Genomic DNA, 115,343 nt, shown 5'->3' on the forward strand with positions numbered 1-115,343 from the left:
GTTCATCCGCGAAACGCGCGTGGATACGGTCCTGCTCAACACACCGCACAACCCAACCGGCGTCGCCTATCCGCCGGAGCACCTGCTGGAGTTCGTCCGTACCGTGGCCCAGCACAGCGTACGGGTCGTGCTGGACGAATCCTTTGTGGATTACCAGCCCGAAAACTCCCTGATTCAGAAAGCCGCCAACCTGCCCAATGTCGTCGTCCTGCGTTCGATGACAAAGTTCTACACGATGCCGGGGTTGCGCGTCGGGGTCGCCGTTGCCTACCCGCCGCTGGCACAGGAGTTGCGCCGTCAGACGGCCGCCTGGCCCGTCGGCGTACCGGCGCTCGAAGCCGCCCGGGCCGCCCTGGCCGATGAGGATTTTGCTTCCCGGACGCGCCTGCGTACCGAGTGCGCCCGGCGCACCTTTGCCCACGCCCTCGATGAACTCGGCTGCACGGTGTTTCCCAGTGCGGCCAACTTTTTGCTTCTCCGCCTGCCACGCGGCACAGGGACGGATTTGGCCCGCTGGCTGGAACCACACCACGTCCTCATCCGCCGCTGCACGGATTTTGTCGGTCTGGACGACCGCTATGTGCGGGTTGCCGTCCGCGACGATGCCGCCAACGCGCATCTGGTTGCCTTGCTGGTGCGCTGGCTTGGAGAACAGCAGCGGGTGGGCTTGACTGATTCGGAAAATTCTTAGTTAGTATCAAAGCGAAAGGAAAGCATCCGTCATGAACTCCATACTCCGTTGCCTAGCTGTCAGTGCGATGTGGTGGCTGCTGCTTGTCGGCAGCGCCGCGGCCCAGTCCAATGCCATTCGGGGACGCATCCTGGATGAACAGGGAAGCCCCGTTCCCAATGCCAGAGTGGCCCTGCAGGGGCGTGATGTCAGTGTGCGGCTCACGACGGTCAGCAGCGCCAACGGCGAATATGCCTTTGAAAACGTAGCCGGACGCGAGTACCTCATCGAGGCCGAAGCCCCCGGCTTTGCCCGCACAACGCGCCGCGTCACACCCGGCGAAGCCGCCGATATTACCCTCAAGGTGGAGGGGATTGCCGATGTCGTGGTGGTCACAGCCGCCGGCGCACCCCAGACCGTGGATGAGGTCTCCAAGGCCATCACCGTCATTGACCGCCAGGAAATCCTTGACCGCAATGAGTTTGCCCTCTACGAAGTGCTGCGCACCGCGCCGGGTATCCAGATTCTCAACAACGGCGGTCCGGGCGCCTTTACCCAGCTTCGGACGCGGGGGCTGCGCCCGGATGCCACAGCCATCCTCTACGACGGGTTGCGCTTCCGCGATGCCTCAACCACGCAGGGTGATGCCACATCGTTTATGTCCAACCTCAACTTTGTGGATTTCGGACGGGTGGAGTTTCTGCGCGGGTCGGGTTCGTCGCTCTACGGAACGAATGCCGTGGGCGGCGTCGTCAATATCGTCTCCAATCCCGGCGGCGGCCCGACAACCGGCTCACTGCAACTCGAAGGTGGCGGACTGGGACTGTTTCGCGGACGGTTTCAGCTCCAAGGCGGGCTGGCCGGCGACCGTTTCACCTACAGCTTTGCCACAACGCACCTCAACGTCACACGCGGCGTCAACGGCTGGACGCCCACGCGCAGCACGGGGGTTCAGGGAACGCTGCGCTATGACTTCACGCCCAACATTTCGTTGACCGGGCGCGTCAATGCCTCAGACGACTTTGTGGCGCTGCAAATCAGTCCGACGACGGCAGGCATTCCGGCGGCCAACTTTCCCACGGTCGGCGTCATTCCGGCGCGGTTTCTGCCGGCCGACCAGGTGCGGCGGCTGATTGCCGGTGTGCCGTCCTCCCAAATCATCTGGGGAGATACGACCATCATTCCCAACCGGCAGGACCCGGACAACCGCCGGTCGTCTGACTTTGCCATGGGAGCGGTCATCTTCAACCACACCATCAACCCGACGGTAGGCTACCGGGTGGCGTGGCAGCGGGTGCATACGGCGCGCGTCTTTCAGAACGGCCCCGGCGGCTTTGGCTTCCAGCCGGTTACTTCCAACTTCCTCAACTATGTCGGCGACATTGACACCGTGGATGCACGGGTCAACTGGCAGCCGGCGCGCTGGTTCACCTTTACGGCCGGCTACGAGTTTGAACACGAAGCCTACTTTGACCGGCAGGACAACCGCCTGCCCGATCCCCAGCGGCGGGTGAACGTACAGACCAACATCAGCCAGAACGCCCATGCCGGCTACTTTCAGGCGCAGTTCCGGTTGCTCGAAGACCGGCTTCAGCTTTCCCTGTCGGGACGGACGCAGGGCTTCCGGTTGAACCGTCCCACGTTTGTGGCGACCGGGACGACCAGTGCCTACGCCAACGTGCAGCTCAAGGCGCCGCCAACGGCCTACACCGGAGACATTTCGGCTTCGTATTTCGTCCCGACAACCAGGACCAAGCTGCGCGCCCACGTGGGCAATGCCTATCGCGCGCCGGCGCTCTATGAACGCTTCGGGGGCGGCTTTTTCAACAATCCCCGCACCGGTCTGGTCAACTTCACGCCCTATGGCGATCCGTTCCTCGCCCCGGACCGGTACAACTCGTTTGACGCCGGAGTGGACCAGTATTTTTTCCGCGACCGGCTGCAAATCGGTATCACCGGCTTTTACACCCGCGTCGTGCAGATTACGGCCTTTGATTCAAGCGGCGTGCTGAATCCGGCCACCGATCCTTACGGGCGCTCTTCGGGATACATCAACGGTTCGGGCGGTATTTCACGCGGCGTTGAGGTCAGCTTCAATGCACGTCCCACGACGACGCTGACGCTGAATGGTTCCTACACCCACACCAGCGCCGGCACGGACCGCGACGTATCGGTACGCGGCTTTTTCCGCATCTTTGGCGTTGCCGAACACACCTTCACCTTTGTGGCCAATCAGGCACTCGGCAAGCGCGTCAATATCAACTTTGACCTGGCGGCCTACAGCCGCACCTATGCGTCGCTGTTTGCCGTCAACCGGTCACGGGCATTTGAAGTGCCGGGCTATGTCAAGGCCGATGTGATGGGCAGCTACACCCTTCCGGTCGGCAATGACCGGACGCTGCGCTTCTATGGCCAGGTTGAAAACATGTTCAACCGGCGTTACTTCACTGGAAACGGCTGGCTGGCGCCGGGTGTCGTTGGCCGCGGTGGTGTGGCCTTCCAGTTCTAGGTGGCAGCCGAAATGGAAGCCGGGCCGCCAGACCGTTTTCTCGATGTGGTGCGCGCCGATGGCGTCGTCAGGGAACTGCGCGTCATCGAGGGGCAGCTTTTCGTCTGCCAGGGCTGCTGCTGCGGACAGACGGAGCGGGGGATTCCAGCCGTACCGCTCGACGCCTACAAGCGTGAGTGGAAAGGGCGTGGGCTGCGGTTGCGCGTGCACCTGACAGTCACCGGCTGCTTGGGCCCGTGCCCACTGGCCAACGTCATCCTCATTCTCTTTGGCGGGGAAACGGTCTGGCTGCACTCCGTCAACGATGAAGCGACCGTGATGGCGGTGTTTGACTACCTTGAAGCCATGCTGGCCGCCGGGCGGTATCTCCCGCCGCCCGGCGCGCTGGCGGCGCGGCATTTCAACCGCCACATCTTTGATTCCGCTTCACCCGGCGTCTGGCGCAGTGAGAAGCGGAGTGACCTGACGCAACCGCCTTCAGCAGACCCGGCGGCAGGACAGGTGACAGCTGTCGGAAAGGTGTCCGGGTAAGCCTTCATGACACGACTTCTGGCCAATCTGGGACTGGTGGTATTGGCGCTGGGGCTGTCGGCGCTGGCCGGGAAGTACGGCTTTGCCTGGCAAAAAGCTGCGCTTTCGATGCCGCACCACAGCGACAACACCGCAGCGCAGCGCCCATCACGCATCATTTCAACCGAATACAATGTCAATGAAATCGTCATGGACATGGTTGCGCCGGAGCGGATTCTGGCGCTCAGCCAGGATGCCGACAATCCGGGCCTATGCAACATCTTGGAACGCACCGCGCAGATTCCGGGACGGGTGGCGTCCAATCCGATCCGGGTCGAGCAAATTCTGGCGCTCGAACCGGATGTGGTCTTCGTTGGGGCTGCGTGCCCGGCAGAAACCGTGTCGTTGCTTGAGCTGGGCGGTGTGCGTGTCGTACGCATCAACCGTGGTTATACGATTAGCGAAATTCAGGAAAACATCCGGCTTATTGGCAACGCCGTTGGCGAACCGGCGCGGGCGGAAGACCTGATTGCCGGGATGAATCGTGAACTGGCGACTATCCGCCGCATTGTGGCTGATGCGCCAGCGCCACGGGCGCTCTACATCGGGAGCGGTTATGGGTACACCGCCGGGATTGACACCTACACCGATGAGTTACTTCATGCGGCCGGCGCGCGCAATGCCGCACGGGAAGCCGGCATCAAGGCGTGGGGCAAAATCGCCCTCGAAACGGTCATTGAGATGGACCCGGATGTGATTTTTGTACCCGACACCGGCGGTCGCGCGCACGGTGCCGTCGGTATGCGGCTGGTCATTCCGCCAAAACCACTCGAACAGGACCCGGTGTGGCAGGACGTGCGGGCCGTCAAATCCGGCCGGGTGGTGACGTTGCCCTCAAGCCTGCTGCTCTGTAACTCGCACTACAACACGCGGGCGGCGTGGGCTATGGCACGGGCGCTGCATCCTGACCGGTTTCAGCAGAATTCGCCATGACGCGCCGTGACGCATGGATGTTGACCGGATTGACGCTGCTGCTGACCGGGGTGGTCATTCTGGCAACCGCTCTGGGGACAGCAAATGTGCCCCCGCTGCGCGCCATGCGCATCCTGTGGGATGTCCTGACCGGCAACGAAGGTGACTATCCGGCGTGGCAGCGAACCGTCCTGTTGTGGGTACGTCTGCCGCGCGTCCTGACAGCGGCGCTGGTCGGAGGCGGGCTGGCGCTGACCGGGGCCGTGATGCAGGCGATTTTTCGCAATCCGATGGCGGAGCCGGGCATCATCGGCGTCTCAGCCGGAGCAGCTTTTGGCGCGGTGACGGCGCTGTACCTTGGCGCGACGACCTTCTCGATGCTGCTGGCCCCGACGGGCGCTTTCATCGGCGCGCTCGGCTGTACGTTTGTCGTCTATGCGCTGGCATCCAGCGGACATGGACGGCTGTCGGTCACGACCCTGTTGTTGTCGGGGGTTGCCGTGGGCAGTATCGTATCGGCCCTGACCTCGTTTGTGCTCGCTTTGTCGCTGCGCCAGTGGGAGGTCGGGCGGCAGATGCTTTCTTGGCTGATGGGGGATTTTGAAGGGCGCTCGTGGGGCCACGTGGCGCTGGTATTTCCGCTGACCCTGGTGGGGAGTGTCTGGCTGGCACTGCACGGCCGGGAACTCAACCTGCTGCTGACCGGTGAAGAATCCGCGCTGTCGCTGGGGATTGACGTGCCGGCGCTGCGCCGCAACCTGATTGTCTGGGCTTCGCTGGTGACGGCAGCGACGGTCTCGGCCGTGGGGGCCATCGGGTTTGTTGGCTTGATTGTGCCGCACCTGTTGCGTCTGGTGATGGGGCCGGACAACCGCCGTCTGTTGCCAGCGGCGTTTCTGGGCGGAGCGGCCTTTCTGGTGGTGGCTGACATGGTGTGCCGTCTGGCGTCTCTGTCGGACTTGCGTCCGGGTGTCGTCACCTCGCTGGTCGGTGGGCCGTTCTTTCTCTACCTGCTCATCCGATCGCGGCGTGCGTGGGCGGCATCGGTGTGAAGCTTTATGGCGGTTCTCGAACTCAACGACGTGTGGTTTGAGGTTGACGGCAAGGCCATTGCGCGCGAAGTGTCCCTGTCGCCAGCGCCGGGCAGCTTTCTGGCGCTGATCGGGCCGAACGGCTCCGGGAAGACAACGGTGCTCCGGTTGCTCGCCGGGCTGTTGTCGCCAACCCGTGGGGCGGCCTATCTGGAAGGACGTGACCTGCGCGAGTGGTCGCGCCGGGAAGTCGCGCGGAAGGTGGCCGTCGTGCCACAGGACACGCATCTGGATTTTGCTTTTACTGTGCGTGACATCGTGGCCATGGGGCGGCACGCGCATCTGGGGCGTTTCCAGCCGGAAGGGGCGCACGACCGCGCTGTGATTGAGCAGGCCATGGCGCGGGCCGACATCCTGGATTTGCGCGCGCGGCTGGTCACAGAGCTTTCCGGCGGAGAGCGCCAGCGCGTCCTCATTGCGCGCAGCCTGGCAACTGAAGCGCCGACCATTCTGCTCGATGAACCCACGGCCAGTCTGGATGTGGCGCATGCGCTTGAAACCTACGAGCTGTGCCGAAGGCTGGCCCGCGAAGGCAAAACCATCGTGATGGCCGTCCACGATCTCAATGCCGCCGCCCGTTATGCTGACCGGGTGGCGGTGATGCAGGGTGGGCGGTGTGTGGCGCAGGGCCAGCCCGAAGAGGTGATGAACGAGTGCCTGCTGGCCGAAGTGTTTGGCGTACAGGTGGAAATGTACCGGTCACGCGGCGGGTGGATGAGTTTTGTCTTTCACCTGGGGCCGGTTGCCGCTGAAGTGGCGGAGTATCCGCGCTAGTCCTCTGAACAGACCCGTGCATCGGGCAGGCCTGTTTTTGCCGTAAGTGTCTGGGGGAGCGTCGCCCGGAATGGCCGGGCTGATCGCCACAGAGGGCTGGCTTTGCCGTGGACATCATGGCTAAAAGCACGGTGGTTCTCTTTGGCAGCCCACTTTTCGGGACATACCCGGACAGACGCAGACAGAGGAGGTGTTCACCATGCCGGCGCGGGCGCTGATGGTGCTGGGGACGGCATCCCATGTGGGCAAGTCGCTGCTGACGGCCGGGCTGTGCCGCATCTTCCGGCAGAACGGCTGGCGCGTTGCTCCGTTCAAGGCGCAGAACATGGCACTCAACTCGGCGGCCACACCCGACGGCGGAGAAATCGGCCGGGCCCAGGCGCTTCAGGCCGAAGCCTGCGAACTGGCCCCGACGACCGACATGAACCCGATTCTCATCAAGCCGTCGTCTGATCAGACGGCGCAGTATGTCGTTCAGGGGAAGGTTTGGCGCAACCTGACGGCGCGCGATTACTTTTCTTTTCGGGTACGGGAACTGTTCCCGCGTGTTCTGGAAAGCTACACCCGCCTGGCTGAACAGTTTGATCTCATCATTCTCGAAGGAGCCGGCTCGCCGGCAGAAATCAATCTCCGTGACTACGACATCGTGAACATGCGCATGGCGCACGCGGCCAATGCCGCCTGCCTGCTGGTGGGGGATATTGACCGGGGCGGAGTGTTTGCCTCCCTGGTTGGAACCCTCGTCCTGCTGGACGAAGCCGACCGCGCGCGGATTCGTGGAACGGTCATCAACAAGTTCCGGGGCGACCGCAAGCTGCTCGAACCGGGGCTGGCCATGCTCGAAGCTCATACGCAGCGGCCATGTGTGGGCGTCATCCCATACCTGCCCAACCTCAAGCTCGATGAGGAAGACAGCGTGGCGCTGGAAGACCGCCGGACACCGGCCCGCATCTGGAAGAGCTTGCCAAACACGCCGGAGCGACCGCTGCGCATTGGCGTCATCGCGCTGCCGTGGATGTCAAACTTCACGGATTTCGACGCGCTGGCCGCAGAGCCGTCCGTGGCCCTGGCCTTTCTGGAACGTCCCGAGGACCTGGCCGGGGCGGATGTCATCATCCTGCCTGGAACCAAGCAAACCCTGCACGACCTGCGCTACCTCCGCGAACATGGCTTTGTGCCGCCGCTGCTGGCGCATGCCCGGAACAGGCCACTGGTGGGCATCTGCGGTGGGATGCAAATCCTTGGGCAGCGGATTGAAGACCCGACCGGCGCGGAAGGCGGCGGCTGGGACGAAGGGCTGGGATGCCTGCCCATTATGACCGTGCTGCGGTCTGAAAAGTGGACGACGCCAGCCGTTGGACGCTGGCGGCCGCCGACCCTGTTTGGCCGGCCGGTGCAGAACCTGCGCGCCGAAGGCTATGAGATTCATCTGGGCGAGACCGTCTATGCCCCCGGCGCTGAAGGGCTGTTCGACGTAGTGCGCGCCACCGGGGAACAGGTCGTGGATGGCGCCGTTTCACCGGATGGACGAATCATCGGAACGTACTTGCACGGACTGTTTGATGACGACAATTTCCGGCATCACTTCATCGCGGCTGTCCGCCGCATGTGTCATGTATCGCCGGCCGAAAGCCTGCGCAGCTACCGGCTGGAGCGACGGCAACGCCTGGACGATCTGGCGGCGGCTTTGCGTACGGCGCTTGACCTGAACCAGATAGAGCGTTGGCTCGCAGTCTGATCGCCCCCAAGCTTTCCTTCCCCTCGTACGTATGAGATTTCGCCTCACCCGCCATCCATTTACCGTCGTCACCTGTGGCATGGCGGCCGTGGCGTTGTTTTACATCGTCTTTGCGATAGTTGTTCTGGGGCGCTACGGTGGGTATGAAAAGGATTTCGGGTGGCAGTACAAGGTTGAAGCTGACCACTATGCCCTGGCGGCCAGGGATGAGTCCTTGCGCGAGGTGGACGGCTGGCGGCTGGTGGCCATCAATGGCGACACGCGGCTGTTTCCCATCGCCCGCGACCGGATGATATGGCTGCACCTGCGTGACATCGCACCGGGGCAGACCTACACCCTGCAGGTTTCCCGGGGGGCGGAGATGCGGGAACTGACCCTGACCGCGTCTCTGCGCTGGCAGTGGCAACTCGTGTGGCACGCGCTGGCATACGGCCTCGTCACGCTGTCGTTTGCCGGTTTTGCGCTCTTTCTGGGGTTTCTGCGCCCGGAAGACGGACTGGCGCGGCTGGCGGCGCTGGCCGCTTTTGCCACATCCGCCATTCCCTGTTTTCGCATGCTGGAACCGGTCGCGCCGTTGTTCTCAACGGTGGAGTTGACCCTGTTCTATGCCATGGTCACGTCGTACCCGATCTTCCTGGCGCTGGGGGTGCACTTCTACGCCCGTTTCCCGTCGCGCGCGCGGCTGGCTGCGGTATGGCGTCCGGTCATTGTGCTTGGCTACGTGCTTGGGGCGCTCATTGGGGGTGGGTATCGCTGGCTGGACTGGGTGACGGTGCAGGGGCGGCCGCAGGCCATCGAGTTGATGATCCGCTTCGGGACGGTTTTTTATGCCCTTGACCCACTGGCGCTGGTGTACCTGCTGGCCGGGTTTGTCGTGCTGGTTGTGGTTGTCACCGGGAACTACCGGCGTTTGAAGGAACCAGACGACCGCCGCCGAATTCAGTGGGCCGTGTATGGGACGCTGGTCGGTATTGCTCCCTTTGCCGTGTTGACCGCCGTCGAGGTGGTTTTTGGCGCGTATCGCGGGGCGCTGGCCGCCAATCCAACCTACCAGCTTCTGACCTTTTTTTCCGAGATAACCTACATCGCCATCCCGGTGACACTGGGTTACACCATCGTGCGCCACCGGCTGTTCGATGTGAAGGTCATCGTCCGGCGGGGGGTGCAGTACGCCCTGGCCAAACGCGCCCTGACCGCACTGGTTGTCGTCCCGCTGGCCTGGCTGGTGTTGATGGCCCTGCTCAACACGCACATGACCATTCGTGAGCTGTTTCTGACGAACCCGCTCTCGGTGGCGCTGGGCATCTTTGCGGCGCTGGCCCTGCGTTTCCAGGCACCATTGCAGCAGTGGATTGATCGCCGTTTCTTCCGGGACCAGTATGACCGTGAGCGGTTGCTCATCGAACTTCCCGAACAACTCAAGCAACAGACCTCGCTGGACGAGCTGACCGACCTGGTGACGCGGGAGGTCACAACCGCACTCCGCCCAAAAACTTTTCGTCTGGTGTTTCTCTCCACGGCAGTGGGTCAGGAAACCCTGGCGGAAACCCAGAAGCCAAGCCGGTATCTGTCGCTGCCGGAGCGTTCTCCGCTGGCGGACTACATGCAGTTGGCGACGGGGGCCCAGGAGGTGCCGCTGCCGCCGGAAGTGCAGCTCAGTGCGTTTGAACTGTCCATTCTTGAACAGGTGCAGGCTGCCTTACTCGTGCCGATGAAGAATGCCGATGGGCGGCTCGTCGGTCTGATGATGCTGGGGGAAAAACAATCGGAAGAACCCTATTCGGCGCTTGACCGTCAGACGCTGCAGGCCATCGGCGCACAGGTTGGCATCATTCATGACAACACCCGGCTCCGGGCACACGTGGAACGGGCTGAACGGATGCGCCGCGAAGTGCTGGCACGCCTGGACGAACAGGAAATCAACCTGGTCAAGGAATGTCCGGTGTGCGGCCGGTGCTACGATGCCAACGTCAACCTCTGCGCCGATGACCGGGCGGAACTCACCCTGTCTCTGCCGGTCGAGCGGGTCATCGAAGGGAAGTACCGCCTGGACAGCCTGCTGGGAAAGGGCGGGATGGGCGCGGTCTATCTGGCCCACGATCTGCGCCTCAACCGGTCGGTGGCCGTCAAGGTCATTCTGGCGCACCTGTTTGGCGATCCGGCGGCGCTGCGCCGTTTTGAACGCGAGGCGCGCACGGCGGCGGCGCTGCGCCATCCCAATCTGGTGGCCGTGTACGACTTCGGGCGCACCGGGGCCGGGGGCGCGTACCTCGTCATGGAAGTGGTGCGGGGACGCTCCCTGCGGGCCGAACTGCGCCAGCGCGGACGACTGGACGGCCCGACGGCGGCGCTCTGGTTCGACCAAATCTGCGAGGGGGTCAAAGCCGCCCATGCGGCCGGGATCGTTCATCGTGACCTGAAGCCCGAAAATGTGGTCATCTGCCGTGACGAAGGGAGCCTGCCCCTGATCAAGGTGCTCGACTTTGGGCTGGCCAAATCCAGCCTCGAAGATGAGCAGACCATCACGCGCCCCGGCATGGTGATGGGAACGGTGGGCTACATGGCGCCGGAACAGGCCATGGGGCGTGAAGCCGTCGCCGGCAGCGACATCTTCTCGCTGGGCGTCATGCTGGTCGAGGCCGTGACGGGTGAGGTGCCATTCCCGCGCCGCAACTTCAGCGAGTATGTCGTCGCTGTCAGAAACCAGGCCATGCGTTTGTCTTTGGGGGCGACACCGGAGGCGCGGACGCTGGAGCGTATCGTGCGCCGTGCCCTGTCACGTGAGCCGGAAGACCGGTATGTATCGGTTGCCGAGTTTCAGGCGGCTGTCATCCCGGCCCTGCGGTTCTATGCGGTGCATCCAGCCGCCGCGCCAAAACCTGCCTCAGCCGACGATATGCCAACTTTGCCCGCTCTCCGCCATCTGGAAAATTCCACCCACGCTCCCACCCTCGCCGAACCGGCCGCGCCGGACATCAAGCCATAAGGCGGGTGTTGCCATACCGCCGGGTGACGCCGGTTTGGTCAAGCCATTCGAGCAGGGGAATGGCGTACTTGCGCGGCAGGTCGAACAGCACCTTGAAAGCCCCCACATCGAGGGTTTCACCTTTCGTTTTTGCCTGCCGCAGGCGCGCCAGCAGTTCGGACGCGGCTTCAGCGTGCAGAAGAAAATCCCCGACCCGCACGAGCCGCCCTTCGGTCAGGAGCAGTTGAACGTCGGCCAGTACGTGCCCTTCCGGGCGGCTGGTCAGACGGCACAGGTCAGGCAGGGTCGGCATGTGCCATCCGGCCTGGCGGCAGAGCTGTTCCACGGTCTGTTTCAGCGCCGTATCAGCGGCAGAAAGTTGAATCTGGTGACTGGCCAGCCGCATCGTCCGCGCATCCGCGAAGACGCGCTGCTCCCGGACGAGCTGGGCCACAGCCTGCTGGAACACTTCGGCCGGCAGGTCGTGGGCCGTTCGCTGCCGGATTTCCTCCCGGGGCAGATCAGGTTGGCGGGGCCGTTCCCGGTGGAGCATTTCGAGCGTCATAGTGATGTTCTGACAGAGCTGGTCGAGGGCTGTCTGTGCGACCAGACGCCGGGCCGGGCCAAGGAAGACACACTCCGGGGTGCGGCGGGCAAAGGCTTCCAGTTCGGCATCGCTGTCGCCGGTCAGGCTGGCCAGTTCGGCAAGCGTCAACCCGGTCGCGCCAGTGCGCCGGACAAATGCCATCCGCCGCTGGTCGCCGCCAGCCGCCAGTTGTTTCAGCAATTCATCTGTCTGCCGCCAGCGGCCGCGCCGGCGCGGTGGATGGGCATCGAGAACCTTGCCGCCGCCAATGGTTGTCGCCGGTGAGTAGCGCCGGAGAATGAACCGGTCATCGGGCAGGGCCAGCAGAGGCGCTTCCAGCCGGAGTTGGGCAAAACCGACGTTGCCGGGGGGCAGCTCGCGCCGACCGTCGAGCAACGTCACCCGCGCCATGACTTCGCTGGTGCCGTGGTGCAGGCGTACGCGGGCGTCATCCGTCAGAGGGGAGGGCGCGGTGGCCAGCAACTCAAGCTGTACGTCAAGGCGCGACGTTGGATGGAAGCGGTGCAGTGGTGTGACGACATCACCCCGGCGCAGGTCGCCAACCTCCAGAGACGCGAGATTGAGGGCCACCCGTTCCCCGGCGCGGACTTCCTTGCGCGCGACGCCGTGGACTTCAAGCCCGCGAATCCGTGTGACGAGTCCGCCCGGCTCGATGCTGACTTCTTCCCCAACGGCGAAAGTTCCTGAAATCAATGTTCCTGTGACAACCGTTCCAAAGCCCGGCCGGGTGAAGATGCGGTCAATGGGCAGCCGTGGCGGACGGGCGACCGCGTGGGGGCGGACAGTTGCCGCTTCGCCGGCCAGCGCCTGAAGCAACGCCTCGCATCCCGCGCCAGTGCGGGCACTGACGGCCACGACCGGTTTGCCGGCCAGAAAGGTGCCCTGGGTGAAGCGGGTGACATCATCCCGGATGAGCGCCAGCCAGTCGGGTTCGACCAGATCGCACTTGGTCAGGGCAATGACGCCGTGGGAAAGTCCCAGCAACTGGCAGATGGCCAGATGCTCAACGGTCTGGGGCATGACGCCTTCATCGGCTGCAATGACCAGCAGCACCAGGTCAATGCCGTGGGCTCCGGCGAGCATGTTTTTGATGAACCGCTCGTGGCCGGGCACATCCACAAAGGCAAACCGCCAGTCCCGGTAATTCAGGTGGGCAAACCCCAGGTCAATCGTCATGCCGCGCCGCTGCTCTTCGGGCAGCCGGTCCGGGTTGGTGCCGGTCAATGCCTGGACAAGCGAAGTTTTGCCGTGGTCAATGTGGCCGGCCGTGCCGATGATGACGCTGCGTTCCATGCTGACTGTCCACGCCTGCCAAAGAGGCAGGGGGGCTTATTTGAATCCGGCCTGGCGGGACGGAAGGCGCAGGGAGTTGGCAATGACCCCAACCTCCCGGTCGTAGCGGGCGCGGTTGTTCACCGGATAGACAAACTCAAAGCCAACCTGAAGCGATGGGCGGACAATTTTTCTGAGGTAGAAAATCCGCGTGCCATCCGATTCGTAGCCCGACACGACGAAAAAGCCCCTGCCGACCGTACGGTATGTGATCTGCCGCCGGTTTTCCGCGCAGCGGCGGAGTTCTTCCCGCAGGGCGCTGGCAGGTGTTTCCCCAAGAACGTTGTACCCGCCCCAGACGCGCAGTTCGGCATCGTCTCCGCCGGTGAAGACCTGCCCATCGCCGTTGTCGGATTCACCTTGGGGGGTGAAGTCGGCCGGGTAGGCAATACGATAACCAAAGCGGGCATTGGTGTAGGTCTGAAAACCCGCTTGTGCCGGGGTAAGTGCGGTTGTTGTGGTGGGGGCCAGCGTCAGGACCCAGCCGAACCACACCAGCCCGACAAGCCAACGCGCTGACTTGATGGCTGATTTCATCACGGTGACTCCGGTGAGTTCAAAGAGGACGGCGGTCCCGATGCCATGGCCCCTTGAACCGCATGGCATTGGCAATGCTCCGTCCGGGGTTGAGAAAACTGCGTACCATCCCGCGCCAGAACCGGTTTCGGACGCGGTTTTCAAAGCGTTGAATAAGGTACTTGTCCAGTGCATCCTCGCCCATCAACCACAGCGTGCCGACAGTGGGTGTAATGACCAAATCCACATAGGCCATCGGGCTTTTCCCGTCCGGCCGGGGCGCCCGTCCGACGTTGCCCAGCGAGGCTTCGCTGATGGGTCCCAGCTCGAACTGCGTGCTGTAGGCGGCTGACCAGACCATCGCTTTCAGGCGGCTTTTCCAGTAGGTCTTGCGGGTGGGTTCGAATTCGAGGTAGCGGCCGCGCGGATCATTCTGAATCTGGATATATCCCGACGCCGCACCCATGATGGGGTGTCCGATGTAGTTGACCAGAAACGGGTCCCCGTCCCGCCAGCCGCGCAGGTTGCGAACGGACTGAAACCAGTCCCGGAAAAAGGGGCCTTTGATTTCCTTGCGCGTCCCGTCCTCGGTGGCAAAGCGCAGAATATGTTGCAGGCTGTTGAACAGCGCCGCCTGCCGCAGGGCCTCACCCCACTGAAAGCGGTCTTCCGGGGCCTGTCCATCACCTTTTGCCGGGGCCTCATCCGGGTCCGTTGCCGGGGATTCATCTGTCGCTCCCTCACTGGGGCCTTTGGGGTTGGAAGCCGGTGGCTTCAGGTATCCCTTGGTCTCCGGGGATGGCTCCAAAGACTTCTGAGGGAAGCTGGCGACAGGAAAGACCAGCCTTGTGGGCGGATTGGAATGGGCGGCGTACGAAGAAGCAACCGGTTCAGGCGTGGAAGGGATGTCTTTGGGCGACCAGCCGATGTGCAGCGGCTTGATGTCGTCTGATGTCTCCGAATGGGGCGGACTGTCCTGGGCCAGCACCGAAGGCGTCAACACCAGACAGCATGCCATGACGAACCCCCGAGCACACCTCCGGGCTCGTCGTTTGGATGCTCTATGTAAGACAGAAGTTACATAAGGGTAAGACTTCAGTTTCACGCCAATGTTTCCCTCCATAGCTTGTTCTCAAACTTTTCGTTTTGGCATCAAAGGAGAAAAAGACGCCTATGCCGTCTTGCAAGCGTTCTCCCCGGAGACATCTTTTCTTCGCGCGCCTTCATCATATTCAACTGGGCTTCTGGATGGTTGGGATGCTGATGGGGTGCTTTTCGTTTGTCAGCGCCCAATCGGAATCCGGCAGCGCCGGCATCGAAGGGATTGTTTCAGAGGCATCTGGAAACCCCGTCGCCGGGGCCACAGTCGTCATCAAGAATAAAGAAACCGGCTATACCCGAACTGTGACGACAGACGCCAAGGGGCGCTATGTTGCGGGTGTGCTCCCGGTGGGGCTGTATGACATCGAGGCCACGCTGTCCGGCGGCAAGCCCGGACGGCAGCTCGTCAAGCTGACGGTCGGCAACACCGAGCGGGTGGACCTCACGCTCGAAACCGAAGGCATCCAGGAAGTCATCGAAGTTACTGCTGACCAGGGCATTGTGGACGTACAGGAATCCGCCTCCGGTCTCAACATCAGCGAGCGGGCGATTCGTGAGCTACCTGTGCGCGGACGCAACTTTGCTGAGTTTTTCCAACTCCAGCCGGGCGTGATGCAGGAGCAGGACCGCAGTGGTCTGGTTGTCGCCGGGCAGCGTTCAATCAACTCCAATGTCGCCGTGGATGGCGCTGACTTCAACGACCCGCTTCAGGGGAATCAGCGCGGCGGCAATGAAGCCGTGTTCTTTTTCCCCCAGTCGGCTGTTCGTGAGTTTCAGGTGGTGCGCGCTGGCGCCAGCGCGGAAATCGGACGCACCAACGCCGGCTTTCTCAACGTCGTGACCAAAAGCGGCACGAACGAGTTTCACGGTGAAGCCTTTTACTTCAACCGCAACCGGTTTCTGACTTCACCGGACGCCTTCGGACGCGATCTGGACAACCTCCAGAATCAGTTTGGCGGCAGCTTTGGCGGCCCGATCAAGCGCGACCGCGCCTTTTTCTTCACGGCTATCGAGCAGAACTTTCTGCGCGTGCCGTTCGTGGTGAGCTTCAACGTCCCGACCGGACAGACGCTGCCGCAGGTGCTGCGCGACCTCGAAGGCGAAAAACGCGGCAGCAACAACCCGACGGCGCTGTTTGTCCGGGGCGATTACATTCTCAACAGCCGCAACACGCTCAACACCCAGTACAACTACACGCGGCTGCAAGGTGACAACTTCAATTTTGAAAATGCCCGCCAGACCAGGGCTGAATCGGTCAACTACTCCCGCCAGAACCGGAGCCACGGCTTCAAGACCAGCCTGGTGACGGTGGTGACGGATCGGTTCGTCAACGAACTCCGGGGGCAGATCGCCGGTGATGACCGCGATGAAGTGCCCAACTCGCTGGATTCGCAGATTGACATCGCCGGCGTCGGCACGGTGGGGGGAGACAACGGCCGGCCGCGGACGTTCCGTACGCGCCGTTTCCAGCTCTCCGACAACGTCAGCTTCAACGGCGGGCGGCATCAGTTGCGCTTTGGTTTCGATCTGAACATCAACCGCGTGCAGCAGCAGCGCGCCGCCGCCATTCAGGGGCGGTATGGTTTCACCGGGGGGAACGCCCTGCTCAACTACACCCGCGCCCTGACCGGTGTGAACACCATCAACCGCTACCGGGGCTTTCTGCCGGGAACGCCGCAGGAGCCGGCGACCTTCCGGGGTGTCCAGCAGGAGATTGCCGCTTTTATCACCGACAAGATTCGGGTCTTTCCGACCCTGACGCTTACCGTGGGGCTGCGCTGGGAAGGGCAGTTCAATCCGCAACCGGCCTCACCCAATCCCGACATTCCTGAAACCCAGCGCATTCCCAACGATCTCGAACAGTGGCAGCCGCGTCTTGGGTTGGCCTGGAACATCAACGGCGACAAAAAGACCGTCGTCCGCGCCTCGGCCGGGTTGTTTACGGCGCGCACGCCGGCGACGCTGTTCCAGCGCGTCAACACCGAAAACGGCATTGCCAACCTGGCCATAGACACCAACAACATCCCTTCCGGCTCACGCCGCAACGCGCTGCTGGCGGCCATCTTCCCGTCCTTCCCGCGTGCGATCACGACGCTGCCGGCCGGTTTTGCGCCGATTGACTTCCCGCAGCGGGTCTATGGCTTTGCCCCTGACTTCCAGAATCCCCGTTCCTTTCAGGCGTCGCTCACCATTGAGCGGCAACTGTTTCAGCACTGGAATGTGACGCTTGGGTTCATCCGCAACTCAACCTGGGATTTGCAGCGGCGCGTCAACCGCAACCTGCCACCGCCGGGCAGCCCCGGCCACATTGTCGTCGGAAACTCCGGCTATGTGTTCTTCAACACGGCGTTCCGTCCGATTCAGATTCTGAACGGACGCAACTACGGCCCGATTCTCATCAACGAATCATCGGCGCATTCGAGTTACAACGGCGGTGTTCTCACCGTCACCCGACGCTATGCCAACCGCTTCCAACTGACAGCCAACTACACGTTCTCGCGGACGATGGACGATGACTCCAACGAGCGGAACTTCAATCAGGAGTTCGCCATCAACCCCTTCAACCTCAAGCTGGAGCGCGGGCCATCCAAGCAGGACATCCGGCACAACTTCAACCTGAGCGGCCTGGTGGACCTGCCCTATGGCTTCATCGTAAGCGCCATCATTGTCGCCCGGTCAGGACTGCCCTACACGGCCATCATCGGGGATGATGTGAACAACGATGGCAATGACAACGACCGCGCCATCATCAATGGCGTCGTTGTCGGACGAAACAGTTTCCGCCAGCCCAACTTCTTCAATCTCGACCTGCGGGTGGCCAAAGGCTTCCGGCTTGGTGAAACCAGGCGGCTCGATGTTCTGGCGGAATTCTTCAACGTGACGCGCAACACGAACAAGAACTACGACGTGGATGCCATTGCCATCGTCGAAGGCCCGCGGCCGTTATCCAACGGCACGCTTTCAACCGCCGCGCTCAACCCGGCTGGCTTTCTGCCCTACAGTGCGCCCTCGACCGCACGTTTTGGCGGCCCACGGCAGGTACAGCTTGGCGTTCGCTTTACGTTCTGATTCCCGTCTGGCAGGGATGGGCGGCTTTCCGTTCAGTCTGACGGTGGCTGCCTCTCCTGCTCCAAGGCGTGCATGACGCGCAGCACAAGGTCTTCCCGCCAGTGGCGCGCCACGACCTGCACGCCAACCGGCAGGCCGGCGCTGTCACGCTCAACCTCGCGGGCTGTGCGCTGGGCCAGATCAACCGTGTCCGGCCGGTCGCTTTCTTCGTTGGGTCCGACGGCTGTCCACGGCACAACGCCGGCCGGCATACCAAGCAGGTTGTAAAGCGCCGTGTAACTGACGGCTTCTGTTGTGTAGGCGCTTGCCCCGTGCGTCAAGGCCGGCAATCCGTCGGTCGGGCAGAGCAGCACGTCGCAGCGTTGCTCATCAAGTCTGGCCAGAAATCGCTCGCGGTATTGCTTCTGGGCTTCAATAAGCTGCCAGTACCCGGTGGCCGTCCGGGAACGTGCCGCCCGCAGCAGCCGGGCCGTGGCGCGCTGTCCGGCAATGTCAGCGATGCGGGCCAACATGTCACGGGCCACGTTTGGCAGCCGCACCAGAAGCAGGTAGGGCCAGAGAGGCGTCCAGATTGGTTCGTCCGCGAGCAGGTCGCGCGCGTAGCGCAGGTCATCGGCCAGCAGGATGCCGATAAACAGCCCAAAGGCTTCGGCAACGTCCGGCGGCTGCCAGGGGATGACCTCTGCGCCGCGCCGCTCAAGGGCATCGGCGGCTTCCCGGATGGCGCGCCGGATGGCCGGCGCAGGACGGAACAGCCCGTTGTCAAGGTAGTAGCCGACGCGCAGCCCCTGAAGCGTGGAGGCGGTTTCCGGCTCTGTCCAGGGAACGGGTGGAACGGCCAGGTCGCGGTTGGTGTCTTGTCCGTTTGCCGTCAGGACGCGCATCGCCAGCACCAGGTCCTCCACGTGGCGCGCCATGGGTCCCGGCTGGCAGACAATGGCCTCCATGCCGGGGAACACCTCGGCGTGGCCCTGCATCGTCAACCGGTGAGCGGTTGGCTTGAGAGACGCGATGCCGCAGGCGTGGGCCGGAAGGCGTAGGCTGCCGCCAATGTCACTGCCCAACCCAAGCGGCGAGCCGTAAGCGGCGATGATGGCAGCCTCGCCGCCGCTGCTCCCGCCGGGTGCCCGGCGCATATCAAGTGGGTGCACCGTCCGTCCGTACAGTGGATTCTCACACTCATTCGCCATGGCGATCTGCGGCAGGTTGGTCTTGCCCAGGACAATCGCCCCGGCCTGACGCAACCGGGCCACAAGTGGCGCATCCTGGTTAGCCTGGCTGTAGGCGCGTTGTGTCAGTCCAAGTGTGGTTGGCGTCCCGGCCAGATCGAAGGATTCCTTGATGGTGATGGGCAGCCCGTGCAACGGTCCGAGTGGCGCGCCCTGGGCGCGGCGGGCATCGGCCTCGTCGGCAGCGCGCTGGGCATCCTCGAAGCACGTCACCACGACGGCCCTGAGCTGTGGGTTGACTGCCTGGATGCGTTCGATGTGGGCATCCACGACGGCGCGTGCCGAAACCTCGCCCGACGCCAGGCGGCGGACAAGGTCGGTGGCGCGCATCTGAACCAGTGGGTTTTCCGGCTGGGGAAGCCGTTCGGTCATGACTTCATACCTTGTTCTTCATCCGCCGCTCCGACCATCATCAGATTAGCGCGGAACATACTGCGGCGGTGGTGCTGTTGGTGAGATCGTTCGCGCCGGTACCGGTGTCTGGGGTGAGGGGGCCGCATTGGCATTGTCGTTGCTGAATACTTCCTTGAACATTCCGATGGATGACAGCACATTCGAGGCTTCGACGGGCATGAAGACCACCTTGCTGTTGGAGCTCTGGGCCATGTCGCGCAGGGACTCGATGTAGCGTCCCATGATGAGGTAGTGGGCTGGATTGCCGGCGCTTCCCAGCGCCTGGGCCACCATCTGGATGGACCGGGCCTCGGCTTCTGCCGAACGCAGGCGCGCCTGGGCGGCACCGTCGGCGCGGAGAATCTGCATCTGGCGTTCGCCTTCGGCCCGGGCAATGGCGGCTTCGCGTTCACCCTCGGCGCGGGTGATGGCCGCCTGCTTTTCACCTTCGGCTTGCAGCACGAGCGCCCGGCGGTTCCGTTCGGCCGTCATCTGCTTCTCCATCGTCACGCGCACGTCTTCCGGCGGGTTGATGTTGCGCACTTCGACGCGCGTCACCTTGACGCCCCATTTGTTCGTCGCCCCATCCATCACCGTCCGCAGTTTGGCGTTGATAATGTCGCGGGAGGACAGGGTTTCATCGAGGTCCATTTCGCCCATCACACTGCGCATCGCGGTGATGGTCAACTGGATGATACCACCGGAGAGATCAGAAACTTCATAGACCGCCTTGTAGGGGTCGGTAATCTGCCAGTAAATGACCGAATCCACACCGACTGTCACGTTGTCTTTGGTGATAACGGGCTGCATGGGCAGATCGGTGTACTGTTCACGCAGGTCAATGTAGTTCATTCCAATGGGAAACCCGGTCCAGTTGACGCTGCGGGGGGCATCAATGAAAGGCACGATGATGTGGGGCCCGCTGCCAAGGATGCCAGCGTATCTTCCCAGCCGTTCGATGATGAGAACCTGCATCTGCGGCACAATGCGGATGGACTTGACCAAGATGGTCAGAACGGTGATGGCCACGAAAAGGCCGATAAACACGAGAAACCCTTCCATACTCTGCTCCTTCCTCAGAAACGCTCTGCTGATGGCTTCAATGACTGTGTTTTTCCAATGCCTGAACCTGGCGTGACATTGCGGCAACGCGCCAGGAGCACTTATTGCCGCTGGGCTTGTCTGGCGGCGCTCCAGTCTGGCAGCAGGTGTAGCGGACGCACATAGAGTTGGTTGCCTTCAATCCGTACCACTTCGCATTCTTCACCGGGTTTCAGGTGAGCTCCGCCGAGCGGCAGCGCCGTCCAGACGGTGCCATCGAGTTCCAGTTCCGCTTCGCTGCGCGGCCCCCGGCTTTCCGTGACCACGACGCCCCGTTTCCCAATCAGGCTGATGTCTCCCAGTGCCGGCAGCGCCGGTGTGGATTGTTCCAGCCATCGCTTGAAGATGCGTCGCGTGCTCACCGTCAGCAGGGTGGAAACCCCAACGAAGGTGAGCAGTTGGAAGGGAAAGCCAAAACCGAATGCAGCCACCAGGGCGGCGCTGGCGGCTCCAATGCCGAACCACAGGGCTATGAACGTCACCGTGGAGACTTCCACCACGGCAAACAAAGCTGCGATCACCAGCCACACCGCCCACAGGTAGTCTGTTATGCCCTGCATCATCACCTGACCCCTTCTTTGCCTGCCCTATACGCCGGCGCCCATCAGAATGTTTTTGCGTTCACCCAATCCAGGGAAGACAGAGAAGTGTAACACGCTTTTGTGAGTCACATCACCAGAACACAACGTTGGCGTGACCAGTCCCGAATCCGACCACCCGAAAATCCCCGGGAAACGCCGGATGCCCGGCGTCCGTGGGAAATCGCACTTGACGTTTCAGCCGGCGGGGCGTAAGACTCGGTTTCAAACGAATGTTTCAATCAAATGATTGAAATGGTGAGCTTATGAACATTCCTCGTTACTGCACATGGGCCGGGCTGGCGCTCATCATGGTTGCCATGACAACCTCCCTGACGCGCGCCCAGGATGAACTGCCGGCTTCCAGTCCGGCTTCCGGCGAACTGGCACACCAGGCCATTGCCGGCATCGTACGGACGGCGGCGCAGGCGCCGGCCGCATCCGCAACGACGCCCGATCAGGACCTCATCGAGCAGGCACGTCGCCAGATCGCCATCGAACCACGGGTGGGCGTCGTGCCGGGGCTGAGCCGTCCACTGGCGTTGCGCGAGGCCATTCTTATGGCGTTGCGGGCCAATCCAGACGTGGAAATTCAGCGGATTGCCGTACAGCAGGCGGCATTTGATGTCAACCGCACCAAGGGGTTTTACGACGTGGTGCTGACAAACCAGTTTGCCTACTCGGCGCTCCGCAATCCGGCCGTCAATCCCTTTGCCGGAGCCGATGAAAACGGAGCCGTCGAGATTCGCGCGGCACAAAACACCTTTGCCTTCACCAAGCCGCTGATGACCGGCGGGCGCGTCGGGGCCGAGTTCACCGTGGCGCGGCAGGACACAACCAACATCTTTGCCGGGGTCAATCCGCTGTTCAGTTCCCAGTTGACCTTCACCTTCACGCAGCCGCTGTTTCGCAACTTTCGGACAGATGAATCCCGCCGCCAGATTGAACTGGCCAAAAAGCGGCTGACGCTGTCGGATTCGCAGTTCCGGCAGCGCGTCATAGACATCGTGGCGCAGGTGCAGTCAGCGTACTGGGATTTGGTCTTTGCCCGCCGCGAAGTCGAAATCCGCGCTGAAGCCGTGGCGCTGGCGCGCATCCAGCTTGAACAGAACCGGCGCTTCGTCGAGGCCGGTACGGCGGCTCCCGTAGAGATCGTATCGGTCGAAGCCCAGCTCGAACAGCGCCAGGAAGAGTTCCTGCTGGCGCTGGAAAATCTGACGCGCGTGGAAAATGGACTCAAGTCCCTCATCCTTGACCAGCGCCAGGCGCCCCTGTGGCAGGAAGCCATCGTGCCCACTGAACAGGTCAACCTCGAACCGGTCAACATTTCACTTGATGAAGCCGTGCGGGCCGCGCTCGCCAAGCGGCCGGAAATGGAGCAGTTCGACATTCAGAAGACAGCCAACGAGATTGACATCCAGTTTTTCCGCGACCAGCTCCGTCCGCAGTTGGATTTCGTCGGTTCCTACAGCTTGCAGGGGCTGGCCGGGACGCCGCTCCCCATCACGACCAATCCTTTTGCCGGTGGTTTCAATACGGCCGTGCTGGAAAGGTTGAACCTCCTTTCGGCGCAGTCCGGGCTGGGGCCCGTCATCGTGCCGCCGCCGGCCAACCAGACACCGGGCGTGTTCATCGGCGGGTTTGGGCGCAATCTCAGCAATCTGTTCACCAAGAACTTTTATGGCGTGCGGGTTGGCGTCAACATGAGCTTCACGCTCAACAACCGTACGACCCAGGGCGCGCTCGGCCGCGCTCTGGCCCAGGACCGGCTCATTGCCGCCCAGCGCCAGCGTTTTGAAACCCAGGTGGAAACGGAAGTGCGTAACGCGCTTCAGTCCGTGCAAACGGCGCTGCGGCGGGTGCAGGCGGCGCGGGCCTCACGGGTGGCGGCCGAGGCGCAGTACGCCAGCGAAATGCGCCGCTATCAGGTGGGTGAGTCCACGAACTTCCTCGTGCTTGACCGGCAAAATGCCCTGTCTGCGGCGCGGGGACGGGAAGTGCGCGCTCTGACGGACTACAACAAGGCGGTCGTCGCCCTTCAGCGGGCGATGTCCACCACGCTGGACGCCAACAGTCTGACCGTCAAGCCGGCGGATGGGTCACGTCCGGCGGATGTACATCCCGATGTCGAGCCTACGCCCTGAGCCACTTCCAATGAACACCATGCGTGGTTGGCTTCAGCGCCCGTTTCTGCGCCAGTGGGCGGCTGACTGGTCGCCGCTGCGGAGACGTGCCTTCCGTCTCTACTTTGGCGGACAGGCCGTGTCGCTGCTGGGCACCTGGATGCAGATTACGGCGCAGTCGTGGGTGGTATGGGAACTGAGTCACTCGATGCAGGCCCAGGGCGTTGTGGCACTGCTCGGTTCCTTGCCACTGATACTGTTGGCACCGTGGGCCGGCGCGGCGGCTGACCGTTTCGACCGCCGGAAACTGCTCATTCTGGCGCAGGTGGCCGCGATGCTGCTGGCCTTTGCGCTCGCCCTGCTGGTGCAGACGGGGTGGATTCGGCTCTGGCACGTCTATGGACTGTCGTTTCTGCTTGGCGTCGTCGCGGCGGTTGAAATGCCGGCCCAACAGGCTTTCATCGGCGATCTGGTCGGGATGTCCGAAGTTCGCAAGGCGTTGGCGCTCAACGGCATTATCGTCCAGCTTGGGCGGACGGTGGGCCCAACGCTTGCCGGCTGGGCGATTGCCCACATCGGCGTGGCCGAAGCCTTCTGGGTCAATGGGGTGAGTTTTCTCGCGGTTATTGCCAGCCTGCTGGCCATCCGCAGCGTCACCACGGAGCGGGCTTCCCAGACCGGCGCCAGTCCGGGTGGTTTTGGTGAGGCCGTCCGGTATCTGCGCTCCCAACCACGCCTGCTCGATCTGCTGGCGTTCACCATGCTGGCCGCCTTTTTCGTCCTGTCGAACCTGACGATTTACCCGGCCCTGGCCACGGTTGTCCTCCGTGGGGATTCCCGCACCCTGGGCTGGCTGCTGGGGGCTTCGGGGGTGGGGGCGCTCATTGGCTCCGTGCTGGTGACGCACCTGAGCCGGGCCATTCCACGGGTGGGGGCGGCGCTGGTCGGGTGTACGGTGTGGGCCGGCGTCATGGTGGTGTGCAATTCGTGGAGTCGTACGCTCCCGACGGCGGTTTCGTGTATTGTGGCAACGGGGCTGGCCGTTCCCTTCATTTTCACGACGGCCAACGGATTGACGCAGATGCTCGCTCCAGTGCAGATGCGCGGGCGGCTGTTGAGCATCCTGCTGATGGCCGGCTTTGGTCTGCAACCGGTTGTGGCGATTGGCATTGGCTGGATTGGGGACCGGTTTGGTCCGTCCCGGGCCCTGCTCGTCAACGGTCTCTGCCTGATTGGCGGCGGACTGCTGATGCTGGGGCGTCCCGGACTCCTGGGCTGGCAGGTCGGCGTGGCGGCGGCCACGGGGGAAACCACACCGTCGGGCGTGGCACCGGTTCGGCCCGCGTAAATCCGCCAAATGGCGTCAACTCCGGGCGCGCGCCCGACATTCTGATCTGGAACCATGGTTGTGAAGCGCGATGCATGAACCTGTGAAATCTATGGCTCAAGCCAACGCCGGCCGTCAGGCTGTGGACGCTGTCAACACACTCAAGCCGCCGAAACGGAAGGCAAAACGCGCGGCCGAGGGCGAAACAGCCGATGCCAAGACCCGCCTGCTGGTGGTGGCGGAGCGGATGTTCGCTGAGCGGGGCTTTGCCTGTACGAGCGTCCGCGATCTGGCCGCCGAAGCCGGCGTCAACATTGCGGCTGTCAACTATCACTTCCGCAGCAAGGAAGAGCTGTACCTGGAAACCCTGCGTTATGCGATGCGGCGCTCAAAGGACATCACTCCGCGTTTTGCGCGCATTCTGCGGCAGGCCCAGCAGGTGGGCACGCCAGAGGCCGCACAGCAGGGCATTGTGCACTTCATCGAGACCTTCATCAGCCATCTCTATGGTCAACCGGCCGGAACAGACTACTCGGCAGCGTTGATGTCGCACGAGATGCTCCATCCGACCGGCGCCCTTGACATCGTGGTGCAGGAATTCATCCAGCCCCGCTTCGAGATTCTCATGGCGCTGATCCGGCTGGCGCGCCCCGATCTCAAGCCGGACCTCGATGTAGCTTTCCATGCCTTCAGCATCGTTGGGCAGTGCCTGCACATGCACTTCTGCCGTCCCATCGTTCTGCAACTGACGGGAGAAGGGAAGCTGACGGCGCGTTTCCTGCGTCGCATGGCGCGGCACATTGCCGGGTTTTCCATCAGGGGGTTGGCGGCGGTGCCGCCGCGGCTGGCGGGGACTCCGGGCGCAGGTGGGGAAACAGAATCACATCCCGAATCGAACGCTGATTCGTCAGCAGCATAACCAGCCGGTCAATGCCGATGCCTTCGCCGGCCGTGGGCGGCATGCCGTAGGCCAGCGCCCGAACAAAATCTTCATCGAGCGGCATGGCTTCGTCATCTCCCGTGGCGCGCGCGGCCAGTTGCTGCTCAAAGCGCCGCCGTTGTTCGTCGGGATCGTTGAGTTCGGTAAAGGCATTGGCGCATTCCATGCCGCCGATGAACAGCTCGAAGCGATCCACAAAGTTCGGGTCGTCGTCAGCGTGGCGGGCCAGGGGACTCAACTCGGTCGGAAAGCGCGTGATGAAGGTCGGCTGGATAAGGTGCGGCTCGGCGACGTGTTCAAAGAGTTCGCCCAACCGTTTGCCATAGCCAGCCGTCGGGGCCACGGGCAGATGGAGACGTTCCATGGCGCGCGTTACGCCATCAAGGTCGGCTAAGTCGGCTAGTTGCGGCCGGTCAGGCGTTGGCCAGTAGGCGATGACGGCTTCCTGCATGGTCAGCCGACGCCAGGGGCGGGCAAAGGAAATCGTGGCGTCGTTGTAGGTGATGGTTTCTGTCCCGCACGTCTGGGCGACGACTTCGGTGATGAGTTCTTCCGTCAGCGCCATGAGGTCTTCGTACGTGGCATAGGCTTCGTAGAACTCCAGCATGGTGAACTCCGGGTTGTGCCGCGTCGAAAGCCCTTCATTGCGGAAGTTGCGGTTGATTTCATAGACCTTTTCAAAGCCGCCGACGATCAGCCGCTTCAGGTACAGCTCCGGTGCAATGCGCGCATAGAGCGGCATATCCAGCGCGTTGTGATGGGTGATGAAGGGGCGCGCCGTCGCCCCAGAAGCGATGGGCTGGAGCATGGGCGTTTCCACTTCGAGATACCCACGGGCATCAAAAAAGCGCCGGATGGATTGAATAATCCGGGCGCGCTTGACAAACACCGCCCGCACGTCCCGGTTGGCCATCAGATCGGCGTAGCGCCGCCGGTAGCGCAGCTCGATGTCGTGCAGACCGTAGTGCTTGTCCGGTGGCGGGAGCAGCGCCTTGGTGAGAAAGGCAAGCTGTTCGGTATGAACGGACAACTCGCCGGTTTTCGTCCGAAACAGTTTGCCGGCAACGCCGATGAAGTCTCCGAGGTCAAGCCGTTTGAAAAGCAGCCATTCGTTTTCCGGGAGTTCATTCTTGCGAAGATAAGCCTGGAGCGTGGTCGCACCGTCGGTAAAGCGGATGAACGCCGCTTTGCCCATGAGGTTGATGGCCTGAACTCGGCCGGCAACCCGGACGGCAATGGCTTCCTGTTCCAGCACGTCAGCCGGGCAGGCGCCGTAGCTGGCGACAATATCGCTGATGCTGTGCGTGCGGGGGTAGCCGGCCGGGTAGGTGGCAAAACCCAGCGCGGCAATGTCGGCCAAGTGCTGGCGGCGTTGTCGGGTGTATTCGTTGTCTTCCATGGTGTGTCGTCAACCGGCGGGTGGGCGGGGCTAAGTGCCAATCACTTTCATCCGCCGCAGGATACGGGCCAGCTCGATGCGCCCCCGGTTGATGCGGGATTTGACCGTGCCTTCCGGGATTTGGAGCTTTTCGACGATTTCCTGGTAGGTCATTTCTTCGATGTCGCGCATGATGACGCACTGCCGCAGGTCGGGTGAAAGCTTTTCGATGGCCTGCATAATCTGAAGCGACTGTTCCTGGCGCTCGATGCGCTGCTGGGGATGATCGGTCCGGCTTTGCAGGTGGTGAACATGCACCTCCAGGTCTTCACCGCCTTCGGTGGGTTGCCGCTGCCGGCGCCGGTAGTCGTCAATGATGAGGTTGCGCGCCAGGCGCAGAAGCCAGTTTGGGAAATCGCCGACCTCCGGGTTGTACTGATCGAGCGAGCGATAAATCTTCAGAAACACTTCCTGGGTCAGGTCTTCCGCCTGCTCGTGGCGTCCGACGAACTTGTAGGCCAGGTGATAGACCCGCCGGGAGTACTGGCGGACAAGATACTCCCACGCGGCGGGTTCGCCAGCGCGGCAGCGTGCGGCCAGCTCAACGTCCGCCGCCCGGTTGCGGGCCGCCTGAGCCGGTGCTGGCAGGCCCTCTTCCAGAGCTTCCAGCGCCTCACGCTGCTCTGCCGGAAGATCATTCACGTCATCGGAAGCATCTGCGGCCGGGCCAGACGGCATAGCCGGATGGGTTGTCTCTGGTGAGGACATCAGACAAAACCGTACGGCGCTAGTTTCTGGGGTCAAAGGTCATGGCGAAGTTACGCTTTTTGGGGGTGCAAGTCAAAACCCCGGCGCTTGGACGGAGGGCTTCCGGCAGGTATTGCTGGCTGAAAAGCACACGAAAAAAGGCGATGGGGAATACCCATCGCCTGATCGGAAAGCTGACGTTGTTTGGCCTTCAGAAGGTATAGCGCAGGGCAAACTGCATGATGCGTGGTGGACCCTGAGTTGCGGTGAAACGCCCGAAGTTTGGACCCGGCGCGCTGGTCGTCGAATCCTGTGGAATCTGATAGTTGACCGTCTGCGCTCCGGTCAGCGACGCCGTATTCGTCGCGTTGAAGACTTCCCACCGGAACAGCAGCGTCTGTTTCTCGCTCCACGGCATGCGGAAGTACTTGCCCAGCCCGAAGTCGAGCGACACAAAGCCGGGATCGCGCAGGATGTTGCGTCCACCCGTTTCGCCAGCGCGCGGGTTGCGGAAGGACTGCGATGCCGCTACCGGATCGCGGAACAGATTGGGTCGCCCACCGGCTCCGTTGCGGGTCGGCGAGGAGGAAATGGGACGAATGGGGACGCCGTTGCTCTGGACGTTCCAGTTCGTCGCCCACCGCCGCCCGTCAAAGGGGGCATCCACGGGCAGCCCGGAGTTCCACCGGAAGATCGTCGTCAACTGCCAGCCGCCGATGAAGGCATCGGCCCACCGGGGGATGTCGGAAGCGAAGGCGCGGCCGCGGCCCACGGGGATGTCCCAGATGGAGTTGAAGTTGATGATGTGGCGGGTATCGAAGTCCGAAAACGACCGGTTGTCGCGGGGCCGAATCGGGTTGAGGATGAAGGCGCTGCCAAACTGCCCGAAACGCTGGAGACCGGAGGCCGTATCGAGTGATTTGGACAGCGTGTAGTTGAAGTCCCAGGTAAGCTGGTCCTTGTACCGCTGGCGTACGGAAACCGTGAAGCCGTGGTAATCCGAAGTGGCGACACTGCCCCAGGCAGAAAGCGTCCCGTATTGGGGCTGGAAGAAGATCGGCGTGGCCGGGCGGCCGTCCGTACGGAAGAAGAAGTTGGCGTAATCAAAGGCCAACTGGAGCGTCGTCCAGTCACTTCCGGCAATGCCGTCAATGACGCCAATGCCGGGGACGGGAATGCGCGCAATCGAGGCATAGACAGCCTGAGCCGGCGTCAGGCCCCGGAACGCATCCTCATCGCCAACAAAGAAATCGCCCAGCGCCCCGATGAGGTCCACGCCCCGGAACAGGTTGGTGAAGTAGGGCAGGTTGGGCACCGCCGACAGCGGCGCATTGCGGTCACGCAGGTCAGCCAGGATGCCGGCCACGGTGTACCAGTCCTGCCCGGATTGCGGGTCGCGCAGGTTGTTGAGTGCCGCAATATCCCGCGTGGCCAGAAGGTTGCGGCCAATGCGCCCGATGTAGGAGGCTTCGACATACAGCCCGGCCGGCAGCTTGCGCCCGATGGTCGCATTGAAAACGTGGTTGTAAGGGGCGCGCACCGTGGCATCCAGCGACAGCTCGATAGCCTGAAGGCGACCGAACGTGGAGGGCTGCTGGCGCGGGAAGGTGAGCTGGCCCGGAATCGTGATGAGCGGCAGCCCGCGCACCTGCTGACCGACGCCGGTGATGAGTGGGCCGGGGCGCGTGGTGACGTTGAACGAGTTGGCCGGGGTCAGCGATTGCGAGGCAAAGCCCAGTGTGTTGTTGCTGTCAAACTGGAACGCAATCTGCGTTCCGTAGTAGTCGTTGATCAGCCCGTAACCGCCCCGCACGATGGTATCGCCTTCATTGCCCAGCAGGCGTTTCCAGAAGCCGCCTTCAGCGCGTGGCGACCAGGCAACCGCGAAGCGGGGTTGCCAGTTGTTCCAGTCAATGTCGTAGTTGCCCGGCTTGCCGTTGGCCGGCCCGGCCAAATCCACCACGATCCGTTCGTTGAAGGGCACGCCGGTTTGCATCCCCTGCAACCGTCCGCGGAAGTAATCCCCCAGTGGAACGGTCGTGCGGGCCTGGAGACCGTTTTGTTCATAGACCGGACGGCTGACGCTGTAGCGGATACCGTACGTGAAGGTCAGGTTGGGGCGGATTCGCCAGGTATCCTGCAGGTAGCCTTCGTATTCTTCAGTCGCAATGTCGCGTCGAACCGGGACGCCACTGTTGAGAAGTGAGCCATCGCGTGTGAAGTTGAAGTTGGCCGAGTACTGCGAGGCCCGTCCGATGAGCGCCGACATCGCCACCTGTACCGGGCTGCGGAAGCCCGTGCTGATGGGAAAGCCGGCCGCAATGATGGGGTTCGACAGGACGGCGCCGCTCTGTTGATAGAACGAGAAGTTCGCAATGACCGAATCAAAGGAGCGGGCCGCGTTGTTGACCTTGTTCCGAATGATGCGGACATTGCCGCCAAACTGGAACGAGTGACTGCCCTTGATCAGGGTGAAGTCATTGACCACGTTATACACCGGCGATACGCGCGACAGAGACCGCAAGAAGGCAAAGGGCTGGAACACATCGCGCAGGTTGAGCGAGTTTTGGTTCGAGTCCCCGCCAAGGGTGAACGCGTTGCGTGTGATGCCAAAGCGGAACACGTTGATTTTGTTGCCGGAAATCGTCCAGGTATGGCTGGCGGCGAGTCCGGTGGGGTGTTGCCACGCGGTTGGCGTTGGCGTATCGGGAAATTGCTGTGCGGGAGACTGGAGCGTGCCACGGGCACTGTTGTCGTACTGGTAGTTGAGGCGTACCGACGCCACGTGTTTGTTCTGGCGGTCAATGTTCCAGTCAAACCGTGCAATGCTTGTGTTTTGTCGAACAGGCAAGGGGGCGTTGAAGGTAAATCCGCCTGTGTTGAGACCATCGCCGACCTGGTCGTTGTTGACCGGGTAACGTTGCGCCGCCTGGGCCATCAACTGGAGCGTGACCGGGTTGAGTCCGACCGCCGGGAAGATGGCTTCCAACTGCGGGCGGGTCAGCGTGGTGATTCCACCGCTGGCATTGACAAAGCGCAGGATGCCCTGCCCCATAGTGGGCCGGGGGACCAGCCGGGTCACGGGTGTACCCTTGGCTTCGCGCAGTCCCTCGTAGGTGAAGAAGAAAAAGAAACGATCCTTGACGACCGGGCCGCCGATGGCGCCACCAAACTGGTTCCGGATAAGCTGCGGACGGGGGGTTCCGGCCAGGTTGTTGAAGAAGTCGTTGGCGCTCGTGATCGTATTGCGATGGAAATGAAAGAGCGTGCCGTGGAACTCGTTGGTTCCGCTTTTTGTCACCAGGGAGATTTGGGCGCCGGAGGAGCGCCCCTGGTTGGCATCGGCATTGACCGTCGTGACCCGGAACTCGCTGACCGAATCGGGTGTGGCGCGCAGCACCGGGGTGAAGGCAAACCCGTTGACCTGATCGTTGACATCCACGCCATCGAGCGTGATGTTGGCCTGATCGCTGCGTCCGCCAGCCACATAGCCATCAGCCGTGACCCCTGGCTGCAAACTCAGGAGCGCGGCCACGTTCCGCCCCTCCAGGGGGAGTTGTTTGATCTGCTGTTCGACGAAGTTATTGCCCAGGCTGGCATTCTGGCTGTTGATGACGGCATCCAGTGAACTGGCGGAAACTGTGACGACTTCATCCGCTCCGCCAACTTCAAGGGCAACGGAGACATCCGTGGTCTTGTCCACGAGGCCCTGGATGTTCTCGACGATTTTCTTTTTGAAGCCACTGGCTTCGATGGTCAGGTTGTAACGCCCGGTAATGAGGTTGCTGAAGCTGTACGAGCCGTTGTTGTCGGTGGATTGGGTGCGGGACGTTCCACGGTCAGCATCGGTCAGTGTGACCGTTGCGCCGGCAATGACGCGCCCCTGTTCGTCCCGGACGGTGCCGGAAATGCCCGTGGCGCCGGATTGCGCCAGGGCCGGAACCAGGCTCCACACCAGAAACGCGCAGAGCAAAGCCACTCGTTGCATCCAGGCATCGGCGTAGTGAGGTTGTTGTGACATGCCCAGACCACTCCTCTTTCAATGTAAAGTCATCCAAGCCAGCCAGCCGCCCAGGACTGGCGCAGCACCTGTCCCCATGCGAGCTGACGTGGTTTTCCAACTGTGCTGATTGGTTTGTCTTGTAACACACGTTTCACGCGATGGAAACCGAAAATGTGGCGGTGTCGTCGCGCCGGGTGGCCGTCCGAAGCCTGCTCAACCACCCCTGCCATGGGGGCTGACCGTCGCCGCCGGCAAGGCGTGGCGGCCCGTACCATGTCCCGGCGTCTTCCAAACCGCATTGGATTGAAGCCGAAATGTTCTGGATTCAAGGGGTTTGCCTGGGCGTACGGTTGACACTGGCAGCCCATTGTGAATAGGGTTGGCCACATCATCGGTTGCCCACCGGATTTCCATTGTTTGTCTGTCACATCCCATAGCCCCACCAATCCACAGCCCCATCAATGGATTACTTCCTGCATTGCACTCACCGGATTTTCAAAACCAGCCGGAGCTGTGCCCCTGGTGTTTCGATGGAGGCCTCCAGCCAAAGGCGCAGAAAATCGCTTTACCAGGGTAGTGTCGGGAAGATTCGGGAAGTCAGCTCTTTAGCCACATACCAGCAGATACGGCCGTGAGGGCTGGATAGAACAGCCTTCAGGGGGGCTTTTTTCCAGACTTTGTTGACTGGAAGGGACTCTCTTGTTCCGAAAGAGTAAAACGCTAGTCCGTCAGTACCATGAGTTTTGGGTTCGTCATGCTTTCCCATCGGGTGGAAGATTGGGAATTGCTGGCGCGGCTGTTGCCACGCCTGCGGGAACTTGGTGATGTTGAGATTGCTCTCCACCACGATACCTATCAGTCTCCGGCTGACCTGTCGCTGGTGAAACGGTATGGGGTCCGGCTTCTGCCGCCCGTCCGGCAAACCCGCTGGTCACACATCAGCAAGGTCTTTGCCATCATCCGCGGGCTGGAGTGCCTGTTTCGTTTGCCGAAACCGCCGGTGGTATGCCACGCTGTCCCCCACCTGCTATCCCATCAAACCGGCGTCAGTGATCGCCAACCGGCTCAATCAGCTCACTGCCGATTTCTACGTAGATATGCGTCGGGTGGATTTTCAGTCCAGTGGTATCGAGCTTGACAAACATGTTGAGGATGCCGTGGCCCGGCGCACCATTGGCGTAATACCCTTCATCTCCCGGCGCGGGCAGTTCTACTGGCGTCCGCTCCGGGTTCGTCGCCCGCGTGCGGTCATTCCCTTTGGGGAGAATTTCCGGCTTTATCACGGTTCAGACTGGTTTGTGCTGGGGCAGCGGGCCGTTGCCTATCTGCTCAACCTGAATGTCTGGGAACACCCGGTCGTGCAGTTTTACCTGACGGCCTACCCACAAAACCGCCCCCAAGCCCCTTCACCCGTGGAAACCGTCATCCAGAGCCTTCTGGGAAATGCCAGCCAGCTTCGTGGTCAGTACCGTAACTGGCACTACATTGACTGGCGGGGAACGACCGATTGGCATCCCCGGCTTCTGACCGAGCAGCACTGGCCTGAACTTCTGGAATCAGACGCGCTTTGGGCGCGGAAGCTGGACCTTGAGTGCAGCGCCGGGCTACGGCGGCGTCTGGATGCTGACCTTCTGGACGCAGGGAAAGCACATCTCTCCGCACGCTGACAGATGCCGTGTGAACACCGCTTCCGGTCTGGAACAGCCGATGCATCTTCCCTCACCTGGCAGGCAGACATAGATTACGGCCGGCAAGCTCTCCGGGTTGGGGAAGACAGGTGTCAGGCGACGTGCTCCAACTTGAAAATGTGGTTCTGGCCGGGCGATACCGCATCCGCTCGCGCCTGGTGACAGGGAGCCGCTCCGGGATTTTCCTGGCGCTCGATGACGTCAGCCAGCAGTTGGTCGTGATCAAGGCTTTTCCGAGGCCAGGTTCCGCACCGGGTCCTCCAGCGCCCACGGTCAACGGACCGGACTGGCGACAGACGCGGTTTCGGCTGGAAGGTGTTTGGCTTGATCGCGTCAGTCACCCGTACATCGTGCTGCGGCTGGACAGCGGGAGTGCCCACGACCCGGCGGGCTGCCCCTTTGATTACCACGTCCTTGAGTACCTTGCAGGCGGCACGCTGGCTGCGCTGAGCCACGCCTGGCAGGGGCTATCGTTGCTCAAGACCGTGAACCTGCTGCGGCAGGCTGCGGCCGCCCTGACCCACTGCCATGCCTTGGGCGTCATCCACGGCGATGTCGTGCCGGAAAATCTGCTGCTGACCGGTGATCACCGGACGGTGAAACTCGCTGACTTCGGTTCCGCCACTGGTGATGATGAGCCAGCGGCCATGGATGAAGGGAAGTTCACCGGGTGGCTGTCCCGCTATGCGCCACCAGAAGCCCGGCTGGGGGCCGGACTTCCGCTTTCGGCCGCCGCCGATGTCTATGCGCTGGCCAGAACCTTCCATGCCGCACTGACGGGCGATCCTTTCCTCGAAAGCCAGACGCCAATCCAAACGCTGCCCCCCAAGCTGGCGACGCAACCCGGTGCAGAGGCACTGTTGCAGGTTCTCCAGCGGGCCACGGCGACGAACGTCACGGACCGCTACCCCACTGTGGCGGCGTTCTGGGCGGAAGCAGAGCAGGCCGTGGCGGCGATGCCGGCAACCGATGCGCCGCCGGTCATGCCGGTGGCCATACCGGCCGCAGCGGTGGCTCCCATTCAAGTAGCTTCCGACGACCCACCGGCTGCCACTGACGAAGCCGATGACCCGACTGTTGTGACCGGTGCTGCCAGGGAAACGTTATGTGATGTTGCCTCTCCGGCAGAGTCACCGTCGCCGCTGACGACCCGCCTGATTGGTGTCGGGGTTGTCGCGGCGGTTGTGCTCCTATTCATCGGCAGTCTGGTGGCGCTGTATCGGCTGGCGCGCGCGTCGGCCCGCGCACACTGGTATGGACAGTCTCCGCCAGCCGCTTCTGCGCGCCCGCTGTTTCAGGTCAGGGTGTTGCGGCCGACCAAGGCCTACGCGACGCCGACCGAAAACCCAACCCCGCGTGACTGGCTGGGCGAACTGCCAGCCGGGGTCGAAGCCGATGTTCTGGAAATCAGCGGCCGGTTTTACCGGGTGCGTCCGCAGCGGTGGGGGCGGCGCAGGTCTTCGTCTGTGAACGAAGGCTGGGTACTGCGGGAACACATGGACGGCGGGTTGTGACAAGGCAGGCCAAGGGAGTCTGGGAACTGCCCCCGGCCTACGGCGGATGCCCATACGGACCCGTATGGCGCAGGCGTGTCAGGCTGTGACAAGGAACTGGCGCAGTTTTTCGACGTGCGGACTGACTTCACTTCGCCGATAGTCAATCAGCCCCTCCTCACGAAACTGGTTCATGATGGTGGTGATAATTTCACGGGAGGTCCCAACCATCTGTGCCAGTTCCTCGTGGGTGAGGCGAAGCCGCTCCAGCCCGGAATCGCTGCTCGATTTGAGCAGCACCCGCGCCAGGCGGCGCGTCGTGTTGTCAAAGGCCAGCGTTTCGATCTGCTGCTGGGCTTCTGACAGCCGTTTGCAGAACAGGGACAGCATATCCAGCAGCGCTTTTGGATTTTCACGCAGCATGGCCAGGAAATCGTGAACCCGAATGGCCAGCACGCGCGTCGGTTCCATGGCTACGGCCTGGTCGCTGCGGCGGTCATCCACCTCGCAGAAACACAACTCGCCAAAAATCTCACCGGCGCGGTGAATGCTGATGATCTTTTCCTTGCCGTCGTCCGAGACGCGCGTGATCTTCACGCTGCCTGAAAGGATGTAAAAGATGTGGTCGGCTGGATCATCGAGATGATAAATCGTTTCGTTCCGGTGATATTCCCGCTCGCCACTGACGACGCGGATTTCGTTGAGCTGGCCCTGAATAAACTCCGCAATCGGGTCAATCGTGCTCATGGCTGAACTACCTCGGCGCTGATAGGCAGGAACATACCCACCGGGGAACTGAAGCCACCCGGCGGGCCTGACAATCTGGAAACAACTCTTGAACGTGCGGGGACGCCGAAACTATTGTCACTGAAGGAAATCTGGAGTCACAGCGACTCTTTTTCCTTGGGGGGCAGGGCGGTAAGCTCCTTACGCTTGGCTTCGTCAGGGTCCTCGTTGATGGCTTTCTTGAAGTTGCGGATGCCTGTGCCCAGCCCGGTGAAGAGTTCGGGAATCTTCTTCGTCCCAAACAGCAACACCACGACCAGCCCAATCAGGAGGATTTCCCACATACCAAGGTTCATAGCGTGGCCAACTCCTCGCGCTGCCGGAAACCGGCTAGAGTAAGTGCATACTAAGAGTGTGTTGGAATACTGTCAATTCAACCATGACAGTTGTGTAACAGGTGCGCCACCGCCTGCACCGGCGGTCATAGGGGTGCCGGAAGGTAGCCGGGGACGCCGTGACCACACCACACAATGCCTGTGGCGGATTTTCACTCGCACGGTCCGGGCGGATTGGCGTATCGTCAGTGAACACCAAAGCTGCTTTGGGGGCTGTGCCCCATACCGTCGCCGACCGGATGCGGAGACTGGCGGCCACTGACTCGCTGAGAACCATCACCATGAGGAAAATCCGTAAAGCCATCTTTCCTGCCGCCGGGTTGGGGACCCGTTTTTTGCCGGCGACGAAAGCCCAACCCAAGGAAATGCTGCCGCTCGTGGACAAACCGCTCATCCAGTACGGCATCGAGGAAGCCATTCTGAGCGGCATCGAACAGGTCATCATCGTCACCGGGCGCGGGAAGAACGCCATTGAGGACCACTTTGACATTTCCTTCGAGCTGGAGCAGTTGCTGCGTGAGAAAGGCAAACTCGATCTGCTCGAACAGGTTCAGGAAATTTCCAAGATCAACGTCTCGTACGTGCGGCAAAAACAGGCCCTGGGATTGGGCCACGCCGTGCTCGTCGCCCGCGAACTGGTGGGCGACGAACCCTTCGCCGTGATTCTTGGGGACGACATCGTGGACTCCAAAGTGCCCTGCCTGCGCCAGATGATCGAGGTGTATGAACGTTACGGGCGCTCCGTCATCGGAACCGCCCGCGTGGAAGGCGAGGCCATTTCCCGCTTCGGCGTGCTGGCCGTGGACCCTATCGAAGACCGGGTCTATAAAATCCGCGACATGGTTGAAAAGCCACCCTTTGCCGAAGCGCCATCCAACCTGGCCATCATCGGTCGTTACATTCTCATGCCGGAAATCTTCGACGTGCTGGAAAAGACACCCAAAGGTGCCGGCGGAGAGATTCAGCTCACCGACGCCATGCGCCTGTTGCTCAAAGAGCAGGCCATGTATGCACACGAGTTCCACGGCGTCCGTCACGATGCCGGCGACAAGCTCGGTTTTCTCATCGCCACGGTCGAGTTTGCGCTTCAGCGTCCAGACCTCGGCCCGGAGTTCCGCGCCTATCTCAAGTCACTCACCCTGTAACCCCGAAATCCTGAAACTGGTGTGCCCGGCGGGTTGCCGACGTGAACCGCTGTGGGTAATGCCACGCCCTGTCACCATGCCCCTGCACCGAACCGTGAACTGGAAACGAATCGTCAGAACCGCCCGTCCTACACTCCGACGGAGACTTGCCCTGTGGGGCATGGCTTTCGTCGTAGCGCTCATCTCCCCGGCCTGGCTCTTTGCACAGACACCGCCGGCCGCGGCCAAGCGCCCCATCACCCACGAGGACGTGTGGCTGATGAAGCGCGTCGGCGCGCCGGTTCCCAGCCCCGATGGGTTGTTCGTTGTGTTTTCCGTCGTTGCCCCGGCCTACGATCCCAAAGACCAGTCCAGCGACCTGTGGCTGGTACGCGGCGATGGCAGCGCTCCGCCCCGGCAGTTGACGTTCACCAAAGCCGCGGAATCGGATGTGGCCTGGAGTCCTGACAGTCGCCGCATTGCCTTCGTCACGAAGCGGGAAGGCGATGAAGTCAACCAGGTCTATCTTCTGGATGTGGTCGAGGGCGGAGAAGCCCGGCGGGTGACCTCCCTTTCGACGGGCGCGAGCGCCCCACGCTTCAGCCCTGACGGGAAGACCCTGCTGTTTTCGAGCGTGGTCTTCCCCGGCGCGCTCACGGACGCCGACAACCAGCGCATCGCCACTGAACGGAAAAACCGGAAGTACAAGGCACGGGTTTATGACGGCTACCCGATCCGGCGCTGGGACCACTGGCTGGACGATACGCAGACCCACCTCTTCGTACAGCCGCTGGAGAAAGGCGCGCCGGGGCGGGATGTGCTGGCCGGAACAAAACTTGTCGCGGAACCCGGGTTTGGTGGGCGCGGCACGAATGCCGCCGACACGCTCGATGCCGTCTGGACGCCGGACGGCGCGGCCATCGTGTTTACGGCCACCATCGAGCGCAACCAGGCTGCCTATGCTCCCGTTGAAACACACCTGTATGTGGTGAGCGCCCAGGGCGGTGAACCGCGCCGCCTGACCAGCCCCGGTCACACCTACAGCCGCCCCCTGTTCGCCCCGGACGGAAAGAAACTCTATGCCTTGTGTTCGCCGACCACTGACGGCAAGGTGTATCACCTTGAACGTCTGGCACGCTTTGACTGGCAGAATGGCCAACTGGTGAACGAGTCGCGCCCGGCAGAAGGCTTTGACCGTTCCGTGGAGTCTTTTGGTCTGACACCGGACAGCCAGACCGTGTACGTGACGGCGGAAGAGGCCGGACACGAAAAGCTCTTTCGCATCCCGGCACGTGGCGGCCCGGCACAGCTTGCCTTTGAGGTGAAACTCGGCTGCTACACGAACCTATCCATTCCCCCGCAGGCCGCGAGTCCACTCCTGTTTGCCAACTGGGAAAGCGCCGTCAATCCGGCCGAAATCGTACGGATTGACCCCGACGCCGGGCGGCACGTGGCGTTGACCAGCTTCAACGTGGCGGCGGCGGCGCAAATTGACTGGCAACCGCTGGAGCACTTCTGGTTCACGAGCCGGGCCGGCAAGCGCATCCACAACATGCTCGTACTGCCGCCGGACTTTGATCCCAAACGCCGTTATCCCATCTTTACTTTCATCCACGGCGGCCCCCACACCATGTTCCGCGATCAGTTCTTTCTGCGCTGGAACTATCATCTGCTGGCGCAGCCCGGCTATCTCGTTCTGCTGACGAACTACACCGGCTCGACCGGTTTTGGGGAAGCCTTTGCCCAGGCGATCCAGGGCGATCCCTTCGGAACCTGCGGGAGTGAAATCACGGAGGCCGTGGACGCGGTGGCCAAAGCGTTCCCCTATGCCGATGGCGAACGGGTGGCGGCCGGCGGCGCCAGCTATGGCGGCCATCTGGCCAACTGGTTGCAGGCCACGACAACCCGCTACAAGTGCCTCATCTCGCACGCCGGGCTGATCAATTCCGAGTCGCAGTACGGAACGAGTGACACCAGTTACTTTCGCGAATTGGCCAACGGCGGGCCCGTCTGGGAACAGAATGAAACCTGGCGCAAACAGAATCCCATCCGGTACGCGGCTAATTTTCAGACGCCAATCCTGCTGACGATTGGCGAGAACGATTTCCGCGTTCCGCTCAACCAGACCCTTGAAAACTGGACGATTCTCCAGCGCCGCCGCATCCCCAGCCGGCTCATCGTGTTTCCCGAAGCCAACCACTGGATTCTGCGTGGTGACGACAACAAGTACCTTTTCCAGGAGGTTCACGCCTGGCTGGCAAAGTATCTGCGCTGAAATGCTTTACACAGTGTTCACGCGCCAGTGATTATCTGGGGGCCATGAAGCTGCTGGTGTCACGCATCCTGTCCGATGTCTTTAATCCGCTCGTCAATGCGGTGGTGGCGTTTCTCGTCATCATTGCGACGGACCCCAATGACCACGGGGCGAGTAAGCCCCTGGCGGCCATCGTGGCCGTGCTCTTTGCGGCCGCTCTGCCCCTGTTGGCTTTGCTGGTGATGAAGCAGCGCGGACTCATCACCAACGTCAACATTGACCGTCGGGAGCAGCGGACGCGCCCCTTCATCCTGGGCATCCTGTGCTATGCGGTGGGTTTCTGCTTTCTCAAGCTCTTTCACGCGCCACGGCTGGCCCAGGGGTTGATGTTTTGCTATGCGGTCAATACGGCGGTGATCCTGGCCATTACGCGCTACTGGAAAATCAGCGTCCACGCGACAGGCATCAGCGGCCCGCTGATGGCGCTCTACTACCAGCTTGGGGCGGTTGTGCTGCCGTATTTCAGCCTCATTCCCCTTGTTTGCGCCTCGCGGGTGGTGATGAGAAAGCATACGGTCGGGCAGGTCGTGGCTGGCACGGCCCTTGGCTTGACGGCAACCGCTGCGCAAATCAATCTGCTGTTCCGCTGACGGGCGCTCTCCCGCTGTCTTCCCCCCTGGCGCTGACCCGGACCCCTCCGGAATTGAGCCGGGCGCGAAATCCTGAGTTTTTTCGGAAAGCTGAACAACGATGAAACGCTGTCACAATTTCAATGCCGGGCCGGCCGTGCTGCCCGTGCCCGTACTCGAACGCATCCGGGAAGAAATGCTCTGCCTGCCGGGCGTCGGGATGTCGGTTCTGGAAATCAGTCACCGCTCCAAGACCTTTGAAACCATCCTGTCCGAGACCGAAAATCGCCTGCGCCGTCTGCTGAATGTGCCGGAGACGCACCACATTCTGTTTCTGCAGGGTGGGGCCAGCTTGCAGTTCAGCATGGTGCCGCTCAATTTTCTGACCAGGGACGGTGTTGCCGACTACATTGTGACCGGAAGCTGGTCGGAAAAGGCCGTTGAGGAAGCCCGGAAAATCGGGCGGGTCAATATCGCGGCCACAACAAAGGAAGAGAACTACGCCCGGATTCCGAACCAGAGTGAACTACGGCTCGACCCCCAGGCGGCTTACGTTCACTTTACGTCCAACAACACGATTTTTGGCACGCAGTGGCCGACGGAGCCGGAAGTCGGGACGACGCCGCTCGTGTGTGATGCCTCGTCGGATTTCCTGAGTCGTCCGCTGGATGTCAGCCAATACGCCCTTTTGTACGCCGGGGCCCAGAAAAACGCCGGCCCTGCCGGGGTCACCATCGTCATCGTGCGTGAGGACTGGCTGGAGCGTATTCCCGGGGGGCTGCCGACGATGCTCGACTACCGTACGCATGTGAAGCATCGGTCGCTGTACAACACGCCGCCCGTCTTTGCCATTTACGTGGTGGGACTGGTGCTGGAGTATCTCGAAGCCCAGGGGGGGCTGTCCGCCGTTGCGGCGGCCAATGCCGAAAAAGCCGGGAAGCTCTATGCCGCCATAGACAGTGGCAGCTTTTACCGGGGCACGGCAGCGCGCAACTCCCGTTCGCTGATGAACGTCTGTTTCCGGCTCCCCAATCCGGGCCTGGAAGCGGTTTTTCTCAGGGAAGCCGCGGCCAACGGGTTTGAAGGGCTGCCGGGACACCGTTCGGTGGGCGGCATCCGGGCTTCGCTCTACAACGCCCTGCCGATGGAAAGCGTCCTGGCGCTCATTGATTTCATGCGTGATTTCGCCCGTTGCCACGGATAGGCTGGCGGGCCGGCGGTGGGGTCAGTGGGGGGCTGTCCGGCGCGGGAGAGGTAATCTATTGTATCTTGACGGCTTGCGGTTGCCCGTTTACGCTTCGCAACTGGGAATCTTCTGAATTGACCGCACCTGTGACGGCACTGCTGCCGACCGGCCGGACCGCCCGATTTCAAGCGAGGTACAAGCGATGACGTTTGATGAGGCTCTGAGCGTACTCAAGAAACGTGGGCAGAAGATGACGCCACAGCGGTCAACGGTGTTGCGCATCCTCATGGAATCGGCCCGTCCGCTGACGGCCCAGGAAGTGCACCGGGAAGTGACGAAGCTGCATCCCCACGTCAGTCTGGATACGGTGTATCGCAATCTGACCCTGCTGACCGACGTGGGGCTGGTTCACCAGTCCAATCTGCAGAACCGCGATGTGGCACGCTTTGAGTTCCAAGGCAATGAGCACCGCCACTACGCCATCTGCCTCAACTGCCACAAGACCATCCGCCTCGACTGGTGTCCGGTCGAAACCAAGCTCATGACGCAGGCGCTGCGCAAGCAGTTTGCCATTGTCAAGCATGCGTTCGAGGTCTATGGCTACTGCGCCGAGTGCCACTTCGCGCTTTCGGCTTCCGCCTGAGTTGCCGCTGCCGGAGTTGCCGCGCCACCGGTCCGGCCGTTCCCGGCTACTCGATGTCGCGGTCGTCGGCCAGGTCGCGGATGGCTGTGGCCTGAAGCCGTAACAGGCTGGTGACGTAACCATCTTCCCATTCCGGCCCAACCGACAGGGTGCCCCGGACAAGCACCGGCTCTCCATAGTTTTTCAGTTTCATCTTCCCGGCGCGAACCAGAATCATGTGCTGGAGCATGGGTGGCGCGCCAAAGCAGCAGCCATTGGCCGACTGGGTCAGGAGAAACTCGGTCTCTCCGGTGGAGCTATACAGCGGCAGGGCGAAGCCGGCAATCTCGACCTGCCTGCCGTCGAGCGCCTGAAGTGCCGCTGGAGGCGGCACCGGTGTCGTGGCCCGGGGGTCAAAGTCATAGTTGAGGTTTTTGATGTAGTCGAAGCGGAGGCGGATGACATCCCCCTGAACGTCCAGCGGCCGGCTTGCACTGGATGACGGCCGGGATGCCGGCTGTGGGGCCAGCAGGCTCCCGGCGACCATCAGCAACAGCAGCCCGCCCAGCCCCAAGTAAGGTGCGTGTGCGCGCAGGTATTCGGAAAAGCGAGACATCCGTCATCCCCAGCCGTGGCAGCCTGTCCGGGACGTGCCACTGGTATCAGGCGTGGGTGAGCTTGTCCAGGGCCCGCTCCGCTGCTGCCAGTGTCACTTCAACGACCTCATCCGTGTGGGCCAGCCCCATGAAGGCCGCCTCGTATTGTGACGGCGGCAGGTAAACCCCTTCGTGCAGCATGGCGTGGAAGAAGCGCCCGAAAAGCGCCGTGTCGCTCTTGGAGGCCGAGTCCCAGTCGGTGACTTCGCCGTCGGTGAAAAAGATCGTGAACATCGAGCCCACCCGGTTGAGCGTCACCGGAAAGCCCGCCTTGCGGATAAGCTGGAGCAGCCCTTCGGAAACCTTTTTGGCCTGCCGGTCAAGCTTTTCGTACACGCCGGGTTGCTGGAGCAGGCGCAGCGTGGTGAGTCCGGCCGTCATGGCAACCGGGTTGCCAGACAGCGTGCCCGCCTGATAGACCGGGCCGGCCGGGGCAACGCAGTCCATGATGTCGGCCCGTCCGCCATAGGCTGCGGCCGGCAAGCCCCCGCCCATGACTTTTCCCAGGCAGGTCATATCCGGCAGGACACCATAAAGCTCCTGGGCGCCGCCGCGCGCCAGCCGGAAGCCGGTCATCACTTCATCGAAGATGAGAACGGCGCCGTGCTTTTGGGTCAGGTCACGCAGCCCCTGCAAGTAGCCCGGTTGGGGGGGGACGCAGCCCATGTTGCCCACGACCGGCTCGACGATGACGGCCGCAATGTCATTCGGATATGCCGTAAACGCCGCCTCGACGGCCGCCAGGTCGTTGTAAGGAACCGTAATGGTCTGCTGTGAAATCTCGGCCGGTACACCCGGACTGTCCGGCAGCCCCAGCGTCGCCACGCCGGAGCCGGCTTTGACCAGAAAAGCATCCCCGTGACCATGGTAACAACCGACGAACTTGACGATTTTGCGGCGTCCCGTAAAGCCGCGCGCCACGCGGATGGCCGCCATGGTGGCTTCCGTCCCGCTGCTCACCATGCGGACCTTTTCGATGGAAGGCACGAGGGAAACGATGAGTTCGGCGATTTCGACTTCGAGTTCCGTCGGGGCGCCGAACGACGTGCCGCGCTCGATGACCGAGCGGATGGCCGCCAGGACTTCCGGGTGTGCGTGTCCCAGAATCATGGGCCCCCACGAGCCGATGTAGTCCACGTAACGTTTGCCATCCACATCGGTCATGTAGGGGCCGTGGGCCGAGCGAATGAACAGCGGCGTCCCACCCACGCCCCGAAAGGCCCGAACAGGACTGTTGACACCGCCGGGAATCACGGCGCGGGCTTGCTCAAAAAGGGTTTCGGAACGGCTGGGACTCACTTTTTCAGTTTCCATCGTGATTGGCATGGTCGCTTTGCATTGAGGAACAGGAAAAAGGTCTTGGGGTTCAGCGTGGTTGTGGTGAATCCGAAAGGGAGAGCACCGAATGGCCACGGCTACCTTATGACCGTGGCGCACATCAACCTTCACCGTTGCTGACAGCTTTTAGCGCCAACCCGTGTGCGAGTCAAAGGGCGGACGAAGAGTGGCTCCGGCTCACGGAGGGGGCGCCATGGTCGCCTCAAGAGCGTGCAGCAGCTCTCTGGCGCTGGCGTCCCGCCCCTCGGCCAGTTCCAGACCGCGCCGCAGTTCGTTGCGCGCCGCTTCGGCCTCTCCAACGGTAATGTACGCACGCCCGGCGCAGTAGCGCACGTCGGGCTGCTCCTTGAGCGCCTCTGGCAGCCCGGCGTACCGTTCGAGCAGTTCGAGCAGGCGGTCCGTGCCCGGCTTGGTGGCTGTCTGGTTCACCGGGCGCAGGTTGCCGGGGTTGTCACTCCGGGTGAGTTCGTTTCCGATCAGAAACTGAGTTTCATCGGCCAGGGTGGTCAGCAGGTTCTCGAACGTGTCCGCCGAGGCACCTTCATACTGGTCAAAAGCCGTCCGGTAGGCCGCCAGAGCCGCCGGTTTGTCACCTTTGAAACTGAGTGCAATGGCCAGGTTTTCATACGCCAGTGGGTAGAGTCCCTGACGGAGAGCAATGGCTTTCCGAAACGCCTCGATGGCGGCATCGAGTTCCAGGGTGCCCTTGAGCTGACTGCGCAGCAACCGGACGTTGCCCAGGTTCAGGTAGGCCTCCGGGAAGTTTGGCTGCTGCCGGACGGCCGTCTGGAACTCCCGGATGGCCGCATCGTACGCCGCCCGCTTCTCGTACAGCCGCCCTAGGTTGTAGTGCGCCAGAGCGTAGCCGCCTTCCGGTTCCCGCTCGCCCGGCACGGGTTTGCCCAGGGCGGCCCGAAAGGCCTGTTCGGCGCGGTCCAGATCGCCCAGCGCCTCATACAGCAGCCCCAGGTTGTTCCGGGCTTCACGAAACTGGGGGCGCAGCGTGATGGCTGTCTGGTAGCTGGCGATGGCGGCTTCCAGATCGCCACGGTGCGACTGCGCCATGCCCAGATTGAAGTGGGCGTTGGCCAGCCGTGGGGAGATGGTGAGCGCTGCCTGGTAGGCCTGGATGGCACGGTCAATGTCGCCAGCGCGATAGCAGGCCACCCCAAGGTTGACCTGTGCGGCTGCATCCCTGGGGTTGAGGGCCAGAACGGCCAGGAACTTGTCACGTGCGTCCGCTTCCTGTCCCAGTTCCAGAAGGGCATGTCCCCAGCCGGCAAGGGCCTCGGTGGCTTTCGGGTTGGCTTGCAGGGCCTGCTGGTAGAGCGGGATGGCCTCCTGATACCTGCCTTTGGCCGCCAGGGCGGCGGCGCGCTCCGTGAGCGTCGGCTGGCGCTTCGGAGGGGTGATGACCTGCTGTTCGGTGCGGGCCAGGGCCTCACCAACCTGCTGAATGCCACGTTTCTGGGCAATTTCGGTGGGGACAACACGCAGCGCCGAAGCGCGGGCGCTGATGGTGGGGTCAATCCGCAGCGGAGTTGCCCGTGACCGTTCTGCCGTCGGGTCAATCCGCAGTGAGGATGGATTTTGGTCACTCCACCGGACGCGCCAGAACCCAGAGGTTTCGTAGCCTGTGGTGACGGTAAGAAGGCACAGTGAGGCAACGGCTGGCGTGGCCCGTGGTTTGTAAGGCATACCGCATCTTTGCTCGAACATTGTCTTTCAACGCCGAGGTGCAATATAGTTGGCGGGGCGTAGAGCGACAAGTTACATCCCGGACTGGCTCAGCGTTCCTGTCCGTTTCCGCCCGCATGGCTGCGACGGGTGTGTTGTTTTCGTATGAATGTCGAAACTGCGAGTCTGCTCGAACTCGGCGCTGTGATTGACGGAAAGTACCGGATTGATGCGCTGCTTGGGCAGGGCGGAATGGGCAAGGTGTTTCGTGTCACCCACCTTCAACTGAAGAAGACCTTTGCGCTGAAGGTCATGCTGTTCGACGTCGCCCGTAACGCCGAAGAGCGTCAGCACCGGCTGGCGCGCTTCCGGCGCGAGGCAGAAGTGCTGGCCCGGATCAGCCACCCCAACATCGTCATGGTGACGGATTTCGGGACGCTGGGCGAGGAACAGTTGCCCTACATCGTCATGGAGTTCATCGAGGGCACGACCTTGCGCGAACGCTGCCGGGAACTTGGACCGGCGCCCATCGGGTTCGCCCTCGAAGTGACGCGCCAAATCTGCGCCGGCCTCCACACGGCGCACACCCAGGGCATCGTCCACCGTGACCTGAAACCGGAAAACGTCATCCTGCAGACGTTGCCTGATGGGACAACCATGGCGCGGGTGCTGGATTTCGGCATTGCCAAACTGGCCCCCGAAGGCGGGGAAAAAAACGAAACCCTCACGCGCGAAAGTCCGGGAATCGGCTCGCCCGGCACGCCGAAATACATGGCGCCGGAACAAATCCTGGGGCAGCCGATTGATCCGCGCACGGACGTTTTCGCCATCAACCTCATGCTCTACGAAATGCTGGCCGGGGCACTGCCCAGCGTGCCGGTCATCCTCGCCGAGCCGAAGCCGCTCTCCCAGCTTCGGCCGGACATTCCGGCCGAACTCGACGCCATCATCCGGCGGGGCCTGGCGAAGCTCCCGGAGGAGCGCCAACCCTCGGCACTGGAGCTGAAACGCGAACTGGAGGCGCTCGAAAAAAACCTGACCCTGGAAGCCGCACTGCGTGACCGCACCACGCCGCCGGGTGGCCTTTCGACGACACCCGGTTTTTCTCCGGTCACCAAGTCGGGCAGTCCGGTACTCCCCACACTCCAGTTGGGAACGCTGTCGCCGCCAGCCCGCACCGTGGGCGTGTGGCCCATCGCCGTTGGGTTGCTGCTGCTCGTGGCCGGGGGCGGCGGATGGTTTTTCTACCCGCAAATCAGCGCCGCGCTGAGTGGTAAGCCCTCCCCCTCACCCACGACGCTGCCCGCCGACCTGCAACCCAAAATGGTACTCGTTCCAGGTGGCGAGACATTGCTCGGCACCAACCGGGGCGACAAACTCTCCGTCCCGGAGTTCAAAACGACTGTTTTGCCCTTTCGGGTGGCGCAGACGCTTGTCAACAACGCACAGTATGCGGAGTTCGTCAAACGGACAAAGCATCGTGCGCCCACGACCTGGAACGGGCCGTCGCCGCCGGTAAGCGATCTGGACAAGCCCGTGACCGGGGTGAGCTGGGATGACGCCGATGCCTACTGCCGGTGGCTTTCCCAGGAGACCGGCACGCGCTACCGGCTCATCAAGGAGTTTGAATGGGAATACCTGGCGCGCCAGCGTGACCGCAAGGGCGTCCGGGATTTGCTCGATGCTGGTTTTCTGGAGTGGACGGCCGACAGCCTGACGGTCTATCCCGGCGGGAAGGGGTTTGCGCCAAACCCGGCCCTGCGTATCTTTCGTGGCCGGGATGACCGTGAAAATCCAAACGAAGGTGTCACCTACCGCTTTCCTCAGAAACCGGACTTTACCAACAATCGGCTGGGCTTCCGGGTTGCGGCCGATCCCAGGGTTGGAGGGGAATGATGTCCACGTCGGGCACGGTGGAGTTCTACAAATCCCTCATCGGACAAACCCTCAACGACAACTACCGCGTCGAGAAGATGATCGGAAGTGGGGGGATGGGGGCTGTCTTTCTGGCCACCCACCTGACGCTGGGCAGCCCGGTGGCGATCAAGGTGCTTTCCCCGGCGCTGACCTCCGATCCTTCGCTGGTCAAACGTTTTCAGCGCGAGGCCAGGATTGGCGGCCAGCTTACACACCCCAACATCGTCCGGGTGCAGGACTTTGGCAAGACGCCCGACGGGCTGTTCTTCATGGTCATGGAGTATGTCGCCGGGGAAACCCTGGCAGCCCGGTTGTCCCGGGTCGGGAAGCTCTCGCTCGAAGAATGCCTCGCTATTCTGGAGCCGCTGTGTGACGCGCTCGAACTGGCCCACGGCAAAAACCTTCTGCACCGTGATCTCAAGCCGGCCAATGTGCTCGTGGGGGAACTCAACGGCCGCCAGGTTGTCAAACTTCTTGATTTCGGCATCGTCAAGCTGCTCCAGTCCGACGAGCAGGTTTCCCAGTTGACGGCCGTCGGACAGGTCTTTGGGACGCCCCTCTACATGGCGCCCGAACATCTCATGGGGATGACCCTGACGCCCCAGGCGGACCTCTACAGCCTGGCCGTCATGGCGTATGAACTGCTGACCGGACAGCCCCCGGCGCAGCATGACGACCTGCGGAAGATGCTGGAGCTGAAGATGAAGCCTCCCCCATCGGTCACGACCTATGTTGCGTCCCTGCCCACCGGGCTGGATGGTGTGTTTGCCAGGGCACTCCACGCCAACCCTGAACAGCGGTATGCCACGGCCGGGGACTTTTTCCGGGACATGCAATCCGTCCATAAGCAAAAGACACAGGAAATGCTTTCAGCCGCCTTTGCCAGACAATCCAGCTCACTGACAGATGAAGGATCGGAACCCCCACGCCCCTCCAAAAATTGGCTGGAAGGCTGGTGGAACAAAGTCTTTGGCAAAAAATCCTGACGCTTGACGAAAACCTGGCCCTGGCAGTCAGGGACGCTGCAGGCCGATAGGGGGAAGCATGTTCGAGAAAATACTGTTGGCAACGGATGGCTCTGAGACGGCGTTGAAAGCGGCCCGGGCCGCTGGCGAGTTGGCCAGCAAAACCAACGGTTCGCTCACACTGCTGTTTGTGATGGAGCCCTTCAACGAAATGGCCTACATCAGCCTGCCCGGTTACGAGCTGGGCATTGACCCGGAAAAGGTGGAGCGTTTCCAGCGGGAATCCGCCAATGCGGTTCTGGAGCGCACGGCTGAAGTCCTCAAACCGCTTGGTGTGCCCTTCATCACCCGTTATGAAATCGGCGCTCCTTCCGCGACCATCGTTTCTGTGGCGGAAAACGAAGGGTTCGAGGTCATTGTCATCGGGAGTCGCGGGCGTGGGCCAATTGCTTCGTTTTTGCTCGGCAGCGTGTGTGATCGCGTCATGCACCGGGCGCACTGCCCGGTGTTGGTCATCAAATAGACGGCCGTAACCCGGTTGGTTTCACCGTGCCGGACGTGCGTCGGCAGGGTGTGCGTGGCTGGAAGTCAGCTCATGGTGATTGAGTCTCCGCCGCAATCGAAGTCGTCACCGGTACGGCCGCACGCGCGGACTTACCACCGGGCCTATCTGAACAACCTGCTGGCCAATCATTTCCATACGCCCCTCGTGGTCATCGAGGCGCCGGCCGGGTACGGCAAGACGACCCTGCTGAGTGCCGTGACGCATCGCTCCGGGGCACAAGTCGGCTGGTTGGCACTGGATGCTGCCGATGCTGCCCTGAATACCTTCATAGCCAACGTTTGCGCGGCGCTCTACCGCCTGCCAATCGTGCCCGACTACCAGGTTCTGGATACTCAGGACATTCGTTCGGCTGTCAAGCTTGTGGTGAGCAGCATGCGCGAGTTGGGTATCGAAACCCTGGTGCTGGACAACTTCGAGCACGTTGCCGATGCCCCGGCCATCAACCAGTTGATTGAGCAGGTGGCGGCTGAGTTGCCGCCGCCCATGCAGCTCATTCTTGCGACACAGCGTGTGCCGCTCTTCAAGCGCGCCGGGCGCAGCCGGGTGACACGCCTCGATGTCACCGAGTCGGATTTGCGTTTTGACCCGGAAGATGTCGTTGGTTATTTCGCCCAAGTGGCACGCTATGAGGTTAGCGCCGATGAAGGCGGGCTGATTGTCGAGCGGACGCAGGGACAGGCTGCCGCTGTCAACCTTGTCTTGCAGGTGGCTTATGGTCTGCCGTCGTATCTGCGCATCAACTTTGAGATGTTGTTGCCTGCTGCCAGCCAGGCGGTGATGGTGTCACTGTTGCGAGAATGTCTGCGGCGCGCGCCCGTGGCCTTTGATGAAGCCATTCACCTTCTCAGGAGCGGCGCGGACACGCCAGCGAGCCAGGCACTCTATCAGTTCCTGGCGGCTGCCAACTGTCTGGTACACACCCTCGATGATGAAGTGCGCACACTGGTCATTCATCCACTGCTGCGGGAGCTTTCCACCCGCCTGTAAACGCTGACCGGGGAACCGGCAAGCCGGTTGGCAGTCTGTCCCCCCTAGCCTGCACGAGCACCTTGAACCGGTCGCCAAAGCCGCCCGGCACGAGAAAGTGCTTGAGTGCCAGACGTTCCTGGAGGGCTTCGCGTCCGTGCTCCGGGCGGGTTGCCGCAGCGAGCAGGTCAAGCAGCCCAAGCTGGATGAGATAGTCGGCCTGCCGCGTCAACTGAACGCAGCGCAAACCCCGGCGGACGCCATGGCTGACCAGCGCCGAAAAGTTGACGTCGGCCGTGAGGTCCTGCTGGCCGGGGTTGGACAGCAGGTCTTCCGAGACGCGATGGCATGTGAAACTGCGAATGGTGCCCGTCGGCCGCCCTGACAGGTGTGACCCGGTATCGCCGTAGTCAATGGTGATGAGATAGCCCCGCGCCAGGGCCGCAGCGGCCTTGGTGAGCCAGTCCAGCGCGTCCAGCGCGACTTCGCACTGCTCACCTTCAGCAGGCTGGATTTCGCCCAAGGCAAGGTATGCTGCGAAGTCCTGGGGAAGCGTGGGCGTCTCCCAGATGAGACGGAGCTGACCCTGGCTGACCGACACCAGCCCTTCAAGATATTGCCCCCGGCGGCAGGTGAGCAGGTGAACCGGCAGGGCATCCACGAGTTCGTTCGAGAAGATCAGTCCGGTGATGGGGGTGCATGACAGCTCATCCAGCGTCTGCCACTTGACCTGTTCCAGGAAGGCCGCCAGCCGCGCCGCCTGGGCGGCCCGCATGGCGGGGCTGTGCTCGTCAATGACATAGCGCAGGTGACGCAGGATGTCGGGCGCATCCGTCGCCAGCGCGGTCAGGATGTCAGCCGCCAGGTCACCCGTGCCGGCGCCACATTCGACGACCGTGAAATCCGCCGGCTGCCCCAGGGCCTGCCAGATGGACTGTATCTGGCGCGCCAGCAGTTTTCCAAAATGGCCCGCGATACTGCTGGCGGTGTAGAAGTCGCCAGCGCGTCCGATGCGCTGACTGGCGGTGGTGTAATAACCGTGCGCCGGATCGTAGAGCGCCAGGGCCATGAAGTCACGAAAGGTCAACGGGCCGTGGCGGGCGATGCGGTCACGGATGACAGCTTCCAGGGAGTTCATCGCGGTGTCCGGTTACGGTGTATTCACGGTGTATTCACCACCCGCAGCAGGTGATAGGTACGCGCGCCTTTGCGCAGAACGCCATACTGCCCGCCAATCAGCCGTTCGCGGGTAATACGGCTGTGGACGGACTCGACCCGCTGGTTGTTGAAGTACAGTCCGCCCCCTTCGATGAGGCGGCGCGCTTCACTTTTCGAGCCCACCAGCCGGGCCGCTATGGCCAGATCGGACGGCACTGCGCCGTCGTCGGCAAACAGTGCCGCCGGGACCTCGGTTGAAGGCGCATCGTGAAAGACGGCAAGCAGGGTGTCCGCATCAATGTCCGTGATGGGGGCCCCGCCGAACAGGATGTTCGTGGCCGCCAGCGCCGTCCGCAGGCCCGTGGGCCCGTGGACGAATTCCGTGACGGCCGCCGCCAGCGAACGTTGGGCTCCCCGTTTTTCCGGCGCTGTCGCCACGGACGCTTCCAGGTCGGCTATCTCCCCGGCCGACAGAAACGTGAAGGCTTTCAGGTAGTTGATGACACTGGCATCTTCGGTGTTGAACCAGAACTGATAAAACTCATACGGAGAGGTGCGGTCATCGGTCAGCCACACGGCGCCCTGTTCGGTTTTGCCGAACTTCGTGCCGTCGGCTTTGGTGATCAGGGGGATGGTCAGCCCGTGGACGCTGCTTCCGCGCAGGCGACGGATGAGTTCAATGCCGGCCGTGATGTTGCCCCACTGGTCGCTGCCGCCGATTTGCAGGGTGCAGTCGTAGCGGTCGTACAGTTCGAGATAGTCGCGTGCCTGAAGCAGCATGTAGCTGAATTCGGTGTAGGAAATTCCGGTCTCCAGCCGGCGCCGGACGGATTCCTTGCCCAGCATCATGTTGATGGAGAAATGCTTGCCGGTTTCGCGGAGAAACGTCAGCAGCGGCAGGTGGCCGAGCCATTCCAGGTTGTTGACGAGGCAGGCGGCATTGGCGCCGGAGAAGTCAAGGAACCGGGACAGAAGGCGCTCAATGGCCTGCACGTTGGCCGCAAGGGTGTCTGTATCCAGAAGCGGGCGTTCGGCAGCCTTGCCGCTGGGGTCGCCGATGAGACCTGTGCCACCGCCGGCCAGCGCTATGGGGCGGTGGCCGGCGCGCTGAAAGCGCACCAGGGTCAGAAGTGGCAGGAGATTGCCGACGTGCAGGCTGGGCGCCGTCGGGTCAAATCCGGCATAGACGGTGAGCGGTTGCCGCTCCGCCATGTGCTGGGGAAGATCAGGTGTGTAGTCCTGAACCAGTTGCCGCCAGGTCAGTTCATCAAAAAGGGTCGTCATAAGGGTACAGCCGGGGTCACGTGTGAGGAGCGTGCGTATCCGCAGGGGGCAATCGGGTCAAAGGGCGATTTGTCTCCCGGATTCACTGCCATCTTTCGGCTTGTTTTGCCGATTTGAGCGTATGTATATTTACGTCCCACGGACAGATTCAGAGCAACCTGCCCTTGGGGAGAGGGCATAGCGTGCTGAAGTGGTGTATCATATCACCGATCTATCCGTCAGGTTTCTCCATTTGACACCGCCTGGCTGAGATATTCTGATCTTGTGAGACGAGCATGACATCCAACAATACGGGCGAAATAACCTGCTCTGTGTGTGGCGCATCGAATGCTGCGGATTGGCTGTATTGCCAGCAGTGCGGCTCTCCGTTGAAATCCGAGCCGGCTTCCGTCGCACGCTCGGCTCCTCCCGGCGGCGGCGGGCAGGGTGGGCGTCCGGTTGACATTCCACCGACGGTCGTGGTTCCGCCGGTCGTCCCGCCAACAGTCGTCGCCCAGCCGGCGGTTCCGCCAACCGTGGTGGCACAGCCGGTCCCGCCGCCGGTCCCGCCAACGGTCATCGCCCAGCCGGTGGTTCCGCCGACCGTGGTGGCGCAGCCTGCCCCGCCGGTTCCACCGACAGTCGTGGCGCAGCCTGCCATGCCGCCGGTGCCACCCACGGTGATGTCACGCTCCCCGGCAGCCGATGGCGCGGCTGAGACGGTCATCTGTGACCAGTGCGGCAAAGTCAATCCGGCAACCAGCAGCTTCTGTGCCGGCTGTGGAGCGCCTCTGCCCTCTCCACTGATGAAGACCATCGTTCGCACGTCGGAACGCCCACCGACGCGGGTCGCCCGCCTGTGCCTCATTCAGGAAGGGGGCGGAGATGGGGAAGTCTATGAAATCAAGGGGGATGAACTGACGATTGGCCGCAACTCGGGCGACATCCGGTTTCCGCATGACGGTTACATGTCCGGGCGGCACGCCCGTATCATTCGGCGGGGTGATGAATTCATTCTCCAGGATGACAACTCGCGCAACGGCACGTTCAAGAAAATAGACGGCCCGGTGACGCTCAAATCAGGCGACATTGTGCTGATTGGCAAACAGTTGTTTCGCTTTGAGGCATAGCGGGGGCAGCAGCCCGGAGACAGCGCACCACGGGGTGCGACATCGGAGGGCTGAAAAACCTCCAGAACTTTTCAGCCTTGTGAGGGATGGGTGACGGCTTCTGTATCCAGTCGGACAGAAACGTGGGTCTCGATTTCAGTGCGCACGGATATTGGCATGCGGCGGACTGGAAACGAAGACAATCTTCAGGTGGTTGATTTGACCACCCAGCGGCTTGGTTTGGCGGGCCGTGATTCGTCCCTGTCACCTGAAGTGGCGCAGCACCGGCTGGGCAAACTGGGCACCCTGCTGATTGTGAGTGATGGCATGGGGGGCGCTGCGGCAGGGGAAGTCGCCAGCGAAATGGCCGTTGCCATTGTCGCCCGTGAAATGTTGCAGCAGATGGCGGCTGGTGTCCCCTCACGCGAGGCCATGCGAAAAGCGGCTGATAGCGCCAACGCCGCCATCTGGGAGCGGTCACAGAATGAAAGTGCCATCCGTGGGCTGGGGGCGACGCTGACGGCCGTCCACCTGTGCGGGCAGGAGGCCACCGTCTCACAGGTCGGGGATTCGCGGGCGTATCTCATCCGTGGAGGCACAATCCGGCAGCTTACCGAAGACCAATCCTGGGCCAATGCCGCCAGAAAGGCTGGCATGCAGGTGGTCAATGTCCCGAACAATGTCATTTTGCAGGCGCTTGGCACTCAGCGGGTTGTCAATACCGACATCACGACGGAGGTCATTCAGCCGAATGACCTCTTTTTGCTGTGCAGTGATGGTCTTTCCAACAAGGTCGAAGATCACGAGCTGTTGAGTTATGTCACTATCTCCAGTTCGCTCGAAGCCGCGGCTGAAGGGCTGGTCAAGCTGGCCAATGACCGGGGCGGTGAAGATAACATCACGGTGGTGATTGCACGGCTTTTTACCGTAGATGATCCCGACACCATCTCGGAGTCCCGCGCCACACAACTCCTGGCGTCCACACCATCAGGAGAGAACGTGATGCCGGTGGGGGCTGGCCGGGTGACTTCCGACCTGCTTGGCGGGCAGCCGACGCTTTCCAATTTTACCGTTACGACCCAGAACAGCCGCCCCACGCCGGCGAATGCGACCACCAACCTCGCGGCCAGCACCTCGGCCGACCAGTTGCCGGCTTTGCCGCCCTCGGCGGTGGAGACGCCCGGCCCGCCGGCGACGCCATCACGCGAGAGCCTCTCAAAAGGGGGCAAGCTCTTTGTTCTTTTGGCGCTGGCCGCCGTGGGCCTGATCGTCTTGTCCGGCCTTGCGGCCATGATTTGGGTCTTGCAGTCGCGGGCCGAGCGGGAGCGTACCGGTGGGATGGAGCCACGTCCGAATCCGGCGCTGGCCCCGATTGGCTTGCCCTCATCCACGCCGGAGACGCCCCCGCCGGCCCCACCGCCAGCCGAATCGGACGGCGGCAGTGGCATTGGACGGGCCGATGGTGTGCTGCTGGATGAGGTCGAGAAAAAACTGGAGCAGATCGAACGGCAGGCCGCGAATGTCGAACGCCGGCTTGGCCAAATCCCGGGCCATGACGCTGAACGTCAAAACTGTAAGAAGAAGTGCGAACAACTGGCCGCGCTCAAAGAAGCCCTGAAGCGGCACCGCCGGCAGCAGCCCAGGCCGGATGATCCTTCTGTGAGTGATATTGGAAAGGAAGTGCAGGCCATCTCGCAGTGGCTCGACACGTTGCCGGCACCGCTCCGCGAGATGAAAGCACCCGGTAACAAGCCGTCGTCTCCGGGCGCCCGTCCGGTTGACGAGCTCCAGCGCACCGTTGAACAAACCATTGAGGGCTTGACAAACAACGCCCCGTAGTCCATCCGGCATCCCTGAAGCCCCAGACGTGGGCAGTGCCGGTGGAAGCCATGGCTTGAGCCGGTGGTATCTGGGATGGCATGGAAACGCAGTCCCGATAACCGGACGGCTTTGGAAGCGGTGCGGAAACCGGGAAGGGATTTCGAGATTTTCTCTGAGGTTGATGGTTATGCGAAACCGTGGGTTATTGGTGGCGGTTGGTTTGGCCTGGCTCCTGAGCAGCAGCACGCTGTGGTGGTCCGCCGTGGCACAGACGCTCTCCGTGCCAGCGCATGCGCTGGGAACGGACGACAAGGCCGCCTTCGCCATTCACTTTTCCGGCGAAATGCACGCCAATCTGGATACCTGTGGCTGCCCGGCCAATCCCAGCGGCGGACTCCACCGCCGCGTGACCATGGCGCAGGCGTTCCGCACAAACTTTGCCGAGACCCCGCTGCTGGAACTCTCTGTCGGGGCCATCTTCAACGACCAGGGGGTGTTGCTCAACCCCCCCTTCAAGGATGTCCTCGTGCAGAACGACTATGCCCTGCGCGGGTACAGCGCCTATCCCTTCGACGCGGTCAACCTGACCTATCAGGACCTGCGGGTGCTGCACCAGTATTTCACCACCCAGGCTGCCAAGCAGGCGGCCGCAGATTTTCCCGTGCTGAAAGCCTACGTTTCGGCCAATGCCACACCGGCCGTAAACGAGAAGACGCACATCGCCCTGCCACGCTTTGTCATCAAGGAAGTGAAATCACCGCACATTCCAAAGAACCACAAGCTGCGGATTGGCATCACCGGGGTGTGTGAGCAGGCGCCCAGCGAAGGCACCGGCTATGTCTGGCGTGACCCCGCCACGGCGCTCAAGGAAGTGCTCCCGGAGCTGAAAAAGCAGGCGGATGTGGTGGTTGTGCTGGCCTACCTGCCCCTCGACCAGGCCAAGACGCTGGCGACGGAACTCGAAGGGATAGATGTCATGATTGTTGGCCACACGCAGCCTTCACTGCTCACGCTGGAGACCGTGGGAAATACGGCCGTGGTCGTCAACAACTATGAAACCAAGGCGCTCGGAGAACTGCGGGCCTATGTGACCGGCGACGGCAAGCGGACGTACAGCAGCCGCTTCATCCTGCTCGATGCGACGATACCCAGTGAGCCAAACGCCCTGAAAATCGTCAGAGACGCCAAGGCGGCCATTGAGGAAGCGCGGCGCAGCATGGTGCAGGCCACGCCCTGATGCTCCCGCCGGAGCGCAAACATGTCAACCGGCGTTTCCCGGTCAATCCTTCCAGGGAACGCCGGTTTTATTGTCCCGGCTCGCGCCCGCCAGTGGCTCACTGGCACGGAAGGTCATCGGCGCAATTCAACCAGAGTGGTCTGGTAAAAACTGGAGCTGATATGGACGGCGCGGTACATCCGCAGCGGCGTTTCCTGCGCCAGGCGCGAATAAAGCCGCCTGGCCTTGATCTGGGCAATGGCCGGGGAGGTGTTGCCTTTGGGAAAGAGCTTCCCGACGGCATGCATCACTTCAAAGAAGGACGTGCTGGGCGTGAAGGTGAAGTAGAGTGCCTCGCGGGTGTGGGTGCCCAGATGCCGCAGAAGTTGCACCAGATCATCTTCCTCGTAGTAAATCAGGCTGTCCAGGCACACGATGGTGTCAAAGACCTCGGCGACGCCGTAAAAATCGGCTTCATAAAACGTGGCTTCCGGAACCCGTTCACGAGCGGCCTGGATTTCACGGGCTGAAATGTCCACACCCGTGACGCACGCGCCGGCATCTACGAGGCGACGGGCAAAAGCGCCGGTGCCACAGCCCGCATCGAGGACGGTCCGCCCCTGCCAGTGGCCGCCCCACGCCAGAATCGTGGCCATGGTTTTTTCACGGCCGGCAACAATGCTCGCCTGAATCCGGTTTTGCGCTTCACCACGCGCAAATCGCTGCCATTTTTCAAAGCCAACGGTATCGAAGTAGTGGCGAATGCGATCCTGCGCCGTCGCGTATGAAGATGGCATCGGGGTTTGCACTCCACGGCTCAAACGGTTTGAAATACACACCTCCCTTCCAGCGTCCAATCCGGGCACAGGAAAGTCAAGCCTGTGTTCAGGCGGGTAGGTCAGGTATGGAAACCATCTGGATTCTGGGCGATCAGTTGGTACGTCTCCATCCGGCTTTTGAACGGGTGGAACACTCCACGGTCAGGGTGCTGATGATTGAGTCAGCCGCCCATGCACGACGGGTGCGCTACCACAAGCAGAAGCTCGTCTTTCTCTTTTCAGCCATGCGGCACTACGCCGAAGAACTGCGCGCCATGGGCTGGACCGTGGACTACTACCGTGAACAGCCCGATTTTGAAGCCGGTCTCGTGGCCCATCTCCGCCAGCACCGTCCAAGCCGCATCTGGCTTATGGAACCCAACGAATACGGTGTTGCCGAACTCCTGAAACGTCTTGTTGCTGCGCATGGACTGTCACTTGACATCCTGCCGACGACCATGTTCATCAGCGACCGGGCATCGTTTGCCGCCCGGGCGCAGGGAAAGAAAACGCTCGTTCTGGAAAACTTCTACCGGCGCATGCGGCAGATGACGGGGTTGCTGATGGAACCGGACGGCGAACCGACGGGCGGCACGTGGAACTATGACCGGGAAAATCGCCAGGTGCCACCGCCGGACCATCGGTTCCCGCCTCTGCCCCGCTATGCCCCGGATGCCATCACCCGTGAGGTGATGGACTGGGTACGACGGGATTTCCCCGATGGTTACGGCGTCATCGAACCCTTCCACTGGGCCACGACCCGCGCCGAGGCCGAAGATGCCTACCAGGATTTCATCGAACACCGGCTTGATCTTTTTGGCCCCTATGAAGATGCCATGGTGCGCGGGCAGGCTGCGCTGTACCACACTCTGGTATCACCTTATGTCAATGTCGGCCTGCTTGATCCGCTGGTAGCGGCCAGGCAGGCCGAGCAGGCGTACCGTGCCGGAAAAGCCCGGCTCAACTCCGTGGAAGGCGTCATCCGGCAGTTCATCGGCTGGCGGGAGTTCATCTATCAAATCTACTGGCTACGCATGCCGGAAATGGCCCAGGCCAACTTCTTTGGCGACACCCGTCCACTGCCGCACTACTACTGGGATGGCGAGACGCGGATGCAGTGTCTCCGGGAAACCATCACCCAACTTCAGCAGACCGGACACACGCACCACATTCAGCGCCTTATGGTGCTGGGCAACTTTGCGCTGCTGGCCGGAGTGCTGCCACAGGCAGTCAACGAGTGGTTCTGGTTGGCGTACATAGACGCCTATGAGTGGGTCACACTGCCCAACGTGCTGGGCATGTCACTGTACGCCGACGGTGGCTTTCTGGCCACCAAGCCTTACGTGGCCAGTGCTGCCTACATCAACCGCATGAGCGATTACTGCCAGGGCTGTGCCTACAACCCGAAGCAGCGGCACGGGGAAGGGGCCTGTCCGTTCAACAGCCTGTACTGGGACTTTCTCGACCGACACCGCGCAAAGCTGTTTCCAAACCAGCGCATGCGCATGATGTACGCTGCCTGGGACAACCTGAACCCACAGGAACGCGCCGCCACACTGGCCTGGGCCGCCACGCTGCTCACCCGTCTGGAAGAGCTTTAGTCCAGTTGAGATGAACAGTCCGTGTGACCTGCGCCACATCGCTACAGGTGAATACACCGTGCCTTGAGAACCGCCGGAATCTCGTGCAGCTTGGCCATGACTTCATCAGGTACGGGTGAATCCACCTGGATGAGGGAAATGGCCGTCCCGCCGATTTCCTTGCGTCCAAGGTAGAGCCGGGCAATGTTGACGCCGCCATCGCCGAGTGTGGAACAAATCCGCCCCAGCACGCCGGGCTGGTCCCGGTTGGCACACAGCAGCATGTGCCCTTTCGGGATGGCTTCGATGGGAAAGCCGTTGACCCGTACGATCCGCAGATCGGACTCACGGAAAATGGCGCCGGCCACATCGCTTTCCCCCTGGTCAGTCTCCGCCCAGAGGGCGATAAGGCTGGCAAAGTCCTTGGCGACGCGATTTTTGGTTTCCGAGACGACCATGCCGCGTTCTTCGGCAATGAGCGCCGCATTGACGAAGTTGACCCGATTGCTCGTCCCTGAAAGCAGCCCGACCAGAATCGCCTGGGTGATGGGACGCACGTCCAGGTCGGCGACCTTGCCACTGTATTCAATGACCAGACGGCGTACGTGACTGCCGAAGGCCTGCCCCTGAAACATGCCAAGTTTGATGCCGAGGTCCACGTAAGGCCGCAGTTCAGCCATGATCTCGGCGCTTACCGAAGGCGCATTGACGGCGCCAAAAATGGCGCCGGTTTCAAGAAAGTCCACGATTTGTCTGGCAATCGAAACGGCCACACTCACCTGCGCTTCCGTTGTTGAAGCTCCAAGGTGGGGGGTGCAGGTGAGGTTGGGCAGTGCCAGAAGCGGATGATCGGGCGGCGGCGGTTCTTCCTCGAAGACATCGAGCGCGGCAGCGGCTACCGTGCCGTCCTGCAGGGCGGCGGCAAGGGCGGTCTCATCCACCAGTCCACCACGGGCGCAGTTGATGAGCCGGACGCCACGTTTCATCTTGCGGAAGGCGTCGGCATTGATGATATGCCGGGTTTCATCCGTCAGCGGGACGTGCAGGGTGATGAAATCGGCGCGCGCAAACAGGGTATCGAGCGCGACGAGTTCGATACCCAACTTGGCTGCGGCTTCCCGCGTCAGGTAAGGATCATAGCCAACCGTGTGCATGCCGAAGGCCGCCGCGCGCTGGGCCACGAGGCTGCCGATGCGTCCGATCCCAACGATCCCCAGGGTTTTGCCAGACAGTTCGACGCCGACGAGCTTCTTCCGTTCCCAGCGGCCCTGCTTGAGGCTCATCGTGCCCTGGGCAATGTGCCGGGCTGTAGCCATCAGCAGGGCAAAGGTGTGTTCGGCGGTGGTGACGCTGTTACCGCCGGGAGTGTTCATCACCACAATGCCGCGCTTGGTCGCGGCCTCGACATCAATGTTGTCCACACCGGTGCCGGCCCGCCCGATGACCTTGAGGTTGTCCGCCGCCGCGATGACTTTGGCCGTCGGACGGGTATCGCTGCGCACAATAAGCGCATGGTAGGGGGCAATGAGTTCGGCCAGTTCGTCTTCTTTGAGTTCCGGCTTGACATCGAGGGCAATGTTGGGTGTCTGGCGCAAAATGCTGAGACCGTCTTCGGCCAGGTTGCCACAGACGAGAACACGGTGGATGGTCATAGCAGGCTTGAATCGAAGGAAGTGAAGTCCGGGGGCGTACTGTGTGGGGGCTTAGCTGCGTGACTTGAGTGCCGCGCGCGTTTCACGCTCAAGGTCGCGGCGACGTTCGGTTTCGCGCTTGTCATAGGTTTTCTTGCCTTTGGCAATGGCAACTTCGACTTTGGCGCGTCCGCGCTTGAAATACAGCCTGGTTGGGACGACCGTCAATCCACGTTCCTGAGTGGCTGCCGCCAGTTTGGCAATTTCGCGTTTGTGGAGCAGCAGCCGCCGGGTGCGCCGGGGATCGTGGTTGTACCGGTTGCCGTGTGAATATGGACTGATGTGCGCTTCCATCAGCCAGGCTTCACCGTCCCGGATGACGACATAGGCCTCTTTGAGATTGACCCGGCCTTCGCGCAGGGCCTTGACCTCCGTGCCGACGAGTTCGAGTCCCGCTTCATACGTCTCGCGGATGAAATAGTCAAAGTAGGCTTCCCGATTGGAAGCGACGAGTTTGATGCCGTCAGTGGCAGACGCGGTCATGAGTCCGGGTATCCTTGGCTCCCTTTCAACATCTGGTCATCCAGCATACCACCAGTGATGAGGCCCTGTGCCAGATAGTAGGTCAGCATGACCCAGAGATGGGCCAGCGGCAGGGGCGTCAGGAAACGGTTCCAGGCCAGGAGACTGTCCGAGACCATAAAGGCCAACGCTCCCGGAAACACAAGCCGGCTTCCCCGGCGCAGCGCCGCCGTGACACCCATACTGGTCAAAACAACAGCGTAGAGCAGAATGGGAGGCTGCCAGTTGGTGGCCTGTCCCAGAACCGCGCCCAGCGTCACCCCGTAGGCTGCCACGCCGCCTGCCCGGAACAACCGGGCGCGCTGAAGCTGCGCCTCCGGCACAAAAGCCGCTATGTAGCACAGGTGCGCGATGAGAAACGCTGTCAGCCCGACCAGAAAGAACCGGTCATCCAGGGCCAGCGCCATATCGCCGAGCGCCGACCAGAGCAGCCCGTAGCCAGCGCGCCGCCCGCCGGTGGACCGGGCGGTATGCAGCAGCCACCCGGCCGCGACCAGCACCGGCAGGGCCTTCAGAAGAAAGCTGCCCGGATACGGCAGCCAGGGGAGTGTTCCCAGATAGGCCAGTGCCGACAGGCTGAAAACCGCCGGGAAGCCACGTTGACCAGGATGCCGGGTGGGGATGACCGGATACCTCTGCTTATCCGGCCTTGTGCCCATTGTTGGACGAATTACCGGCTGGTGACGCATTGGAAGCCGGCGGCACGCGGTTGTCCGCCGCCCCCTGCTCATCCAAGGTTACCTTGAGCTGCTCAAAGACCTCGGATGCCGATGGAGGCGGTTTGGGGCCGCCCGCCTTGCCATCCCCATTGACACCTGCTGCCTGACTGTAGCGGTAGTAGGAACTGTAGCCGTAATAGTCATAGCCGTAGTAGCTGGATTGTTCCTGGGTCATCCCGTTGAGAACCACGCCCAGGACGCGGGTGTTCGTTTCATCCAGCTTCCGGCAGGTGCGTTTCACAATCTCCCGTTTCGAGCGTTGGCAGTTGACCACCAGAATGACGCTGTCGGCCATCGCCGCGAGAATTGTGGCGTCGGCAAAGGAGAGCATGGGCGGCGTGTCCAGAATGACGTAGTCGAACTTTTCGACGGCATACGCCAGCAGCGACCGCATGCGTTGGGAGCCAAGCAGTTCGGCCGGGTTGGGCGGCATCTGCCCGCAGGTAATGAGCGTCAGGTAGGGAATCGGGGAAGGCGTGAAAATTTCGCCAATTTTGCACTGCCCGGAGAGATACCGGGACAGCCCCGGCTGGAAAGTGCGTTCCTGTCCGTAGCTGTCAAACAGCTTCTGGAGTTGCGGACGCCGCAGATCGCAGTCAATGAGCAGGACCGAGGCCCCGGTTTGGGCCAGCGAGATGGCGGTGTTGAACGAAGTTGTCGTTTTGCCTTCACCTGGCTGGCTGCTGGTGATGAGAATGATGCGGTTGCGGACATCCTCGGATGAAGAAAGCAGGATGGAAGTCCGAAGCTGGCGGTAGGCTTCCCCAATCGGCGAAGCCGAGAGGGCAAAGGCGCTGAGACCGATGTTGAAATCGGCCGGCAGCGGGCGTCCATCGGCCAGTTTGGCCAGCGCCCTGGTTTCGCCGCCATAGCTGTAATACCCGCTGCTTTTGCTGAGTTCTTTGGGCGAAACCTGGGGAATCAGCCCCAGCGTCGGGAGGTTCAGCAGCCGATCCACGTCCTCGACCGACTTGATACGGGTGTTGAGATATTCCCGCGCAAAAGCAAGACCGACACCGCCAAAAAGGGAGAGGAAAAAGGCAACGCTGAGGGTGTAGCTCACCCGTGGGCTGATGGGCGCGCCAGGAGTGCCGGCGCGGTCCGCGACTGTGATGTTGTTGAGGTCCATGCGCAGGTTGATTTCGGTATCCTTGGTGGTTGCCTGCAACGCCTGGAGCATCTTCTTTTTGTTGTCAATGTTGTCCTGCATCATGCGCTGCATGACGCCGTCGCCGTTCTGGGTGACGACCTCGTTGCGCTGTTTTTCAACCCGCGCACGCAGTTCTTCTTCGCGTCGCTTGGCGTTTTCGTAGGCCGTTTTGATGCGAACCAGCGTGTTCGCTTTCGCTTCCTTGAGTTCGTTTTCGGCCTGGGCCAGCACCTGATCAATCTGCACCACATCGGGGTGTAGTTCCGTGTAGGTTCCGAGCAGCTCGAGACGGCGCTGTTTCAATTCGGAGATTTTGCCGCGCAGCTTCTGCAACTCCGGGTCCGATTGCATTTCGTCGAGGGAGTCAACAGGTTGGCTCAGGCTGGCCTGGTAACGTTCTTCGGCGCGCAGGCGCTCTTTTTCAGCTTCAAGCAGGGCCTGGTTGAGTCCGGTCAGCCGGGCTACTTCCGGGTTGTCTTCCGGTTTGAGGGAGACAATTTTCCGTGTGCGCAGGTACTCCGTCAGTTTTCGCTCCTCTTCGAGAATTTCCTGCTGAAGGCGCGCGGCCGTCGAGGACAGAAACTCCTTCTGGCTGCTCCCCTGCTGGAGGCGGTCGGAAACATTGCGGCGGGCGAAGACCTCGGCCACGGTGTTGACCACCGCCTTGGTTGTTTCCGGGTCGTGGTGCTGGAAGGTAATGCGGACGAGGCGTGTGCGGGGAATGCCGTAAGCCTGCAGTCCACTGGCCAGCCGCCCAATCTGCGGCGCATAACGCTGAAGCTCGTCTTCAGCGTTGCCAGCTTCAGCCTTACCGGCATCGGGTGTCGGGCTGGCCTCCGGCAGTTCCCCGGATTTCGTTTCACTCGGCGGTGGTGTGCGCGCCCCACGGGGAGAGCGGATGATGTCCATCAGCGCCGCGCTGAGCGTGGTGGGTCCCGTGGCCAGAAACTTTGGGTCGCGGTCGAGTTTGAGAATCTTGACGACTTCAACAAGCAGTGACGGACTCGAAATCTTCCGAATCTGCGTGTTGAGGTAATCCGGGTCCACCGAGTAGGGCATAAAGGCAATGCGCCCGGTTGAGGAAAACTCTTTTTCCGGGGCAATCTCGATGTGGCTGGACGCCTCGTAAATGGGCTGCATGCGCGAAAGCGCCAGCCCGGTGACGGTCATCGTCAGCACGACACAGAGAATGACCGTAAACTTGTACCGCAGAATCGTCAGGAACGCCTGCCGGATTGGCTGTCCGGCATCTTCCTGCGGCAGGGTGTACTGATAGCTCCCACGCCGGCGCATGCGGTCCTGAACGGTTGGCGTGGCGAGGTCCAGCTCGGTTGCCGTCGGCGCAAGCATGACGTTGTTGTTCGGGTGGTCTTGTGGCATGGCGGTCTATCGGGAGTGACGTTGCGTGTGCGGACCAACGTCTGAAAACACAAGTGGAATGCTTGTGGCGAACCGGTCGCAAATCCAATCTTCAAACCAAAGTCAATACGAGCCAACGTTGATATGGGCTGGCCAGTGATGTCCGCAGACACACCGCAAATCGTTGCCGCTGGCCAACCTGCCCCCACTATATCGCGTTTACTCTTGGCTGAACAGCAGGATACCAACGCTCTGGCAAGCCACTGAGGAAGAACATTGTTTGACCGATGGAATTTGGTCTAGTCTGCCCGTGTTTCGTATTCCTGCCAACACTGAGAGGTGAGTATGCCTGAAACAGGTTCTCCGGCGCCGACCTTCACCGCACCGGATATGCACGGCAACCCCGTGAGTCTCGAACAGTTCCGTGGTCAAAAGGTCGTCTTGTACTTCTATCCGAAGGACGACACGCCAGGCTGCACCAAGGAAGCCTGTAGCTTCCGCGACGCCTATGCCGACTACCGGGAGAAGGGGATCGTCGTGCTGGGCGTGTCGCTCGATGACGAAGCCTCCCACCGGGCCTTTGCCGAAAAGTACCAGCTTCCCTTTACCCTGCTGGCCGATACCAACCATGCGGTTTCAGAAGCCTACGGCGTGTATGGCGAGCAGGAGTGGCAGGGCAAAAAGTTCATGGGCCTTGCCCGCAAGACCTTTCTCATTGATGAGCAGGGCATTCTGATCAAGGTATTCGACAAGGTTGACGTCGAAAATCACAGCCGGGAAGTGCTGGCTGCCTTTGGACTGGCTTGATGCCCATGTCCTTCCGCTGGGGCTGAGAGGGGAGTATGCGACTTTGTCTGTCTGTTCTGAATGGTTCCCTGAACGGCCAAGTCTATCGGCTGCATGATGGCGCGCTGCTTCTGGGGCGGGGGACGGATGCCGGAATCCGGTTCAATCCGGCCGTGGACAGCATGGTGTCGTCCCGCCACTGCCTGATTCAGGCCGAGCCGGACGGATTCTACGTGGTGGACAACCAGAGTACGAACGGAACATACGTCAACGGCCAGCGGATTCAGCGCGCCCGCCTCAATCAGGGAGACATCATCGAGCTGGGCAACCCCGGCGTTCGTTTGCAGGTTGCTTTGGAAGCGCCAGCAGCCAGCCCGGCGGCCTTTGCGCCGGGGGCGTCCACCTTCGGTCATCCGGCGGCTGCTGACGGAGGCACGGCGCGCCTGCGGGAGACGATTGGTGGTCTGGGAATGTATAACCCGGAGCGCAAGTCCCTGGCTCCCGAATCCGAGGCTTCGCCGATGGGGGCCTACATCGGCGCGGCGGTGGGCATCCTCGTCTGCCTGGTGCTGACCCTCATCGTGGCCCTCATCATGCTGTCCGAGTTGGGGATTGTCGTCGCCGTCATCGCCACGGTGGTGGCGTTTGTCCCGGCATTTTTCTACATGCTGCCCTTTCTGTGGCTGGACCGCTATGACCCGGAACCGGTTTGGGCGCTGGCGGCGTCCTTTGCCTGGGGGGGCTTGGTGGCCGTCGTGGTGTCTTACATCCTGAACTCACTCTTTGGAGCCATCGCTTTCAGTGTAGGGGGGGAAATTGCCGGGAACATCGTGGGGGGTGTGATTTCGGCGCCCATTGTGGAAGAGGGGGCGAAGGGACTGGGGCTGCTGCTCCTGTTGCTGTTTCTCCGCCGGGAGTTTGACGACATCGTGGATGGGGTGGTCTATGGCAGCTTCATTGCCCTTGGCTTTGCCACGGTGGAGAACATCCTCTACTACGGGCGGAGCCTGCTCGGTGGTGGGCTGGAGGGACTGCTGATCGTCTTTATCATGCGGGGCATCATGTCTCCCTTTGCCCACGTGACCTTCACGGCAATGACCGGCATCGGGTGTGGTCTGGCGCGGGAGTCCCATAATCTTGCCGTGCGCATTCTGGCGCCGCTCGGTGGCTACATCCTGGCGGTCATCCTGCACATGGTCTGGAATGGCATGGCTACCTTTTTAGGCGCTGGCTTTCTCATTGGCTACGCCTTGTTTGAAGTGCCCTTCTTCCTGGCCTTTATCGCCTTTCTCGTTTATGTTGCGCGGCGCGAGGGAAAGATTCTCCGCGAGATGCTGTCCGTCGAGGTTGCCCGCGGTCTCATCACGCCGGAACAGTTGGCTATTGCCACCTCCACCATCCGCCGTACTCTGTGGCCGCTTCAGGGGAAGTTTGCGGCGCGCCGCGCTTTCCTCCGCAATGTCTCGAAGCTGGGACTTTCCTACTGGCACGTCCAGCGCGCCGTCGCGGCCCAGAGTGAAACCCGCAGCCTGCCGCAGATTCCACGGCTGCAAGCTGAAATCCTCCGTTTACGGGAGCAGGTCTGAAGCGTCCGGGATGGTGGGCGCGTGCGGCTTCTGCTCCGAAAGATTGTGCCATGAACGCACAGGAGTCTGTCCCTCAGCGCCTCGATCCCGGCATCCGCGCCAACCTCCGCTATGACTTCCCGGCCGGAGTGGTGGTCTTTCTCGTGGCCCTGCCCCTCTGTCTGGGGATTGCCCTGGCGTCCAATGCGCCTCTGTTTTCCGGCATCATTGCCGGCATCGTCGGGGGGATCATCATCGCTCCGCTTTCGGGCTCAGCCCTGTCGGTGAGCGGCCCGGCGGCCGGGCTGGCCGTGATTGTGGCGCAGGGGATTGCCACTGCTGGCGACTTTCGCGCGTTTCTGGCGGCGGTCGTGCTGGCCGGACTGTTTCAGATTGTCTTTGCCCTGATACGCGGCGGTGGGTTGGCGGATTACATTCCGAACTGCGTCATCAAAGGCATGCTGGCCGGCATTGGGATCGTCATCATCCTCAAGCAGATTCCCCATGCTCTGGGACGCGACCAGGACTTTACCTTCACCGATACCCTCAGCTTTCTCAATTTCGAGGAAAGCTCAACTATCGGCGCCATCATTGCCGGCATCTTCAGCGCCCAGCCGACGGCCGTCGGGATTACCCTGCTGTCTCTGGTGGTTCTCCTGGTCTGGGAGCATCCCCGGCTCAAGCAGATTCCATGGCTGATTTTGCTTCCCGGCCCGCTGGTGGTGGTCGTGTTGGGTCTGCTCATCAATGAGACACTGCGCTGGAGTGGAAGCCAGCTTTATCTCCGCGCTGAGGAAGCGCACCTGGTGGCCCTGCCGGTGGCAACTGACCTCCAGAGCTTCATCGCCCAGTTCACCTTCCCGGATGTACAGGCACTGCAACGTGCCGAGATCATCAAGTTGGCCCTGACCTTGGCCGTTGTTGCCAGTCTCGAAACGCTGTTGTGCGTTGAGGCAAGCGACAAAATGGACCCCTTCAAGCGGATTTCCCAGCCCAACCGGGAACTGTTTGCGCAGGGCGTGGGCAACATGGTGAGCGGGCTGATTGGCGGTCTGCCGCTCACGTCGGTCATCGTCCGCACCACGGCCAACATTTACGCCGGTGGACGAACCCGCATGTCAGCTTTCATCCACGGCCTCCTGCTGTTGTTTGCCGTGTTTCTGATTCCAGGGCTGCTCAACCGGATTCCCATTGCTTCTCTGGCGGCCATTCTCCTGCTCGTGGGCTACAAGCTGGCCAAACCGGAACTGTTCAAAGCGATGTATGCCCAGGGCTATGCGCAATTTGCTCCTTTTGTCGTTACGGTGGTGGCCATCGTGGCGACAGACCTTCTGGTGGGTATTGGTATCGGTCTTGTCTTTGGACTGTTCTTCGTCATCCGCGCCAACTACCGCTCGGCCGTCACGCTGGTCAGTCACGAAGACGCCTACCTGCTGCGCTTCAACAAGGACGCCACGTTCATCAACAAGATTGAACTCAAGCGCAAGCTCCAGAGCATTCCCGATGGCGCAACCCTGTTCATTGACGGCACACGTGCGCTCTACGTGGATCAGGACATCCTCGACGTGGTGAATGAATTTCGAGCTGCCGCCAGGTACCGGAATATCACCGTGAGCACGAGTAACTTCGACGAAAAAGCGCCGCGTTTGCCGCAACCTCAACCAGCCCACTAGCCAGACCAAAGCGAGCCCCCCATGACCGAGCGTTTGCCAGAGTCGTCCGTCAACGGCATGAACGAGTACCGCAAGCTGTTGCTTGCCAACAAAGCCTGGGCACAGGAAAAGCTTGACTTGCGTCCCGATTACTTCATCCGCATGAAGGATGTCCAGTCGCCGGCCTACCTGTGGATCGGGTGTTCTGACAGTCGTGTGCCGGCCGAGGACATTACGGGCACGGAGCCGGGCGAACTGTTTGTCCATCGCAACGTGGCGAATCTCGTCATTCACACCGACATCAACCTGATGAGCGTCGTTGAGTACGCCATTGATGCGCTCGGCGTGCGCCACGTCATCATCTGTGGGCATTACAACTGCGGCGGGGTGAAAGCCGCCATGTCGCGCCAAAGCTTTGGTCTCATCAACAAATGGCTGCGCCATATCAAGGATGTGTACCGTAACTATGCCCGCGAGCTGGAGTCATTCACTGACCCGGAGGCGCGCTTCCGCCGGCTCGTCGAACTCAACACGATTGAACAGGTGCGGAATCTGGCCGAGACTTCGATTGTCCAGAAATCCTGGCTCAAGCGGAGGAGTCCCTGGCTTCACGGCTGGGTGTATGACATCCGCACCGGTTTGCTTCAGGAACTGACCTTGATTCGGCCGGGCGATTTGCCCGACGATATTTACCGTTACGAATTTCCGCCGGAGTCGCTGTAGGTCTCTGTCATGTCATCCGTCATGCTGGTGACCGGTAGCGCCAGTGGCATCGGGCGCTACGTTGCCGAGGCGTACTACCGCGCCGGTCACCGGGTTGTTTTTGCCGACCGGGCTGTGGCGCGGGTCAATGACATCTGTGCCGCCCTCGCTGCGGAAGCCGGCGGGGAAGCTGTCCCGTGGGCGCTGGATGTCCGGGATGAGCAGGCCTGGGAAGCCGCCATTGCCGACACCGTCAGCCGCTGGGGACAGCTCGACCTGGTGTTGAACATTGCTGGTTATCTCCACGTGGATGCGCTGCTGGCCGCGCCACTGGCGGCTGTCCATGACCACCTGGACATCAACGCCAAAGGCGTCATTTTTGGGACGCTGCTGGCGGCCCGCCAGATGGTCCGGCAGCCGCACGGCGGGCACATCATCAACGTGGCATCGCTGGCAGGGATTGCGGCCGTGCCGGGATTGACGCTATACACGGCATCCAAGTTCGCCGTGCGCGGTTTTTCGCTGGCTGCTGCCCAGGAACTTGCCCCCCACAAGGTGTCCGTAACGGTTGTCTGCCCGGATGCCGTTCAGACCCCGATGCTCGACTTACAGGTGCACCGGGCGGAAGCGGCTTTGACCTTCTCCGGGGGACGCATCCTGAGCGTGGCTGAAGTGGCAACGGCTATCGAGGAAGCGCGGCAGCGCCGACCGCTTGAAGTGACCCTGCCGCGACATCGGGGCTGGCTGGCGAAGCTGACCAGCCTGTATCCGCCGCTGACCACCTGGGTAGCCGCCTACCTCTGCCAGCGTGGACAGCGCCGGCAGGCCACATGGCAACAGAAGCCAGGATGATGACTGCCTGATGACCGACCGGATGATGAGCTGCGCACCTGCCCGTCCAACCCTTGCCGACATCGTATCCGCCCGCCGCCGGTCTGTGGCCGCTCACCACCCGGTTTCCCTGCCTGAACTGGCACCAGCCCGGGGAACGTTTCTCCCGGCCCTGCAGCAGAACCCATCCGCCATCATTGCCGAAATCAAACCCAGGTCACCGGCCGAAGGCGTCCTGCAGTCCACGCCCGATCTGGCGCGTGTGCTGACCGCCTATGACGCCCACGCCGTCGCGCTTTCGGTTCTGACCGAGCCGGACTACTTCGGGGGAAGTTTTGACCTGCTGGCCGCTGTGGCGCGCCAGTCCAGCCGCCCAACCCTGTGCAAGGACTTCGTGCTCGATGTGCGGCAGATACATGCGGCGCGTGCCGCCGGTGCGGAAGCCGTGCTGCTCATCGTCAAAATTCTCGACGACGAACAGCTCCGCCGGCTCTCCGCTGAAATCCAACGCTGGAACATGACGCCAGTCGTGGAAGTGCAGACCGAAGCCGAACTGGAACGCGCCCTGGCGCTGAACCCTTCCGTCATCCTCATCAACAACCGCAACCTGGAGACGTTTGACATCTCCTTGGAGACCACGCAACGTCTTGCACTGCGCGTACCTTCCCAGGTTGTGACCATTGCGGCCAGCGGTATCCGGTGCCGCGCCGACATCGAGGCGCTGCTTCCGTACTGCACACGCTTTCTCATCGGGACGCACCTGATGCGCGCGCCAGACCTGGAAGCTGCTTTCGCCGACCTTCTTGGAAAAGCGTATGCCTAAGCATCGTCCACCCAATCATTTTGGTGAAGTCTTTCCACCCGTGCCCTTTGATGCCGGGCGTTATGCCAAACGCCGCCGCCAGGTCTTCCGGCAACTCGGCGAGGATGTGCTGCTGCTGTACAATCCGCCGGAAGCGCACCGCACCCATGACCTGTTCTACCGCTACCGGCCGGATAGCGACGTGTATTACCTGACCGGCTTTGAAGAGCCGGAGGCGGTCGTGTTGCTGGTGGGGGGACCCTGTCCCAGGTTCATCATGTTCGTCCGTCCGCGTGACCCGGAACGCGAAATGTGGGATGGCCTCCGGGCCGGCGTTGAAGGGGCCGTCACCTGCTACGGCGCGGACGAAGCCTTTCCCATTGAAAGCTTTGACGCTGAGATTGGGCGCTACCTTGAGCACGCCCGGACGCTCTACTTCAAGTTCGGTCGGGACGAGCAGTTCAACCAGCGGGTTCTTACGGCTTTCCGCGCCGCTGCGCGGCGGCGGCATCGCCAGGGTCCGGCGCCGGGCGTCATCCGGGACACCCTGCCGCTGCTGGGCAGGATGCGGCTGGTCAAAGATGCCGATGAACTGCTGCGGATGCGCCGGGCGGCAGACATTGCTGCCGAAGCCCATCTGCGGGCCATGGAGCGCGCGCGTCCGGGGCAGTACGAGTTTGAAGTCGAGGCGGAACTGGAGTACGTCTTCCGCAAACGTGGCGCGCTGGGCAGTTCCTACACCTCGATTGTCGGCAGCGGCCCCAATGCCACGATCCTGCACTACAACACGAACAACAGCCGGCTCCGCGACGGCGACCTGCTGCTCATTGACGCCGGGGCGGAATATGGCTACTACGCCAGCGACATCACCCGGACGTTTCCCGTCGGACGGCAGTTCACCGCCGCCCAACGCGACATTTACGACTTGGTGCTTCAGGCACAAAAAGCGGCTATTGATGCCGTCCAGCCGGGCGCGCGCTTCAATGCCTACCACGAGGTCGCCCTCGACACCCTGATTGACGGACTGCGTCATCTCCGGCTGCTGAGCGGTTCGCACGACGAAATCAGGGAACTGCGAACCTATCTGAAATACTACATGCATCGCGCCGGCCACTGGCTCGGCAGTGATGTCCACGACGCCTGCACGTACTTCACCGACGAAACCCGCAACGGCCAGCACCTCTATGAAAAGCTGCGCCCCGGCTGCGTGGTCACCGTCGAGCCGGGACTCTACTTTGCGCCGGGTGTCAACGACACGCCGGAACACTACATTGGCATTGGCGTCCGCATCGAAGACGATGTGCTGGTGACACGTACCGGGAACGAAGTGCTGACGGCCGCCGTCCCCAAGGAAGTGGCCGACATCGAGGCCATTCGCTGTGCCGCGCTGACCCAGGAGAAAAACTACGCATGAGTGAGCCTTTGTTCGACCGGGTGAAGTTTTGCAGCAGTTGCAGCCGTCGCGCGACGGACGGCGACGTGGCCGCCCTTGGGACGCGGATTCGTCCACTGTTCCAAAAACAGCTCGAAAAGGATGGCTTTGGCACCTGTGTGGGCATCAGCAGCCGTCCCTGTTTTGCCAAATGCCCGGACAATGGCATCACCGTTGCCCTGAGTACCAGTGACGACAGCCTGCCGCGGGAAGTGTATATCGTAACCTCGTTGCGCGACCTGGATTACGTGTATGCCCGCCTGCTGGGCGAAGTTTAGTGTTTGTGCGAAACCCCTTTTTTCCGAAACCCCACGTGATGAGACAAACCATTTCCTGCCTGCTGCTTTCCCTGTGTCTGGGCTGGACACTGTGGGAAACCCCGGCGGTTGCCCAGTCGAAGTCCAAACCCAGCGACAAGTTCCGCCAGCTCGACGAACTGTTGCCCACCCCCAACGAATACCGTACGGCCTCTGGCGCGCCGGGACACAGGTACTGGCAAAATCGCGCCGACCACGTCATCAGTGTTGAACTCGATGACGAGCGCCAGCGCATCCAGGCCAGCGAGACCATCACCTACACGAACAACTCGCCCGATGAGCTGCGCTACCTCTGGTTGCAGCTCGACCAGAACATCTTTGCCAGGGACAGTGACGCCTTCCGCGCCCAGACTTCGGGTGGACTGGACCGCGTGCCCTTCTCTGTTCTCGACAGCCTGCTGCGCCGGCCCGAGTTCGACGGCGGTTACAAGATCACAGCCGTGAAAGACGCCAAGGGGCAGCCGCTCCGATATACCGTCGTCAAAACCATGATGCGTGTGGATTTGCCCACGCCGCTCAAGCCCGGCCAACAGGTGAGCTTTGCGGTGGACTGGAACTACAACATCAATGATGCCGTGAAGCTCGGCGGGCGCTCCGGGTACGAGTACTTCCCGAAGGACAAAAACTACATTTACGAAATTGCCCAGTGGTTTCCGCGCATGTGCGCCTATACGGATTACCGTGGCTGGCAGCACACGCAGTTTCTTGGGGCCGGTGAGTTTACGCTGGAGTTTGGCAACTACCGCGTGTCCATCACCGTGCCGGATGACCACATCGTGGCGGCGACGGGCGTCCTTCAGAACCCCAGGCAGGTGCTGACGCCGGAGCAGATCGCACGGCTGGAGCGCGCCAAAACGGCGGCGGCGCCGGTGCTCATCGTGACGCCGGAAGAGGCCCGGCGGGCGGAGCAGGGGCGTCCCACGGGCAGGAAAACCTGGATTTTTCAGGCGGAAAACGTCCGCGATTTTGCCTTTGCTTCCTCGCGGAAGTTCATCTGGGACGCCATGGGGCACAATGTCGAGGGCAACCAGGTCATGGCGATGTCGTACTATCCCAACGAGGGCAATCCCTTGTGGGAAAAGTATTCCACACACGCCATCATCCACACGCTCAACGTTTATTCGCGCTACACGTTTACCTATCCCTACCCGGTGGCCATTTCGGTCAACGGCCCCGTGGGCGGCATGGAATATCCGATGATCTGTTTCAACGGCCCGCGTCCGCTTGAAGATGGCACGTATTCGGCGCGTACGAAGTACGGTCTCATCAGCGTCATCATTCACGAAGTCGGCCATAACTTTTTCCCGATGATTGTCAACTCCGATGAGCGGCAGTGGACGTGGATGGATGAAGGTCTCAACACCTTTCTGCAATACCTTTCCGAGCAGGAATGGGAAGAAAAATATCCGTCGTTCCGGGGTGAACCACAGTACATCGTGGATTACATGAAGAGCGAAAACCAGGTGCCCATCATGACGCAGTCGGATTCGCTCCTGCAGTTTGGCAACAACGCCTATGCCAAGCCGGCGACGGCCCTCAACATTCTGCGTGAGACAATTCTGGGGCGGGAACTCTTTGACTATGCCTTCAAAGAGTACGCCCGGCGTTGGAAGTTCAAGCGCCCGGAACCGGCTGACTTCTTCCGTACCATGGAAGACGCTTCCGGCGTGGATTTGGATTGGTTCTGGCGCGGTTGGTTTTACTCCACCGATCACGTGGACATTTCGATTGAGAACGTCCGCTGGTATCGCCTCGATACCCAGAATCCTGATGTCGAGAAAGGACTTCGCCGCCAGGAACGTGAGTCGCGTCCGGTAACGCTTTCCCAGGAACGCAACAAGCCGCTGCCGAAGCGGGTGGACCAGTATCCCGACCTGAAGGATTTTTACAACCGGTATGACGAACTGGATGTGACTGAGATGGATCGGGAAATGTACCGGCAGTTTCTGGCGACGTTGACCGACCGCGAGAAAGAAATCCTCAATGCCGGGCTGAATTTCTACTTCGTGGATTTCAAAAACATCGGCGGTTTGGTCATGCCCATCATTCTGGAAGTGACCTACACGGACGGCACGAAGGAAGAAATGCGCTTTCCGGCTGAAATCTGGCGGCTCAACAACTTTGAAGTGTCCAAGCTCATTGTGACGCCAAAGGAAATTGCGAGCATCACGCTGGACCCGCGATTGGAAACGGCGGATGCTGATTTGGCGAACAACGTTTTCCCGCGCCGTCCGGTCAGGTCACGTTTCCAGGTCTTCAAGGAGCAGCGTCAGGGGCCGCCCAACCCGATGCAGTTGGAGCGCAAGGGGCAGAGTAAACCCCAGGGCGATAACCCACGGCCGTAAGCTTCCTGATAACGGCTTCGGGCCTTCACAGGAAGGTGAGGCTGAAAAACAACCCAGGTGTTACCGCTACCCTTTGTCGAGGCGGATGGATATACTCAGCCCATCATCTGTAAGCGTACCGGCGGTTTATGGCTTCCAGGGTTGGGTTTGTCATTCTTTCCCACCGCGGCACTGATTGGCCGCTTCTGGCCCGCTTGTTTCCCCGTTTGCGCGAACTGCCGGAAGCGAGCATTGCACTTCACCACGACACTTACCAGTCACCGCTCAACAGGGAACTGATTGAGCGGTACGATGTGCAGGTTGTCCCGGCAGTAGGGCGTACCAGTTGGTCAAATATCATCAATGTGTTTGCAACCGTCGCCGGTCTTGAAGTGCTTTTCCGGCAGCCAAGGCGTCCCCGCTGGTATGTGACACTTTCTCAAAGTTGCTATCCCATCAAGTCGGCATCGCACATTTCCAAAGTACTCGATGGACTGGAAGGCGACTTTTACATTGACATGCGCCTGGTCAATTTCCAGGCAAGCCATTTATTGCTTGATAAGTATGTTGAGGATGCCATCAGGAAGTACACGTTGTGTCATATACCGTTCATTTCCAGATATGGTCGTTTCTACTGGCGCCCACTCAAGATTTATCGTCCGAGAAGTGTTATCCCGTTCAGAGATAGCTTTTACGTTTTTCACGGATCAAACTGGCTGGTTCTTTCCGAATGCGCAGTAGAGTATTTGCTGAGACAGGACATTGCCTGTCATCCGGTAACAGAATTTTACCTGACACAGTATGACCAGCAAGATGATCGTCAGTCACCTTGTCCCCAGGAGATTGTGATACAAAGCATTCTTGGTAATGCCAGGGAGCTGAAGGGAGCTTGTCGCAACTGGCACTATATTGACTGGGAAGGCGCCAAAGATTGGCATCCCAATGTCTTAACCGAGCACCACTGGTCAGCCATCATTGCTTCAGACGCTCTTTGGGCGCGAAAATTTGATCTTGAGAAAAGCGCCACTTTGCTTAAGCGCATTGATACTGAAATTCTTGATGCCTGAACTTTACCTGCCTGGTTTTTTCTCACACTATCCTGCAATCTTTTCCAGTTCACTTTTGAATTTCCTGTGTATCGCCGCAGGATTCAATTCACCCCGGTGCAAGTGCATTGCAGCTTCACTCAATCTTTTTTGCTCGTCCCGATCAGTGGTTAATTTCTCCACAGCATCGCAGACGGATTGAGGGGAAGGATCGGTGACAACCAAGGCGCTGCGACGTTGCTGAGCAAATTTTACGACCGTGCAGTATTCCGGGCCCCAAACGATAATGGGCTTCCCAAAGGCGCAGTAGTCGCAGAACTTCGTCGTGAACGCTGTCTCAACAAAAAAGCGCACACCGGGGTCAAAGCTCATGACGACAAGCAGGAAGTCAGCTTTGGCGAGATGCTTTACGAGTTCATGGTTCGGCGTAAAGCCGTGGTAGGAACCATCCGCCCGTGCTGTTGCTTGCTCTTCGGCTGGCCAGTCACAAAGCCCGTAGAGGACAATTTTCGCCTTCCCACGCTGTAACATGGCTGTTCGTAACTGAGCCAGCATGGCTCCGTATGTGCCTTCAATGTTTCCCGCGTAAACCAGCCTTGGCAGGTGCTCCGCTGGTTGGTCATCAAGTGTAGTGGGTGAAATCACTTCCAGGTTGCCTGGAGGATAAAGCACATGGGCATTGGGGTGCGTCCCAAGTGCTTCACGCATACCGTCACTCACACAAAAGACAATGTCGCTTTGTTGATAAAGCTCCTGCCACCGGCGCTCAAGCAGGGGGCGTGTTGAAGCCAGGGCTGGAAAGTAGCGGGGCTTCCAATCGGCAAAGTATGTTGCCAGTGGAACTTTCAACCGGCGTGCCAGTTTTCGCGCCAGATGGCTCAGGCTGTTGTCAGCCAAAGCAACAATGACTTCTGGATTGAAAGCGCGAACCTTCTGCCACAACCACGGCGATATAAAGCCGGTTGCCACGAATTGCTCGTATGCCCAGGCCCATTCGTAAAAGCGGCTTCTTTTCAGGCGGCGAACAGGTTGTGGCGACCGGAAGGGCAGAAAAGCAACTGAAGGCGGCAGTGAGGGGAGGGTGATGGTGGGGAAGGCATCATCCAGCGGCGGCGAAATCACAAAGACTTTCAGGTCGCCGGGCTGAACGACCAATCGGTACATCAGGATTGACGCACCACGCCACTCAACTGGCGGCTCATCGCCCATATAAAGGACGCGCATTGACCTTGCTCCGGGAAAGGAGTTCACCTTTTCGGAATACAATCACACCCCTTGCCCGGTTTCACAAGATTCGGTTTACGCCAGAATTTCTGAAGCCGAGTCAGGCAGGTGTTTTGGGGCACGCAAAAACACCTGCCAGGCTTTCTTGCTCAGCAACTACGGGACTCACACCGCAGACGCTCAGAAAAACCGCATCGTGTAGGCAAACCGCACCCCACGTCCAATCTCCGGCGCGAACGCTTTGATAAATGACAGGTGATTGCGGTAGAGCCGGTCGCCCAGATTGAACCCGGTGACGGAAAACACATGCGCGGTGTGGGACGTGGTGACGGTGTACGACCCGACAAGGTTGACCACCGTGTAGCCGGCCGTTGGCTCTTCCAGCGTGAAAACCCGGTCCTGCCGGTTGGCCATCAGCAACTCCGGCATCAACCGCAGCCCCTTGAACGTTCCTTCCAGTGCCACCCGCGCGCGCAATGGCGGAATGCGGGGCAGGGGAAGGCCGGTTTTCAGCTCAGCGTTCGTATAATCGAGCTGGCTGTAAAACCAGAGATTGGGATGCAGGTTGATGTCGAGCTGGGCTTCCGTTCCCAAAAAGCGTGCGTCACCTTGGGTAAACACACCCACTGGCAGCCCGTCTTCAAACTCACCCGTCAACACGGGAAAAACAAACGAGCGAATGTCGTAGTAGTAAAACCCGGCACTGGCCCGGACGCGCCGCGACTGATGCCGGACACTGACCTCGATGCCGTTGGTGAGTTCCCGGCTCAGGTTGGCATCGCCAATTTCAAACAGCAACGTCCCAGGATGCGGCCCGAAGTTGTACAGCTCTTCCAGCGCCGGAGCGCGGTACGAGTGCGTGTAGTTGGCCGTCAACGCCCCGTTTTCCCACAGCCCCACCCGCAGCCCGACGCCGCCTGAAAAGCCGGTGAAACTGCGCGCCCGGTTGCCGCCGGTCGGTGCGTAGGCATTGCGCTCGATGCGTCCGCCGAACTGGAGGGCCGCCCGTTCAAACGTCACCTTTTCCAGCCCAAAGAAAGCAAAGTTGGTCTGGGTCGTCGCCGGCGTCAGCAGTTCCTCGCCCCGGGTTGAATAGTCCCGATACAGGCCCGAAGCACCCCACGTTCCCTGAAAGCGTCCAAGCGGACGGTGGTCAGCCAGGATACGGTAGGCGAAGGTGTCGTTGCGGAAGGCCGTTTCGACTTCGTTGGTTTCAACCTTGATTTCGTCGTGGCGGTAGCGGTTGTACTGAAGCTGTACCTGCACGTCAGTGAAAAAGGTGTCGAGATTCCGGGCGCCTGTCAGGAACCGAACCCCGTGCCGCCGGGGATTGAGACGAACCAGTTCACCCGGTTCGCCACCCTTGGGGCGCAAGGCGCGTTCCCGAACCCGCTCGTCGTCATCGTCGTCCGGCAGTGGCGGCACACCGTAATTTTGCCCGGCGTAGGTGTAGGCAACGTTGAAAAAGCCGCGTTGGCCATAGTAGCCCCCACCGCCACTGGCGTTGCCGCTCCGGGCAAAGGAGTTTTCAATGACCCCCAGCGGTGTGCGGTAATCACCTGCCCGCTGCCCGCCGCCGTTGGCAAAGACCATCCACGGGCCGCGGCCGTACTTGACACCCCCACTGCCACCACCAAGCGCATTGCCCGTGCCGCCAAAAGCCGTGACGTAACCTTGCAGTCCGGGATGGGACTCTTCATTGCCGGTCACGGCATTGACCACGCCCCCCACAGCCGTGCTGCCGTAAAGCAGCGTGGCCGGCCCCTTGACCACTTCCAGCCGTTCGACGCCCTGCAAGTCCACGATTTCGGCATGGTCTCCCGACTGGAAGCCAATCGAGCCGGTTGTCAGTCCATCCTGCGTGACAAGGACGCGGTCGCCATCGAAGCCCCGGATGACCGGACGCCCTGTGCCGGGACCGAAGGAGCGTTTGGCGACGCCGACTTCCCGTTCAAGGGCATCGCCCAGCGACACCGGCGCCCGCTCGGCCAGATCAAAGCTGTTGACGGTCGTGACCGCCTGAATGGCATCGCGGGTGGTTTCCTCCCGAAGCGTCGCCGTCACTGTCACCTGTTCGGTTTCGGCGCGGAGTTTCAGCGTGAAATCCAACGTCGTCGGTCCCTGAACGGTCACTGGCTGGACGACATCCGGGATGCGATCCAGGTGGGCAAACACCCGGTAGTTGCCCGGTGGAACGTTTTCAAAACGGTAATTTCCGTTTTCGTCCGTCATGGCAGAACGCCGCAGCTCGATGATGGTCACAACGGCTTCCGAAACGGGGCGGTCATCCCGTTCGAGTACGACCCGTCCCTGAAGCGTTGATCCCGACTGGGCCGCGGCACTGGCAACCCAGAGCAGACACCAGCCCAGGAAGCCGAGGGCCCAGCGCCATCTGAGCGGGGCAGAAGAGAAACACACTGGCATACAAATCCTCCGAAGATACGTGTTTCACGGCTTTTTATTTCACGAATTTTCCTAACTACCCAAGATGGTCGGAAGAATGCAACCGCTCGCCGCTGGTCGGGTGTGAGAAAAGATACTTGACTTTATACTTTTATAGTTATAAAAGTACGATAGCTTGCAGAACGAGGTGTTCCTGCCGTGATGTCCAGCTGGTGGAAGCGAATCGCCGTCGTGGTTGGAGTTATTTTTGGAGTGGCTGGACTCCTGTGGCTGGGCAGTCGGCTGGCCTCCCATAAGCCATCGGCGGCGGCTGAAAATCGTCCCGTGCTGACGGCGAATGTCAGCCGGGAAGTCGTGCGCCGGCAGCCCTATCCGCGAGTGTGGCGGATTGCGGGGACACTCCGGCCGCGGGAGGTCGCCAGCCTGTCCGCTGAAGTGACGGCGCGCGTGACATCCGTTGCCGTCAGGCTTGGCGACAGCGTCCGCGCCGGGCAGCGTCTGGTGACACTCGATGCCGCCCTCCCGACAGCCGGACTGGCGACGAGTCAGGCGGAAGTCGAAGCCCTGAAAAACGCAACCGAGGCCATCCGCCGCCGGATTGAAGCGGCTGAAGCCAACGTACGCGGGGCCCGCGCTGAACGCGATCTCGCCCAAACCATCTACGAACGGCAGGAAAAGCTTTTTGCCACTGGCGATGTGCCCCGGCAAAACCGCGACATTGCCGAGGGGCGGCTCAAGGCGGCTGAGGCTGCCCTTGAAGCCGCGGAGCGGCAGTTGGCGGCCGAGCAGGCGGAACTGGTCCGCGCCCAGGCGCAGGTTGCCGTCGGACAGCAACGCCGCCGCGAAGCCGAAACCCAAGTGGCGCAGACCCAGATTGTCGCACCTTTTGCCGGACGTATTGCCGCACGCCTGGTTGATCCCGGTGCGCTGGCTGCACCCGGCGTGCCACTGCTCGTCCTGGAATCGGTTGGCCCGTTGCGCGCCGTCGCTGAAGTCGAAGCCGAACCGGCAGCGGCCCTGCGCCTTGGACAAACCCTGCGGGTTGAACTGCCCGGTGGGGACGTGGTGGACGGAACGTTGGTTGAGCAAAGCCCGGCGGCTGATCCAGTGACGCGCACCGTCACCATCAAGGTTGAACTGCCACCGTCGGCCCAGGCCTCCAGCGGCATGTTTGTCCGCGTCCTGATACCGCGTGACATCCGCGATGTTCTGACCGTTCCGGCAGCGGCCGTCGCTGAGCAGGGTGGATTGCAGAGCGTCTTTGTCGTGGACGCAGCCGGCATCGTCCGGCGGCGCATCATCACCGTCGGCGAGCGGCTTGACGACCGGGTGGAAGTACTGACAGGGCTGCGCGAAGGCGAGACCGTGGTGTTTGGCCGCGCTGAGTTGCGTGATGGCGTCAGGCTGTCAGCGTCATAAGTTCGCTTGTCATCCAAGGAGGAACATTGGTTATGCCTATGGAACGTATCCTGTTTGTGATTGCCGGTGTTGTCGTCCTGGCGAGTCTGGCGGCCGGCGTGTGGTGGACGCCCTATGCCCTGCTGCTGACGGCTTTTGTCGGGCTGAATCTCATTCTGGGCGGGGTGGCGGATTGGTGTCCGATGATGGCCATTCTGCGCCGCCTGGGGGTCAAACGCGCGGCTGAAATAGCCTGCGAGCGGTAATGGGTGCGCGTCGCATCCTGTGAAGCAACTCCTGTGACGCAGTTCCTGCGACGGAAGTGGAGTTTGTTATGTCGGCTGAAACGGACAATCTCATGTCGCACATCGTGCGCTTTTTCATTCAGTCAAAGCTGACGCCGCTGGTCATTCTGGCTTCGGTGCTGGTCGGATTGGCGGCCGTATGGGCGTTGCCGCGCGAGGAAGAGCCACAGATTGTCGTTCCGATGATTGATGTCATGAGTCGTCTGCCCGGAGCCTCGGCGAAGGAGACCGAGCAGCGGCTGACGACGCCGTTGGAGCGGCTGGCATGGTCCATTCCCGGCGTGGAGTATGTCTATTCGACAACGACGCCCGGCGAGACCCTGGTGGTCGTCCGGTTTTTCGTGGGTGTGCCGGAAGAAGATGCTCTCGTCCGCCTGCGCCGACAGCTTGATGCCAATGCTGCTGCCCTGCCACCAGAAGCGACACCGCCCCAGGTGGTGGCCCGTTCGATAGATGACGTGCCCATCCTGGCACTGACCTTCTGGAGCGCCACCCAGGACGATCTTGCCCTGCGGCGCGTTGCGACCGAAGTGGAAAACATCGTCAAGCAGACGCCGGACGTTTCTGAAACCCAGGTCATGGGCGGAGCGCGGCGGCAGTTTCGGATCATCGTTGATCCGGCACGGATGGAGGCCTACGGCCTGACGGCGGATACCTTGGCCAACCGCCTTGCGGCTGCCAACCAGGGGCTGTCGCCTTCCGAAGTGGCCCGTGATGACAAAGCGCGCGTTGTCATCGCCACAGCTACCGTGGACAGTGCGGCGGCCCTGGGAGAGATTGTCGTCGGCGGAAGCCCGGAGCGGTGGATTCGCCTGCGCGATGTCGCCGACATCCGGGATGGCGCTGAGGAAATGACGCACTTTGTGCGTCATGCGGCACGTGATGAAACGACCGGGCAGCCCATCGGTGAATATCCGGCTGTGACGCTTTCCATCTCCAAGCGGAAGGGGGTCAATGCGACACAACTGGCCGATGAAATCCTCAAGCGGGTTGAAGCGCGCCAAGGGGATGTCATTCCTTCCGATGTGCACCTGACGGTGACGCGCAACTATGGTGTGACCGCCGCCGAGAAATCCAATGAGCTGCTGTTTCACATGTTCATTGCCGTCGTTTCCGTCATGGTGCTCATTGGCTTCATGCTTGGCTGGCGTGAATCGTGGATTGTCGGCGTTGCCATTCCGGTCACGCTGGCGCTGACGCTGGCTACCTTTTACTGGCTGGGCTTTACACTCAACCGCATCACACTGTTTGCCCTGATTTTCTCGATTGGGATTCTGGTGGATGACCCCATCGTGGATGTCGAAAACATCGTGCGTCATGCGCGCATGGCCAAAAATCGCCGGCGGTCGGCGCTGGACATCACGGTGGAAGCCGTCAATGAAGTCCGTTCGCCGCTGATTTTGGCGACGCTGGCCGTGATGGCGGCGATTTTGCCCATGGCGTTTGTCGGCGGACTGATGGGGCCCTACATGCGGCCGATTCCAATTGGAGCTTCGGCAGCGATGGCCTTTTCAATGCTGGTCGCCTTTGTGGTCACGCCCTGGGCCGCTTACCGGATTCTTTCCCGCAGGGCCTACTCTGGTCACGGCCACGCAGGAGGTGGCGAACACGAAGGTGAACCGGAAGGCTTCATCACGCGGCTTTACCGGCGCGTCATGAAGCGCATCATTTACGAGCCGAAATGGCGGTGGTGGTTTCTGGGCGGTATCGTCGGATTGCTTCTCATCGCTCTCCTGCTGGTGCCGCTCAAGGCCGTCATCGTCAAGATGCTGCCCTTTGATGACAAGTCGGAGTTTCAAGTCATCGTGGACATGCCGGAAGGCACACCGCTGGAGCGTACCGGTGCGCTGGCGCGTGAGTTGACCGATTACCTGCTGACCCAGTCCGATGTGCGTGATGTCCAGTCCTACGTCGGGACGGCCGCGCCCTACAACTTCAACGGGTTGGTGCGGCATTACTTTCTGCGGCGCGGGCCGCTGGTGGCTGATTTGCAGGTCAACCTGACAGACCGGCATGACCGTGCGGCCAAATCGCACGACATTGCCAGGCAGGTACGTCCGGCGCTCACGGCGCTGGCGGAAAAGTACGGTGCGCGCATCAAGGTTGCCGAGGTTCCGCCGGGCCCGCCGGTGCTTTCCACACTGGTTGCTGAAATCTACGGCCCGGATGATGCTGAACGGGAGCGCCTTGCCCGTGAAGTGCGGACGATTTTCGAGCGAACTGAAGGGGTTGTGGATGTGGACTGGTACGGCGTCGAGCCACAGCCCCAGACCGTCTTTCGCCTCGACCGCGAACGGCTGGCGTGGTATGGCGTTTCGGAACAGGACGTGTTGGGTACGCTGGAGTGGGCGCTGAGCAAGCGGGTCATCGGTCTGGCTCATCTCCCGACCGAGCGCGAGCCGACACCGATTGTGTTGGAGACTCCCCGTGCCTTCCGGTCGGATGCTGATGCCTTGGCGCGCCTGCGCCTGTCCGGCCGGCAGGGAAGTGGTGTGGCGATTGGGGAACTCGTGCGGCGTGAGGATGGACTGGCCGAGCCTCCGCTGTATCACAAGAATCTGATGCCGGTGGTGTATGTCACTGGCGACACCGGTGGGCGGACGGAAAGCCCGGTGTATGCCATTCTCAAACTCAACGCGGCGCTGGACGAACTCAAGCTGCCGGACGGAACCGTGATGGAGCGCTACGTTGCCCGCCAGCCGGAAAGCGACGCCCGGTATGCCATGAAATGGGATGGCGAGTGGCACATCACTTATGAAGTCTTCCGTGACCTGGGGCTGGCGTTTGCCGTCGTACTGGTGCTCATCTATGTACTGACAGTGGGTTGGTTCGATTCCTTCATCACGCCGCTGGTCATCATGGCTGCGATTCCCTTTTCGCTGGTCGGGATTTTGCCGGCCCATGCCGCCTTTGGAGTGTTTTTCACGGCAACCTCGATGATTGGCTTCATTGCCGGAGCCGGCATCGTGGTGCGCAACTCGATTATTCTGGTGGACTTTATCGAGTTGCGGCTGGCGGAGGGCATGCCGCTGGAAGAAGCTGTGATTGATGCCGGCGCTGTCCGTTTCCGTCCGATGGTGTTGACGGCTGCGGCCGTGATTGTCGGGGCCGGAATCATCCTTCTCGATCCGATTTTTCAGGGCTTGGCGCTGGCGCTGATTTCGGGTGAAATTGCCAGCCTGTTCCTGTCACGCCTCGCTGTTCCAACGCTATACTACCTTGCGCATCGCCTGCGGCCGGTAGCTGCACGTCCATTGCCGGAGGACCGTGCAGAAGCGCCCGTGGCTGATGTGGCTGAAGTTGAAACTGCCTTGAAGTCCTAGTGGTGACGTTTATGCCAATCTCCTCCCACCGTTTGAGTGACGAAGCCCTGGAACTGGTAGCGGCCCGCTTTCGTGTGTTGTCCGAACCGACACGCCTGAAGTTGCTCAACCTCCTGCGGGAGCATGGGGAACTGAACGTGACGGAAATCGTCGCCGAGACAGGCTACGGCCAGGCCAATGTTTCCAAGCACCTGATGCAGTTGCTTGAAGCTGGCATGGTCGCCCGCCGCCGGGACGGGACGAGCGTGCGGTACCGCATCGCCGACGAGAGCATCTTTGCCCTGTGCGAACTGGTGTGTGCCGGTATCGAAGCCCAGTTGCAGGCGCGGCAGGCGGCGCTAGCCACGAACTCATAGCAGCTCAATAGTCTGAAAAAACGTTGGCGGACTTGAACCGACAGCAGGGGGCTGTCACGGTCTCTTGCCCAGACAAGCTCCTGTAACGCCACAGTTAGGTGGTTGAAACGTAACCGATGTAAGCACAGAAAACAGCGTATTAAACTTCCGTGGAGGCTTCGGTATGAAGTCCAATTTTTTGCAGAAAGTTTTTATGACTTTCTGGATAGGCTCTCTTTGCAGTCTTGTTTGGGGACAAGCCAATGTTACCGGTGGCGCTCTGAGTGGTGTTGTCAGGGATGATTCCGCTGCGGTCATTGGCAACGCCGCAGTCAAGGTCAAAAACGTCGAGACCGGGCTAACCCGTGAAACCACGACTGGCGAAGACGGGACGTTTCGCCTTCCAGCCCTTCCCGCCGGAGTTTATGATGTTACCGTAAGCTCTGCTGGTTTTACTGAATTGACACGGCGGGCTACGGTCCTGATTGGACAAACAGCCAGTGTGGAAATTGTCCTCTCAACGAGCCAGGTTAGCGAAGCCATCAACGTAACTGCTGACTCTTCATCAATTGTCGAGACTGCCCGCACTCAGCAATCCACTACGGTCAATGAGCGTGCGGTGAAGGATTTACCGGTCAATGGGCGAAATTTTCTTGACTTCATTCGCTTGACACCTGGGATCAATGTTGATCCACGCGGTGGTGACTATTCTGCTGGAGGACTGCGCGGCACATTCAATAGCCTGCTCATTGATGGCGCAGATAACAACAACACCTTTTTCGGGCAGACTCTTGGGAGAACGGGTGTACGCGCACCATACCAGTTCAGCCAAAGTTCAGTAAAAGAATTTCAGGTAAACACCAACAGCTATGCAGCGGAATTTGGAAGGGCAGGCGGGGCGCTTGTCAATGTTATCACAAAATCCGGAACCAATGAGTTTCACGGCGAAGGATTCTATTTTTTCCGGGATAATGCACTCAATGCCAACGACGGGTTCATTCGGTCCTTGCCCAGCCCACGTAACCGTAAGCCTGATTTGCGAATTCAGCAGTTTGGTGGGTCTGTCGGTGGACCTATTCGCAAAGATAAACTGTTTTTCTTTTTTACCTACGACGGACAAAGGCGAAACGACCCGGTTGTAGTCGCACCACTCGTTCCGATTCCAACCTCCTTCTCTCCTGCTGTTCCCCCGGATGTCGCCCAACGGACAATCGCATTCCTCAATGAACAGACCACGCCATACCAGCTAGGTTTCAACCAGGATGTTTACATGGGGAAGGTTGACTGGCAGATCAATAACGACAACCGTCTTTCCGTGCGCTACAACCGCCAACTCTTCAAGGGAAAGAACCTGGAAAATTCAGGTCAGATTCGCAGTGTAAGTGCAACCGGTAATTCCAACTCAACGACTGATACCGTAACCGGTCAAATCACGACTGTCCTGACTCCGAATCTCATCAATGAAGGAAGAATAGGATTTTCGCGTGATCAGCAGCTTGGCACTGCAAACAGCACGTCGCCGGAAACCATCATCAACAGTCCGGCCGGGAACACGCTCGTTTTCGGTCGAAACAACTTCAGCCCCCGTGAAACAACCGAGCGTCGCTTTCAAGTGACCAACACCCTGACTTATGTACGGGGACGCCACACGTACAAAGCCGGTTTCGATTTTATTTTCAATCGAATCTTCAACTTCTTTCCGGGCTTTTTTGGTGGAAGCTACGTCTTCAACAGTTATGAAGACTTTGCCCTTCGCCGTCCAAGCGGTGCCGGTGCAACGGCAATTGTCTATCAGCAGGCCTTTGCCGGACCAAACACCAACGGCCCACGCTCTTTCCCGAATACGAGTGAGTATGGTTGGTTTGTACAGGACGACTGGAATATCACCAACCGCTTCAAACTCTACTACGGCATTCGCTATGATGCGCAGGTCAAGGATGAGCCGCCGGTGCTCAACGACGATCCGCGGCTCTTGACACTTGGTATTCGTACTGCCGGTCTCAGGCAGGACCTGAATAACTTTGCTCCCCGTCTCGGCTTCAGTTGGAATCTGTTTGGAGATGGAAAAACCGTATTGCGCGGAGGGTACGGGATTTTTTACGCCCGTACGCCAAGTATCGTGACCGGTACGGCGCACACCCAGAACGGTCTGAGTGTGAGGACGCTGCAATTTACGCAAGCTCAACTGGCAACGACCGGACTCACCTATCCAAACACCTTTGCCGCACCACCGTCCGGTGTCACCCCACCTGCGCTGCAACTGTTTTTCTTTTCACCTGGTTATGTTGATCCCATGGTTCACCAGGCGAGCCTAGGGGTTGAGCGTGAGCTGACCCGCGATCTGTCGCTCTCGGTCTCCTACCTGTTCACACGGGGTATCCGGTTGACCAGAACCCGCGACATCAACCTGCGCCAGCCAATCCCGATTACCGTCAATGTCGCAGGTCGAACCCCGGTCATTATTCCCCGCTACGTCCTTGCGCCCGGCTCGAATGTAACCGCCAGATTGACGAACTTTCTTCCCACTCCGCCGGGTACAAACGTGAGCTATGGACGCCTGTTTCAGTTTGAAAACACGGGTGATTCGGTCTATCACGCACTGGCATTACAACTGACAAAGCGGTTTAGCCAGAACTTCCAGTTCCTGCTGGCTTACACCTGGTCAAAGGCAATTGACAACCGACCAGACCAAACCATCGTGACCGCTGGGGGTGGAGATACCAGCCGCCTGGTGGCTGACCCACTCAACATTCGCACCGAGCGGGCGCGGGCTGATGTGGATATACCCCACCGGTTTGTTCTGAGTTACGTTTGGGATTTGGCTTACGCCCGCAATCTGCAAAACCGGCCCGCCCGCCTTTTGCTGGATGGCTTTCAACTGAGCGGGATTGTGACAGCCACTTCAGGGAGTCCTTTTTCAGCGTTGGCAGGTGGCGACCTGAATGGCGACGGCACGCCTGGTAACGATCGGGCCCCCTTTGTCGGGCGCAATACATTTCGGCGTAAAGCCTTTGTATCGTTCGATTTACGGCTGACCCGCACGATTCCCGTCACTGAGCGGTACCGGATTGAACTCATTGCCGAAGCCTTCAATCTGTTCAATCGCTTCAACCAGTCAGCGGTACAGGTCAACCAGTTTTCCTTTGCGACACCAGGTGGTGTGCCGACGCTGACTCCACGGGCCGATTTTCGTTCGGTCAATGGACCAGGCGTTGCCCCACGGGTCATACAGCTTGCGGCCAAGTTTGTGTTTTGATGTGTTTGCTTCCTGAACCGGATGAGCTTTGGGCTTCCATCCAGGCGACGGATGCCCGTCACCTGGATGGAATGCCGGCCGAGGTTGAAAACCCCGCCGCTAGCTGACAAGCACCTTGTAGCGGTAGGTCAGGGTGACTTCTTCACCGGCTTTCAACGGAAATTCCCAGGTCAATTTCGAGGTCGGGTTGACGGTCTGAATGGCCTCGGTCGTCCGCTCGACCTTCGCGTTCGGGGTGGTCGTCAGTACCTCGCCTGCAACCTCCCGGCGGACGACCATCTGCACGTCCTTTGACTTGTAATTCCTGAGCTTGAGGGTGCCCTGTACGGTGACGACACTGTAGGTCGTGCGGTTGATGGTGACAGCATCATTTTCACGTTTGACTTCCTGCTCCTGACGCTGGGTGCGGATGTCCGTGGCGACCGTCAGACGGAGATTGGTCACGGCCCCGGCCGGTGTGTAGTCCAGGATTTCCTGAGCCAGAGGCTGCTGCCCGCTGAGCACCAGTGCCGGGGCGGTCGTCCACGGCAGCTTGAGCGTGTTGGACAGACGGATGACGTGCCAGACCGGCTCGGTCGGGTCCTTGGGCGTCGGGCGCGGCCGGTAGGTCACAACGGGTGGCGTGTCCGTGGCTTCCCATTCGTACAGGTGCTCGTAGCTGACACGCCCCGAAAAGACCTGATAGGCCGCCCGTTCGCCCTTCGCAAGGGTGACATTCTGACGGCCGTAGAGAAACAGGTCTTCTTCGGATTGGGCGGCACCTTCAATTGCGCCACCAATGGCACTGTCATCGTCCGCATCGGGACGGGGGCGATAACCGGCCGGCCGCTGCACCATGATGGCATTCGACATGACATTTCCGTTCTCATCCGTCTGGCGATTCATCAGGCTGGACAGGAAGCCGGTCAGCGATTGTTGCAGGGACAGCGGGGAAACGACCTGGGCAAAGGTGAAGTTGGGAAAGCCGACAACGAAAAAGACCTCGGCCTGTTCAAGGTCTTCCGCGTCGTTGATGACCACGGCCTGCATGGCAATGGTGGCGGTTTTGTCATCTTCAAGGGTGATACGGTAAGCCGGCGTCCAGCCGAAACCACCCCGGAGGTATCCCATTGAAAGACCAACCGGGCCGCTGGCGCCTTTCGTGCGGAAGCGCAGAACCGGCTGTTTCCCGCTGCTTGTGCCTTCCGGCAGGCGTGGGACTTCGAGGCGCGCTGCCGGAAGTTCATAGAAGACAACCTGTTTGACATCCTGTTCCCGGAACACCAGGTAGGTCCTGCCTGAGCCTTCGCCGGTTTCGAGATAGAGTGGGGAGGCGGCCGGGTTGGGGCCAAAGGCGCGCACCACGCCCGACAGTTCCTTCCCGCTGTCCAGTGTCAGCAAAACCCGTTTTCCGAGGTTGGCGCGAAGGAGATCGGAGGTGGATGCCACCGGACGCACTTCCGTGATCTGGCCGGCCGGAATTTCCGTGGCCAGCAGTTCATCGAGTGTGAGATCGGCTTGTGTCGGCGCTACCCAGAGCGTCCCCAGCGCCGCCGGGGGGATATGCGTCAAATAGCCGGCCCCCTGGCTGGTTTCGGCCTGACCCTGACAGATGAAGAAAGCCAGTCCGTTTTTGAAGGCCGCCACCGTGGTGGGTTTCAGGCGGGTGGCAGGGAAGGGTGTCATTTGGGCGGTCGCCGGCGTTACGAGGAGGCTGGCCATGACAGGTGCCAGAAAAGCTCGCATGGTGAAGTGTCCTTGGGGGCGGAAAGTTGTGGCGTGGGCGGCTGAAAGCTATCTATCTTGGTGGGCTACAGGTGTTCAAGAAAGCCGAGGGGTTGCTTCCGTTCACGGCAACAAAAAGCCGGTGGGCCAAGGCAGCCCACCGGCGGCTGAAGTCACAGGCAACGGCTCCGGTACTGCGTCAGAAGTTGGTTTTGCCGGCCTGGGCAATGTGGCCGGAGCGGGTTTTGACGTTGTGGTTGAGGATGGCATCGAGGTAGTCCGTCAGGGCCTCGACTTCATCCGGCGTCCCAACCAGTGGCGGCATGTAGCTCCGGTAGGGTGAATCCGGCTTGTTTTCGTGAAGTGTTTTCAGAAAGGCACTGATGGCCTGGCGGTCGCGTCCCTGAAGCAGGCGTGCCATGGGGCGGTAGCCCTCGACCGTATGGCACGCCAGACACTGCCCGCGAAACATGAGTTCACCGCGTGCCAGGTTGGCCGTCGTCTCCGGCTCAATCTCACGTCCAAAGGCCACCTGCCGCAGGGAGACCGGCGGCGCATCGGTTTTCAGCCACATCGAATTCGCCAGATAGCCTTCGCGGTTGAAGCGCTCGACTTCCTGCTTGCGGATGCCGTTTGAGTACATGTGCTCGCCAATGACGAACGGCTTACGCAGCATTTCCCGCGAGTGCTCGGCCGAGGCCGTGGCGGCAAAGGCCAGAAACAGGACACACAGCGCGCGTCCCAGGTTGAAGTGCCGTGAGTTGCGCCAGGCCGAAAAGTACACAAAGGCCAGAATGGTCGCCGAGGTCATGACGACAACCGTGGCGGCGCGCGTTACCTGCGTGAACGTGCCCTGTCCGATGGTGGAGATGCCCAGATTGAGCAGGGCGCGCTGGGATTCCGGCACACTGGCCAAGTACCAGAAGAAGCAGATCGGCACGAGGATGAACGAGGGCAGGAGCCACTTCGCCGACCAGCGGATGAGTTCATCCTTGAGCTGCGGTTCGGCAATTGGATCAATCCGGCTGGCGGTGATGAGGGCATACACCCCAGCCATGGAGATGCACACCAGCGTCCGCAGCACGAGACTGGGGAAGTAAGTCGGGTTGAAAAACGCCTGCCAGAAATAGGCCGCCTCCTGTCCCGTGCCGGCAGCACCCAGCCAGGTCGCGCCGGGCGTGAGCATGAAGGTCAGGATGCCGTTGATGATGACCAGACTCATCCACGCGCAGAAGGCATAAATCCAGCCCACGATGAGGTGGGTGCGGCGGGGAAGCTTGTCCCAGCCGTAGTAGTACACGGCGGCTGCCGTCAGCTCGACGATGAAGAACACCCACTCAATCGCCCAACCGAAAACAAAGTTGTGGATGAGCGTGCTGGTGGATTCGGGGTGCGCCAGCCCGATGGCAAACCAGATGCCCACGCCTGACACCGCGCCAAATACACCGGTCAGAATGATGAAGAACCGGGCATGGTCGCGCAGTGTGCGCAGCCAGTCTTCGCGTCCTTCCCGCAGCGCCTTGGCTTCGGCCATCGGCAGGTAGAAGCCTCCGCCCACGGCAAAGTGCGAAATCATGACGTGAAAGATGGCAATGAGGCCGATGATCCAGCCGCTACCAAGAAAGGGAACATCCCAGAATGGATAGTTCATAACGCAAGGCTCCAAGGGGTTACTTGAGGTCGAGATAGCCCCAGATGCTGAAGACAATCATGCCCAGCAGGGCAAAGTAGCCAAAATACGTCGCCATCTGCGCCCGCCGTCCGCTGGCGGTGCGGGTGTCAAACAGTGGAATCGCAGCCCAGATGACAATGGCGAGGGTAAAGAGGGAAATACCCAGCGCCTCACCGGCTGCACCGGGAAACCAGCGCCCGAAGACCTTGAGCACCTGAAACTGGCTCATGAAGTACCATTCCGGGTGAATCCCCACCGGCGCCGGGGCCAGTGGGTCGGCCTGCGGCCCCAACTGCCACGGATACAACGATGCCAGAATCGAAAGCACGTTGAGGGCAATGAGCCACATACCCAAATCGAGCGAGAAGAAATCGGGGAAGAAGGGAATCGTCCGCCGTTCGCTTTCCGGCTTGGCTTCTTCACTGGGCGGCAGGGCATTGCCGTGCTTCTGCACGAGCCACAGGTGAAAGGCCAGGATGGGCAGGTAGATGAGCGGCAGGATGACGACGTGCAGGGCAAAGAACCGCTGGATGGTCGTTTCGCTCACTTCGGGGCCGCCGCGGACGATGTCCGTCAGGAAGGTGCCCACCAGCGGCAGGGCGGCCGGGATTTCCAGCCCGACTTTGGTGGCAAAGTAGGCCAGGTCATCCATCGGGAGCAGATAGCCACTGAAACCAAACAGCAGTGTCAGGGCCAGCAGGGCCATGCCGCTCCACCAGCCAAACTCGCGGGGCTTGCGGTAAGCCTTCATGAAATAGACCGAAAACATGTGCACGAAGACGGCAAACACCATGAGGTTCGCCGACCACGAGTGCGCCGAGCGGATGAGCCACCCGAACTGGATGTCGTAGGTAATCTGGCGGACGGATTCATACGCCTCCGCGCCGGGCCGGTAATAGACCAGCAGCAGGACGCCGCTGAAAACCTGTACGAAGAAGAAAAACAGGGAAATGCCGCCCCAGTAGTACCAAAACGAATGCTTGTGGTCGGGGACGGTTTTCTTGCGCGCCAGCGCCAGGATTTCTTCCAGTCCCAGCCGTTCGTCCACCCACTCGTAAACGGCGGTGGTGAGCGAGCGGGGGCGCGTCACATCAGGCTTTGGTGACCACGATGCGTCCATCTTGAACCTCCACACTGTAGCGGGTCAGGGGTTTGGGGGGTGGGCCGGCGACGTTCTGACCCGTCTTCGGGTCATACACTCCGCCGTGGCAGGCGCAGTAAATCCGGGATTGTTCCGGCTCATAACTCACCGTACAGGCCAGGTGCGTACAGACCGCGCCCAGTGCGACCCAACTGCCGTCCGTGTGGTGAATGAGCATGGCGGGCGTCGTTCCGAACTTGAACATCAGGGAAGAACCCGGCGGAAGTTTGTCCGCCCCATCCAGGACGGCCTGCGTCACCGCCCCTTGAGCGGCGGCCTTGCGGGCCGGTGTGGCGAGATACTGGTACACCGGATAGCCGATAAGTCCGGCATAACAGGCGCCCAGCGCCCCGATGCCAAGGGCGACAAAGGTACGGCGGGTGGCATCCGTGGCGACTTCAGTCTGTTCCAGGGTGTGTTCCGTGGCAGGCACATCAGGCATGGCGGGCAACTCCTTTGGCTTTGGCCAGTACGTGGATCATCCATCCAATCGCGCCAAGTCCGGCGACGAACAGCACAAGAAAGAGCACGACGACTTGCCAGTTGGCGGCGACCGGCTGCTGCCAGACATCAAAACCCTTGGCGAGCAGGGTCAGGTCACGAATTCCATCCCGGGCGATGACCGCCATGACCGTGGCCAGGAAGCCGGTGGCGGCCGCGCCAATGGCAGGTATCCAACCCGTTACTTTCAAGGACAGGAACCCAAACAGGGCCAACAGTCCGGCACAGGCCAGAAAGCCCGGCAGGCTCCAGGCGTAAAAGGCATGGTCAGCCAGGGCGGCTTTGACAACCGCCGGTTGGGTCGCATGAACCCAAACGCCTGTACCTATCGCCAGCAGTCCACCCAGCCCGGCAAGCCAGCTTCCCCAACGGTGGAGCAGTGCCCGGACATCCGTTTCAGCCTGGCCAAACTGCGCCAGCACCAGCAGCGCCGCGCCAGTGACGGCAAAGGACGTCAGCATCATGAAGAGGAAACGGGGCAGCGTCGTCGGGTCGCCGGTCGGGAGCTGCGCACCAAGCGGGTCAGCGCGGTACAGCTCCAGCCAGACCTCGGGCCGGAGCATCAGGGTGAGGTTGGTGGCGTAGATGCGTCCGATGTAGGTCACACCAACCAGTGACAGCAGGCTCAACCACCAGAAGGTGCGCCGCTGGTCCGCCCGGCGGGCCGCTACATAGAGCAGGTAGTAAGCTGCCGTAAGAATAAAAATGACGGCCAGCCAGTAAACACCAATGAGAATGCTGCTTGTGTAAAGGGCGCGCCCATACAAAACCTGCGCAAACAGCAACGGCGGGATACCCAGGTTGACCAGGTAGGTCATCACCACGGGCAGCCGGTGGGCCAGATCGGCCGAAGCGCCATACAGCGGGGTGTCAGCGTCGTTTCGGCTGCGGAAGTTCCACAGCGCAGCCAGCGTCAGGCCGCCGACCATGAGGTAAATCGTCACAAAATGCAGTGACAGGGTGACGATGTGCAGTACCTTGAACAGCCATACCGGGGCCGGCAGGGGGATGGGATCAAGCGTTGGAAACGGCATGCAGTGTCTCCTCGACAGAAAGAGAAGAACGCTTGGGGACGTTCACCTGCGGATACATAGGGGGGTGAAGGCTGCCGCGACAGCAAGGGGGAATGACCTTTCGTGAACCAACGTACAATTCAGGCTATGCCAAGTCAAAAAAACAAAGCCACTTCTTCTGGCCGTTGCCTGGAAACATGTGTGGCAGAACGGTAGTCCGCCCTGTCTGTGGATCGGGTGCAGGAAGGGCCACCGGAAGCGCAGGCTGATTCAGGTGTGTCGTTTCAGGAGTGCATGGCTGCCAGCAGCCGGTTGACTGTGCTGACCGGCAGCCCGACGACATTCTGGTAGTTGCCTTCGATGTGGGTAATGCGCGTGCCGGCCCGCCCCTGGATGGCGTAAGCGCCGGCCTTGCCGAAGGGTTCACCAGAGGCGATGTAATCCGCAATCCAGTCTTCGGAGAGATCATCGAAGGTCACAACGGTGCGTTCGTAGGTGACGAGACACCGTTCATCCGGCGTCCGGCGCAGGGCCACACCGGTCAGGACTTCGTGCTGGCGTCCGCTCAGGCAGCGCAGCATCCGGGCCGCAGCCTCGGCATCGGCTGGCTTGCCGAGAAGCTGCCCGTCGAGGACAACGGTGGTATCCGCGCCCAGGATGAGCGCCGGTTCGGAGATGGGCACGGCTTTGGCTTTGACCAGGGCCACCCGCTGGACGTACTCCGCCGGGGTCTCGCGTGCATCCGGCGTCTCGTCGGCATCGGTGGGACAGACTTCAAACGTATAGCCCGCCAGCGTGAGCAACTCGATGCGCCGGGGAGAAGCCGAAGCCAGAATGAACTTCATGGGATGCACCGGGAAAACGTTGTCAGGGGGAGGTTTTGTAGTAGTTGGTCTGACGAATGGCGCGCCGCAGCTCTTCCCAGGTCAGAACCCGTCCGCTGTGGGCTTTCCGGGCCGTTTCGGCGTCACTCCGAACGGCAAAAGAGGCCGTGACGGGGGGCATGGCCGCCCGAACTTCGAGTTTGGATTCGTAGAGGTGAAACGCCGTCTGGGCCGGGACGAGGGTCCGGCGCTGGTAGTCGAACACATCCAGGCGCGTCACTTCGGGATGGCGGTCGGTGTAAACAACCGCGCACACGGCCGAACAAAGCAGGACAGGGGGTTGATTGGGGATGGTCGCTTCAAAGAAGTTTTCGCTTTCCTCCCGGATGACCGGCATACCACAGATGGGGCAGGCAGGTGGTGACGGTTTGTTATCCGGGCGCGCCGTTGGCTGAGCCGCTGCTGGCTGGCTGGGGGGGGAGCCCGGTTGGCAACCGGTCAGCAACAGGCCCAGCAGGACGGGAAGGGTTTGCAACAGGTGGCGGCGTGTCTTGTCCGTTGTTCCGTCAGGCTTCATGACGTAGCTCCTCGGTTCAAAGTGACTGCAACGCATCGGCTGCCTGGGTGACGGCTGATTTGACAGTCGCCGCGCCGCATGACTACCATCATCAGAAATAGGCGTAATCAGGGGCATGATTCGCTTAAATGACACAAATGCTTGCGACAAAAAAGCCCGGCACTTAGCTTTTCAAGCCCAGAGCAGGACTCCGCCATGGCAACGCTGGGACAGGAACTCAGGCAGCAGCGCGAAGCGCGTGGCAAGTCACTTGAAGAAATCTCACGGGTGACGAACATTGCCATTCGTTTTTTGCATGCCATTGAGCGCGACGACTATCGGGAGTTGCCGGGCGAACTGTACAACCGGTCTTTCATCCGCCAGCTCTCGCGGGCAATCGGTTATGACGAGGACCGTGCCCTGCAGCTTTATGAACGGCAGTCGGGCAGTCCACGGATTCCGACGGATGAGGAAGTCAGCCGCACGCCGGAGTTCCTTCCGCCACCCAAAACCGGCAATGCCCTGTTGCTGACGTTGACCCTCTCCGTAGTGGTCATCGTCGTTGCCGGCACTTCCTATGCTTTTCCCGGCTGGTGGAAGTTCCTCAGCTACCCATTGCTTTCGTCGCAGAAGACTTCTTCGCCCCAGACGCCGCCCGCCCCAGGCGCCGAGCCGCCTCCAGCCACCGCGACGGCACCGGCTCCGTCGCCCGCACCGGCATTGCCGTCACCTGCCGATGAACTGGTTTTGGAGTTGCGCGCCACTGGGAAGTGCTGGACCAGAATCCAGGTGGACAGCGGCAAGCAGGAGGAGTTCATCCTGCTGCCGGATGACGTACGGCTCTATCGCGCCAAGGAAAAAATCGTGCTTTCGCTTGGGGCGCGGCAGGCGGTATCCGTGACGGTCAACGGTCGCCCCCTCGAACTCCCTTCACGGGATGGCATCACGGTCAGGCGCGCCGTCATCACGCCGAGTACCGTCGAAACCGGATTGATGGGGCAGCTCCACCCCGCTGCCAACATGCAATGATCCGTTCACACGCGGAACGAAATACGTTGCGAAAGCCCCTGCGCTGGGTCATCCACCTGTGCTGGCTAGGCCTGCTATGGGGCATCAGTGATGCACGGGTGGCGGCGGTAGCCACATACGCTGCCCGGCAGGAGCTTGGCTGGCTGGCCAGATATCCGGTCGCCTCCGAGGCGACGACGTTCCCCACCCGGTCAGGTTCCGTGCAGGCGCGCCTGTACCGGCCTGAAGGGCTGTCCGATGTGCCGGCGCTCGTGCTGGTGCATGGCATTCACAAGGACGGCATGGATGAAGCCCGGCTGAAAGCCTTTGCACAGGCGCTGGCGGCGACAGGCTTGCTGGTGCTGACGCCCCACGTGCCTTCGCTGGCCGATTACCGCATTGAAAAGAGCGCTGTGGAGCTGATTGGGTGGTCGGCGGAGGCGCTCCACCGGCAGACCCACCGGCGGGTAGGCGTCATGGGCCTGTCCTTTGCCGGCGGACTCTGCCTGGTGACAGCCGCTGACCGGCGCTTTGCCCCCAGCATTGGCTACGTCCTCGCCGTTGGCGCCCACGACGATCTGGAGCGGGTGGCCAACTTCCTGCTGACGAATGAAATCCCGACGCCCGGTGGCGAGACACTCCGGATGCCGGCCGATCCCTATGGCGTCCTGCTGTTTGCCTATGAGTACGCTGCTGCGCTGTTTGCGCCGGCGGAGGTCGAACCCGGACGGGCAGCCCTGCGGTACTGGCTGTGGGGGGAGACGGACAAAGCCCGTGAGCAGGCGGAACGGTTGTCGCCGGAGGGAAAAGCCACCCTGCAGGCACTATGGGGCGGCAACGGTACAGCCGTCCTGCCGGTGCTGCGACGGCAGCTCGCACAGCGGCGCGCGGCGCTGCGCAGCGTTTCTCCGCATGACGTACTGGCCCGGGTACGGTGTCCGGTGTTTCTCGTGCACGGGGCGCACGATGCCGTCGTGCCCTGTTCCGAAACCCAGTGGCTGGCGCGGGGACTGGGGGGGCGTTGCCGCGTTCTGATCAGCCCGGCCATCGGGCATGTGGAAGTGGCCGCCACCGCCACGCCGGCCGAAAAGCTCGAAGTGGCACAGTTTCTGCGCGAATTTCTGGCCCTGGCGCATCACCTTCGTTAGTTGCGCCACCCGCCTGTCTGCCCGTCTGCCCGTTCAGCATCGCGTTCAGAACCGTTCCAGCATGGTGGTGACGACGCTGCGCGCAAAATCGCGGGCCAGACGCTCCACCGCCGGGTCTTCTTCGTTGAAGAACGAGCGTGGATCGGAAGAAAACTCGTATTCGCCGCGAAATTCGAGGTTGGGTTGGTCAAACAGCACCCGGTTGCGGGTCTGGTCGCGGAGGGTGACGCGCGAACGGATCGCCACCTGGAACAGCCGCACCGTGCCGCGATTGTCCACCAGCGCCTGGCCGGTCGTCACCGCGAGGATGTCGCCGGAAAGCACGGCGTCGGACTGCTCCGGCTGATTGGTCAGGACAACGGGCAGCCGGCGGCGCAGAATTTCCTCGATAACGGCCTGGGTGAACCGCTGCTCGACCCGGTAGCGCAGCGTCTGGTTGGTAAAGGGCTGAACCGCAAGGGTTTTGACTTCCGGTGGAAAAGCGCCCCCGGTATCCAGCCGGCGGTAGCCGCAGGGTCCCGCTCCGACACAGCCCAACAGCAAAAGCCAGACCACCAGCGGCCGGCCCCACCGGCGGACTGGTTGAAGACAGACGGTGGCATATTCGGCGGATGTTGGGCGGTTTGGGACGGTGAAGCGTGTCATCATAAGGTGGATTCCTGACCATCAAAGGTAATGACGGTGTCGTCCGGCAGTCCGGCCAGCCACTCGGCAAACCGGGCCGCCAGATCGGCCTTGGTGGCGGATTCTCCCGGCGCAAAGGGAAGCGGCACCGGAACCGGAACCACCGGACTGCCGGCCATCAGTGCCGCGTTGATGACATCAATGGTTTCCGGCGCGATGACCAGCTCCGTTACCGGAGTCGAAGAGGACAGCGCCGCCAGTGTCGCCGTGACAAGCCGCTCTTCCGGCTCGGCCAGTCCCAGCGTCCGCAGCCCCTGCTGAATGAGGCTCCGGTTTTGCGTCACACACTGGCGGAAGTGCTGAAGCGCCTGATGGACCGTCGTTTTGAGCTGTTCAAGCTGTCTGGAGAGGGGCGGCATGAACCGGCGCTGGATGAGGCCGCTGACCAGTGGCTGGTGGTCGAGAAACTCGCGCAGGTGCAGGTTGCGCCGCCGGGCGCTGATGTCCGAAAGCATGCGGTTGGCGCGGGCGGCATACTGCCGGTCGGCAATGGTCAGGCGGGACAGGGTCTCGAACAGCCGCCAGGTCGGGCTGCCCAGAAACTCCGTCAGCGGGGAGAGGTCAAGGTTTTTCGTGGCCTGTTCGTCGCGGGCGATGCAGTCCTCGATGTAGTGCTTCTTGAAGCGTTCAAAAACCTGCTCAAAGCGCAACCGTTTGTCTTCGTCGAGCAGCCGGTGTGGATGCTCGAAAAAGTTACCCAACTCGCGCCGCGCATTGCGCGCGTCGGCATCGGCTGCCGGCAGGGCGCTGAGCGTGTATGCCTTGGCCATGACGTAGAACGGCAGCCAGTCGAGAAACTCCACCAGAACGCGCAGGTCAATGACGGCCCGCTGATAGATCGTCGGGTTGGCGGCAAAAATGTCCACAATGCGCGCCAGCCCCATCTCCAGCGAAATGCGCTCGAACAATACGGCTTCGACAGCCGCCGCCGTGGTTTCAAAGTAGCGTTTGCAGGTGATGATGAGCTGCCAGGTGCGCGTCGTCAGCATTTCTGGCGGCAGCGCGGCAAACCGTTCCGTCAGCCGGTAGTTGAGCCATTTCTGGTACCACTGCGCCAGACTTTCCCGTACCTGCTTCCGGTCGGTAGCCAAATCCGGCAGGTCAAAGCGTTCGGTCAGCAGCCGACACCATTCGGAGAGGGTTTCTGACGAGTAGGTAATCGCCGCCGTACGGCGGACGGACCCATACTGCCGGAAACTCACATCCTGGGTGAGTTCAGCGGCCGTGAAAATCCGCAGCCCGGAAACATCCACCAGCTCGATGCGCCAGCCGGCGATGAGCGCCATCATGACGGTTTGCTGGGCCGGTTCGAGCAATCCATAAGGCTCACGGCGCAGCGTCTGGTACACCACCTGAACCGGGACGGCATCTGAGCCGGCCGCTTCAACCAGCCGCAAGACCTCGCTGATGCACGGTTCGCCCAGCGCCTCGTCGCGGTCCATGGCGAGCTGGTAGAGTCCTTCCCGCTCGATGACAATGTGAAAGGGCAGCGCAAAGTGCCGCGCCATTTCCTGTACGGTGGGGTCCGTCGGATTCAGTCCGCCCAGCAGACCCAGCACCAGCCGTTTCGTCTCGCGTTCCGTCAGCGGGGCCGGAAAGACCGGATGGGCCGGAAACCGGAGGTCAAGAGGCTTGCGGATGACCGTGCTGAGAAACTCGCTGAACGTACGGGGAAGCCCGCCGGGGAACAGTTGCGCCAGACGGTAACTGTCGCCATTGGCGGACAGCAGTTCGCCCTCTTCGACGTAGTGGCGCAGAAACAGCGTGCGGGTTTGAGCTTCAAGTGCGGCGACGCGCTCCGCAATTTCATCGCCAAATACGTCTTCGCCCCGCGTATAGGCAATCCACAACGACTTGAGAACTTCGGCCTCGCCTTCGGTAAGAGGCGCCGGCCGCCAGTAGAGCAGGCTCGGCGTGGTTGTACTGCCATCGGGCCCGCCCGGCGACTGGCTGCGTTCAATGCACAGTTGCCAGTCGTATTCGCAGAGTTCATCCGCCCAGTGGTAGGTGATGGACGGCTTGGCGTCAGCTTCATCCTCGGTCGGAATGACAATGGCCGAGGGTGTGAACAGATCGCCGCTGCGTTCGATGCCGACGGGCGGATTGGTGAAGATTTCCGATGGCGTCCCAAAGCTGACGATGCCCCGCCGTCCGGTGTTGCGCCACGGCACGGTCAACTCGTCGCGGTAGGATTTTGCGCCGCTCAGCAAAAGGGCATCGAGGGTGAAGGGAAAGTCGTGAAACAGCGCACTGCCGCCCAGCGTGACGAGCAGGGCATCGAGCGTGTCATCGTTGGGGGTTTCGGCGAGGGCGACTTTCAGGCGCGCCTCTGGATCAAACTGCTCGATGACGGTCAGGCTGTAGCGACAGGTCGCCCCGATGCCTTCCTTGACGATTTGCCCTTCGCTGTGGGTGTAGAGGTCGTCCAGCAGGAGCGTGGCCTGATTGTAGCCAATATCACCCAGCATCATCGCGTTGGTGAGCTCATCGGCGCTGACCGAACGCCCGACGAGCGAGTAGAGAAACAGCCCCTTGAGCAGGAGTTTGGCCGGGATGCGCTGCTCGAAACTGAGTGCCGGAAGCCGCATTGTCGAAAGGTAGTCATAGACGGCGACGGCGCGGGACAGGGTCGGGTGGCGCTTCAGCTCAAAGTCGTATTTGTCAAACAGGTCATCGAGTGAAATGAGCTGCGTCGGCCGTCGCCGCAGGGCACCGCCGATGATCCCGTTGATGAAACTGAACAGGGAAAAACTTTCGCAGTAGGTGGAAAGTCCGGGGGCGACTTCCAGCACGGCCGGGTGAACCGGGTAGAGGCTGCAAAATTCTTCTTCGCTCCAGTGAAAGCGCGGAAGTGCCTTGAGGGTTTCCTGGTAGAGCGCCGCCAGTTCGGCCCGTTGCTGGGGGGTTTTGCGAAACACCGCCTGGTCGGTGATCCGGCGCAGGTTATCCAGCGTGAGGGTATCCGTCTGGTAATCCGCTGTCAGACGGGCCGCTGTGCCGGTATGCGCAGCCGTGACATCACTATCGAGCGCCAGCAGCAGCGCAAAGGGCAGGCTGCGGGATTTCTCGGCCAGTTTCGTCAGCCAGTCGAGAGTTTCCTGCACCAGGGCCCGCCGGGGCGCGCGGAAGACATCGGAAATGTCATCCACGACAAACAGGAGCGCCATGCCGGGAAACAGCTTGCTGGCGAGGAGTTCGCAAACCTGCTGGCTTTCGAGGACGGAAAACCACTGCGTGTCGTCAAACGCAATGGGGGTGTCGGGGATGTTGGCCAGCGCCGTGCGCAGCAGCGTGGGGAAATCCGTCACTTCGTTGAGAAGCGGGGCCCCGGAGAGATACACCGGCAAAAACGTCGTGCCTTCGAGGCGCTTGACCGCGTTGGCCAGCGGTGGGTTGCCGGACACGAGATGACGGGTCTTGGGCGTACAGGCCAGGGCCCGCACCACGGCCAGCGTGTGGCTTTTTCCGGCGCCCCGGGGGCCCGTAATCAGTCGGGCGGCTTCGGAGGTTTTGGGTGCGGCAATGCCCTCGATGAGCCGCGCCGTGAGCCGGGACAGTTCCGAGGTGAAGTGATAGGACCGGATGATGCGCTCCGGGTTGACCTCCAGGAAATTCACCAGCGGATCAATTGGCTGATAATCGAGATAGGCGCGGATGTTCTGCAACATGGCTATTCACAGGACACAGAGAATGCCTTCATCATCGAACCGTTTTTAGAAGCGTGCCACTGTCGGCGGTGTGGCACAGGTTGTACGGAGCGCCGCCGCCACGAAATCTTCACCCGTCATCCCGGCCAGATGGACTTCCATGCCGAGTCGCTGGCGGACATCCGCCAGCGTCAGGTTATCGAGGAACAGATGCCGTTCGCCCATCACCATTTCATTGGGGATAAGCAGATGCTCGCCTTTGAAGTGGTCCCGCATGGCGATGAGATCGCTGCCCGTCACCAGTCCGGACACGTTGACTTCGGGGCCGAAGTATTCATTCCGAATGGCAACCACGTGCAGGCGGGTGCCGAACTCCGCATTGAGCTGCTCCGCCAGGCGCGAGAGGTGTGAAGCAAACAGGGCGCCAGTAGCCACTGTGACCGGCAGAAACGGCCCCTGCAGCGGACGTTTCCGCAGCCGCCGCACGGCCTTCTGGAAGCTGTCCATGAAGCGCCGGACCATGCCCACCCCGTCTTCAATCTGGGGGTAGTCGCCATAGTGGCGCGCCGGGGGAATGGGTACTCCGGCGCGGATGTAAAACTCATCGCCCAGAAAGGCAAAACTCGTCCCGTAGCGACGTTTGAGTTCCTGCTGGATGGGCGTGACCAGTTCGATGATGCCGGCTTCCCATTCGTCGGTGGGCGCCACGAGCAGGTGGCGTTTCCGGTGGTGCTTTGTCAGTCCGAGCGGGACAATGGCCACCGAACTCACCCCTTCGGGATGGAGTGCTGCCAGGTCATAGATGGTACGGCGCAACACATCGCCGTCATTGATGGTTGGGCACAGCACAACCTGGGCGTGCAGTTCGATGCCGTGGGCCAGCAGCCGCCGCATGGTGCCAAGAATGTCATCCGCCTGCTTGCGCCCCAGCAGATGCCGCCGCACTTCGGGGTCGGTGGCATGGACGGAGACATACTGGGGCGAAAGACGCTGCTCGACAATCCGGTTGAATTCCTCGTCCGTGAGCGTCGTCATCGTCGTGTAGTTCCCGTGCAGGAACGACAGCCGGATGTCTTCATCCCGGAAAAACAGCGACGGACGCGCATCCGGCGGGTTTTGCTCACAGAAGCAGAACAGGCATTCGTTGCCACACTGCCGGGGTTTGAACGCTTCAAAGTCCAGTCCCCATATCTCGCCTTCGCCGACTTCGACATGAAGCTGGCGGGTGGCGCCATCCGGGTGAATGACCGTGAGTGCCACGGTGTCTTCCGAGCCGGTATAAAACTGAAAATCCAGATAATCCCGGACTTTGCGCCCGTTGACGGCCAGAATGCGGTCGCCCGGCCGCAGCCCCACGGCCGCGCCGAGTCCATCCGGGTCCACTTCCGTCACGGTGACGCCTTTTTTGGCCTTGAGTTCGACAATCGGGTAAATGGTTTCAAATTGCAGGCTGTACATCAGTCATGCATCCCACCGGACAGAAAGCCGGGATACGCGGGTTGTGCCGGTTGTTGCGGCACAACGCCGGTCAAGCTTACGAATCAAGCTTACGAAGCACAAAGCCATGAAAGGCTAACGGCTGGCGGTCACGACGGCAAATCGTTCCCGTGTCCAGGATGCAGAATCTCTCCCGTCCGGGGTGACATCTGCCCGGTGTAACGCCGTTTCAGCGCCGGTCCGGTGCTGGACTGGCCGGAAAAGCCGTCTGTCCGTGGCGCATGGCATCCACAAGCAGGATGGTCATCATGGTTTTGGCATCCACGATGCCCCCCTGATAGACGAGGTTCCGCGCTTCGGCAAACGGCAGGCGGATTGTGCGGATGTCCTCATCGGTGTCCAGGCTTTGCGGGCCCGGAGTCAGTCCGGTGGCAAGGAAACAGTACAGGATTTCCGTGCTGTAGCCGGGCAGGGCGTAAAACTTTGTCACGAACGTCAGGGTGGAGGCCTGGTAGCCGGTTTCTTCCCGGAGTTCCCGGTGCGCAGCCGCTGCTGGCGCTTCGCCCGGTTCGAGCCGTCCGGCCGGGGCTTCGAGCAACACTTGCCCGGCCGGATGGCGATACTGCCGGATAAGCACAACGTCGTCGTTTTCAAAGAGGGGCAGGACAGCGGCTCCGCCAAGGTGGTGAATCACATCGAGCTCGAGCCGCGCGCCGGAAGCCAGCTCAATGGCGTCGTGCGAAGTCTCAAACACGCGCCCACGGTGAAAAAAAGTGCGTGACAGCAGCCGAACGGCACCGACATCAGGCTGATTGGGGTTGGTTGGCATGGTTTCCGTGGCCGGGCGCAGTCCTGCTGTACAGCTTGGCCGACGCCGGGAAAGGCGGCAAGTCAGTCTGCCGCCCGCTCCGCCGGAGGTGGCGAAGCCGGTGGCGGACCCTGCTACCAGAACATTTCAAACTCCATGTCCGTGGCGCCACTTCCCCGGTCAACAATGCGAACGACGGCTGTGAAGTTGTTGTTGGCAGAGGGTTGCTGAAAGACCTCGACCCGTCCGCGGCCGCGCAGGCGGTTGACGCGCACGGTGAGTGGCCGCCGGGGAAGGGGACTCGTAAAGGTGAAGCGTTCGTTGAGCGTTGGTTGCCCGGAGATGAGTTGCGTCCGGGCAGTGTCGCCTTGGACGTAAATGTAGATTTCATCATCCACCCGCCCGAACCATCGCATGCGTCCGCTGACCTGCCCATCCTGCCAGTCGCCATTGTTGCGGCGTCCGCCCTGGCGGCCATCTCCGGGGTCGAAGCCGGGATTGCCGCTGCCACCAAACCGCAGTTCGCGGCTGATGTCGTCGAGCGTGCTGCGCAGACCGCTCCAGCCCGTTTCAAAGTTGGCCTGGCTGCGGAGAAAATCAACGGCTTCGAGCAGTTCGGCTTCGGAGCGGCCTTCACGGGTCATCTGCGCCAGGAGTTCGGCCCCGGCGACAAACATCCGCGCCTGGTAGAGCCGCTGGAGGTCGCGCCGGTTGTTGTTGAAGCTCCGGCGATAGTCGCGTTCGAGGCGGTCGGCCGCATCCCGCGACTGGCGGACAAGTTGCCCGGCCAGGTTGTCAAGGCGGGCGTTGAAGCGTTGTCCTCCAAACGCTGGGATGACCGTTGGGAGGAGGAACATCAGCGCGAGCAGCAGCCCCCAACCTGAACCGGCAAAGCGGGTGTGAACCTGTGTTTGCATAGGTGCGAAATCCTGTGTGTCGTCAAAGTCTTGAGGTCAGTGCCAGCCGACCTGTGTTGTGGCTCAAGATGTGTCCGGTGTCCTTCGTGTTGGTTGGGGCAGGCCGGAAAAACATTTATTTCGCAGGAACTGCCGGCGATGGGGCTGCGGCTGCGCTTTCAAGCCAGTCTGTCGCCATGGCTGCCATCACAGCGACGCCAACCGGAAGGCACTGTTCATCCACATCGAAATCAGGCGTGTGGAGCATCGCCGTGATACCTTTGGCTTTGTTTCCAACGCCGAGGAAGTAGAAAAAGGCCGGCACGCGGTTGGCAAAGTAGGAAAAATCCTCTGCTCCCATCTGGGGACGGGTCGGCACGAGATGTCCTTCACCCACGATGCGCCGGATGGTGGGAAGCATCTGGGCGACGAGCGGAGCGTGGTTGACGGTCACGGGGACGATGCGTTCGTAGTCGAGTTCATAACTTGCGCCGTGGCTTTCCGTGACGCCCTTGAGAATCTGCCGCATCAGCGGCTCGATGCGGGCGTGTACGTCCGGGTCAAGCGTACGCACGGTGCCTTCCATGCGGACTTCATCGGCCAGAATGTTGAAGCGGTTGCCGCCGTGAATGCTCCCGATGGAGAGCACTAGGGGCGACTGGGTATCAATCCGCCGGCTCCGAATGGTTTGCAACTGCTCGATGACCGCTGCTGCCGTCACGATGGCGTCAATGCCTTCGTGGGGATAAGCGCCGTGAACTTTTTTACCGCGGATGGTGATGAGAAACCGGTCGGCGCTGGCCATGGCGGAGGTTTCACAGTACCCGATGGAGCCGACTTCAATGGTGGGCATGCAGTGGAGGCCGAAAATGGCATCCGGCGTGGGAGCGTCAAAGGCGCCTTCTTCGAGCATCATTTTGGCTCCGCCGCGTTCACCCCGGGGCGGGCCTTCTTCTGCCGGCTGGAAAATGAATTTCACCGTGCCAGGCAGTTCGGCGCGGTACCTGGCAAGCACTTCGGCCACGCCCAGCGCCACCGTTGTGTGAACATCGTGGCCGCAGGCGTGCATGACGCCTGCGTGCCGCGATTTGTAGGGAGTGTCGCGGATTTCCTCGATGGGCAGGGCGTCCATGTCCGCGCGGATGGCAATGACCCTGCCCGGCTTGCCGCCGCGCAGTACACCAATGACGCCGTGGTGGGCAATCCCGGTCTGGACTTCCAGCCCCAACGCCCGCAACCGCTCGGCGACGATGCGGGCGGTGCGTTCTTCCCGGTTCGAGAGTTCGGGATGCTGGTGCAGGTCGTGCCGGATTTCGATGAGCTTGGGGGTCAGATCGCGGATGTCAGCCGCGTAGCGCGCATCCCGCGCCAGAACGGCGGCCGATACGGGAGGAGAGGAAGGCATGGCAGAAGATGCAGTGACCGGACGAAAGAAACAACCGCTCCAGAAGCAGCAGGTCGGGGACGGCCGCGCCGGGAGAACACCCAGCGCCACCATCCCCAGCAGAATGAGGCCCAGTCTTGGAAGGTAAACCCGCATGGGAGAACCGAGGCTGGCCAAGTTCAGCCTTGGGGTTGCCGGTTGCGCCGCGCCTGAATGCGGCGCAGCACAACGCCTGTCAGAAATGCGCCGACAAACGCCGCCGGCAGGTTGAGGAGCAGCCCAAGCCCGACAACGGCCCAGCCCAAGGCTGCGCCTGACACCTGCATCACCAATACCGTTGTGCCAAAGAACAGACAGGCCGAGACGAGGCTGCCCGGCAGCGAAACGAAGGTGGGCACCCGGCCGGCATACTTGGCCTGAATGGCGGCATTGCGCTGGGCGCGCTTTTCACCGGTCGGGTCGAGTTGCCGGTTGAGAAAACCGATGATGAACGCCAAGGCAACGGCCATTCCCACGTGCAGCCCAAAGGCCAGCGCCAGGTGGGTCAGGTTGAGGTGTATCTGAAGCAGGGCGGCGGCAAGCTGAAGGGCAGCCAGGGCCGTCACAAAGAAAAACGACGACCACAGCAGAGTGACGCCCAGCCAGGTGCCGTAGCCAATCCGCCGTGGCGCCGGGTCATAGGCGACCGGCTTCGTGGTTGGCTTGGGGTACAACACGGAAGCTGTTGCATTCATAAGCAAAGCCCTCACGGCAGGGACGGAAAAAGCAACCTGCAATCAACCAAGTTCAAAAACATTCATCCGCAGAAACCGCTGTACGGCCAGGTTGAAGGCCACCGGCGTTTCATCCTGGGGGCAGTGTCCGGTATCCGGGATGACGACGGATTCCGCATGGGGAATCAGCTCGCGGAAGGGTTTGAGCAAGCGTGGCGGGAGCAGCCGGTCGCGTCCGCCCCAGACCAGAAGGGTTGGGGCATGGATACCGTTGGGCGCTTTGACAAAGAAATCATCCGGGCGACGGGCTACCGCCAGGTAGGAATACTTCGCGCCGGGTTGCCGGAGGGGGGCCACGAAGGCTTCAACCAGGTCGGGGGTGATGGCTTCCGGGTTGAAGTAGGCCGAGGTCAAGCCCTGCCGGGCGATGTCCGGTGTGGCAAACAGCCAGTAGGAGACATCGCGGAGCAGCGGGTTTTCGGCAGCGAAGCGCAGGATACGAAAAAGCGCATCAGAGGGCGTCCGTGGCGGGTAGCCACTTGGATCGACGAGAACGAGTCCGGCTGTCCGCTCAGGATAGTCATGGGCGAACTGTGCAGCGACCAGGCCGCCCATCGAGTGACCAAAGATTGTCACCTTCTCCAGCCGGCGGGCATCGAGAAAATCGCGTACCTGCTCTCCCCACAGCCAGGCGCTGTAGTGCACGTCAGGCATGTCGCTTTTGCCAAAGCCGAGGAGGTCAAGGGCATACACGGTGGCATCCGCGGCCAGCGCCGGAATGTTCTTGCGCCAGTGCTCGACCATGGCGCCGTAGCCATGGAGCAGAACAATGGCCTGGCCGGAAGGGTGGGGATCGGTTTCCCAGACCCGGATGCGGCCGTGCCGCCAGTGCCAGAACGTTTCGGTGACGACCACAGTGGCGGTTTCTTCTGTGGCGTCCGCTGATGGCGTACCGGTCGTTGCTTCCGCCGGGAAGTCATCCACAAGCAGGGCAGACATAGGGAAAAACAGGACAAACGGTGAACAGGAAGGTTCGTGGGGCGCTCAAAGTATGCGCCGAAACGCCGTTTCTGAACAACCTTTTTTGGAATCTGCCGGGGCAGCGCCGTAAGCTTTCCTGTCCACGTCACGGCTGACGATGGCTGCCGTCTTCACGGCGCACGGGGTAGCTTCAGCCGCACCGCGCAGGCCGCAAACTGGTTGCAGTGAACTACATAGGCGCTTTTTCGCGCTCGTTTGCAAGGCAGGTGGCGTCCAAGACGACATCGAGATGCCGCAGCACCACAACCCGTATTTTGCCGCCGCGTTGGCGACAGGCTTCAAACTTTTCCACCCATAAACCAGCCTGCCTGCCGCTTAGTTTGAGAAGCTGCTTTCCGTCTGGTGTCTGAACGCCAATGCGCGCATGGATGGTGGGTGAATATCCTGTTTTCCGGTAGATTCTTCCCTCCATTACCTCAACCTGTGTTATCTCGCCGTTCCAAATCTGAGGCTGGTAAAGGACATCGAGCACGGCGTTGAAACATAGGGCAAGCCCAACCACAGTGCCGGCTGTAGCACCCAGGATGGCAGACTTGAGGGCGCTATCGTACAGCTCAAGGACATCGAAGACGACCATACCAAACCAGATTGCCCCGCCGAGCTGCCAGAGAATGCGTCCCCCCACCCAGTAGAACCAATCATCACAGGTCAACATTGGCAATCCTGTAAGAAAGAAACCGCAAAAAGCACCAGAAACGAAGAAGCTGAGTGATGGAAGTATCGAAAATGTCACGGCCTCCGCTTTTTTATAGCGCATTATATCTTCTTCTTTCATCGTTTCCTCCCAACTCAAAAAATATCACTTTTTGTTTATCTGTGCAGAATATGATTACACTGAAGCAGCTTGATAGATTTGAACTATCTTTACACTTACAGAGTGATTGCGCTATTTCTTTGACCGAACCATGGGTCTCTATCTTTTGCAACAGCAATAGCTGCAATCAGGTTCACTTTGACTTGCACTACTCCACAGTACTGACCGGATCACTCCTGATGAATCACGAGCGACTTCTCATTCTGTCCTGTTCGCAACGTAAGAGCCACAAGGAAGGCCTCCTGCCAGCGATTGAGCGTTATGACGGTCCATTGTTTCGTGTTTTGCGGCGTTACTGGAAGACTCAGGACACCAGAAACCAGAAAACAGAGTCGAAGCTGGATACCTACGTCCTGTCGGCCGAGTTCGGACTGATTTCTGCCGAATACCCAACTCCATATTATGACTGTTGTATGACGAGACACCGTGCCCAGATACTTCATCCGGTCGTTGTGGACAAGCTGAAGAATCTTCTCACTGGTGGTTGCCGTTTTCAGGAACTCTTCATCTGCCTGGGACAAGCTTACTGGCCTGCCTTGGAAGGATGGGAGGCATTTGTTCATCGGGATATGGCTGTCCACGTGGCTTGGGGGGCGATTGGAATGAGGCAAAGTCAGCTCTACAAATGGCTGTATGGCACGCCCCCGCCTGCATCTGCTCCGAGCAAGCCAGAGAAAACCAGTTTTCATGGGGTTACTGTTGAACTTAGCTCACAGCAAATCTTTGAGATTGCACGTCAGGGACTACGGGAAAGCAGCAGAATGGCAACTTTCTGTCACATGTGGTATATCCCGGTTGATGGCCAACGGGTCGCACCTAAATGGCTCGTCAGCCAGTTGACTGGCTTGCCAGTCAGCACCTTCAGAACAGATGATGCCCGACGACTTTTGGCTCAACTGGGGATTGAGGTCAGGCGCGCATGAAACCAGACCAGACTCAAGATCGTCACCTGACTGAAAAAGATGTTCAGGAAGAGATTCAGCGCCAGCCAAGCCTGATGACGAGGCTGGTTGAAAATTCTCTGACAGTAGCGACGAGTCTGCGAGACAATTACTTCAAGAACACAGCCAAGTTTATTGCCCATCTGCGTCAGGCTATGGATGAGGCAAACAAGGGAGTGCGGCCAAACTCTCCGCTCAAGGTATTTTCAGTTGGAGAAGTTGACTGGTCTCAGTACCAAAATGAGGTGGTCACGTTCATTGATGGCGGGATAGGTCGCGTGCAGTTCTCCAGCCAGGTACCTATCCTGCTCCGGGTGGGGTCGTATTGTGTGCGCACTGGCGAGAGATGTCTGGCGAAGCGGGAGCAGTTCGGCTACTACCCTGTGATTCTGGGCGATCTGGAAGGCGGCAGCAAAGAGCGAAAGGACTTTCCTGATATTGTTAGGATCACGGCTGAGCTGCTTGGCGGACTGTCGGCACTGGAGCGTACCCCTGACCTCTCGGTGCTGATGTTCCACGGCCCACTGGTTTATCTCATGGGGGGATACGCAGGTCACACACCTTTCACAGAAAAAGACATCGATCTGTTCCTGCACCATTACGCACGCGATACCGCAACCGCCAGCCGGCTCAAAGATGAGTTCCTCCAAGAGGCATTTGTCAACATCTATCCACAGATGACAGGGAACCACAAAGAATGGAAAAGGCGTCGCCTGTTCGAGCCTCTGGCCTGGATGGCTTTTCTGTATCGGCGGTTGATACAGGAGGCGCGCAAGAGAAAGCCTGTTCCAATCATTGCGGGTGTTGTCGAGCGCGGTGACCTCCGTGAGTTCAGCGAGTGCATCCTGCTGGATCGAGTCTTTCTTGGCCTGCGTGAGAAGGGGAACGATGATTACTTCAACAAGATGTACGGACGATCTGATCTCGATTCGTCCAAGTCGCTTCTGGACAAGCTTGGCTATACCGATACCCTTCTCCTGGCGATGTTGCTCAGGCCTGGTGAGTACTCTGAACCCTGGAACATCAGCAAATACGATGGGCTTCGGAAGGGTGAAATCTCCCTTCCAGGCGAACCCGGTACCAGCATGGTGAATTTTGCGCCACTCAAACCGGGCCCCATTGGGTTCCCAAAGGTTCTCGGTTGCTATGTCCACGTTTCGGAAACAACTGAGCCGATCCGTGTCGAAATCTTCGAGGAGCTTGGCCGTGATCAAATTGCTGAGGCTGCGCGTCGCGTGTACCTGTATTCGCGATTGTTGCCGGGCTACGGCTTTCCCGTCGGTCTGGATATTGCCGACAAGTTTGTACGTGTGCCGAACTGGCTGACCGACGCATATAGCAAGTTGATCCGGCATCACTTGGGGGTAAGCCTGCAACAAGGCGAAATCAGCGATGCGGAAATGCGGCGTATCCTGATTCAGGCAATCTACATGACCCATCGGGACTGGCTCTTCCGTCCCTCCAGCTAAAACCAGCCAAGAACAAGAAGAGGTAAGTTATGACTGCTCCCACAGGTTCACAACCGGGAAATGATCGCTATGTGGGAACTCTGGTAGGCGAGAGCACCAGCCGTGAATTTCGCCTGGCAGTGGCCCATGAGACCATTCGGGAACAGGACATTATTGCCGTGGATGCGCAGTTGCGCCGGCCGGGAGCAAGTGAGATGCCCGAAAGGATTCGCATTTGGGCCAAAGTACAGCGTATCGAGCGGGTGAACCCTCTTTTTCCATCCGAAGCCGGCCACGAATTGGCTGCTACTCGCACTGATCCCTTTGATACGGTGCTTTCCCTCAGCCGGGAGATGGTGACGGCGGTTTGTCAAATCTTGGGCGCTGAACCGCTGGATGGCAACAGAGAGGGGAAGCTCGATCACCTGCGCTACCCACCTCAACCGGCTTCCACGGCCTACCGGCCGGATGCGAAGGACATTGCCCGTGTCGTTTTGGGTGAACTCCAACAGAAACAACAGCGCGCCTTGGACATCGCCACGCTCTCCAACCGCCCTGAAGTGGATGTCAAGGTAGATGGCCACGCCATTGTTACCCGCCATCTGGCTATCCTGGCGATGACAGGTGCCGGCAAGAGCTGGACAGCCCGGCGGATCATTGAGGAGTTAGCGAAGAAGAACTATCCCATTGTGATCTTCGATCCGCATGGGGACTATACAGGACTTGCTGATGTGCCAGAGCTGCGAGAACGTGTCACGCGCTACTATGCTCGTTTCCCGATATTTGAGGAAGATGGCGAAACCATAGCGGAGATCGTCAGTACATTGGGATATTTATTGACTGATACGATGCGTGCCCGCTTCGACGATGTCTTTCGTGCTGCAAAGAGTTTCATTGTGGATGATGAGAAAGAAATGCAGGAACGGACGCAGTGGTTGGCTGAAACACTCAAGAACCATGAGTTGCTTACCAATGGGATCAAACCAGATTTATGGCTTCTTGCGATGTTAGCTGAGGCTGGCGAGACGGTTCTGCGCAGCGAGGACACAACTGGCAAGCAGAAACTGACGGACTGGGGTTGGCCCAAGTTTATGGGAGGGTACTCCAAAACTGACAGCCGGACACTGGAAGGCATCAAGAAGCGCTCACGCCGGGCGGCGAAAGTACTCCACCGCATGGAGCTTACCAACCAGAAGATCGCTCGCAGCGCCCAACCGATCCCGACGGATCGAAAGCAACTGGTAAACTACGGGAAAATCAGTGTGGTTGCATTGGCAGGTTATACCAGCGATTTCCAGGCAACCATCTACAGCATCATCGCTGATGACCTCTTCGAAGCCCGTGTCAGTGGCGAACTGAAACTGCCGGTGCTTCTTCTGCTGGAAGAAGCACATAATTTCGCTCCTGCACGGGCCATGACACCCGCTGAACTGCGTGCGATTAGCATCACCAAACAGATTGCCCAGGAAGGCCGCAAGTTCGGCGTCGGATTGATTCTCATCAGCCAGCGTCCCTCGCGCCTCGATGAGACAACCCTATCCCAGTGCAATTCCTACATCATCATGCGCATGGTCAATCCAGCCGACCAGAAGTTTGTGCGGAACGTTGTGGAAACACTGGCCGAAGATGAAGCAAAGCTGCTTCCCGATCTGGATGTTGGGGAAGCGATTCTGTCTGGCCAGTTGATAAATTTCCCCGTCCTGGTGCGGATCAAAAAGCCGGAATCGCAGGGTGAGCGTGAAGAAAAGGATGCGTTTGAGGCACTCAAGCAAGCCCACGAGGCAGCCCAAGAAGCGCAAAACGCTTTGGGAAGACCGTAGCCACAATGGAAATCGTTGCTGGCTTGAGCCTCAAAAACCTGAAGCCCCGTGTATGGGACCCGGATTCGCCTTACTATTTACCCGATCTGAAAGCGGTCATGGTTTCCTATGCTGACTTCGCCAGTAGCCCGGCGCGTCGTCAGGCTGCCATGCGCCACGGATTGCGCGCCTTCCTGGGGGTGCCTCCGGGGGTGATGATCTATTTGGACAATGGTTCCTTCCAGCAGTTGACAAAGGGAGGAAGCACCTCGCGCGAGGACTACGAGGAATTTGTTGAACAGGCAAAACCCAATTGGCACGCCATTCCACAGGATTTTGTCCCCACACCTTTTATGACGGATGCGGAGCAGCTCAACTGCTTTCATCAGACGATGGAGATAAATCGAGAGTATCGGCACGATGGATATGTACCGGTCATCCACATTAGCCGCTACCTGTCGGACTACTTGAAAGCATTTCTTACAGACAAGCACTTGTGCCGGAAAGGAAAAGTCGCTTTGGGAGGAATTGTTCCTAACCTGCTGCGTGTGCCGAAGGCCATACCGTATGCCAATGTGCTGGATAGTCTTCATCGGGTACGTCACCAATTGGGCAATTGGCAACTGCATGTTTTTGGCTTGGGAGGGACGGCAACCATGCACTTGGCTATCCTTTTGGGAGTGGATTCGGCTGATTCAGCCGGCTGGCGAAATCGGGCAGCACGTGGAATCATTCAGTTGCCGGGACGTGGGGATCGCTTGGTAGCCAATCTCGGAAAATGGCGCGGACGAGAACCAAATGCTGAAGAATGGGCTATGCTGGCAAAATGCCCCTGCCCAGCCTGTCAAGCTGACGGCCTGGAGGGTTTGAAAGCCAACGGGCTAAAAGGTTTTTGCCATCGGGCTACCCACAACCTCTGGGTATTACTCACCGAGGTCAAAGAAGTTGAGCTGCGCCTGTCTGACGGAACGTATCGAGACTGGTATCAGGGGCATCTTGATAACTCGACCTATCGCCCATTGGTCGAGTACGTTCTCAGGTTGTGCGCGGTAAAGATGACTTCCAAACCTGCCAGGAAGATGCAGAGCGACTTTGAGAAGCGATAGGGGTCTGGTTCGCCAGTGTTGCACCAAGTGCAGCACAGACTTACTGGGCCTTGCCCTTGGCCGCCAACAGGGGACTGGAGATGTTTTCCTTGGCTTGGGGAGGCATCTCCAAGGGCAAGGCCGAGTAGGGCACTTCAGAAACCTGCAAACACGAGCAGTCACCTCGGCTGTTTTTCAGCCGGCCTCAGTGCAACGTTCTGCCCAAAACTCCATACAAGGTGCCGTGCTTCCGGCCCAAAGCTGGCTGCTTCCGGTTCGACGCCAAAAACTTTTGGCCGCAGCCCGGGTCAGATGTAGGTTGATGTCAGGCGTCGCACAAACGCCACGTCTCGCGTCGTAACGTTGCAAAGCGTTCTTCCCCACACGCTCAAGACGCATAGCCTTCCCTGTGGAGGATGCTGCATGTCGGCACGTCGCGTTGTTGCCATCTATGGTAAAGGCGGAAGCGGAAAGTCTTTCATCACCTCGAATCTCAGCTACTACCTGGCGAGCAAGTCACACCGGGTGTTGCAGATTGGCTGCGACCCCAAACACGATTCCACCGCGCTGCTGTTTGGCGGCAAGTCGCTCCCAACTCTGCTCGAAGCCTGGGCGCTGCGGCAGGAAGCCAAAGCTGCCAACCCCGTACCGCCCATCAGTGAAGTCGTCTTCAAACGCCATGGCGTCTTCGCTATGGAACTTGGCGGCCCCGAAGTCGGGCGCGGCTGCGGGGGACGGGGCATCACCCTCAGTTTTGATCTGCTGTCCCAGATGGGCTTTGCCGATTGGGAATTCGACTACATCATCTATGACTTCCTGGGCGATGTCGTGTGCGGCGGGTTTGGCACTCCCATTGCCAAGTCCATGGTGCGGGACATCATTCTCGTCGGCGGCAATGACCACCAGGCGCTCTATGTCGTCAACAACCTGTGTGGCGCGGTGCGTTACTTTGCCGAGCAGGGCGGAACGACGCGCGTTCTGGGAATGATCATCAACCGGGATGACGGCTCCGGCTGGGGTGAGCGGTACGCCCAGGAGGCCGGCATTGACATCATCACCCGGATTCCCCTTTCGGATGAAATCCGCAACCGCAGCATG

General features: G+C 60.9%; 88 protein-coding genes (2 of these 88 running past the window's edge). 49 read left to right on the top strand and 39 right to left on the bottom strand.

Annotated features, from left to right (window positions below; translation table 11 throughout):
- The 8 genes from cobD to J8C05_RS04115 form a co-directional block, all read left to right on the top strand.
- Positions 1 to 691, top strand: partial view of a threonine-phosphate decarboxylase CobD gene (gene cobD / locus J8C05_RS04080; RefSeq protein ID WP_211422911.1) — the 3' portion only. It extends 419 nt beyond the left edge of the window; the window shows 691 of its 1,110 coding nt (coding positions 420-1,110); its start codon lies beyond the left edge, outside the window; the stop codon is at positions 689 to 691.
- A gap of 31 nt (positions 692 to 722) precedes the next feature.
- Positions 723 to 3,179, top strand: a complete 2,457-nt coding sequence (locus J8C05_RS04085; RefSeq protein ID WP_211422912.1) for a TonB-dependent receptor — start codon at positions 723 to 725, stop codon at positions 3,177 to 3,179.
- Complete coding sequence (locus tag J8C05_RS04090; protein ID WP_014099345.1) at positions 3,180 to 3,710, top strand: (2Fe-2S) ferredoxin domain-containing protein; 531 nt, start codon at positions 3,180 to 3,182, stop codon at positions 3,708 to 3,710.
- A gap of 6 nt (positions 3,711 to 3,716) precedes the next feature.
- Positions 3,717 to 4,682, top strand: a complete 966-nt coding sequence (locus J8C05_RS04095) for an ABC transporter substrate-binding protein (protein WP_211422913.1) — start codon at positions 3,717 to 3,719, stop codon at positions 4,680 to 4,682.
- The gene (locus J8C05_RS04100; RefSeq protein ID WP_211422914.1) at positions 4,679 to 5,713 is read left to right on the top strand and encodes a FecCD family ABC transporter permease; all 1,035 of its coding nucleotides are present in this window, start codon (positions 4,679 to 4,681) and stop codon (positions 5,711 to 5,713) included. Before J8C05_RS04095 ends, J8C05_RS04100 begins: the two co-directional genes overlap by 4 nt.
- 6 nt (positions 5,714 to 5,719) lie before the next feature.
- Positions 5,720 to 6,526, top strand: coding sequence for an ABC transporter ATP-binding protein (locus J8C05_RS04105; RefSeq protein ID WP_211422915.1), 807 nt, complete (start codon positions 5,720 to 5,722; stop codon positions 6,524 to 6,526).
- A 199-nt stretch (positions 6,527 to 6,725) separates the two neighbouring features.
- Entirely contained in the window at positions 6,726 to 8,264 is a 1,539-nt protein-coding gene (locus J8C05_RS04110) for a cobyric acid synthase (RefSeq protein ID WP_211422916.1), read from the top strand.
- 31 nt (positions 8,265 to 8,295) lie between these two features.
- On the top strand, positions 8,296 to 11,250 hold the full coding sequence (locus tag J8C05_RS04115) for a serine/threonine-protein kinase (protein ID WP_211422917.1): 2,955 nt from the start codon (positions 8,296 to 8,298) through the stop codon (positions 11,248 to 11,250).
- Here J8C05_RS04115 and selB read toward each other — a convergent pair.
- From selB to J8C05_RS04130, 3 genes are read right to left on the bottom strand one after another with little or no spacing between them, the layout of a single operon-like run.
- Positions 11,240 to 13,129: a selenocysteine-specific translation elongation factor gene (gene selB, locus J8C05_RS04120; protein WP_211422918.1), complete on the bottom strand. Its 1,890-nt coding sequence runs from the start codon at positions 13,127 to 13,129 to the stop codon at positions 11,240 to 11,242. The two genes, J8C05_RS04115 and selB, sit on opposite strands and share 11 nt — an antisense overlap.
- A gap of 36 nt (positions 13,130 to 13,165) precedes the next feature.
- Positions 13,166 to 13,705, bottom strand: a complete 540-nt coding sequence (locus J8C05_RS04125; protein WP_211422919.1) for a hypothetical protein — start codon at positions 13,703 to 13,705, stop codon at positions 13,166 to 13,168.
- A 19-nt stretch (positions 13,706 to 13,724) separates the two neighbouring features.
- Entirely contained in the window at positions 13,725 to 14,702 is a 978-nt protein-coding gene (locus J8C05_RS04130; protein ID WP_211422920.1) for a hypothetical protein, read from the bottom strand.
- A 245-nt stretch (positions 14,703 to 14,947) separates the two neighbouring features.
- Here J8C05_RS04130 and J8C05_RS04135 point away from each other — a divergent pair, with 245 nt between their 5' ends.
- Positions 14,948 to 17,854, top strand: a complete 2,907-nt coding sequence (locus tag J8C05_RS04135; RefSeq protein ID WP_211422921.1) for a TonB-dependent receptor — start codon at positions 14,948 to 14,950, stop codon at positions 17,852 to 17,854.
- Positions 17,855 to 17,886: 32 nt separating this feature from the next.
- Here the strand turns inward: J8C05_RS04135 and J8C05_RS04140 are convergent, their stop codons facing one another.
- From J8C05_RS04140 to J8C05_RS04150, 3 genes are all read right to left on the bottom strand, one after another.
- On the bottom strand, positions 17,887 to 19,455 hold the full coding sequence (locus J8C05_RS04140) for an amidase (protein WP_211422922.1): 1,569 nt from the start codon (positions 19,453 to 19,455) through the stop codon (positions 17,887 to 17,889).
- A gap of 45 nt (positions 19,456 to 19,500) precedes the next feature.
- Positions 19,501 to 20,538: an SPFH domain-containing protein gene (locus J8C05_RS04145; protein WP_211422923.1), complete on the bottom strand. Its 1,038-nt coding sequence runs from the start codon at positions 20,536 to 20,538 to the stop codon at positions 19,501 to 19,503.
- Positions 20,539 to 20,639: 101 nt separating this feature from the next.
- Entirely contained in the window at positions 20,640 to 21,140 is a 501-nt protein-coding gene (locus tag J8C05_RS04150; RefSeq protein ID WP_211422924.1) for an NfeD family protein, read from the bottom strand.
- 281 nt (positions 21,141 to 21,421) lie between these two features.
- Here J8C05_RS04150 and J8C05_RS04155 point away from each other — a divergent pair, with 281 nt between their 5' ends.
- The 3 genes from J8C05_RS04155 (at position 21,422) to J8C05_RS04165 (ending at position 25,524) form a co-directional block, all read left to right on the top strand.
- Positions 21,422 to 23,299: a TolC family protein gene (locus J8C05_RS04155; RefSeq protein ID WP_211422925.1), complete on the top strand. Its 1,878-nt coding sequence runs from the start codon at positions 21,422 to 21,424 to the stop codon at positions 23,297 to 23,299.
- A gap of 10 nt (positions 23,300 to 23,309) precedes the next feature.
- On the top strand, positions 23,310 to 24,626 hold the full coding sequence (locus tag J8C05_RS04160; RefSeq protein WP_211422926.1) for an MFS transporter: 1,317 nt from the start codon (positions 23,310 to 23,312) through the stop codon (positions 24,624 to 24,626).
- A 91-nt stretch (positions 24,627 to 24,717) separates the two neighbouring features.
- The gene (locus tag J8C05_RS04165) at positions 24,718 to 25,524 is read left to right on the top strand and encodes a CerR family C-terminal domain-containing protein (protein ID WP_211422927.1); all 807 of its coding nucleotides are present in this window, start codon (positions 24,718 to 24,720) and stop codon (positions 25,522 to 25,524) included.
- On the opposite strand, the gene lysS is transcribed toward J8C05_RS04165, so the two are convergent.
- The 3 genes from lysS to J8C05_RS04180 form a co-directional block, all read right to left on the bottom strand.
- The gene (lysS, locus tag J8C05_RS04170; protein WP_211422928.1) at positions 25,421 to 26,944 is read right to left on the bottom strand and encodes a lysine--tRNA ligase; all 1,524 of its coding nucleotides are present in this window, start codon (positions 26,942 to 26,944) and stop codon (positions 25,421 to 25,423) included. The two genes, J8C05_RS04165 and lysS, sit on opposite strands and share 104 nt — an antisense overlap.
- A gap of 30 nt (positions 26,945 to 26,974) precedes the next feature.
- A complete protein-coding gene (locus tag J8C05_RS04175) occupies positions 26,975 to 27,661 on the bottom strand; it encodes an RNA polymerase sigma factor (protein ID WP_211422929.1) in 687 nt (228 codons plus the stop codon).
- Positions 27,662 to 27,881: 220 nt separating this feature from the next.
- Positions 27,882 to 31,691 (bottom strand): TonB-dependent receptor, encoded by a 3,810-nt coding sequence (locus J8C05_RS04180; protein WP_211422930.1) that lies wholly within the window; start codon positions 31,689 to 31,691, stop codon positions 27,882 to 27,884.
- A gap of 932 nt (positions 31,692 to 32,623) precedes the next feature.
- Between J8C05_RS04180 and J8C05_RS04185 the strand changes: the two genes are divergently transcribed.
- Positions 32,624 to 33,340 carry a beta-1,6-N-acetylglucosaminyltransferase gene (locus J8C05_RS04185; RefSeq protein ID WP_246840743.1) on the top strand — a complete coding sequence of 239 codons (717 nt, stop codon included), beginning with the start codon at positions 32,624 to 32,626 and terminating at the stop codon, positions 33,338 to 33,340.
- Between the two features lie 122 nt (positions 33,341 to 33,462).
- Complete coding sequence (locus tag J8C05_RS04190) at positions 33,463 to 34,875, top strand: serine/threonine protein kinase (RefSeq protein ID WP_211422931.1); 1,413 nt, start codon at positions 33,463 to 33,465, stop codon at positions 34,873 to 34,875.
- Positions 34,876 to 34,953: 78 nt separating this feature from the next.
- On the opposite strand, the gene J8C05_RS04195 is transcribed toward J8C05_RS04190, so the two are convergent.
- The gene (locus J8C05_RS04195) at positions 34,954 to 35,601 is read right to left on the bottom strand and encodes a Crp/Fnr family transcriptional regulator (protein ID WP_058866379.1); all 648 of its coding nucleotides are present in this window, start codon (positions 35,599 to 35,601) and stop codon (positions 34,954 to 34,956) included.
- A 137-nt stretch (positions 35,602 to 35,738) separates the two neighbouring features.
- Positions 35,739 to 35,936: a twin-arginine translocase TatA/TatE family subunit gene (locus J8C05_RS04200; protein ID WP_211422932.1), complete on the bottom strand. Its 198-nt coding sequence runs from the start codon at positions 35,934 to 35,936 to the stop codon at positions 35,739 to 35,741.
- Between the two features lie 320 nt (positions 35,937 to 36,256).
- Here J8C05_RS04200 and galU point away from each other — a divergent pair, with 320 nt between their 5' ends.
- From galU to J8C05_RS04225, 5 genes are all read left to right on the top strand, one after another.
- Complete coding sequence (galU, locus tag J8C05_RS04205) at positions 36,257 to 37,120, top strand: UTP--glucose-1-phosphate uridylyltransferase GalU (protein WP_058866377.1); 864 nt, start codon at positions 36,257 to 36,259, stop codon at positions 37,118 to 37,120.
- Between the two features lie 160 nt (positions 37,121 to 37,280).
- Positions 37,281 to 39,374, top strand: coding sequence for an alpha/beta hydrolase family protein (locus tag J8C05_RS04210; RefSeq protein WP_211422933.1), 2,094 nt, complete (start codon positions 37,281 to 37,283; stop codon positions 39,372 to 39,374).
- Positions 39,375 to 39,418: 44 nt separating this feature from the next.
- The gene (locus tag J8C05_RS04215) at positions 39,419 to 40,003 is read left to right on the top strand and encodes a phosphatase PAP2 family protein (protein ID WP_211422934.1); all 585 of its coding nucleotides are present in this window, start codon (positions 39,419 to 39,421) and stop codon (positions 40,001 to 40,003) included.
- Between the two features lie 100 nt (positions 40,004 to 40,103).
- Positions 40,104 to 41,186 carry a 3-phosphoserine/phosphohydroxythreonine transaminase gene (gene serC, locus J8C05_RS04220; protein ID WP_211422935.1) on the top strand — a complete coding sequence of 361 codons (1,083 nt, stop codon included), beginning with the start codon at positions 40,104 to 40,106 and terminating at the stop codon, positions 41,184 to 41,186.
- Positions 41,187 to 41,370: 184 nt separating this feature from the next.
- Complete coding sequence (locus J8C05_RS04225; protein WP_211422936.1) at positions 41,371 to 41,811, top strand: Fur family transcriptional regulator; 441 nt, start codon at positions 41,371 to 41,373, stop codon at positions 41,809 to 41,811.
- 46 nt (positions 41,812 to 41,857) lie between these two features.
- Here the strand turns inward: J8C05_RS04225 and J8C05_RS04230 are convergent, their stop codons facing one another.
- From J8C05_RS04230 to J8C05_RS04240, 3 genes are all read right to left on the bottom strand, one after another.
- A complete protein-coding gene (locus J8C05_RS04230) occupies positions 41,858 to 42,406 on the bottom strand; it encodes a DUF3299 domain-containing protein (RefSeq protein WP_211422937.1) in 549 nt (182 codons plus the stop codon).
- Between the two features lie 46 nt (positions 42,407 to 42,452).
- Positions 42,453 to 43,772, bottom strand: a complete 1,320-nt coding sequence (gene hemL, locus J8C05_RS04235; protein WP_211422938.1) for a glutamate-1-semialdehyde 2,1-aminomutase — start codon at positions 43,770 to 43,772, stop codon at positions 42,453 to 42,455.
- A 189-nt stretch (positions 43,773 to 43,961) separates the two neighbouring features.
- Positions 43,962 to 45,482: a tetratricopeptide repeat protein gene (locus J8C05_RS04240; protein ID WP_211422939.1), complete on the bottom strand. Its 1,521-nt coding sequence runs from the start codon at positions 45,480 to 45,482 to the stop codon at positions 43,962 to 43,964.
- Positions 45,483 to 45,626: 144 nt separating this feature from the next.
- Here J8C05_RS04240 and J8C05_RS04245 point away from each other — a divergent pair, with 144 nt between their 5' ends.
- From J8C05_RS04245 to J8C05_RS04260, 4 genes are all read left to right on the top strand, one after another.
- The gene (locus J8C05_RS04245; protein WP_211422940.1) at positions 45,627 to 47,357 is read left to right on the top strand and encodes a bifunctional serine/threonine-protein kinase/formylglycine-generating enzyme family protein; all 1,731 of its coding nucleotides are present in this window, start codon (positions 45,627 to 45,629) and stop codon (positions 47,355 to 47,357) included.
- On the top strand, positions 47,354 to 48,364 hold the full coding sequence (locus J8C05_RS04250) for a serine/threonine protein kinase (protein ID WP_211422941.1): 1,011 nt from the start codon (positions 47,354 to 47,356) through the stop codon (positions 48,362 to 48,364). Before J8C05_RS04245 ends, J8C05_RS04250 begins: the two co-directional genes overlap by 4 nt.
- Positions 48,365 to 48,422: 58 nt before the next feature.
- Positions 48,423 to 48,866, top strand: a complete 444-nt coding sequence (locus J8C05_RS04255; protein ID WP_211422942.1) for a universal stress protein — start codon at positions 48,423 to 48,425, stop codon at positions 48,864 to 48,866.
- A 72-nt stretch (positions 48,867 to 48,938) separates the two neighbouring features.
- The gene (locus J8C05_RS04260) at positions 48,939 to 49,895 is read left to right on the top strand and encodes a MalT transcriptional regulator family protein (protein WP_211422943.1); all 957 of its coding nucleotides are present in this window, start codon (positions 48,939 to 48,941) and stop codon (positions 49,893 to 49,895) included.
- Here J8C05_RS04260 and J8C05_RS04265 read toward each other — a convergent pair.
- Both J8C05_RS04265 and tyrS read right to left on the bottom strand, forming a co-directional pair.
- A complete protein-coding gene (locus tag J8C05_RS04265) occupies positions 49,855 to 51,012 on the bottom strand; it encodes a class I SAM-dependent methyltransferase (protein WP_211422944.1) in 1,158 nt (385 codons plus the stop codon). The two genes, J8C05_RS04260 and J8C05_RS04265, sit on opposite strands and share 41 nt — an antisense overlap.
- Before the next feature lie 23 nt (positions 51,013 to 51,035).
- Positions 51,036 to 52,316, bottom strand: coding sequence for a tyrosine--tRNA ligase (tyrS, locus tag J8C05_RS04270; RefSeq protein WP_211422945.1), 1,281 nt, complete (start codon positions 52,314 to 52,316; stop codon positions 51,036 to 51,038).
- A gap of 275 nt (positions 52,317 to 52,591) precedes the next feature.
- Here tyrS and J8C05_RS04275 point away from each other — a divergent pair, with 275 nt between their 5' ends.
- The 3 genes from J8C05_RS04275 (at position 52,592) to J8C05_RS04285 (ending at position 56,462) form a co-directional block, all read left to right on the top strand.
- Positions 52,592 to 53,425, top strand: a complete 834-nt coding sequence (locus J8C05_RS04275; protein ID WP_211422946.1) for an FHA domain-containing protein — start codon at positions 52,592 to 52,594, stop codon at positions 53,423 to 53,425.
- Between the two features lie 156 nt (positions 53,426 to 53,581).
- Positions 53,582 to 55,243 (top strand): PP2C family protein-serine/threonine phosphatase, encoded by a 1,662-nt coding sequence (locus J8C05_RS04280; protein WP_211422947.1) that lies wholly within the window; start codon positions 53,582 to 53,584, stop codon positions 55,241 to 55,243.
- A gap of 163 nt (positions 55,244 to 55,406) precedes the next feature.
- The gene (locus J8C05_RS04285) at positions 55,407 to 56,462 is read left to right on the top strand and encodes a bifunctional UDP-sugar hydrolase/5'-nucleotidase (RefSeq protein ID WP_211422948.1); all 1,056 of its coding nucleotides are present in this window, start codon (positions 55,407 to 55,409) and stop codon (positions 56,460 to 56,462) included.
- 113 nt (positions 56,463 to 56,575) lie between these two features.
- Here the strand turns inward: J8C05_RS04285 and bchM are convergent, their stop codons facing one another.
- A complete protein-coding gene (gene bchM, locus J8C05_RS04290) occupies positions 56,576 to 57,238 on the bottom strand; it encodes a magnesium protoporphyrin IX methyltransferase (RefSeq protein WP_211422949.1) in 663 nt (220 codons plus the stop codon).
- Positions 57,239 to 57,345: 107 nt separating this feature from the next.
- Between bchM and J8C05_RS04295 the strand changes: the two genes are divergently transcribed.
- Positions 57,346 to 58,860, top strand: coding sequence for a cryptochrome/photolyase family protein (locus J8C05_RS04295; protein WP_211422950.1), 1,515 nt, complete (start codon positions 57,346 to 57,348; stop codon positions 58,858 to 58,860).
- 41 nt (positions 58,861 to 58,901) lie between these two features.
- On the opposite strand, the gene serA is transcribed toward J8C05_RS04295, so the two are convergent.
- From serA to J8C05_RS04315, 4 genes are read right to left on the bottom strand one after another with little or no spacing between them, the layout of a single operon-like run.
- Complete coding sequence (gene serA, locus J8C05_RS04300) at positions 58,902 to 60,491, bottom strand: phosphoglycerate dehydrogenase (RefSeq protein ID WP_211422951.1); 1,590 nt, start codon at positions 60,489 to 60,491, stop codon at positions 58,902 to 58,904.
- Between the two features lie 51 nt (positions 60,492 to 60,542).
- Positions 60,543 to 61,013, bottom strand: coding sequence for an SsrA-binding protein SmpB (gene smpB / locus J8C05_RS04305; protein WP_211422952.1), 471 nt, complete (start codon positions 61,011 to 61,013; stop codon positions 60,543 to 60,545).
- Positions 61,010 to 61,711 (bottom strand): lysoplasmalogenase, encoded by a 702-nt coding sequence (locus tag J8C05_RS04310; protein ID WP_211422953.1) that lies wholly within the window; start codon positions 61,709 to 61,711, stop codon positions 61,010 to 61,012. Before J8C05_RS04310 ends, smpB begins: the two co-directional genes overlap by 4 nt.
- Positions 61,692 to 64,301, bottom strand: a complete 2,610-nt coding sequence (locus J8C05_RS04315) for a GumC family protein (RefSeq protein WP_211422954.1) — start codon at positions 64,299 to 64,301, stop codon at positions 61,692 to 61,694. The genes J8C05_RS04310 and J8C05_RS04315 overlap by 20 nt, the downstream gene beginning before the upstream one ends.
- A gap of 324 nt (positions 64,302 to 64,625) precedes the next feature.
- Here J8C05_RS04315 and bcp point away from each other — a divergent pair, with 324 nt between their 5' ends.
- The 10 genes from bcp (at position 64,626) to J8C05_RS04365 (ending at position 75,758) form a co-directional block, all read left to right on the top strand.
- The gene (gene bcp / locus J8C05_RS04320; RefSeq protein ID WP_211422955.1) at positions 64,626 to 65,087 is read left to right on the top strand and encodes a thioredoxin-dependent thiol peroxidase; all 462 of its coding nucleotides are present in this window, start codon (positions 64,626 to 64,628) and stop codon (positions 65,085 to 65,087) included.
- 35 nt (positions 65,088 to 65,122) lie between these two features.
- Positions 65,123 to 66,652, top strand: coding sequence for a PrsW family glutamic-type intramembrane protease (locus J8C05_RS04325; protein WP_211422956.1), 1,530 nt, complete (start codon positions 65,123 to 65,125; stop codon positions 66,650 to 66,652).
- Positions 66,653 to 66,702: 50 nt separating this feature from the next.
- A complete protein-coding gene (locus J8C05_RS04330; RefSeq protein WP_211422957.1) occupies positions 66,703 to 68,304 on the top strand; it encodes a SulP family inorganic anion transporter in 1,602 nt (533 codons plus the stop codon).
- Positions 68,305 to 68,325: 21 nt separating this feature from the next.
- Complete coding sequence (locus tag J8C05_RS04335; protein ID WP_246840744.1) at positions 68,326 to 69,006, top strand: carbonic anhydrase; 681 nt, start codon at positions 68,326 to 68,328, stop codon at positions 69,004 to 69,006.
- Positions 69,007 to 69,015: 9 nt separating this feature from the next.
- On the top strand, positions 69,016 to 69,837 hold the full coding sequence (locus J8C05_RS04340; RefSeq protein ID WP_211422958.1) for an SDR family oxidoreductase: 822 nt from the start codon (positions 69,016 to 69,018) through the stop codon (positions 69,835 to 69,837).
- 10 nt (positions 69,838 to 69,847) lie between these two features.
- Positions 69,848 to 70,639, top strand: coding sequence for an indole-3-glycerol phosphate synthase TrpC (locus J8C05_RS04345; protein WP_211422959.1), 792 nt, complete (start codon positions 69,848 to 69,850; stop codon positions 70,637 to 70,639).
- Positions 70,632 to 72,032, top strand: coding sequence for an aminopeptidase P N-terminal domain-containing protein (locus J8C05_RS04350; protein ID WP_211422960.1), 1,401 nt, complete (start codon positions 70,632 to 70,634; stop codon positions 72,030 to 72,032). The genes J8C05_RS04345 and J8C05_RS04350 overlap by 8 nt, the downstream gene beginning before the upstream one ends.
- Positions 72,029 to 72,328, top strand: coding sequence for a hypothetical protein (locus J8C05_RS04355; RefSeq protein ID WP_014099398.1), 300 nt, complete (start codon positions 72,029 to 72,031; stop codon positions 72,326 to 72,328). The genes J8C05_RS04350 and J8C05_RS04355 overlap by 4 nt, the downstream gene beginning before the upstream one ends.
- 38 nt (positions 72,329 to 72,366) lie before the next feature.
- Positions 72,367 to 74,712, top strand: coding sequence for a M1 family metallopeptidase (locus J8C05_RS04360; RefSeq protein ID WP_211422961.1), 2,346 nt, complete (start codon positions 72,367 to 72,369; stop codon positions 74,710 to 74,712).
- Positions 74,713 to 74,840: 128 nt separating this feature from the next.
- On the top strand, positions 74,841 to 75,758 hold the full coding sequence (locus J8C05_RS04365) for a beta-1,6-N-acetylglucosaminyltransferase (protein WP_246840745.1): 918 nt from the start codon (positions 74,841 to 74,843) through the stop codon (positions 75,756 to 75,758).
- 27 nt (positions 75,759 to 75,785) lie between these two features.
- Here the strand turns inward: J8C05_RS04365 and J8C05_RS04370 are convergent, their stop codons facing one another.
- On the bottom strand, positions 75,786 to 76,961 hold the full coding sequence (locus J8C05_RS04370) for a glycosyltransferase (protein WP_211422962.1): 1,176 nt from the start codon (positions 76,959 to 76,961) through the stop codon (positions 75,786 to 75,788).
- Between the two features lie 180 nt (positions 76,962 to 77,141).
- Positions 77,142 to 79,385 (bottom strand): TonB-dependent receptor, encoded by a 2,244-nt coding sequence (locus J8C05_RS04375; RefSeq protein ID WP_211422963.1) that lies wholly within the window; start codon positions 79,383 to 79,385, stop codon positions 77,142 to 77,144.
- Between the two features lie 180 nt (positions 79,386 to 79,565).
- Here J8C05_RS04375 and J8C05_RS04380 point away from each other — a divergent pair, with 180 nt between their 5' ends.
- From J8C05_RS04380 to J8C05_RS04400, 5 genes are all read left to right on the top strand, one after another.
- On the top strand, positions 79,566 to 80,783 hold the full coding sequence (locus J8C05_RS04380) for an efflux RND transporter periplasmic adaptor subunit (protein WP_211422964.1): 1,218 nt from the start codon (positions 79,566 to 79,568) through the stop codon (positions 80,781 to 80,783).
- 32 nt (positions 80,784 to 80,815) lie between these two features.
- Complete coding sequence (locus J8C05_RS04385; RefSeq protein ID WP_041569081.1) at positions 80,816 to 81,028, top strand: YgaP family membrane protein; 213 nt, start codon at positions 80,816 to 80,818, stop codon at positions 81,026 to 81,028.
- 68 nt (positions 81,029 to 81,096) lie between these two features.
- Positions 81,097 to 84,390, top strand: coding sequence for an efflux RND transporter permease subunit (locus tag J8C05_RS04390; RefSeq protein ID WP_211422965.1), 3,294 nt, complete (start codon positions 81,097 to 81,099; stop codon positions 84,388 to 84,390).
- Between the two features lie 11 nt (positions 84,391 to 84,401).
- A complete protein-coding gene (locus J8C05_RS04395; protein WP_211422966.1) occupies positions 84,402 to 84,746 on the top strand; it encodes an ArsR/SmtB family transcription factor in 345 nt (114 codons plus the stop codon).
- 163 nt (positions 84,747 to 84,909) lie between these two features.
- Positions 84,910 to 87,981, top strand: a complete 3,072-nt coding sequence (locus tag J8C05_RS04400) for a TonB-dependent receptor (RefSeq protein WP_211422967.1) — start codon at positions 84,910 to 84,912, stop codon at positions 87,979 to 87,981.
- Between the two features lie 99 nt (positions 87,982 to 88,080).
- Here J8C05_RS04400 and J8C05_RS04405 read toward each other — a convergent pair whose 3' ends face one another.
- The 7 genes from J8C05_RS04405 to J8C05_RS04435 form a co-directional block, all read right to left on the bottom strand.
- Positions 88,081 to 89,706 carry a hypothetical protein gene (locus J8C05_RS04405; RefSeq protein ID WP_211422968.1) on the bottom strand — a complete coding sequence of 542 codons (1,626 nt, stop codon included), beginning with the start codon at positions 89,704 to 89,706 and terminating at the stop codon, positions 88,081 to 88,083.
- A gap of 178 nt (positions 89,707 to 89,884) precedes the next feature.
- Positions 89,885 to 91,336 carry a cytochrome ubiquinol oxidase subunit I gene (locus tag J8C05_RS04410; RefSeq protein WP_211422969.1) on the bottom strand — a complete coding sequence of 484 codons (1,452 nt, stop codon included), beginning with the start codon at positions 91,334 to 91,336 and terminating at the stop codon, positions 89,885 to 89,887.
- Positions 91,337 to 91,355: 19 nt separating this feature from the next.
- Positions 91,356 to 92,477, bottom strand: coding sequence for a cytochrome b (locus J8C05_RS04415; RefSeq protein WP_211422970.1), 1,122 nt, complete (start codon positions 92,475 to 92,477; stop codon positions 91,356 to 91,358).
- Entirely contained in the window at positions 92,449 to 92,940 is a 492-nt protein-coding gene (locus J8C05_RS04420; protein WP_211422971.1) for a QcrA and Rieske domain-containing protein, read from the bottom strand. The genes J8C05_RS04415 and J8C05_RS04420 overlap by 29 nt, the downstream gene beginning before the upstream one ends.
- Positions 92,933 to 94,033 (bottom strand): hypothetical protein, encoded by a 1,101-nt coding sequence (locus J8C05_RS04425; RefSeq protein ID WP_211422972.1) that lies wholly within the window; start codon positions 94,031 to 94,033, stop codon positions 92,933 to 92,935. The genes J8C05_RS04420 and J8C05_RS04425 overlap by 8 nt, the downstream gene beginning before the upstream one ends.
- Positions 94,034 to 94,296: 263 nt before the next feature.
- The gene (locus tag J8C05_RS04430) at positions 94,297 to 94,857 is read right to left on the bottom strand and encodes a Maf family protein (protein ID WP_211422973.1); all 561 of its coding nucleotides are present in this window, start codon (positions 94,855 to 94,857) and stop codon (positions 94,297 to 94,299) included.
- Between the two features lie 22 nt (positions 94,858 to 94,879).
- Positions 94,880 to 95,413, bottom strand: coding sequence for a nitrous oxide reductase accessory protein NosL (locus J8C05_RS04435; RefSeq protein ID WP_211422974.1), 534 nt, complete (start codon positions 95,411 to 95,413; stop codon positions 94,880 to 94,882).
- Positions 95,414 to 95,608: 195 nt separating this feature from the next.
- Here J8C05_RS04435 and J8C05_RS04440 point away from each other — a divergent pair, with 195 nt between their 5' ends.
- Entirely contained in the window at positions 95,609 to 96,421 is an 813-nt protein-coding gene (locus J8C05_RS04440) for a helix-turn-helix domain-containing protein (protein ID WP_211422975.1), read from the top strand.
- 26 nt (positions 96,422 to 96,447) lie between these two features.
- The gene (locus J8C05_RS04445) at positions 96,448 to 97,548 is read left to right on the top strand and encodes an alpha/beta hydrolase family protein (protein ID WP_211422976.1); all 1,101 of its coding nucleotides are present in this window, start codon (positions 96,448 to 96,450) and stop codon (positions 97,546 to 97,548) included.
- A 45-nt stretch (positions 97,549 to 97,593) separates the two neighbouring features.
- Here the strand turns inward: J8C05_RS04445 and J8C05_RS04450 are convergent, their stop codons facing one another.
- The 9 genes from J8C05_RS04450 to J8C05_RS04490 form a co-directional block, all read right to left on the bottom strand.
- Entirely contained in the window at positions 97,594 to 98,196 is a 603-nt protein-coding gene (locus J8C05_RS04450) for an LptE family protein (protein WP_211422977.1), read from the bottom strand.
- The gene (locus J8C05_RS04455; protein ID WP_211422978.1) at positions 98,193 to 101,900 is read right to left on the bottom strand and encodes a DUF6079 family protein; all 3,708 of its coding nucleotides are present in this window, start codon (positions 101,898 to 101,900) and stop codon (positions 98,193 to 98,195) included. Before J8C05_RS04455 ends, J8C05_RS04450 begins: the two co-directional genes overlap by 4 nt.
- 45 nt (positions 101,901 to 101,945) lie before the next feature.
- The gene (locus tag J8C05_RS04460; protein ID WP_211422979.1) at positions 101,946 to 103,337 is read right to left on the bottom strand and encodes a DUF512 domain-containing protein; all 1,392 of its coding nucleotides are present in this window, start codon (positions 103,335 to 103,337) and stop codon (positions 101,946 to 101,948) included.
- A gap of 208 nt (positions 103,338 to 103,545) precedes the next feature.
- Positions 103,546 to 104,145, bottom strand: coding sequence for an NUDIX hydrolase (locus J8C05_RS04465; RefSeq protein ID WP_211422980.1), 600 nt, complete (start codon positions 104,143 to 104,145; stop codon positions 103,546 to 103,548).
- A gap of 113 nt (positions 104,146 to 104,258) precedes the next feature.
- Positions 104,259 to 105,041, bottom strand: coding sequence for a hypothetical protein (locus J8C05_RS04470; RefSeq protein WP_211422981.1), 783 nt, complete (start codon positions 105,039 to 105,041; stop codon positions 104,259 to 104,261).
- A 115-nt stretch (positions 105,042 to 105,156) separates the two neighbouring features.
- Entirely contained in the window at positions 105,157 to 106,560 is a 1,404-nt protein-coding gene (locus J8C05_RS04475) for a M20 metallopeptidase family protein (RefSeq protein ID WP_211422982.1), read from the bottom strand.
- 23 nt (positions 106,561 to 106,583) lie between these two features.
- On the bottom strand, positions 106,584 to 107,138 hold the full coding sequence (locus J8C05_RS04480; protein WP_211422983.1) for a hypothetical protein: 555 nt from the start codon (positions 107,136 to 107,138) through the stop codon (positions 106,584 to 106,586).
- Between the two features lie 42 nt (positions 107,139 to 107,180).
- Positions 107,181 to 108,116, bottom strand: a complete 936-nt coding sequence (locus J8C05_RS04485) for an alpha/beta fold hydrolase (RefSeq protein ID WP_211422984.1) — start codon at positions 108,114 to 108,116, stop codon at positions 107,181 to 107,183.
- 211 nt (positions 108,117 to 108,327) lie between these two features.
- Positions 108,328 to 108,933 (bottom strand): hypothetical protein, encoded by a 606-nt coding sequence (locus tag J8C05_RS04490; protein WP_211422985.1) that lies wholly within the window; start codon positions 108,931 to 108,933, stop codon positions 108,328 to 108,330.
- A gap of 50 nt (positions 108,934 to 108,983) precedes the next feature.
- Between J8C05_RS04490 and J8C05_RS04495 the strand changes: the two genes are divergently transcribed.
- The 5 genes from J8C05_RS04495 to J8C05_RS04515 all read left to right on the top strand — a co-directional run.
- Entirely contained in the window at positions 108,984 to 109,895 is a 912-nt protein-coding gene (locus tag J8C05_RS04495; protein WP_246840746.1) for a hypothetical protein, read from the top strand.
- Positions 109,892 to 111,382: a DNA double-strand break repair nuclease NurA gene (locus J8C05_RS04500; RefSeq protein ID WP_211422986.1), complete on the top strand. Its 1,491-nt coding sequence runs from the start codon at positions 109,892 to 109,894 to the stop codon at positions 111,380 to 111,382. Before J8C05_RS04495 ends, J8C05_RS04500 begins: the two co-directional genes overlap by 4 nt.
- 29 nt (positions 111,383 to 111,411) lie before the next feature.
- The gene (locus J8C05_RS04505; RefSeq protein ID WP_211422987.1) at positions 111,412 to 113,181 is read left to right on the top strand and encodes an ATP-binding protein; all 1,770 of its coding nucleotides are present in this window, start codon (positions 111,412 to 111,414) and stop codon (positions 113,179 to 113,181) included.
- Between the two features lie 5 nt (positions 113,182 to 113,186).
- A complete protein-coding gene (locus J8C05_RS04510) occupies positions 113,187 to 114,266 on the top strand; it encodes a tRNA guanosine transglycosylase family protein (RefSeq protein ID WP_211422988.1) in 1,080 nt (359 codons plus the stop codon).
- 402 nt (positions 114,267 to 114,668) lie between these two features.
- Positions 114,669 to 115,343: the 5' portion of a chlorophyllide a reductase iron protein subunit X gene (locus J8C05_RS04515; protein WP_211422989.1), read on the top strand. Its footprint extends 210 nt past the window's final position; only the first 675 of its 885 coding nucleotides appear in the window; its start codon is at positions 114,669 to 114,671; the stop codon falls past the right edge of the window.

Origin of the sequence: Chloracidobacterium sp. N, from assembly GCF_018304765.1 — a bacterium.
Lineage (GTDB): Bacteria > Acidobacteriota > Blastocatellia > Chloracidobacteriales > Chloracidobacteriaceae > Chloracidobacterium > Chloracidobacterium aggregatum.

Coding starts and splice junctions, on each gene's coding strand:
- J8C05_RS04085 (WP_211422912.1), top strand. CDS start 723: ATGAACTCCATACTCCGTTGCCTAGCTGTCAGTGCGATGTGGTGGCTG.
- J8C05_RS04095 (WP_211422913.1), top strand. CDS start 3,717: ATGACACGACTTCTGGCCAATCTGGGACTGGTGGTATTGGCGCTGGGG.
- J8C05_RS04100 (WP_211422914.1), top strand. CDS start 4,679: ATGACGCGCCGTGACGCATGGATGTTGACCGGATTGACGCTGCTGCTG.
- J8C05_RS04105 (WP_211422915.1), top strand. CDS start 5,720: ATGGCGGTTCTCGAACTCAACGACGTGTGGTTTGAGGTTGACGGCAAG.
- J8C05_RS04110 (WP_211422916.1), top strand. CDS start 6,726: ATGCCGGCGCGGGCGCTGATGGTGCTGGGGACGGCATCCCATGTGGGC.
- J8C05_RS04115 (WP_211422917.1), top strand. CDS start 8,296: ATGAGATTTCGCCTCACCCGCCATCCATTTACCGTCGTCACCTGTGGC.
- selB (WP_211422918.1), bottom strand. CDS start 13,129: ATGGAACGCAGCGTCATCATCGGCACGGCCGGCCACATTGACCACGGC.
- J8C05_RS04125 (WP_211422919.1), bottom strand. CDS start 13,705: ATGAAATCAGCCATCAAGTCAGCGCGTTGGCTTGTCGGGCTGGTGTGG.
- J8C05_RS04130 (WP_211422920.1), bottom strand. CDS start 14,702: ATGGCATGCTGTCTGGTGTTGACGCCTTCGGTGCTGGCCCAGGACAGT.
- J8C05_RS04135 (WP_211422921.1), top strand. CDS start 14,948: ATGGGGTGCTTTTCGTTTGTCAGCGCCCAATCGGAATCCGGCAGCGCC.
- J8C05_RS04140 (WP_211422922.1), bottom strand. CDS start 19,455: ATGACCGAACGGCTTCCCCAGCCGGAAAACCCACTGGTTCAGATGCGC.
- J8C05_RS04145 (WP_211422923.1), bottom strand. CDS start 20,538: ATGGAAGGGTTTCTCGTGTTTATCGGCCTTTTCGTGGCCATCACCGTT.
- J8C05_RS04150 (WP_211422924.1), bottom strand. CDS start 21,140: ATGATGCAGGGCATAACAGACTACCTGTGGGCGGTGTGGCTGGTGATC.
- J8C05_RS04155 (WP_211422925.1), top strand. CDS start 21,422: ATGAACATTCCTCGTTACTGCACATGGGCCGGGCTGGCGCTCATCATG.
- J8C05_RS04160 (WP_211422926.1), top strand. CDS start 23,310: ATGAACACCATGCGTGGTTGGCTTCAGCGCCCGTTTCTGCGCCAGTGG.
- J8C05_RS04165 (WP_211422927.1), top strand. CDS start 24,718: ATGGCTCAAGCCAACGCCGGCCGTCAGGCTGTGGACGCTGTCAACACA.
- lysS (WP_211422928.1), bottom strand. CDS start 26,944: ATGGAAGACAACGAATACACCCGACAACGCCGCCAGCACTTGGCCGAC.
- J8C05_RS04175 (WP_211422929.1), bottom strand. CDS start 27,661: ATGCCGTCTGGCCCGGCCGCAGATGCTTCCGATGACGTGAATGATCTT.
- J8C05_RS04180 (WP_211422930.1), bottom strand. CDS start 31,691: ATGTCACAACAACCTCACTACGCCGATGCCTGGATGCAACGAGTGGCT.
- J8C05_RS04195 (WP_058866379.1), bottom strand. CDS start 35,601: ATGAGCACGATTGACCCGATTGCGGAGTTTATTCAGGGCCAGCTCAAC.
- J8C05_RS04200 (WP_211422932.1), bottom strand. CDS start 35,936: ATGAACCTTGGTATGTGGGAAATCCTCCTGATTGGGCTGGTCGTGGTG.
- galU (WP_058866377.1), top strand. CDS start 36,257: ATGAGGAAAATCCGTAAAGCCATCTTTCCTGCCGCCGGGTTGGGGACC.
- J8C05_RS04210 (WP_211422933.1), top strand. CDS start 37,281: ATGGCTTTCGTCGTAGCGCTCATCTCCCCGGCCTGGCTCTTTGCACAG.
- J8C05_RS04215 (WP_211422934.1), top strand. CDS start 39,419: ATGAAGCTGCTGGTGTCACGCATCCTGTCCGATGTCTTTAATCCGCTC.
- serC (WP_211422935.1), top strand. CDS start 40,104: ATGAAACGCTGTCACAATTTCAATGCCGGGCCGGCCGTGCTGCCCGTG.
- J8C05_RS04225 (WP_211422936.1), top strand. CDS start 41,371: ATGACGTTTGATGAGGCTCTGAGCGTACTCAAGAAACGTGGGCAGAAG.
- J8C05_RS04230 (WP_211422937.1), bottom strand. CDS start 42,406: ATGTCTCGCTTTTCCGAATACCTGCGCGCACACGCACCTTACTTGGGG.
- hemL (WP_211422938.1), bottom strand. CDS start 43,772: ATGCCAATCACGATGGAAACTGAAAAAGTGAGTCCCAGCCGTTCCGAA.
- J8C05_RS04240 (WP_211422939.1), bottom strand. CDS start 45,482: ATGCCTTACAAACCACGGGCCACGCCAGCCGTTGCCTCACTGTGCCTT.
- J8C05_RS04245 (WP_211422940.1), top strand. CDS start 45,627: ATGAATGTCGAAACTGCGAGTCTGCTCGAACTCGGCGCTGTGATTGAC.
- J8C05_RS04250 (WP_211422941.1), top strand. CDS start 47,354: ATGATGTCCACGTCGGGCACGGTGGAGTTCTACAAATCCCTCATCGGA.
- J8C05_RS04255 (WP_211422942.1), top strand. CDS start 48,423: ATGTTCGAGAAAATACTGTTGGCAACGGATGGCTCTGAGACGGCGTTG.
- J8C05_RS04260 (WP_211422943.1), top strand. CDS start 48,939: ATGGTGATTGAGTCTCCGCCGCAATCGAAGTCGTCACCGGTACGGCCG.
- J8C05_RS04265 (WP_211422944.1), bottom strand. CDS start 51,012: ATGAACTCCCTGGAAGCTGTCATCCGTGACCGCATCGCCCGCCACGGC.
- tyrS (WP_211422945.1), bottom strand. CDS start 52,316: ATGACGACCCTTTTTGATGAACTGACCTGGCGGCAACTGGTTCAGGAC.
- J8C05_RS04275 (WP_211422946.1), top strand. CDS start 52,592: ATGACATCCAACAATACGGGCGAAATAACCTGCTCTGTGTGTGGCGCA.
- J8C05_RS04280 (WP_211422947.1), top strand. CDS start 53,582: ATGCGGCGGACTGGAAACGAAGACAATCTTCAGGTGGTTGATTTGACC.
- J8C05_RS04285 (WP_211422948.1), top strand. CDS start 55,407: ATGGTTATGCGAAACCGTGGGTTATTGGTGGCGGTTGGTTTGGCCTGG.
- bchM (WP_211422949.1), bottom strand. CDS start 57,238: ATGCCATCTTCATACGCGACGGCGCAGGATCGCATTCGCCACTACTTC.
- J8C05_RS04295 (WP_211422950.1), top strand. CDS start 57,346: ATGGAAACCATCTGGATTCTGGGCGATCAGTTGGTACGTCTCCATCCG.
- serA (WP_211422951.1), bottom strand. CDS start 60,491: ATGACCATCCACCGTGTTCTCGTCTGTGGCAACCTGGCCGAAGACGGT.
- smpB (WP_211422952.1), bottom strand. CDS start 61,013: ATGACCGCGTCTGCCACTGACGGCATCAAACTCGTCGCTTCCAATCGG.
- J8C05_RS04310 (WP_211422953.1), bottom strand. CDS start 61,711: ATGGGCACAAGGCCGGATAAGCAGAGGTATCCGGTCATCCCCACCCGG.
- J8C05_RS04315 (WP_211422954.1), bottom strand. CDS start 64,301: ATGCCACAAGACCACCCGAACAACAACGTCATGCTTGCGCCGACGGCA.
- bcp (WP_211422955.1), top strand. CDS start 64,626: ATGCCTGAAACAGGTTCTCCGGCGCCGACCTTCACCGCACCGGATATG.
- J8C05_RS04325 (WP_211422956.1), top strand. CDS start 65,123: ATGCGACTTTGTCTGTCTGTTCTGAATGGTTCCCTGAACGGCCAAGTC.
- J8C05_RS04330 (WP_211422957.1), top strand. CDS start 66,703: ATGAACGCACAGGAGTCTGTCCCTCAGCGCCTCGATCCCGGCATCCGC.
- J8C05_RS04335 (WP_246840744.1), top strand. CDS start 68,326: ATGACCGAGCGTTTGCCAGAGTCGTCCGTCAACGGCATGAACGAGTAC.
- J8C05_RS04340 (WP_211422958.1), top strand. CDS start 69,016: ATGTCATCCGTCATGCTGGTGACCGGTAGCGCCAGTGGCATCGGGCGC.
- J8C05_RS04345 (WP_211422959.1), top strand. CDS start 69,848: ATGACCGACCGGATGATGAGCTGCGCACCTGCCCGTCCAACCCTTGCC.
- J8C05_RS04350 (WP_211422960.1), top strand. CDS start 70,632: ATGCCTAAGCATCGTCCACCCAATCATTTTGGTGAAGTCTTTCCACCC.
- J8C05_RS04355 (WP_014099398.1), top strand. CDS start 72,029: ATGAGTGAGCCTTTGTTCGACCGGGTGAAGTTTTGCAGCAGTTGCAGC.
- J8C05_RS04360 (WP_211422961.1), top strand. CDS start 72,367: ATGAGACAAACCATTTCCTGCCTGCTGCTTTCCCTGTGTCTGGGCTGG.
- J8C05_RS04365 (WP_246840745.1), top strand. CDS start 74,841: ATGGCTTCCAGGGTTGGGTTTGTCATTCTTTCCCACCGCGGCACTGAT.
- J8C05_RS04370 (WP_211422962.1), bottom strand. CDS start 76,961: ATGCGCGTCCTTTATATGGGCGATGAGCCGCCAGTTGAGTGGCGTGGT.
- J8C05_RS04375 (WP_211422963.1), bottom strand. CDS start 79,385: ATGCCAGTGTGTTTCTCTTCTGCCCCGCTCAGATGGCGCTGGGCCCTC.
- J8C05_RS04380 (WP_211422964.1), top strand. CDS start 79,566: ATGTCCAGCTGGTGGAAGCGAATCGCCGTCGTGGTTGGAGTTATTTTT.
- J8C05_RS04385 (WP_041569081.1), top strand. CDS start 80,816: ATGCCTATGGAACGTATCCTGTTTGTGATTGCCGGTGTTGTCGTCCTG.
- J8C05_RS04390 (WP_211422965.1), top strand. CDS start 81,097: ATGTCGGCTGAAACGGACAATCTCATGTCGCACATCGTGCGCTTTTTC.
- J8C05_RS04395 (WP_211422966.1), top strand. CDS start 84,402: ATGCCAATCTCCTCCCACCGTTTGAGTGACGAAGCCCTGGAACTGGTA.
- J8C05_RS04400 (WP_211422967.1), top strand. CDS start 84,910: ATGAAGTCCAATTTTTTGCAGAAAGTTTTTATGACTTTCTGGATAGGC.
- J8C05_RS04405 (WP_211422968.1), bottom strand. CDS start 89,706: ATGCGAGCTTTTCTGGCACCTGTCATGGCCAGCCTCCTCGTAACGCCG.
- J8C05_RS04410 (WP_211422969.1), bottom strand. CDS start 91,336: ATGAACTATCCATTCTGGGATGTTCCCTTTCTTGGTAGCGGCTGGATC.
- J8C05_RS04415 (WP_211422970.1), bottom strand. CDS start 92,477: ATGGACGCATCGTGGTCACCAAAGCCTGATGTGACGCGCCCCCGCTCG.
- J8C05_RS04420 (WP_211422971.1), bottom strand. CDS start 92,940: ATGCCTGATGTGCCTGCCACGGAACACACCCTGGAACAGACTGAAGTC.
- J8C05_RS04425 (WP_211422972.1), bottom strand. CDS start 94,033: ATGCCGTTTCCAACGCTTGATCCCATCCCCCTGCCGGCCCCGGTATGG.
- J8C05_RS04430 (WP_211422973.1), bottom strand. CDS start 94,857: ATGAAGTTCATTCTGGCTTCGGCTTCTCCCCGGCGCATCGAGTTGCTC.
- J8C05_RS04435 (WP_211422974.1), bottom strand. CDS start 95,413: ATGAAGCCTGACGGAACAACGGACAAGACACGCCGCCACCTGTTGCAA.
- J8C05_RS04440 (WP_211422975.1), top strand. CDS start 95,609: ATGGCAACGCTGGGACAGGAACTCAGGCAGCAGCGCGAAGCGCGTGGC.
- J8C05_RS04450 (WP_211422977.1), bottom strand. CDS start 98,196: ATGATGACACGCTTCACCGTCCCAAACCGCCCAACATCCGCCGAATAT.
- J8C05_RS04455 (WP_211422978.1), bottom strand. CDS start 101,900: ATGTTGCAGAACATCCGCGCCTATCTCGATTATCAGCCAATTGATCCG.
- J8C05_RS04460 (WP_211422979.1), bottom strand. CDS start 103,337: ATGTACAGCCTGCAATTTGAAACCATTTACCCGATTGTCGAACTCAAG.
- J8C05_RS04465 (WP_211422980.1), bottom strand. CDS start 104,145: ATGCCAACCAACCCCAATCAGCCTGATGTCGGTGCCGTTCGGCTGCTG.
- J8C05_RS04470 (WP_211422981.1), bottom strand. CDS start 105,041: ATGCAAACACAGGTTCACACCCGCTTTGCCGGTTCAGGTTGGGGGCTG.
- J8C05_RS04475 (WP_211422982.1), bottom strand. CDS start 106,560: ATGCGGGTTTACCTTCCAAGACTGGGCCTCATTCTGCTGGGGATGGTG.
- J8C05_RS04480 (WP_211422983.1), bottom strand. CDS start 107,138: ATGAATGCAACAGCTTCCGTGTTGTACCCCAAGCCAACCACGAAGCCG.
- J8C05_RS04485 (WP_211422984.1), bottom strand. CDS start 108,116: ATGTCTGCCCTGCTTGTGGATGACTTCCCGGCGGAAGCAACGACCGGT.
- J8C05_RS04490 (WP_211422985.1), bottom strand. CDS start 108,933: ATGAAAGAAGAAGATATAATGCGCTATAAAAAAGCGGAGGCCGTGACA.
- J8C05_RS04495 (WP_246840746.1), top strand. CDS start 108,984: ATGATTACACTGAAGCAGCTTGATAGATTTGAACTATCTTTACACTTA.
- J8C05_RS04500 (WP_211422986.1), top strand. CDS start 109,892: ATGAAACCAGACCAGACTCAAGATCGTCACCTGACTGAAAAAGATGTT.
- J8C05_RS04505 (WP_211422987.1), top strand. CDS start 111,412: ATGACTGCTCCCACAGGTTCACAACCGGGAAATGATCGCTATGTGGGA.
- J8C05_RS04510 (WP_211422988.1), top strand. CDS start 113,187: ATGGAAATCGTTGCTGGCTTGAGCCTCAAAAACCTGAAGCCCCGTGTA.